Origin of the sequence: Nisaea sp., from assembly GCF_039990255.1 — a bacterium.
Classification (GTDB): Bacteria; Pseudomonadota; Alphaproteobacteria; order Thalassobaculales; family Thalassobaculaceae; genus Nisaea.
The window spans coordinates 227,798-343,140 of sequence record NZ_JBDXGG010000022.1; the positions used below are offsets into that span (position 1 = coordinate 227,798).

Annotated in this window: 98 protein-coding genes (1 of these 98 cut by a window edge); 71 read left to right on the forward strand and 27 right to left on the reverse strand. The window is 57.9% G+C overall.

The features are described 5' to 3' along the window. Positions 1-28: 28 nt before the first annotated feature. From ABJ076_RS20400 to ABJ076_RS20425, 6 genes are all read right to left on the reverse strand, one after another. Positions 29-310 carry a DUF2160 domain-containing protein gene (locus tag ABJ076_RS20400; protein WP_348193171.1) on the reverse strand — a complete coding sequence of 94 codons (282 nt, stop codon included), beginning with the start codon at positions 308-310 and terminating at the stop codon, positions 29-31. 14 nt (positions 311-324) lie between these two features. After that, positions 325-1,134 (reverse strand): carbohydrate ABC transporter permease, encoded by an 810-nt coding sequence (locus ABJ076_RS20405; RefSeq protein ID WP_348193174.1) that lies wholly within the window; start codon positions 1,132-1,134, stop codon positions 325-327. Position 1,135: 1 nt separating this feature from the next. After that, on the reverse strand, positions 1,136-1,999 hold the full coding sequence (locus tag ABJ076_RS20410) for a sugar ABC transporter permease (RefSeq protein ID WP_348193177.1): 864 nt from the start codon (positions 1,997-1,999) through the stop codon (positions 1,136-1,138). Between the two features lie 11 nt (positions 2,000-2,010). Beyond that, a complete protein-coding gene (locus tag ABJ076_RS20415; RefSeq protein WP_348193180.1) occupies positions 2,011-3,084 on the reverse strand; it encodes an ABC transporter ATP-binding protein in 1,074 nt (357 codons plus the stop codon). 10 nt (positions 3,085-3,094) lie between these two features. After that, positions 3,095-4,177: an ABC transporter ATP-binding protein gene (locus ABJ076_RS20420; protein ID WP_348193183.1), complete on the reverse strand. Its 1,083-nt coding sequence runs from the start codon at positions 4,175-4,177 to the stop codon at positions 3,095-3,097. Between the two features lie 212 nt (positions 4,178-4,389). Continuing rightward, positions 4,390-6,126, reverse strand: coding sequence for an ABC transporter substrate-binding protein (locus ABJ076_RS20425; protein WP_348193186.1), 1,737 nt, complete (start codon positions 6,124-6,126; stop codon positions 4,390-4,392). Between the two features lie 366 nt (positions 6,127-6,492). On the opposite strand from ABJ076_RS20425, the gene ABJ076_RS20430 reads away from it, so the two are divergent. The 6 genes from ABJ076_RS20430 (at position 6,493) to ABJ076_RS20455 (ending at position 12,342) form a co-directional block, all read left to right on the forward strand. Next, on the forward strand, positions 6,493-7,284 hold the full coding sequence (locus ABJ076_RS20430) for a DeoR/GlpR family DNA-binding transcription regulator (protein ID WP_348193510.1): 792 nt from the start codon (positions 6,493-6,495) through the stop codon (positions 7,282-7,284). Between the two features lie 13 nt (positions 7,285-7,297). Beyond that, positions 7,298-8,797 carry a glycerol-3-phosphate dehydrogenase gene (glpD, locus tag ABJ076_RS20435; protein WP_348193189.1) on the forward strand — a complete coding sequence of 500 codons (1,500 nt, stop codon included), beginning with the start codon at positions 7,298-7,300 and terminating at the stop codon, positions 8,795-8,797. Positions 8,798-8,896: 99 nt separating this feature from the next. Next, positions 8,897-9,811 carry a DMT family transporter gene (locus tag ABJ076_RS20440; protein ID WP_348193192.1) on the forward strand — a complete coding sequence of 305 codons (915 nt, stop codon included), beginning with the start codon at positions 8,897-8,899 and terminating at the stop codon, positions 9,809-9,811. A gap of 97 nt (positions 9,812-9,908) precedes the next feature. After that, the gene (gene upp / locus ABJ076_RS20445; protein WP_348193195.1) at positions 9,909-10,544 is read left to right on the forward strand and encodes a uracil phosphoribosyltransferase; all 636 of its coding nucleotides are present in this window, start codon (positions 9,909-9,911) and stop codon (positions 10,542-10,544) included. 28 nt (positions 10,545-10,572) lie between these two features. After that, positions 10,573-11,778 (forward strand): CaiB/BaiF CoA-transferase family protein, encoded by a 1,206-nt coding sequence (locus ABJ076_RS20450; protein ID WP_348193198.1) that lies wholly within the window; start codon positions 10,573-10,575, stop codon positions 11,776-11,778. A gap of 150 nt (positions 11,779-11,928) precedes the next feature. Then, positions 11,929-12,342: an isochorismatase family protein gene (locus ABJ076_RS20455; protein WP_348193201.1), complete on the forward strand. Its 414-nt coding sequence runs from the start codon at positions 11,929-11,931 to the stop codon at positions 12,340-12,342. Positions 12,343-12,345: 3 nt separating this feature from the next. Here the strand turns inward: ABJ076_RS20455 and ABJ076_RS20460 are convergent, their stop codons facing one another. After that, positions 12,346-12,822: a VOC family protein gene (locus tag ABJ076_RS20460; RefSeq protein ID WP_348193204.1), complete on the reverse strand. Its 477-nt coding sequence runs from the start codon at positions 12,820-12,822 to the stop codon at positions 12,346-12,348. A gap of 290 nt (positions 12,823-13,112) precedes the next feature. Here ABJ076_RS20460 and ABJ076_RS20465 point away from each other — a divergent pair, with 290 nt between their 5' ends. After that, positions 13,113-16,301, forward strand: coding sequence for a response regulator (locus tag ABJ076_RS20465; protein WP_348193207.1), 3,189 nt, complete (start codon positions 13,113-13,115; stop codon positions 16,299-16,301). On the opposite strand, the gene ABJ076_RS20470 is transcribed toward ABJ076_RS20465, so the two are convergent. Further along, positions 16,298-17,080: a DUF2189 domain-containing protein gene (locus ABJ076_RS20470; RefSeq protein WP_348193209.1), complete on the reverse strand. Its 783-nt coding sequence runs from the start codon at positions 17,078-17,080 to the stop codon at positions 16,298-16,300. The two genes, ABJ076_RS20465 and ABJ076_RS20470, sit on opposite strands and share 4 nt — an antisense overlap. A 284-nt stretch (positions 17,081-17,364) precedes the next feature. On the opposite strand from ABJ076_RS20470, the gene ABJ076_RS20475 reads away from it, so the two are divergent. From ABJ076_RS20475 to ABJ076_RS20485, 3 genes are all read left to right on the forward strand, one after another. Beyond that, positions 17,365-18,525 (forward strand): TAXI family TRAP transporter solute-binding subunit, encoded by a 1,161-nt coding sequence (locus ABJ076_RS20475; protein ID WP_348193212.1) that lies wholly within the window; start codon positions 17,365-17,367, stop codon positions 18,523-18,525. Between the two features lie 94 nt (positions 18,526-18,619). After that, positions 18,620-20,623 carry a TRAP transporter fused permease subunit gene (locus ABJ076_RS20480; protein WP_348193215.1) on the forward strand — a complete coding sequence of 668 codons (2,004 nt, stop codon included), beginning with the start codon at positions 18,620-18,622 and terminating at the stop codon, positions 20,621-20,623. Positions 20,624-21,018: 395 nt separating this feature from the next. Further along, complete coding sequence (locus ABJ076_RS20485) at positions 21,019-22,074, forward strand: dipeptidase (protein ID WP_348193218.1); 1,056 nt, start codon at positions 21,019-21,021, stop codon at positions 22,072-22,074. 75 nt (positions 22,075-22,149) lie between these two features. Here ABJ076_RS20485 and ABJ076_RS20490 read toward each other — a convergent pair whose 3' ends face one another. From ABJ076_RS20490 to ABJ076_RS20505, 4 genes are all read right to left on the reverse strand, one after another. Further along, positions 22,150-22,359, reverse strand: coding sequence for a cold-shock protein (locus tag ABJ076_RS20490; RefSeq protein WP_348193221.1), 210 nt, complete (start codon positions 22,357-22,359; stop codon positions 22,150-22,152). 77 nt (positions 22,360-22,436) lie between these two features. Further along, positions 22,437-23,852: a DEAD/DEAH box helicase gene (locus ABJ076_RS20495; RefSeq protein ID WP_348193223.1), complete on the reverse strand. Its 1,416-nt coding sequence runs from the start codon at positions 23,850-23,852 to the stop codon at positions 22,437-22,439. A 254-nt stretch (positions 23,853-24,106) separates the two neighbouring features. Further along, positions 24,107-25,660 carry an AMP-binding protein gene (locus ABJ076_RS20500; protein ID WP_348193225.1) on the reverse strand — a complete coding sequence of 518 codons (1,554 nt, stop codon included), beginning with the start codon at positions 25,658-25,660 and terminating at the stop codon, positions 24,107-24,109. 47 nt (positions 25,661-25,707) lie between these two features. Beyond that, positions 25,708-26,523 carry an IclR family transcriptional regulator gene (locus ABJ076_RS20505; RefSeq protein ID WP_348199131.1) on the reverse strand — a complete coding sequence of 272 codons (816 nt, stop codon included), beginning with the start codon at positions 26,521-26,523 and terminating at the stop codon, positions 25,708-25,710. 274 nt (positions 26,524-26,797) lie between these two features. On the opposite strand from ABJ076_RS20505, the gene ABJ076_RS20510 reads away from it, so the two are divergent. From ABJ076_RS20510 to ABJ076_RS20540, 7 genes are all read left to right on the forward strand, one after another. Beyond that, positions 26,798-28,018, forward strand: a complete 1,221-nt coding sequence (locus ABJ076_RS20510) for an ABC transporter substrate-binding protein (RefSeq protein WP_348193230.1) — start codon at positions 26,798-26,800, stop codon at positions 28,016-28,018. 25 nt (positions 28,019-28,043) lie between these two features. Further along, complete coding sequence (locus ABJ076_RS20515; RefSeq protein WP_348193232.1) at positions 28,044-29,729, forward strand: ABC transporter permease subunit; 1,686 nt, start codon at positions 28,044-28,046, stop codon at positions 29,727-29,729. Continuing rightward, positions 29,726-30,361 (forward strand): ATP-binding cassette domain-containing protein, encoded by a 636-nt coding sequence (locus tag ABJ076_RS20520; RefSeq protein ID WP_348193235.1) that lies wholly within the window; start codon positions 29,726-29,728, stop codon positions 30,359-30,361. The genes ABJ076_RS20515 and ABJ076_RS20520 overlap by 4 nt, the downstream gene beginning before the upstream one ends. A gap of 111 nt (positions 30,362-30,472) precedes the next feature. Continuing rightward, positions 30,473-31,513, forward strand: a complete 1,041-nt coding sequence (locus tag ABJ076_RS20525) for an NADP-dependent oxidoreductase (protein ID WP_348193237.1) — start codon at positions 30,473-30,475, stop codon at positions 31,511-31,513. 157 nt (positions 31,514-31,670) lie between these two features. After that, on the forward strand, positions 31,671-32,825 hold the full coding sequence (locus tag ABJ076_RS20530) for an ABC transporter ATP-binding protein (RefSeq protein ID WP_348193240.1): 1,155 nt from the start codon (positions 31,671-31,673) through the stop codon (positions 32,823-32,825). Beyond that, complete coding sequence (locus ABJ076_RS20535; protein WP_348193242.1) at positions 32,826-33,749, forward strand: ABC transporter permease subunit; 924 nt, start codon at positions 32,826-32,828, stop codon at positions 33,747-33,749. Then, entirely contained in the window at positions 33,746-34,555 is an 810-nt protein-coding gene (locus ABJ076_RS20540; protein WP_348193245.1) for an ABC transporter permease subunit, read from the forward strand. Before ABJ076_RS20535 ends, ABJ076_RS20540 begins: the two co-directional genes overlap by 4 nt. Here ABJ076_RS20540 and ABJ076_RS20545 read toward each other — a convergent pair. Then, positions 34,533-36,155, reverse strand: coding sequence for a benzoate-CoA ligase family protein (locus ABJ076_RS20545; protein WP_348193247.1), 1,623 nt, complete (start codon positions 36,153-36,155; stop codon positions 34,533-34,535). The genes ABJ076_RS20540 and ABJ076_RS20545 overlap by 23 nt on opposite strands. Beyond that, positions 36,152-37,300: an FAD-dependent monooxygenase gene (locus ABJ076_RS20550; protein WP_348193249.1), complete on the reverse strand. Its 1,149-nt coding sequence runs from the start codon at positions 37,298-37,300 to the stop codon at positions 36,152-36,154. The genes ABJ076_RS20545 and ABJ076_RS20550 overlap by 4 nt, the downstream gene beginning before the upstream one ends. A 292-nt stretch (positions 37,301-37,592) precedes the next feature. Here ABJ076_RS20550 and ABJ076_RS20555 point away from each other — a divergent pair, with 292 nt between their 5' ends. Further along, positions 37,593-38,813 carry a hypothetical protein gene (locus tag ABJ076_RS20555; RefSeq protein ID WP_348193251.1) on the forward strand — a complete coding sequence of 407 codons (1,221 nt, stop codon included), beginning with the start codon at positions 37,593-37,595 and terminating at the stop codon, positions 38,811-38,813. 28 nt (positions 38,814-38,841) lie between these two features. Here ABJ076_RS20555 and betB read toward each other — a convergent pair whose 3' ends face one another. From betB to betI, 4 genes are read right to left on the reverse strand one after another with little or no spacing between them, the layout of a single operon-like run. Beyond that, positions 38,842-40,305: a betaine-aldehyde dehydrogenase gene (gene betB / locus ABJ076_RS20560; RefSeq protein WP_348193252.1), complete on the reverse strand. Its 1,464-nt coding sequence runs from the start codon at positions 40,303-40,305 to the stop codon at positions 38,842-38,844. Positions 40,306-40,328: 23 nt separating this feature from the next. Then, complete coding sequence (gene betA / locus ABJ076_RS20565) at positions 40,329-41,978, reverse strand: choline dehydrogenase (RefSeq protein WP_348193254.1); 1,650 nt, start codon at positions 41,976-41,978, stop codon at positions 40,329-40,331. 5 nt (positions 41,979-41,983) lie between these two features. Then, the gene (gene betC / locus ABJ076_RS20570; protein ID WP_348193257.1) at positions 41,984-43,501 is read right to left on the reverse strand and encodes a choline-sulfatase; all 1,518 of its coding nucleotides are present in this window, start codon (positions 43,499-43,501) and stop codon (positions 41,984-41,986) included. Then, on the reverse strand, positions 43,498-44,088 hold the full coding sequence (betI, locus tag ABJ076_RS20575; RefSeq protein WP_348193260.1) for a transcriptional regulator BetI: 591 nt from the start codon (positions 44,086-44,088) through the stop codon (positions 43,498-43,500). The genes betC and betI overlap by 4 nt, the downstream gene beginning before the upstream one ends. A gap of 134 nt (positions 44,089-44,222) precedes the next feature. Here betI and ABJ076_RS20580 point away from each other — a divergent pair, with 134 nt between their 5' ends. From ABJ076_RS20580 to ABJ076_RS20630, 11 genes are all read left to right on the forward strand, one after another. Next, on the forward strand, positions 44,223-45,164 hold the full coding sequence (locus ABJ076_RS20580) for a choline ABC transporter substrate-binding protein (protein WP_348193262.1): 942 nt from the start codon (positions 44,223-44,225) through the stop codon (positions 45,162-45,164). An 83-nt stretch (positions 45,165-45,247) separates the two neighbouring features. Beyond that, positions 45,248-46,090 carry a choline ABC transporter permease subunit gene (choW, locus tag ABJ076_RS20585; protein ID WP_348193265.1) on the forward strand — a complete coding sequence of 281 codons (843 nt, stop codon included), beginning with the start codon at positions 45,248-45,250 and terminating at the stop codon, positions 46,088-46,090. Further along, on the forward strand, positions 46,087-47,163 hold the full coding sequence (gene choV, locus ABJ076_RS20590; protein ID WP_348193268.1) for a choline ABC transporter ATP-binding protein: 1,077 nt from the start codon (positions 46,087-46,089) through the stop codon (positions 47,161-47,163). The genes choW and choV overlap by 4 nt, the downstream gene beginning before the upstream one ends. A 43-nt stretch (positions 47,164-47,206) precedes the next feature. Beyond that, positions 47,207-48,442 (forward strand): FAD-dependent oxidoreductase, encoded by a 1,236-nt coding sequence (locus ABJ076_RS20595; RefSeq protein WP_348193270.1) that lies wholly within the window; start codon positions 47,207-47,209, stop codon positions 48,440-48,442. A 219-nt stretch (positions 48,443-48,661) separates the two neighbouring features. Then, the gene (locus tag ABJ076_RS20600; protein ID WP_348193273.1) at positions 48,662-49,348 is read left to right on the forward strand and encodes a GntR family transcriptional regulator; all 687 of its coding nucleotides are present in this window, start codon (positions 48,662-48,664) and stop codon (positions 49,346-49,348) included. A gap of 59 nt (positions 49,349-49,407) precedes the next feature. Continuing rightward, a complete protein-coding gene (locus ABJ076_RS20605) occupies positions 49,408-51,132 on the forward strand; it encodes a thiamine pyrophosphate-binding protein (RefSeq protein WP_348193276.1) in 1,725 nt (574 codons plus the stop codon). Positions 51,133-51,202: 70 nt separating this feature from the next. Further along, entirely contained in the window at positions 51,203-52,444 is a 1,242-nt protein-coding gene (gene frc, locus ABJ076_RS20610; RefSeq protein WP_348193279.1) for a formyl-CoA transferase, read from the forward strand. Positions 52,445-52,533: 89 nt separating this feature from the next. Then, complete coding sequence (locus ABJ076_RS20615; RefSeq protein ID WP_348193281.1) at positions 52,534-53,559, forward strand: 2-dehydropantoate 2-reductase; 1,026 nt, start codon at positions 52,534-52,536, stop codon at positions 53,557-53,559. A 17-nt stretch (positions 53,560-53,576) separates the two neighbouring features. After that, positions 53,577-54,587 carry an NAD(P)H-quinone oxidoreductase gene (locus ABJ076_RS20620; protein WP_348193284.1) on the forward strand — a complete coding sequence of 337 codons (1,011 nt, stop codon included), beginning with the start codon at positions 53,577-53,579 and terminating at the stop codon, positions 54,585-54,587. A gap of 91 nt (positions 54,588-54,678) precedes the next feature. Beyond that, the gene (locus ABJ076_RS20625; RefSeq protein ID WP_348193286.1) at positions 54,679-55,092 is read left to right on the forward strand and encodes a VOC family protein; all 414 of its coding nucleotides are present in this window, start codon (positions 54,679-54,681) and stop codon (positions 55,090-55,092) included. 22 nt (positions 55,093-55,114) lie between these two features. Next, entirely contained in the window at positions 55,115-55,552 is a 438-nt protein-coding gene (locus ABJ076_RS20630) for a DUF1810 domain-containing protein (RefSeq protein ID WP_348193289.1), read from the forward strand. On the opposite strand, the gene ABJ076_RS20635 is transcribed toward ABJ076_RS20630, so the two are convergent. Further along, positions 55,547-56,998 (reverse strand): L-lactate permease, encoded by a 1,452-nt coding sequence (locus ABJ076_RS20635; RefSeq protein WP_348193292.1) that lies wholly within the window; start codon positions 56,996-56,998, stop codon positions 55,547-55,549. The two genes, ABJ076_RS20630 and ABJ076_RS20635, sit on opposite strands and share 6 nt — an antisense overlap. Before the next feature lie 114 nt (positions 56,999-57,112). On the opposite strand from ABJ076_RS20635, the gene ABJ076_RS20640 reads away from it, so the two are divergent. Further along, the gene (locus ABJ076_RS20640; protein WP_348193294.1) at positions 57,113-58,024 is read left to right on the forward strand and encodes a GyrI-like domain-containing protein; all 912 of its coding nucleotides are present in this window, start codon (positions 57,113-57,115) and stop codon (positions 58,022-58,024) included. 5 nt (positions 58,025-58,029) lie between these two features. Further along, positions 58,030-58,971, forward strand: coding sequence for a C45 family peptidase (locus ABJ076_RS20645; RefSeq protein ID WP_348193297.1), 942 nt, complete (start codon positions 58,030-58,032; stop codon positions 58,969-58,971). A gap of 71 nt (positions 58,972-59,042) precedes the next feature. Here the strand turns inward: ABJ076_RS20645 and ABJ076_RS20650 are convergent, their stop codons facing one another. Both ABJ076_RS20650 and ggt read right to left on the reverse strand, forming a co-directional pair. Further along, entirely contained in the window at positions 59,043-60,008 is a 966-nt protein-coding gene (locus ABJ076_RS20650) for a Gfo/Idh/MocA family oxidoreductase (RefSeq protein ID WP_348193300.1), read from the reverse strand. 36 nt (positions 60,009-60,044) lie between these two features. Then, a complete protein-coding gene (gene ggt, locus ABJ076_RS20655; protein ID WP_348193303.1) occupies positions 60,045-61,628 on the reverse strand; it encodes a gamma-glutamyltransferase in 1,584 nt (527 codons plus the stop codon). Between the two features lie 188 nt (positions 61,629-61,816). Between ggt and ABJ076_RS20660 the strand changes: the two genes are divergently transcribed. The 4 genes from ABJ076_RS20660 (at position 61,817) to ABJ076_RS20675 (ending at position 67,099) form a co-directional block, all read left to right on the forward strand. Next, positions 61,817-62,704 carry a 3-keto-5-aminohexanoate cleavage protein gene (locus ABJ076_RS20660; RefSeq protein ID WP_348193305.1) on the forward strand — a complete coding sequence of 296 codons (888 nt, stop codon included), beginning with the start codon at positions 61,817-61,819 and terminating at the stop codon, positions 62,702-62,704. Positions 62,705-62,719: 15 nt separating this feature from the next. Then, positions 62,720-63,481: an SDR family oxidoreductase gene (locus ABJ076_RS20665; RefSeq protein WP_348193308.1), complete on the forward strand. Its 762-nt coding sequence runs from the start codon at positions 62,720-62,722 to the stop codon at positions 63,479-63,481. A 27-nt stretch (positions 63,482-63,508) separates the two neighbouring features. Next, entirely contained in the window at positions 63,509-64,513 is a 1,005-nt protein-coding gene (locus ABJ076_RS20670; protein ID WP_348193311.1) for an NAD(P)-dependent alcohol dehydrogenase, read from the forward strand. Positions 64,514-64,603: 90 nt separating this feature from the next. Then, the gene (locus ABJ076_RS20675; protein WP_348193314.1) at positions 64,604-67,099 is read left to right on the forward strand and encodes a patatin-like phospholipase family protein; all 2,496 of its coding nucleotides are present in this window, start codon (positions 64,604-64,606) and stop codon (positions 67,097-67,099) included. A 3-nt stretch (positions 67,100-67,102) separates the two neighbouring features. Here the strand turns inward: ABJ076_RS20675 and ABJ076_RS20680 are convergent, their stop codons facing one another. Beyond that, positions 67,103-67,888, reverse strand: a complete 786-nt coding sequence (locus ABJ076_RS20680; RefSeq protein ID WP_348193316.1) for an enoyl-CoA hydratase-related protein — start codon at positions 67,886-67,888, stop codon at positions 67,103-67,105. Between the two features lie 159 nt (positions 67,889-68,047). Here ABJ076_RS20680 and pcaF point away from each other — a divergent pair, with 159 nt between their 5' ends. The 6 genes from pcaF (at position 68,048) to ABJ076_RS20710 (ending at position 74,651) form a co-directional block, all read left to right on the forward strand. Continuing rightward, complete coding sequence (pcaF, locus tag ABJ076_RS20685) at positions 68,048-69,256, forward strand: 3-oxoadipyl-CoA thiolase (protein ID WP_348193319.1); 1,209 nt, start codon at positions 68,048-68,050, stop codon at positions 69,254-69,256. Between the two features lie 5 nt (positions 69,257-69,261). Then, positions 69,262-70,770: a 3-hydroxyacyl-CoA dehydrogenase gene (locus tag ABJ076_RS20690; protein WP_348193322.1), complete on the forward strand. Its 1,509-nt coding sequence runs from the start codon at positions 69,262-69,264 to the stop codon at positions 70,768-70,770. 18 nt (positions 70,771-70,788) lie between these two features. Further along, positions 70,789-71,106 (forward strand): hypothetical protein, encoded by a 318-nt coding sequence (locus tag ABJ076_RS20695; RefSeq protein WP_348193325.1) that lies wholly within the window; start codon positions 70,789-70,791, stop codon positions 71,104-71,106. A 30-nt stretch (positions 71,107-71,136) separates the two neighbouring features. Beyond that, positions 71,137-71,538: a tautomerase family protein gene (locus tag ABJ076_RS20700; RefSeq protein WP_348193328.1), complete on the forward strand. Its 402-nt coding sequence runs from the start codon at positions 71,137-71,139 to the stop codon at positions 71,536-71,538. A gap of 741 nt (positions 71,539-72,279) precedes the next feature. Beyond that, a complete protein-coding gene (locus tag ABJ076_RS20705) occupies positions 72,280-73,986 on the forward strand; it encodes a HAMP domain-containing methyl-accepting chemotaxis protein (protein ID WP_348193331.1) in 1,707 nt (568 codons plus the stop codon). Between the two features lie 374 nt (positions 73,987-74,360). Next, complete coding sequence (locus ABJ076_RS20710; protein WP_348193512.1) at positions 74,361-74,651, forward strand: NIPSNAP family protein; 291 nt, start codon at positions 74,361-74,363, stop codon at positions 74,649-74,651. Between the two features lie 168 nt (positions 74,652-74,819). On the opposite strand, the gene ABJ076_RS20715 is transcribed toward ABJ076_RS20710, so the two are convergent. After that, complete coding sequence (locus tag ABJ076_RS20715; protein ID WP_348193334.1) at positions 74,820-76,835, reverse strand: ATP-binding protein; 2,016 nt, start codon at positions 76,833-76,835, stop codon at positions 74,820-74,822. A gap of 610 nt (positions 76,836-77,445) precedes the next feature. On the opposite strand from ABJ076_RS20715, the gene ABJ076_RS20720 reads away from it, so the two are divergent. Further along, a complete protein-coding gene (locus tag ABJ076_RS20720; RefSeq protein WP_348193337.1) occupies positions 77,446-80,238 on the forward strand; it encodes a bifunctional aconitate hydratase 2/2-methylisocitrate dehydratase in 2,793 nt (930 codons plus the stop codon). Between the two features lie 489 nt (positions 80,239-80,727). Then, complete coding sequence (locus ABJ076_RS20725) at positions 80,728-81,411, forward strand: hypothetical protein (RefSeq protein ID WP_348193340.1); 684 nt, start codon at positions 80,728-80,730, stop codon at positions 81,409-81,411. Between the two features lie 90 nt (positions 81,412-81,501). Here ABJ076_RS20725 and ABJ076_RS20730 read toward each other — a convergent pair whose 3' ends face one another. Continuing rightward, entirely contained in the window at positions 81,502-82,551 is a 1,050-nt protein-coding gene (locus ABJ076_RS20730) for a lipoate--protein ligase family protein (protein ID WP_348193343.1), read from the reverse strand. Positions 82,552-82,912: 361 nt separating this feature from the next. Between ABJ076_RS20730 and ABJ076_RS20735 the strand changes: the two genes are divergently transcribed. The 18 genes from ABJ076_RS20735 to ABJ076_RS20820 all read left to right on the forward strand — a co-directional run bounded on the left by ABJ076_RS20735 (position 82,913) and on the right by ABJ076_RS20820 (position 98,685). Continuing rightward, positions 82,913-83,398: a hypothetical protein gene (locus ABJ076_RS20735; protein ID WP_348208873.1), complete on the forward strand. Its 486-nt coding sequence runs from the start codon at positions 82,913-82,915 to the stop codon at positions 83,396-83,398. Positions 83,399-83,474: 76 nt separating this feature from the next. Beyond that, entirely contained in the window at positions 83,475-84,107 is a 633-nt protein-coding gene (locus tag ABJ076_RS20740; RefSeq protein WP_348193347.1) for a LysE family translocator, read from the forward strand. A 204-nt stretch (positions 84,108-84,311) separates the two neighbouring features. Beyond that, positions 84,312-84,614 (forward strand): alkylphosphonate utilization protein, encoded by a 303-nt coding sequence (locus ABJ076_RS20745; RefSeq protein WP_348193350.1) that lies wholly within the window; start codon positions 84,312-84,314, stop codon positions 84,612-84,614. 197 nt (positions 84,615-84,811) lie between these two features. Continuing rightward, a complete protein-coding gene (locus tag ABJ076_RS20750) occupies positions 84,812-85,843 on the forward strand; it encodes a sodium-dependent bicarbonate transport family permease (protein ID WP_348193353.1) in 1,032 nt (343 codons plus the stop codon). An 11-nt stretch (positions 85,844-85,854) separates the two neighbouring features. Beyond that, the gene (locus tag ABJ076_RS20755) at positions 85,855-86,169 is read left to right on the forward strand and encodes a transcriptional regulator (RefSeq protein WP_348193356.1); all 315 of its coding nucleotides are present in this window, start codon (positions 85,855-85,857) and stop codon (positions 86,167-86,169) included. A gap of 122 nt (positions 86,170-86,291) precedes the next feature. Continuing rightward, positions 86,292-87,440 (forward strand): M14-type cytosolic carboxypeptidase, encoded by a 1,149-nt coding sequence (locus ABJ076_RS20760; RefSeq protein WP_348193359.1) that lies wholly within the window; start codon positions 86,292-86,294, stop codon positions 87,438-87,440. Between the two features lie 2 nt (positions 87,441-87,442). Then, complete coding sequence (locus ABJ076_RS20765) at positions 87,443-87,799, forward strand: arsenate reductase (protein ID WP_348193362.1); 357 nt, start codon at positions 87,443-87,445, stop codon at positions 87,797-87,799. 6 nt (positions 87,800-87,805) lie between these two features. Further along, the gene (locus tag ABJ076_RS20770; RefSeq protein ID WP_348193365.1) at positions 87,806-88,924 is read left to right on the forward strand and encodes an FAD-dependent oxidoreductase; all 1,119 of its coding nucleotides are present in this window, start codon (positions 87,806-87,808) and stop codon (positions 88,922-88,924) included. Beyond that, positions 88,905-89,225, forward strand: a complete 321-nt coding sequence (locus ABJ076_RS20775) for a (2Fe-2S)-binding protein (RefSeq protein ID WP_348193368.1) — start codon at positions 88,905-88,907, stop codon at positions 89,223-89,225. Before ABJ076_RS20770 ends, ABJ076_RS20775 begins: the two co-directional genes overlap by 20 nt. Beyond that, positions 89,222-90,625: an FAD-dependent oxidoreductase gene (locus ABJ076_RS20780; protein ID WP_348193371.1), complete on the forward strand. Its 1,404-nt coding sequence runs from the start codon at positions 89,222-89,224 to the stop codon at positions 90,623-90,625. Before ABJ076_RS20775 ends, ABJ076_RS20780 begins: the two co-directional genes overlap by 4 nt. Before the next feature lie 14 nt (positions 90,626-90,639). Then, positions 90,640-91,236 carry a peroxidase-related enzyme gene (locus tag ABJ076_RS20785; RefSeq protein ID WP_348193374.1) on the forward strand — a complete coding sequence of 199 codons (597 nt, stop codon included), beginning with the start codon at positions 90,640-90,642 and terminating at the stop codon, positions 91,234-91,236. A gap of 9 nt (positions 91,237-91,245) precedes the next feature. Further along, on the forward strand, positions 91,246-92,046 hold the full coding sequence (locus ABJ076_RS20790; RefSeq protein ID WP_348193514.1) for an alpha/beta fold hydrolase: 801 nt from the start codon (positions 91,246-91,248) through the stop codon (positions 92,044-92,046). A gap of 52 nt (positions 92,047-92,098) precedes the next feature. Then, the gene (locus ABJ076_RS20795) at positions 92,099-92,947 is read left to right on the forward strand and encodes a DUF1194 domain-containing protein (RefSeq protein WP_348193377.1); all 849 of its coding nucleotides are present in this window, start codon (positions 92,099-92,101) and stop codon (positions 92,945-92,947) included. Positions 92,948-93,264: 317 nt separating this feature from the next. Further along, entirely contained in the window at positions 93,265-94,164 is a 900-nt protein-coding gene (locus tag ABJ076_RS20800; protein ID WP_348193380.1) for a LysR substrate-binding domain-containing protein, read from the forward strand. A gap of 124 nt (positions 94,165-94,288) precedes the next feature. Beyond that, a complete protein-coding gene (locus tag ABJ076_RS20805; RefSeq protein WP_348193382.1) occupies positions 94,289-95,818 on the forward strand; it encodes an amidase in 1,530 nt (509 codons plus the stop codon). Positions 95,819-95,822: 4 nt separating this feature from the next. Further along, entirely contained in the window at positions 95,823-97,106 is a 1,284-nt protein-coding gene (locus tag ABJ076_RS20810; protein WP_348193385.1) for a TRAP transporter large permease, read from the forward strand. A 20-nt stretch (positions 97,107-97,126) separates the two neighbouring features. Next, positions 97,127-98,101 (forward strand): TRAP transporter substrate-binding protein, encoded by a 975-nt coding sequence (locus ABJ076_RS20815; RefSeq protein ID WP_348193388.1) that lies wholly within the window; start codon positions 97,127-97,129, stop codon positions 98,099-98,101. Positions 98,102-98,157: 56 nt separating this feature from the next. Next, positions 98,158-98,685 (forward strand): TRAP transporter small permease subunit, encoded by a 528-nt coding sequence (locus tag ABJ076_RS20820; protein ID WP_348193390.1) that lies wholly within the window; start codon positions 98,158-98,160, stop codon positions 98,683-98,685. Positions 98,686-98,839: 154 nt separating this feature from the next. Here ABJ076_RS20820 and ABJ076_RS20825 read toward each other — a convergent pair whose 3' ends face one another. Then, a complete protein-coding gene (locus ABJ076_RS20825; RefSeq protein ID WP_348193392.1) occupies positions 98,840-100,567 on the reverse strand; it encodes a hypothetical protein in 1,728 nt (575 codons plus the stop codon). Positions 100,568-100,698: 131 nt separating this feature from the next. Next, a complete protein-coding gene (locus ABJ076_RS20830; protein ID WP_348193395.1) occupies positions 100,699-101,580 on the reverse strand; it encodes a DMT family transporter in 882 nt (293 codons plus the stop codon). A 241-nt stretch (positions 101,581-101,821) separates the two neighbouring features. Between ABJ076_RS20830 and ABJ076_RS20835 the strand changes: the two genes are divergently transcribed. The 9 genes from ABJ076_RS20835 to ABJ076_RS20875 all read left to right on the forward strand — a co-directional run bounded on the left by ABJ076_RS20835 (position 101,822) and on the right by ABJ076_RS20875 (position 112,697). Next, a complete protein-coding gene (locus tag ABJ076_RS20835) occupies positions 101,822-102,292 on the forward strand; it encodes an SUF system Fe-S cluster assembly regulator (RefSeq protein WP_348193398.1) in 471 nt (156 codons plus the stop codon). A gap of 55 nt (positions 102,293-102,347) precedes the next feature. Beyond that, on the forward strand, positions 102,348-103,805 hold the full coding sequence (gene sufB, locus ABJ076_RS20840) for a Fe-S cluster assembly protein SufB (protein WP_348193401.1): 1,458 nt from the start codon (positions 102,348-102,350) through the stop codon (positions 103,803-103,805). Positions 103,806-103,847: 42 nt separating this feature from the next. Continuing rightward, entirely contained in the window at positions 103,848-104,603 is a 756-nt protein-coding gene (sufC, locus tag ABJ076_RS20845; RefSeq protein ID WP_348193516.1) for a Fe-S cluster assembly ATPase SufC, read from the forward strand. Between the two features lie 20 nt (positions 104,604-104,623). Further along, positions 104,624-105,952, forward strand: a complete 1,329-nt coding sequence (sufD, locus tag ABJ076_RS20850; RefSeq protein ID WP_348193404.1) for a Fe-S cluster assembly protein SufD — start codon at positions 104,624-104,626, stop codon at positions 105,950-105,952. Then, the gene (locus ABJ076_RS20855; RefSeq protein ID WP_348193406.1) at positions 105,949-107,178 is read left to right on the forward strand and encodes a cysteine desulfurase; all 1,230 of its coding nucleotides are present in this window, start codon (positions 105,949-105,951) and stop codon (positions 107,176-107,178) included. The genes sufD and ABJ076_RS20855 overlap by 4 nt, the downstream gene beginning before the upstream one ends. Then, positions 107,178-107,579, forward strand: a complete 402-nt coding sequence (locus ABJ076_RS20860; RefSeq protein ID WP_348193408.1) for a DUF59 domain-containing protein — start codon at positions 107,178-107,180, stop codon at positions 107,577-107,579. Before ABJ076_RS20855 ends, ABJ076_RS20860 begins: the two co-directional genes overlap by 1 nt. Positions 107,580-107,637: 58 nt before the next feature. Next, complete coding sequence (locus ABJ076_RS20865) at positions 107,638-107,991, forward strand: iron-sulfur cluster assembly accessory protein (RefSeq protein WP_348193411.1); 354 nt, start codon at positions 107,638-107,640, stop codon at positions 107,989-107,991. Positions 107,992-108,281: 290 nt separating this feature from the next. Continuing rightward, a complete protein-coding gene (locus tag ABJ076_RS20870; RefSeq protein ID WP_348193413.1) occupies positions 108,282-110,132 on the forward strand; it encodes an ABC transporter ATP-binding protein/permease in 1,851 nt (616 codons plus the stop codon). A gap of 189 nt (positions 110,133-110,321) precedes the next feature. Further along, complete coding sequence (locus tag ABJ076_RS20875; protein ID WP_348193414.1) at positions 110,322-112,697, forward strand: transketolase; 2,376 nt, start codon at positions 110,322-110,324, stop codon at positions 112,695-112,697. A gap of 3 nt (positions 112,698-112,700) precedes the next feature. Here ABJ076_RS20875 and ABJ076_RS20880 read toward each other — a convergent pair whose 3' ends face one another. Further along, positions 112,701-113,867: an FAD-binding oxidoreductase gene (locus ABJ076_RS20880; protein ID WP_348193415.1), complete on the reverse strand. Its 1,167-nt coding sequence runs from the start codon at positions 113,865-113,867 to the stop codon at positions 112,701-112,703. A 477-nt stretch (positions 113,868-114,344) separates the two neighbouring features. Here ABJ076_RS20880 and ald point away from each other — a divergent pair, with 477 nt between their 5' ends. After that, a protein-coding gene (gene ald / locus ABJ076_RS20885; protein ID WP_348193416.1) for an alanine dehydrogenase crosses the window boundary here: on the forward strand, positions 114,345-115,343 show its 5' portion. Its footprint extends 120 nt past the window's final position; the window shows 999 of its 1,119 coding nt (coding positions 1-999); the start codon lies at positions 114,345-114,347; its stop codon lies beyond the right edge, outside the window.

Here is a 115,343-nt window from a genome sequence, read left to right on the forward strand (position 1 = left end):
GGACCAGGTCCAGCGCTTGGCGCGATTCTCAGACGTACCTGAACACCAGCACGCCATAGACAATCGCGATCCCGAGTGGCCACCAGAGCACGGTGCCGACCAGCCCGAGCCATGCCAGGAAGATAAACGCACTCCCGAGCAGCCAGACGAACAGCCGGTCGCCCCGTGTGGTTGTCAGTCCGAGCACGCCGTCGCGCGGGGCGCCGCCGGGGTTGCGTAGTTCCAGCATTGTCATGGTGCCGAGGCAGCAGGCTATAAAAATGAAGAAGGTGGCGGTGGGCCACGTCCAGGCCATCCAGCTGAGTCCCATAAGCTGTCTCCTTCCTAGACTCGCCCGAGGGCGAAGCCCTTGGCGATATAGTTCCGCACGAAATAGATCACGAAGGCGCCGGGGATGATGGTCAGCGTGCCCGCTGCCGCCAATAGCCCAAGCTCATAGCCGGACGAACTTGCTGTCTTGGTCATGGTTGCCGCGATGGGTTTCGCATCGACGGCCGTCAGGGTTTTGGCCAGCAGTAACTCTACCCAGGAGAACATGAAGCAGAAGAAGCAGGCGACGCCGATACCGGCGGCAATGGTCGGCACAAAGATCTTCAGGAAGAAGCTCCAGAAGGAATGCCCGTCCACGTAAGCCGTCTCGTCCAGCTCACGCGGCACGCCGGACATGAAACCTTCTAGGATCCAGACTGCAAGCGGGATATTGAACAAGGTATGCGCCAACGCCACGGCGATATGTGTGTCGAACAGGCCGACCGCAGAATAGAGCTGAAAGAAGGGCAGGGCGAAGACTGCCGGGGGCGCCATCCGGTTGGTGAGAAGCCAGAAGAACAGGTGCTTGTCACCGATGAAGCGGTAGCGCGAGAAGGCGTAGGCGGCGGGCAGCGCCACCGCGACCGAGATCGCGGTGTTCAGAGTCACATACGAGATTGAATTCACATAACCCATGTACCAGGTCGGGTCCGTGAAGATGGTGATGTAGTTATCGAGCGTGAATTCCTGCGGATAGAGCGTGAAACTGCCGAGGATCTCGTTCGTGGTCTTGAACGACATATTGATCAGCCAGTAGATCGGCAGCATCAGGAACAGGATGTAGAGGCTCGGCACCAGCCAGCCAGCGGTTTTCTTGACATTCATGTCACTGTTCCTCGTTCCGCATCATTACGGTGTAGAAGACCCAGCTCAGCGCTAGGATAATCAGGAAGTAGATCAGCGACATCGCAGCCGCCGGGCCGAGGTCGAACTGACCGAGCGCGATTTTCACCAGATCGATCGAGAGTAAGGTGGTCGAGTTGCCGGGCCCGCCACCGGTCAACACGAACGGCTCCGTATAGATCATGAAGCTGTCCATGAAGCGGAGCAGGAATGCGATGGTCAGCACCCGCTTCAGTTTCGGTAGCTGGATGAACCGGAAAATCGCCCAGCTTCCCGCACCGTCGATCTTGGCGGCCTGGTAATAGGCATCGGGGATTGAGCTTAGGCCAGCGTACGCCAGTAGCACGACAAGCGAGGTCCAGTGCCAGACATCCATCAGGATCAGGGTGAACCAGGCATCGCCCGGCTGGCGGGTGAAATTGAAATCGAACCCGATGGCGTTCAGTACATATCCGAGGAAGCCGATATCCGGCAGGGCAAAAATATTCCACATCGCGCCGACCACGTTCCAGGGGATCAGGAGCGGCAGGGCCATCAATACCAGACAGACAGACACCCAGGGACCCTTGCGCGGCATGCAAAGGGCGATGGCGATGCCGAGCGGCATCTCGATGGCGAGGATGCTGGCGGTGAACATCGCCTGCCTGCCAAGACTGGCATGGAAACGCTCGGATTGCAGGATGTCCTGGAACCAGATCACACCGGCCCAGAAGAACTCGTTGTTCCCGAAAGTCTCCTGCATCGAATAATTGACCACGGTCATCAGCGGGATGATCGCGTTAAAGGCAACCAGCGCGAATACCGGGAGGACGAAGAGCCAGGCCTTGTTGTTCTGCAACTTGTTCATGTTCCTCCTCCTCAGGCTACCAGCCAGCCGTCGCGATAGACCCGCGTCCGGTCCGCCCGGAAGGAAAGCGCTGTCCTGCCGGTGGGAATTTCGATCCCTTCATTGACCAGCAGTTTCACCGGCACGTCGCCAACCCGTGTCTCCACGATCTGGTAACGTCCGCTGTCGCTGACCTTGACCACATCAGCCGCGATACCGTCTTTCTCGGAGAGTGTGACGAACTCGGGCCGGATACCGAGCCGGAGCGATCCTTCTGCTCCGTCTTTCACAGCCGCAGCATTACTTGTCTGGACCGGCTGTCCATGCAGGAAGGCCTGACCGCCCTTCACCTCACAATCGAGGATATTCATGCCAGGCGAGCCGATGAAATGACCGACGAACTCATGGCCCGGTGTCTCGAACAACTCGACCGGCGTGCCGATCTGCACAACCTGACCGACATTCATAACCACCACCTTGTCGGCGAAGGTCAGGGCTTCGGTCTGGTCGTGGGTCACGTAGATCATGGTTCGGTTCACCCGCTGGTGCAGCTCCTTCAGTTTGGAGCGAAGCTGCCACTTCAGATGCGGGTCGATCACCGTCAGTGGCTCGTCGAACATGATCACATTCACATCCGAGCGGACGAGGCCGCGGCCGAGAGAGATCTTTTGCTTGCCGTCGGCCGTCAGGCCGGAGGCACGGTTCATCAGCGTGTCTTCCAGATCGATCATGGCCGCTATCTCGCGCACCTTCTTGTCGACGTCGGCTTCTGTAACGCCGCGATTGCGCAGGGGGAAGGCCAGATTGTCGTAGACGGTCATGGTGTCGTAGACGACCGGGAACTGGAACACCTGGGCGATGTGGCGTTCATCCGGGGCAAGCTCGGTGACGTCCTTGCCGTCGAAAAGCACCTTGCCATGGCTCGGTGTCAGCAGGCCGGAGATGATGTTCAGCAGCGTGGTCTTACCGCAGCCGGACGGGCCGAGCAGGGCGTAGGCGCCGCCATTCTCGAAGGTGACATCAAGTTGCTGCAGCGCATAGTCTTCGGGTCTTTCCGGATCTGGAGCATACGCGTGCCGGAGATCGTCGAGGGTGATTTTCGCCATCGCCTGTCTCCTAGCTTTGCGCCGCGGCGGAGGCGACAAGCGTACCGTCCGGGGCAAAATACATAGCCTGCGCGAAATCGGCATGAAGCTGGGCTTCGGCGCCGACCTCGAAAGCGTGAATTCCGTGAGACTGGGAGACCCAGGTTTTACCGCCCTTGGCGAAATGAATGATGCTTTCGGAACCACTGAGTTCTGTCACCATCACATGGCCGGAGACCGGCACCGGATCTGCGCCAGTTGCGGCGGGGGATACGAAATGCGGGCGGATACCAAGCGTATACTTGCCGTCCGACAGGGAAGCTGTCGCGCTATTGATTGCCCAGCGCGCGCCTTCCGCATCGGTGAAGTGATCGCCGTGTTTTTCGCAGGCCAGCACGTTGATCGGGGGATCGGAAAAGACCTGGGCGCTGAGCAGGCTGTTCGGCTTGCGGTAGATTTCCCGCGTTGGACCGAACTGCGTTACGGCACCTTCGAACAGGGTCGCTGTGTTGCCGCCGAAAAGCAGGGCCTCTGTTGGCTCTGTAGTCGCGTAGACAACGATGCAGTTACGGTCGGCGAACAGGCGCGGCAACTCGTCCCGGAGCTCCTCTCGCAATTTAAAGTCAAGGTTCGCCAACGGCTCGTCAAGCAGCACAAGATCCGCATCCTTGACGAGCGCGCGGGCGATCGCCGTGCGCTGCTGCTGGCCGCCGGAAAGGGCGCCAGGCAGACGGTCAAGCATCGGGGTCAGGCGCAGCAGCTCAGCCATTTCGCCCACCCGCTTGCGGATGAGTTCTTCCGGCGCGCGCGCCACCCGGAGCGGGGACGCTATGTTCTCGTAGACCGAGAAGTTCGGGTAATTGATGAACTGCTGATAGACCATCGAGACGTTGCGCTGTTGCACCGGCATGCCGGTCACGTCACGACCATCGAACCAGATCTCACCTTCCAGTGGACGTTCAAGTCCCGCCATCAGCTGCATCAGTGTGGTTTTGCCTGCGAGCGTGGAGCCGAGCAAGATGTTGAAACTGCCTGGCTCGAACGTCAGGTCGGTCGGGTGGATATGCACCGCGTTTCCGACACGCTTGGTTACGCCTTTGAGTGTGAGTGTCATGGCCTATCGAGAGGTCGGCGGATCGCATCGCGGGCCGTCCCGCACAATCCGCATATGTGGAATACTAGGCTGGAAAAGGTTCTCGTGGAACCTTTCGGCCCGTTGCGAAACCGGTGGCGTTTTTGCCTTTCGGGTTCCGAAGAAAAAATCCGGGGCCGGATCGAGGGATACGGCCCCGGAGGAGTAAAGTCTCCAAGTCAGGGAGAACTGACCTAGTTCTGAGACCAGCGTTTCACCATCTCATCGTAGGAAACGGTTTCGCCCTTCGGCTTTTCGTTGGCGAGTGCTGCTTTCGCACCGCCCTTGCCAAGCCATTCGGACGGATCTTTTTCGTCGTTCAGCCGCGGGCCGCAACCACCGTAGGTATTGTTAGCCTTGTCCGCACGTTCCATGCGGGCCATCACCTGGTCCATCTCGCTGGCGAGACGATCCATGGCTTCCTGCGGGGTGAAGGCGCCGGAATTGACGTCACCGATTTGCTGCCACCAGAGCTGGGCCAGTTTCGGATAGTCAGGCACGTTCACGCCGGTCGGGGACCAGTTCACCCGGTCGGGCGAACGATAGAACTCAACCAGACCGCCGAGCTTCGGTGCCCGTTCAGTGAAGGATTCGTCGTTGATGTCGCTGTCCCGGATGATGGTAAGACCAACATGGCTCTTCTTGAGAGACACGGTCTTCGAGACAACAAACTGTGCGTAGAGCCAGGCGGCTTTCCGGCGATCGACCGGGGTCGATTTGAACAGGGTCCAGGAACCGGCATCCTGATAGCCGAGCTTCTGGCCTTCTTCCCAGTACGGACCGTGCGGGGACGGAGCCATGCGCCAGAGCGGAACGCCGTTATCGTCAACGGTGTTGTTGCCGTCGGCCTTGGACGCAACCATTGAAGCTGTGAAGGCAGTGTACCAGAAGATCTGCTGGGCGACATTGCCTTGGCTCAGAGCCGGCAGCGACTGATAGAAGTCGTAGTCGGCCGCACCTGGAGGTGCGTATTTCCGGAGCCATTCATCCCATTTGCGGATGGCATAGACAGCCGCCGGGCCGTTTGTTCCACCGCCACGGGAGATGGATGCGCCTGCCGGATTGCAGGAATCCGCTTCCATCCGGATACCCCACTCATCGATTGGCCGACCGTTCGGCAGACCCTTTGAGCCGGCACCGGCCATGGAGAGCCAAGCGTCGGTCATACGCCAGCCAAGATCGGGCGCGCGTTTTCCGTAGTCCATATGGCCATAGATGCGGACGCCATCGATTTCCTTCACATGCTCAGTGAAGAACTCGGCGATGTCCTCATAGGCCGACCAGTTCACCGGAACGCCCAACTCGTAGCCGTACATGTCCTTGAACTGCGCTTTCAGTTCCGGCTTGCTGAACCAGTCGTAGCGGAACCAGTAGAGGTTCGCGAACTGCTGATCGGGGAGCTGGTAGAGCTTGCCGTCCGGGCCGGTGGTGAAGGACTTGCCGATGAAATCGTCTATGTCGAGTGTCGGCAGTGTGACGCCCTTGCCCTCGCCGGCCATCCAGTCCGAGAGGTTGACCGCGAGCTGCAGGCGCGCGTGGGTGCCGATCAGATCGGAATCGTTGATGTAGGCATCGTAGAGGTTCCGGTTCGTCTGCATTTGCGTCTGAACGGCCTGAACGACTTCGCCTTCGCCAAGCAGCTGATGGTTCACCTTGATGCCGGTGATTTCCTCAAATGCCTTGGTCAGGGTTTTGGATTCGTATTCATGGGTCGGGATGGTCTCCGACAGGACATTGATTTCCATGCCCTCGAACGGTTCTGCAGCCTTGATGAACCACTCCATCTCGGACTTCTGAGCGTCCTTGGAGAGAGTTGAAGGCTGAAACTCGCTATCGATCCATTTTTCGGCTTCTGCCATGCCCGCCTTTGCGACGTTTGGCACAGCGAGAAGAGCCGTGACCGCAACCGCGGCCATCAGTGTCTTCTTCATATTTTCCTCCCAGCATGAAAGCTTTTATGACTATCAAACGAAAAAAAGTGAAGGTCAAGCGATGCTGGTTGAATACCTGTAAAATGCCACCAAGGGCAAGGGCGGGACGGTGCTTTTCCAGGATCGGTGATGCATAAAAATATTAATTAATTTAGATGGTTAGCATATTTACTGGCTTTCAAACTTCGTGTTGTACGCATAATTGTATGGTGGGTTTTGTATGCAAAGCGACCCTAGAAATCGAAAGAAAACGAATGTAGGGTGATTTTGGGCGCGGAAGTCGTCTTGGTATGTGTTCATATGAACATTCAGGCGGTGATTCCAGCGGCTGAATTTTTCGATTGAAGATAAATGAAAGGACGCGAGATGGATGCGGTTTCGCCACGGCAGACCGATATCCTGAGGATGGTCCGGCAGTCCGGGCGTGTTGGGGTTGATGATCTCGCGCTTCAGTTTAACGTGACTCCTCAGACTATTCGCAAGGATTTGAACGAGATCTGCGACGCCGGCCTGCTGCAGCGGGTGCATGGCGGCGCGGTTTATCCATCGGGCGCGATCAATTACGCATATGATGCTCGACGATCGCTTGCAGCAGATGAAAAGCGCCGGATTGGTGCGGTTGCGGCAGCGCTGATCCCGGACAACAGTTCCGTGATTCTGAATATCGGGACTACCACGGAGCAAGTCGCCTTTGCTTTGCGTGAGCGCGAAGGTCTGATGGTGATCACGAACAATATTAATGTGGCGAACATCCTGCGGGAGTCGCCGTCAACGGAAGTCATCATCGCTGGTGGCCTGGTCCGTCGGACGGACGGCGGGATCGTCGGTGAGGCGACCGTTGATTTCATTCGCCAGTTCAAGGTCGATCATGCGGTGATCGGAGCCTCTGCGATAGACGAGGATGGCGCCATTCTCGATTACGATTACCGCGAAGTCCGCGTTGCGCAGGAAATTATCCAGCATGCACGGCGGACAATTCTTGTCGCCGACCACATGAAATTTGATCGCAACGCGCCAGTCCGCATCGGGCACCTCAGTGACATCGATGTTCTGGTGACCGATGCAGATGTACCGGAAAGCGTTCGGGAGCTTTGCACGCTCCACGGCGTGAAAATCTCCAGCGCGCCCGGAGCGCCAAGCGAAAATGATCCAAGCTGAGAAGGATTCTCCAATGTATGACATCGCCGTAATTGGTGGCGGTATCAATGGATGCGGCATCGCTCGGGATGCAGTCGGACGAGGCTATTCGGTCTGCCTTGCCGAGATGTCCGACCTTGCCAGCGGAACCTCTTCTTGGTCGACCAAACTTATTCATGGTGGCTTGCGCTATCTGGAGCATTACGAGTTCCGGCTGGTTCGCGAATCCTTGGAGGAGCGCGAGGTGCTCTGGGCCATGGCGCCGCATATCGTGCGCCCCATGAGGTTCGTCCTGCCGCACCATTCCGGCCTGCGCCCTGCTTGGTTGCTGCGGCTTGGCCTGTTTCTCTACGACCATCTCGGCGGCCGTAAGCTGCTCCCTTCGACACGGGTTCTGAACCTGACCTCGGATGAGGCGGGCGAGCCTCTCAAGACGGGGTTCAGGAAAGGGTTCGAATATTCGGATTGCTGGGTGGACGACGCCCGTCTCGTGGTCCTGAACGCCCGTGATGCGGCAGATCGGGGTGCGGACATTCACACCCGAACGCAAGTGGTGCAGGCTGTGCGCGAGGACGGGCACTGGCGGGTGACGCTGCGTGATCTCCAAACTGGAGCCGAGCGGGATATCGAAGCGCGGTTGCTCGTTAATGCTGCGGGGCCATGGGTTGACCGGGTGCTGGGTGAAACCTTCGGGCGCAACGGCGCGCGGAACGTCCGTCTAGTGCAGGGTAGTCATATCGTCGTTCCCAAGCTCTACGATCATGACCGGAGCTACATTTTCCAGAATTCCGATGGTCGGATTTTCTTCGCCATACCTTATGAGCGAGATTTCACCCTGATCGGCACCACCGACAGGGACTATGAGGGCGACCCGGCGAAGGTGGTGATCACGCCGGAGGAGTCCGCTTACCTCTGCGCTGCCGCAGGTGAGTATTTCAAGCGGCAGGTCGTCGTCGAGGATATTGTCTGGACCTATTCCGGCGTGCGTCCCCTGTTTGACGACGGTGCCTCAAAAGCCCAGGAAGCGACGCGGGACTATGTCCTCCGCGAGGAGGGAGAGGCCTGCGACGGCATGCTGGTGAACATCTTCGGCGGTAAGCTGACGACGTACCGGCGGCTGGCCAACTCCGTGATGAAGAAGATTGAGGCCGCTCTAGGCTCCAAGGGGCCGGAATGGAGCGGGTCCGAGCCGTTGCCAGGCGGCGATTTCCCCGTCCAGGACTTCGCGGCCAGGCTCCAGGATTTGAAGCAAAAGTACCCGTTTCTTGATGACGGCACGGCCCTTCGGATCGAACGGCAGTATGGGACTTTAACCGAAGTCATTCTTGGTGACGCCAAGACGCTATCGGATCTGGGCCGGGATTTTGGTGGTGGTCTGATGGAAGCGGAAGTGCGCTACCTGATGAACAGGGAATGGGCGGTGACGGCAGAGGATATCCTGTGGCGGCGTAGCAAGCTGGGGCTGCGACTGTCGAAGGATCAAGCCGATGCGCTGGAGGTCTACATGACGGAAGTATCGTCCTGCGCCGCGTGAGTAATTTTATTACATAAACGGGTTGCGCAAGAGTTCGTTTCTTATCATGTTGGCCGCAATCCGGCATTCTGTCCGGACCACTCATCCGGGAGCCTACTTATGTTCGGTCCGAAAGCGGGCGGCCTTGGCGGCGCCTTCTACGGGAACGCTTATATTTTGCTCGCCCTCACCACATTGATGTGGGGTGGGAACGCGGTCGCGGGCCGGCTGGCAATCGGGGAAGTTTCGCCGATGGTGCTGGTTGTCTTGCGCTGGGCCGGTGTAGTGATCTTGATGGGGGTGGTCTCTCGGAAAAAGGTGCTGGCGGAATGGCCCGTATTGCGCCAGCGAATCTGGTTTCTGTTCGCCCTGGGTACTCTCGGCTTCACTATGTTCAACGGGTTGTTCTATGTCGCTGCCCATTCCACTGTGGCGATCAACATGGGCATCCTTCAGGGCTCCATTCCGGTCTTCGTATTGATCGGAGCATTGATTGCTTATGGGACGCGGGTCTCGCTGGTTCAGGGGGCGGGAGTTCTGTTGACCATGGTCGGTATCATTCTGATTGCCGCTCATGGTGAGCTCGAACGTCTCGCCGCACTGGAATTCAACCACGGTGATCTGTTGATGCTCATGGCTTGTGCACTCTATGCCGGATATACAGTCGCGCTGCGAAAGCGGCCGAATGTTTCGGGCATCGCGATGTTCACTGTCATGGCCGCAGCTGCTTTTGTCACCGCCCTGCCGTTGGCGGCGGTCGAAGTCTATACAGGAGATTTCCAGTGGCCGACGCTCAAAGGCTGGGGAATCGTTCTTTTCGTCACGCTGTTTCCTTCTTTCTTGGCGCAGATCTTCTTCTTGCGTGGTGTCGATCTGATCGGGCCGGGGAGGGCTGGCGTGTTCGTCAATTTGGTCCCGATCTTCGCGTCGGGACTTGCCGTGGTGGTTTTGGGCGAGGTCTTCGCCTGGTATCACGCGGCAGCGTTGGTACTTGTCCTCGGCGGCATTGCGCTGGCGAACCGTACGAAGAGCTGAATTTTGACGCTAGCGGGCTTGCCCTTTTCGAATGACGGCGTATGACTGGGCGAAATTTGACATTTCCCGGTCTGGAACCGGAAGCGAGGAGAGACCCTTGAGCGCACATCCCGTCACCGTCGTTGATCATCCGCTCGTCCAACACAAGCTGACCATCATGCGTAAGGCCGACACGGCCACCTCCAAGTTCAGGCATCTGCTGAAGGAAATCGCGCATCTTCTGGCCTATGAGGTGCTGCGGGACCTGGATGTTGAGACTATCGAGATCGAAACCCCGCTGGAAACCATGATGGCGCCGCGCCTTGAGGGGAAGAAGCTCTGCTTCGTCTCGATCCTGCGCGCAGGTAATGGATTGCTGGACGGTATGCTTGAATTAGTGCCGTCTGCACGCGTGGGACATATCGGCCTCTATCGCGATCCGAAGACGCTGGAGCCGGTTGAGTACTACATGAAGTTGCCGGAACATCGGGACGAACGGCTCTTCATCGTCGTTGACCCGATGCTGGCGACCGGTAACTCCGCTGTAGCAGCCATCGAGCGGCTCAAGGCGGCAGGTGCAACGAACATCAAGTTCGTCTGCTTGCTGGCGGCGCCGGAAGGCATCGAAACCTTCCAGAAAGCATTGCCGGACGTACCTGTGTTCACCGCTTCCATCGACAGGCAGCTGAACGAGAAGGGCTACATCATGCCCGGTCTCGGCGATGCCGGGGACCGGATGTACGGTACCAAGTAACCGCAGTGATCCGATTGGGACGGAGAGCATGACATCACCGAAGCCTTTGGCAGGCCGGCGGGTCCTGGATCTGACCAATGTGCTGGCGGGACCGTTCTGCTGCCATCAGCTTGCTCATCTCGGTGCCGACGTGATCAAGGTTGAGGTGCCGGGAAGCGGCGATCTTGCCCGTCAGCTCGGTGCCGACAAGGCTCTTAACGAAGCCCTGATGGGAGTCTCGTTTCTGGCGCAGAATGCTGGCAAGCGATCGATCACGATCAATTTGAAGTCGGATGACGGAAAGGCTGTGTTTCGCCGTCTTGTGGCTGGTGCGGATGTACTGGTCGAGAACTTTCGTCCAGGTGTGATGCGGCGGCTCGGTCTCGATTTCGAGGCATTGAAGGAAGCACGACCGGATCTGGTCTATTGCGCGATCTCCGGCTTTGGCCAGGACGGACCGATGAAGGACCTGCCAGCCTATGACCAGATTATCCAAGGTCTTTCCGGGGTGATGAGTATCACCGGGGCGCCTGAAACAGCGCCATACCGGGTCGGCTTTCCAGTCGCGGATACGATTGGTGGGTTGACGGCGGCGATGGCGATCTCAGCGGCTCTGGCAGAGAAAGACCGGAGGGAGCCTCGTTTCATCGATGTGGCGATGCTGGAATCCGTCCTCGCGACCATGGGTTGGGCCGTATCGAATTTTCTTATCGCCGGCGTCCCGCCGCAACCGGTCGGCAATGACAATGTGACGTCCAGCCCGTCAGGAACGTTCGAGACGCGTGACGGTTTGCTCAATATAGCGGCCAATAAACAGGAGCAGTTCGAAGCTGTCTGCCGGATCGTTGATCGTGAGGCTCTTATTGCGGATACGCGCTTCGCCACCCGATCTGCCCGTCTTGAGCATCGGAAGGCGCTGGCAGCGCTGCTGACGGAAGCCCTTTTGCAAGACGATGCGGCGACATGGGAGCTTCTGCTCAACGAGGCGGGTGTGCCTGCCGGTCGCGTGCTGACTGTTCCGGAGATTATCGCTGTGCCGCAAGTTGCTGATCGGGGACAGGTGGAAACCTTTGAGCAGGTTCCAGGCGTTGGCCGTGATGTTAGCGTTGTCGTTCCCGGTGTCAAAATCGATGGCGAGGCGCCGCGCGTTGATGCGCCACCCCCGGAGCTGGGCTCGTCGACGGATGAGATTCTCGCCGAGTTGGGTTATTCCTCCGTTGAAGTTGCGAGTTTAAGAGACTGCGGCGCGGTGTGAGCTGGATCGTTATCAAGGGGCAAGTATGAACACAGCATTGATCATCATTGACATGCAACTCGGCTGCTTCACGCCATATTCCGCCCGTCATGACACGCTTGGAACAATTAAGCGGATCAATCGCCTGGCGGCGAAGGTGCGAGCGAGGGCATGCCGGTAATTTTTGTGCAGCACGATGGTCCGAATGGTGACCCGCATCACCCCGATGCACCCGGATGGCACCTTCTGCCGGAGCTGGAACAAAACTCAGCCGATCTTCTTGTGCGGAAGGCTTCCTGTGATGCGTTTCTTGACACAGGGCTTGCCTCACTGCTGGAGCGGGAAAAAGTCAAACAGGTCATCGTTACAGGATGTGCGTCAGATTTTTGCGTCGATACGACCGTCAGATCTGCGCTCGCCAGATGCTATGACACAATTGTTCCGTCAGACGGACATACCACGGCTGACCGTCCTTATCTCTCGGCCACGAAAATCATTGAGCACCACAACACGGTCTGGTCCGACTTCTTGTCTCCGGTCGGACCCGCGACGGTTATGCCCGCTGCAGAAATCGAGCTGACCTGAGTTTCAGGCCTTCTGGGCCTGCCAGTCTTTCAACGTTGCATGAGCATGCTCCGTGCTCGCCATTGCTTCGTCATGGCCTTCGCGCTTGGCCGTCAATTCAATTACATAGCCGTTCGGGTCGCGGAAATAGATTGAATCGATGAAGCCGTGGTCGGCGACGCCGCGGGTATCGATTCCCGCGTCCTTGCCCTTCTGGTGCATTGTTTTCAGATCGTCTGGCGAGACTTCCAGCGCGATGTGCAGATCGAAATCATGCTGCTCCTTGAACTCGAAAGGCCGGTCGGGGGCTTCGAAGAAGGCAAGGGCCGAGCCGTCATCCATCTGATAAAAAGAATGCAACGTGCCGGTCGCCCGTCCGCTCTTGGTTTCCTTGATCTCGAAGGCATGGACCAGCGGCAATCCCAGGAAGTCCTCATAGAAAGCTCGGGTTTCTTCAGAATCCCGGCACCGGTAGGCGTTGTGGTGAAGTCCTTTGATCATTGCATCCTCCCGATCTTTACAAAGGGCTGTTGATTGCCCGGACTATAATATCTGTCTTTGATGGATAGATTTCGACGGTTCGTCCCTGAACAAACCGTTCTCTCTGTAAAACAATAGCTGTCGTCGCTTCTGGGGCACAGAATTTAACCTGATGCTAAGGAACGACGACTTATTCTTTCAGACAGAGCTGGAAGCCGTTTTGTTCTGATCATTCGGTATTGAGCATACCAATTGGCTGAAGAATTTTTCGCTTCTCGGAACTGGCAAATATTCGAGAGAAAGACCCTTCCTTGGCAGGCGACGAACTTGATAGAGAGAGGGCGCGTCTTGAGGCGTTCGCTGACGTCTCGAACGGCTGGTTCTGGGAGACGGACGAACACCATCGTTTCATCTATATGTCGCGCTCTGTGGAGCGGCTAGCTGGCAATCCGCCGGAATGGCACTATGGAAAGTCCCGTGTAGAAGTCGGTGGCCAATATGTCCGTCCAGAGATCTGGCAGGCTCATCTTGACGATTTAGCCGCCAGGCGACCATTTGACAGTTTTATCTTTCACAGGCCGACCTCTTACGGCGAGCTCTGGATGCGGACGAGTGGTGCTCCACGTTTCAATGCTGATGGACATTTCGTCGGTTATAGTGGCTTTGCATCGAATATTACCGCCGAGATTATGGTCCGCCGTGAGGCGGGGCTTCTCAAAGAGGCCATCCAGCAGATAACTGAGCCCTTTGTCTTGTGGGGGCCGGATGAACGCCTCGTCTTCTGCAATAACGCTTATGTCAATCTGAATAAGAGTTTTGCATCTCTGTTGGTGCCGGGAGTTTTAATCGAGGATGTTCTTCGCGCCGTTGCCTATCAAGGGCATGTAATGGATGCGATCGGGCGGGAAGAAGAGTGGATCGTCCAGAGGCTTGAAACGTATAGGTTGCCTGAACACTCTCATTATCTGGAGATGTCGGGCGATCGTCATATGATGGTTCATCAGCAGAGGCTCTCTAATGACGCTGTCGCATGGTTCGGCCTGGATATTTCACAGCTGAAGCAGGCCGAGCGCCGGGCGGAGGTGGCTCATAGGCAGTTGATTGAGGCGATCGAAGCGCTGCCTGACGGCTTCTGCCTGTATGATTCGGATGAACGCCTTGTGCTGTTCAACTCGCACTACGCAGCTTACCTTAAGGCGTTTGGCGTTGAGGGCAAAGTGGGGCTCCGATACCAGGACGCATTGCGCAAGGCGGCCCAATCTGGGCTGTTTGACGTTCCGGATGATGCCGAGGAAGAGTGGATCGAGACCAGATTGGCTTCGTACCGGTCGCCGGAGATCTTGCGGTATGATCGGCCATTCATGGGCGGGTGGACCCGTTTCATCCACAGTAAGACCAGTGATGGTGGTCGAGTCGGGCTGCGGATCGATATTTCCGAATTGAAGGAGCAGGAAGCCCAGCTGCGGCACGCCCGCGAGGTGGCTGAGATTGCGACCAGCGCCAAGTCGATGTTTCTCGCGAACATGAGTCATGAGCTTCGAACGCCCCTTAACGGAGTTATCGGGTTGAGCCGTTTACTCGCCGAAACGCCGCTTGATGAAAAACAGCGCGATTATATGGAGAAGATCGAGGCGTCATCCGAAAGCCTTCTGTCCATCGTCAAGGACGTTCTCGATTTCTCGAAAATCGAGGCCGGTGAAATGACCCTTGAGGTCGTTGATTTTGGCTTGAATATCGAACTCCGGCGCCTGAGTGACGTGATGTCGTCTCGGGCGGCTGAAAAAGGTCTGGGGTTCCGTATCGATATCGATCCGGACACGCCGATGAATCTCAAAGGAGACCCGGTCCGTATTGGTCAGATACTTTTGAACTTCCTCAGCAACGCCGTGAAGTTTACCGAACGGGGCGAGGTTGTCCTGTCTGTTGAAACCGAAGCCATCGCCAGCGGCAATGCAACTTTGCATTTCGCCGTGCTGGACACTGGTCTCGGGATGACCGATCAGCAGGCCGCAAGTATCTTCAATTCCTTCACTCAGGGGGATCCTTCGACCACGCGGCGTTTTGGTGGCACGGGACTCGGCCTTTCTATCAGCAAATCGCTCGCAGACCTCCTGGACGGAGAAATCTGGGTCGAGAGCATTCCAGGTAAAGGCAGTACGTTCCACCTTAGATTACAGCTCCCTATGGGAACGGCTTCCACTCCATACCAGATCAAGGCGTTTGAGAGTCTCGAGGGAAAACGCATTCTTGTGGCTGATAATAGTGAGACGGCACGGGTTCTGATGAAGGAAATGCTGTCCCGGATGGGCATCGATGCGGATGTTGTCGAAGGAGGGACGGAAGCGATAGCCGCAGCGGCTGTCGATGGGCCATTCGATGCCTATCTGATTGATTTCCAAATGCCTGATGTTGACGGTCTGATGGTGTGCCAGAGTATCTGCGAGGCTGCCAAATCGCATGGCGAAGATAAGCCGCGCATTCTGATTGTTTCGGCGGATGAGACTGACGCTCTGAAAAGTGCTGCACGTGAGGCTGGCGCTATGGGCGTAATGACAAAGCCGATAAATGCATCGGTCCTGTTCGATTCTGCAGCTCTGCTTTTCGGGGAAACGGATTTCGTAACCGGGAAAAACGGCCAGCCCGTTCCCCCCGAAGAATTAAGGGGCCTTCGGATCTTGTTGGTTGAGGACAATGAGATCAATCGGGAAGTTGCGCTAGCAATACTGGGCAAGGCTGGCATCAAAGTCACGCAAGCGGAGAATGGACTGGTAGCGTTGAATCTTCTGAGATCGGGGGGGCATGAGGCGTTTGATGCCGTTTTGATGGATATCCAAATGCCTGTCATGGACGGATATGCGGCCACGGAAATCATCCGGGAAGAGCCTGAATTCGACAGTTTGCCGATCATTGCAATGACCGCCAATGCAATGGCTAACGAAAGGGATAAGTGCTTCTCCGTTGGTATGCAGGACCATGTCACGAAGCCGATAGAAAACAAGAAACTGTTCGCCGCGCTCTGGAAGTGGTGCAACATTGGCGGTGTGGATTCGATGCCAGCTCCTGACTTGGGGAAGGAGCATTCCGGCGAACCGGCAAGTTCGGAAGAGGGTGCCGTGATCAAAGAAAACGATGTAAGCGCGCTGTCGTCTGCCGATCTTGCACAGCGCTACGCGCCGCTGGCCGAGATGATCGGCGATGCCTCCATGGTAGGCCGTTTCCTTGGCCAGTTCCGGGACAGCTTCTCGGATGCGCGTGCCGTCTTTGCCGGACATGTCGATGCTGGTGATAGCGAGAATGCAAGTCGCTACGCTCATCAGCTCAAGGGCGTTGCGGGCAATTTACGGCTAAATGACATCTTCGAGCAGTCGAAGCAGGTTGAGAGCTGTTTCAAGGATGCAGAGTCATCCACGGAGACATGTTCTGCCGCGCTGGAAGAACTGCTGAACCTGATCGATACTGAGATGCTCCTGATCGACCGGCATCTTGCTGAGAACGCTTAAGTCTCGAAAGAAATCAGCCTCTTGTACAAGTGCCAGGTCGCATGCCCGAGAACCGGTAGTGTGACCAGCAGGCCAAGGAAAGCCGGTAGCATCGACAGATAGAGGGTCAGTCCGATGACGGCGGCCCAGCCGATCATGATGATGGGACTCATCGTGACGGTTTTGAAACTGGTGATCATCGCGGTGATGAAATCATGTTCCTGCTCGAGTAACAGCGGGAATGAAATGACTGTGGCTGAAAACAGGATCAACGCAAGCACCGCTCCGAATATGTGTCCGAGGACAAGAAAGGCCAAGCCGTCATAGGTGGTCAGGATCACGGTCAGGAAACCGTCGAAACTTGTAAATGATTGAAAGCCAAGAAAAATCGCGAGAAGAACGCGGACCTGATACATCCACATGATGAGCATGAACATCGTTACGAAAGCCATCCAGCCGATCTCGCGCCGCCGTTGGGCGAAGATGACGTCGAGTACGTTTCTCCATTCCAGCTTCTGACCCGCGGATAGCCGACGGCTGACTTCGTAGAGCCCAACGGCGGCAAACGGTCCGATCAGGGAAAAGCCCACTGCGGTAGGGTAGGCAAGGTAAGACAGCCCCAAGGCCCAGGTCATGGCCAGGATGGCTATGCCGCCGAGAGCGAAGAAACCACCGAAGAACAATCCGAATCCAGGTGCCCTCAGAAAATCCTTCCAGCCATCGCTGAGTGCGGCTCTGAGGTCCGCAATCGTGCCGGCCCGAATTACTATTTTTGGCGGATAAACCGTTTCGGATGTCATGCTCGATCCTCCCAATATGTTTTTTCCGCTGATTCTAAGCCTTCCTGGGACTGAACGGAAGTGGCCGGGAGGTCACGATTATGCAGTGCTTGGATCTGTCTCGTTCGTGAATGTTGGGGCTTCGTTAACGCAATCGCTTGACCGCTTGCCAATTGCGGATATTTTGTTTGCGAAACGCAATTTCGCAAAAGTACGACGCGATCAATAAGTCGCACTTTGCAAAGGGGTCCGGACCGCAAGTCATCGCGAAACCGGGCCGCCAGGGAGCCTAAAGGAGGATTTTTATGGGCATTACTCTGCATTCATTCCGGCGTGCTGCGCTCGCCGGAGCTGCTTTCACCGTCGCTTTTGCCGGTACGGCCATGGCCGATGCCAAGCTGCCGAAGCAGTTGGCTTGGACGGCCTACGGCACCGGTACCGCCGGCTACAATCAGTCTGTCGCTATCGGTGGCGCGCTGAAAACCAAGCTCGGCGTCAACCTGCGTGTCCTGCCGGGCAAGAACGACGTTTCCCGGACCGAGCCGCTGCGCCAGAAGAAGGTCCAGTTTTCCGCGACCGGTGTCGGTGCCAGCTTCATGGCGCAGGAAGGTGCCTTTGACTTCGGCTCCAAGCGCTGGGGGCCGCAGCCTATCCGCGCGCTGATGATGAATAACGGCGCTATCGGCCTTGCCGTTGGCGTTGCCAATGACGTCGGTGTCAAGGAATACAAGGATCTGAAGGGCAAGCGCGTAGCTTGGGTCAAGGGTTCGCCGTCCCTGAACGTCAACACTGGGGCCTTTCTTGCCTTTGGCGGTCTGACCTGGGATGACGTCGAGAAGGTCGAGTTTGGCGGTTTTGGTGCGTCCTGGGCTGGCATGGTAAACGGTCAGGTCGATGCGGCGTTCGCGTCGACCAGCTCCGGCAAGGCGTATGAACTCGAAGCCAGCCCGCGGGGCTTGTTGTGGCCGCCGGTTCCGGCGAGCGATAAGGACGGCTGGACGCGCATGACCAAGATTGCGCCGTTCTTCCAGCCGACCAACGCAACCGTCGGCGCCACCATCAAGAAAGAAAGCCCGATTGCGACTGCCGCGTATCCGTACCCGGTTCTCGTGGCCTATCCGGAGCAGGACGAAGACCTCGTCTACAATATGACAAAGGCGATGGTTGAGCTGTTTGACGATTATGCTGGCAAGGCTCCGGGCATCAATGGCTGGGCGCTGGAAAAGCAGAACTTGCAATGGGTCGTGCCGTACCACAGCGGCGCCATCAAGTTCTACAAAGAGGTTGGCAAGTGGGGTGACGCCGAAGAGGCGCACAACAATGGTCTTCTGAAGCGTCAGGACGTTCTGCAGAAGGCTTGGGCTGATTTCCTCGCCAAGAATGTTGCCGAAGACGATTGGGCTAACGAATGGCGCACTGCTCGTCACGCGGCACTGAACGCTGCAGGTCTCGACGCAGTATTCTAAGTCCAACACTCTTCCTTCAACGTCAGGGGACGGCGCGTCAAGCGTCGTCCTCGGACCATTTCTGATGCAGCATTTTTGAGTTGAGGCGCTCCCCATGAGTGAGCAAGTTTCCCCGTCGTCCGGCATGGATAACGACAATGATGGCGATTCCGGAGGAAAGCAGCGTACACGCGCGCTGAGCGGCGTTGCAAAATGGGTTTTTATTCTTTTCACTGCGGCGGCTGTTTTGCTGTCCGTCAATCAACTCTTCAACTTGCAGTTCTTCGCCGGGGTCGTGATCCTGGAAGGCCGCTATCTTTTCCTGCTCGCGGGATTGTTCCTATCGCTCACATTCCTTTCGTTCCCACTGCGCGGTGAGGCGGGTACCTCAGTAGCCTGGTATGACTGGGGGCTGGCTGCGCTGGCTGCGGGTGTTTCCGGTTACTTCGCTTATACGGCGGACCTCAGCCTTGAAGAAGGATGGGAATATGCACCGCCGGAAACGGCGCGCTGGGTTTCCTTTCTGTTCTGGGTACTCATCATGGAGGCGACCCGGCGTGCCGGTGGCTTGGTGATCTTCCTGATCGTATTTGTCTTCTCGCTCTATCCGACCTTCGCGGATATCATGCCGGGCCCAATTTCGGGCTTTTCGCAACCTTTTGTCGACGTGATACCGTATCACATTATCTCTTCCGAGAGCTCTTTCGGCATTCCGATGCGTGCCTTCGGCAATCTGGTGATTGGCTTCATCATCTTCGGCGCGGCCCTGCAATATACGGGCGGCGGCGCGTTCTTTAACAACTTGGCTCTGGCGCTCGTCGGCAACCTGCGCGGCGGTGCGGCGAAGGTGGCCATCTTTGCTTCCGGTTTCATGGGCTCGCTCTCCGGCAGTGTTATCTCGAATGTGCTGACAACCGGCGCGATCTCGATCCCGGCGATGAAGAAGACAGGCTTCCCGGCGCGCTACGCGGCCGGCACGGAAGCCTGTGCCTCCACTGGCGGTGTTTTGATGCCGCCGGTCATGGGCACCACGGCCTTCGTCATGGCGTCCTTCCTGGGGCGGCCCTATCTCGAAATTGCGGCGGCCGCAGCAATTCCATCGCTGCTGTACTATTTCGGCCTGTTTATCCAGATCGATGCCTATGCGGCCCGCCATAATCTGAAAGGCATTCCGCGCGAACAGTTGCCGTCAATCTGGGAGACCATGAAAGAGGGCTGGTACTATCTCTTTGTCTTTGCCCTGCTGATCTTTCTGATGATGTTCCTGCGGCAGGAAACCTGGGCGCCGTTCTATGCGACAGCGCTGCTCCTGATAATCAATCAGATTTCGAAGAAGCACAGGTTCGACGTTAAGGGCTTCTTCAATCTGATCTACAGCATCGGACGCGGATTGACCGAATTGGTGGCGGTGCTGCTTGGTATTGGCCTGATTGTTGGCGCTTTCTCGGCGACCGGACTTGCCGGGACCTTGGTAAACGATCTGATCTTCATCGCCGGTGGCTCCGTTTTCATGCTGTTGATCATGGGGGCAATCACCAGCTTCATCTTCGGTATGGGGATGACGGTGACTGCTTGCTACATCTTCCTCGCCGTGGTGTTGGCGCCTGCTCTGGTGAAGGCTGGTCTGAACGAACTCGCCGTGCACCTCTTCATCCTCTATTGGGGCATGGTGTCCTACATCACGCCGCCGGTGGCTCTCGGTGCCTTTGCTGCGGCGACCATGGCCCGCACCAACGCTCTTGCCGCCGGTGTCGAAGCCATGCGGCTTGGCAGCATCATCTACTTCGTGCCGTTTTTCTTCGTGCTCAACCCGGCTTTGATCGGTGAGGGCGATACGGCGGAGGTGATCGTTGTTCTGGCAACCGCGCTGCTCGGTGTGTACCTCGTCGGTAGTGCTTTGCAGGGCTATATCGCGGGCTTTGGTACGATCGGTTCCGGGATGCTGCCGATGGCGGCACGCGGGCTTCTTTTGGTAGGCGGATTGTTCTTCGCCGCTCCGGGGGATGTGATTCCTGGATTGTCGCATCTGCACATGACGCTCATCGGAGGGACCCTGAGTGTTCCTGTTCTACTCTTTGCTCGGATGAACCGGCGGAGAGAGCAAGCGGCTATCGGATAGAGATCGGATTGGTGCGGCGGGGGACGGCTCTCAAGTGGAGCCGTCCTGCGGCGAAAGGCATAGTGTGTATGCTGGTATGCCATGCACTTCCGTTGCCATCCGCCGGCTGCCGCGCCGCCCGTTCTCTCTAGGTGAGTCGCGTAACGAAGTAATTGCTTTTGCATGACTTTCTGATGTCACTTCGTTTCGAATTCACGATAATTTCTGATGAATAACGGCGTTCCCTTAGAATCTTTGAACTGTTCTGGCTGAAACCGACTGGAAAAATATCCATTCGGACGCGATTATGCTGTCTCATATCTAGCGAACCTGATCGGCCGTCCATTCTCTGGACAAGGTGCCCGCAATATTCTGCCGACACGGTTATTCAACACGCCTGCCCTTGAGGAAGCGACATGCCTGCCGATCTTATTCCGGTTTTCGACGGTCACAATGATACGCTGCTGCGCCTGGTTCTGGCTGACGGCGGACGGACGGCGGAGAGATTCTTCGAAGAAGGCTCAACCGGCCATATAGATCTCCCCCGCGCCCGAAAGGGGGGCTTCTGCGGCGGTCTTTTTGCTATGTTCACGCCATCCAGGTTGCTGGATGACGAAACGCTGGACCTGTCTCCGGACGACCCGGCGAATTTCTCTCAAGTGTCGCAGGAAAACGCGGAGCCCTTTACCCGTAAGATGATCGACATGGCGCTCTCCATCGAGCGTCTGTCCGACGGCGAAGTTGTTATCGCGCATTCGGCTACCGAGGCCCGGCGGGCTATGGCGGAGGGTAAGCTGGCGATCATCCTTCATATCGAGGGGGTGGAATGTCTCAGCCCTGATCTATCCAACCTGGATGAACTCTATCATGTGGGATTACGATCACTCGGTCCGGTCTGGAGTCGGAAAAATGCGTTCGCTGATGGAGTGCCGATGGATTTTCCAGGATCACCGGATACTGGAAGCGGGCTGACGGAAGCGGGCAGGGAGTTGATCCGCGCGTGCAATATGATGGGGATCATGGTGGATCTCTCGCATATCACTGAAAAAGGCTTTTGGGATATTGCGAAACTCTCGACCAAGCCCTTAGTTGCGTCCCATTCGAACGCGCATTCGATCTGCCAGTCTCCGCGAAATCTGACAGACAAGCAATTGGAAGCGGTCCGCGCAAGCCATGGGCTTGTGGGTATCAATTTCCATGTCGGGTTCTTGCGGCCAGACGGCGCCAAGGATGAACGTACGGGGCTGGACCAGATCGTCGCGCATACGGACCATCTGTTGGAAAAGCTTGGGGAAGACGGTGTTGCGTTCGGCTCTGATTTTGATGGGTGTACGGTGCCCGCTGCGATCGGCGATGTTGCTGGCATGCCTCGGCTGATAGAGAGATATCGGCAGGCAGGGTATGGCGAAACACTGATCCGCAAGATTGCGGCGGAGAATTGGCTCTCTCTTTTGGAACGGACCGGCCTTTAGGGGACGCGGCCGCTGGCAAAAGAGGCCGGAGAGGTCATCCCGAACCCCCAGAAGGGTTCGGGATGAGAATGTCGATCAGTCGACTTTCAGATTAGCGGCAAATGACCGGCCACGACGGCTATCTTCTTCAAGATCGAAGGTGATCTTGGTTCCGTCAGGGAGCCCGTCCAAACCAGCGGTCTGAAGAGCAGTGATGTGAACGAACACATCTGCGCCGCCATCGTCCGGCTTAATGAATCCGTAGCCCTTCGTGGTGTTGAACCACTTAACTGTCCCTGTCGCCATTTTCATCTCCATATTAAATCAATGCCAGTTTCATAGCCGTCCCGATGCCCCGGTCCGGCTAAGAATCGAACGCCAGCCTACGCTGCTTCCTGGCGTTTCGATTGCTTGCGCCGGAGAGTGTTTTCACCCCCACCGCCATTCGGTTTCCGATGCGGAGCCTTCGGCTTGTTGCCGGGCTTCTGCGGACGACGATCCGGCTTTTCGCCAGAACCGTTGCCATTACCGCCACCGTTGCCGTCTTTCTTTGCGAAAGACTGGCCGCCGCGCCGCTTCTGACCCCGGCCTTTGCCAGGCCCGTTCGGGCGTTGGCCGCGGCGGTTTCCACCGTCATTCGCGTGTTGCCGCTCAGGGGCCGTCCCACCGATTACTTCGATCCGCTGACCCGTAAGGCGTTCGATATCGAGCAAATAAGCGAATTCTTCCGGATCGCAAAGTGACAGAGCTGCCCCTTCGGTCCCTGCTCGTGCCGTGCGACCAATCCGATGCACATAGCTTTCCGGCTCGTTCGGCAGCTCGAAGTTGATTACGTGGGTGACGTCGCTGACATCGATCCCGCGTGCGGCGATATCTGTTGCAACAAGCGCCCGGCAAGCTCCGTTACGGAACCTTTGAAGGGCACGCTGGCGCGCGCTCTGGGTTTTGTTACCGTGCAGCGCTTCGGATTCGATTCCGGAAGCGGTGAGCATCTTCGCAACCCGGTCGGCCTTGTGCTTTGTCCGGGTGAAAATGATGACTCTGTTGAAGTCGGGATTCGACAGGATCTCAAGCAAGAGACCCTGCTTGGAAGATGACTGAACGTGATGCACGGTCTGGTGAATCCGCTCGACGGTCAGCTGTTCAGGCGTCACTTCCACACGGGCCGGCTCTTTCAACAGGAACTGAGCCAGCTGTTCGACTTTGGGCGGCATAGTGGCGGAGAACAACAGGCTCTGCCGGGACGCCGGGATCATTTTCGCAATCTTACGCACGTCATGGATAAAGCCCATGTCGAGCATGCGGTCGGCTTCGTCGAGCACGAGGTGCGAGACCTGATCAAGGAGAAGGCAGTGGCGGTTCACAAGATCCAGCAACCGGCCCGGTGTCGCAATAAGGATGTCCACTCCGCCGCTGAGAGCAGCCTTCTGCGGGCCAAAGGCAACACCGCCGACCACAACGACCTTCTTCAGGCGAAGGTGCCGGGTGTAGGTTGAGATGTTCTCGCCGATTTGAACCGCGAGCTCACGGGTTGGGGCGAGAATTAGAACTCGAGCGGTTTTCGGGGGTGTCTTGCGGCGTCCGGCTTTGTCGGACTCGGCAAGCTGGTGCAATATAGGCAGCGAGAATGCTGCCGTTTTACCCGTTCCGGTCTGGGCGATCGCGAGCAGGTCGCGGCGGTCCAGAAGCAGGGGGATCGATTGCTGTTGGATTGGAGTTGGGGTTTCGTATCCGGCTTCCGTCAGGGAACGCAGGATGGGCTCGCACAAGGCGAGTTCTGAAAAAGTCTTATTAGTCACAGAGTCATTTGGTCCATTGCGACATAGCGCTATCATGTCCGGAGACGATAGACAGGGCCTAGCCTTTAGCCCGTCTTCCACGCGCACCTGGAGCAAACGGAGATTTATCCAATTTCAGGGTAACAGAAAGTCCTAGTCGGACCGTCGCGCGATTACCCCGCTTGGCGATATGAGTGATGGTTAAAATGAAAGAAGTCAAGAAATTGATTGCGCAATGCAGCAATGCGCGGGACGTCGGAGACGTCCCGGAATGACTATGCAGAACTGATGATATCCGCCTGTTGTTTCAGCTCTGCCTTAAGGATTTTTCCCGTTGCAGTCGCAGGAAGAGCTTGCATGAAGACGTAGTGGCTGGGGCATTTATAGGGTGCGAGATTAGCCCTCATATGGGCTTCCAATGCGTCTTTCTCGATTTTCCGCCCGGCAATCGTCTGCACAAAAGCGACGACTTCCTCGTTATCATCCGCCACGCGGCCGACAACAGCTGACAATGCTATATCGGGGTGCTGGGCTAGGACGCCTTCTACCTCGGCTGGATAGACGTTGAAGCCTGATCGGATGATCAGCTCCTTCAGACGGCCGACAACATAAAGATTGCCGTTTGCATCCGTACGCCCGAGGTCCCCGGATTTGAACCAGCCGTCAGATGTGATGACCTGAGCTGTCTGCTCGGGATCGCGGTAATAGCCCTTCATCACGTTGGGGCCACGGATCCAGATTTCGCCAACTTCGTCGATCTGCTTGGGCTGGCCTGTATCCCGGTCCGCTATTCTGAATTCAACGCCGGGAATTGCCGGGCCGACGGTTTCGTCTTTTGCAGGTGCATGCATGCGAGTGGTGGTTACGGTCGGTGCGGTTTCGGTCAGCCCGTAACCGTTATGCAGAGGTTGCTTCCACATGGCTTCGACATTGGCCTTGATCGCAAGGTCGAGCGGTGCGCCTCCGGCGGAGAGATAGCGTAGTTTCGGGGCGGGTAGGGGGGCACCGTTCCTGGCCGAGAGCTCCAGCAGGTGCGCATACATGGCTGGAACGCCCTGGAAAATGGTGACGCCATCTTCGGCGAGAGCGCGGGCAGCATCTTTCGGCGCGAATCTTGAGACGGTGTGCAGATGTCCTCCATGGGCAAGGGTGCCCAGGAAGACCGAGGCCAGCCCGAACACATGCGATGTCGGCAGGACGCCATAGGCGAAGTCTTTCGGTCCTATGGCGCGGATGCTGCCGGAGATTTCGGCGATGAACATCAGATTGTCATGAGTCAGCATGACGCCCTTGGGCTGTCCGGTCGTACCCGATGTATAGATCAGTGCTGCAACCTGGTCCGTCCCGTCCCGGCCGAGCGGTTCGGCCTCGGCGGCGTCGTTTAGCGGTGCGATCCGGACGCCGGTCAGGGGTTCCATATCAAACGGTATGGCCCCGGCTGCGGTTGCATGGGCTACAGCGTCCGGCGAGACGCCGGTGGTGAAAAGCGTGGTTCGGGCGCCCGCATGCTCAGCGATCTTGCGAATCTCGTTGCCGGTCATGCGGGCATTGATCAGCACGGTCCAGGCGCCGATGCGGGAGAGCGCGAAGATGAGCACCTGGAGAGCGGCTGCGTTCTCGTTGACCAGCAGGACCCGATCACCGCCACGGACGCCATAGTGCCTCAGTGCGTCGGCAGCCTTGTCGACAGCCTGTTTCAGACTGCGTCCGTCGAGCGCGATTTCAGCATCGCTCAGGAGAATGCGGTCGGCGGCGTCCTCAGCTCTGCGGTCGATGATCGCATGAAGATACGAGCCCTTGGAAAAGCTGCGCTGGTAACTCTCTGTCATTTTTGGTCCGTCCGGTCGGCAGGTAAGCTGGAGGCAGGTGATCTGGTTCAGGTGTTCGAGGCGACGACACGAATACTCTGACTCCCCATAGTCAGATTTTCCGCCAGTCTGACGAGACGTGGCCCAAGGTCGGTCTCAAGCTTCTCGCGGGACAGCAGGAAGCTCGGGCCGCCGCAATTGAGAGCGAACACAGCGGAGCGGTCCGGCATGATGACCGGGACTCCAACGGCATGTACATCCTTGTGCCAATCGGCGAGAGAGAACGTAAAGCCGTAGGTGGCGATGTCTTCCACCGCCTGATCGACGCCATCTTTCACCCTGATGTGGCGTCCGGGGTCCTTGCGCTTGATATGATCCATCAGATACTCGCGCTCGTCTGCCGGCAGGGCTGCAAGAAAGGCTCTGCCCATTGCTGTTTCCGCGATAGGAAGCCGCGAGCCGACATCGAGGCGCAGCGTCAGCGCGCCATCACCACGGCAGGTTTCCAGATACAGCATCTCAAGCCGGTCGCGCGTGCCGAGCGAGATCGCCGCGTCTACATCGTTGGCCATCTGCTGCATCAGCGGACGGGCCCGGGCGCGGATATCCAGATTGGAAAGGAACGAATAGCCAAGAGAGAGGACGCTCGGGCCAAGTTGGTAGAGCCCGGTGCTATCATCCAGTGTCAGATAGTCGAGCTTTGTCAGTGTATGTGTCAGGCGCGAGATCGTTGGCTTCGGTAGATTGGTGCGCTCCGCAAGTTCCTGATTTCCGAGGCCACCGTCACCAGGCTTGAAGGCGCGCAGGATTTCGAGACCGCGGGCGAGGGCGGTGACAAACTGGCGATCCTTGTCTTCATCATTCTGGTCAGTGTTGTTGGGCATCTTGCCTGGCCGTTTCCTTTTCAACGCCGGAACCTTGAGGCTCTGGCCCTGCCTCTCGTTCATGGGCAGGTTCAGACCAAATATGCCACGTCCAGTGCGCTAAGGTCAATTTGCGGAACGCAGTTCCGCGTGTCGAAACTACTGCCGGCATAAGGTGCGAAAACGCGCGCAGGAAAAGCTAGAATGTGCTCGCGGCGATGTCATTTCGATCTGCAATCGAGTTGTATTAGCGTCTCGCCGCTTCTTATCGATTGGCAGGAATGGAGTTTCTCTCGTGCATTTTCGACGCAGTTTCGCGCCGCTAGTATTGGTATTCGGGCTATTGACGGGGGTGTCTACGGTCTCTGCAAAAGATGCATCCGTGGAATGGAAACAGGTGCTCAGTGCTGCCGGGGGGCAGACCGTTTACTGGAATGCATGGGGCGGTGATTCGCGAATCAACGCTTATATCGGCTGGACCGGTAAGCAGGTCAAGGAGCGTTTCGGCGTTTCCGTGGTGCATGTGAAACTGACGGATACGGCCGAGGCGGTCGCCCGCGTGCTAGCCGAAAAATCTGCTGGGCGTGCTGAAGGCGGCGCCATCGATCTCATCTGGATCAACGGCGAGAATTTCGCCGCAATGAAGCGGAATGGCCTGCTTTTTGGCCCGTGGCTCGACCGGTTGCCAAATCATGCGCTGACCGATCCTGCGAACAATCCGGATCTAGGACTAGATTTCGGGGTTCCTGTCGACGGGCTGGAGATGCCGTGGGCACGGGCCCGGTTGGTCTTTTACCGTGATAGTGTAGTTTTGCCGGAACCGCCCGCGACCTCGGACGCATTGCTCGCCTGGGCCCAGGAGAATCGAGGGCGCTTTACCTATCCACTTCCGCCAAGTTTTCTGGGGACAACCTTTCTCAAGCAAATCCTGATCGAGCGCGCAGCCGATAAATCCGCTCTCTACAAGCCGATTTCAGAGAGTGATTTTGCTGCGGTGTCTCAGCCACTCTGGGATTATCTGGATCAGCTTCACCCCGCTCTTTGGCGTCAGGCGCGAAGTTTTCCCAAGAATGCCGGTGGTATGCGGCGCCTGATGAGCGACGGCGAAATAGATATTTCTTTCGCCTTCAGTCAATCCGAAGCATCTGCGGGAATCGAAAGCGGAGAGCTGCCTGGGACAGTGCGGAACTACGTATTCGATAGCGGCACCATCGGCAATGTCAGCTTTGTCGCCATACCGTTCAACGCAGCCCATAGCGATGCGGCTATGGTGCTGGCCAACTTCCTGCTCTCACCGGAGGCGCAAATGCGCAAGCAGGACCCGGCCTATTGGGGTTCCGCCACGGTGTTGTCCCTCGGACAGTTAGAGAACGAGCAGGCGGATGCGTTCCGAAGTCTTGATCTCGGCCCGGCGGCGCTTCCTGCTGATCAACTTGGCACTATGCTGGCCGAGCCGCATCCGAGTTGGACCGAAGCACTTGAGGCGGAATGGGTGCGGCGGTACGGAGGAGGGTGACAATTTCACCGTTGGTACACCCTGGATGCTGAGAGTAGCCCCTTATCTGGTCGCCATTATCTTGACCGGCCCGGTGATTGCCGGGTCGCTCGGTGCGCTGATTCCGTCTTCTGGTTTCCTCCCTGCACTCGGGCATGAAGAATTTGGCCTGGATGCTTGGCGGGCTCTGCTCGATTGGCCGGGTATCGGAAATTCGGTTTTGCTGTCGTTTGCCTTGGGAGTTTTGACGCCGGGGATATCTCTCTTTCTGGCATTGTTGTTTCTGGCCGTCTTTTTCGAGACCCGAGCCTTTATCTGGTTGCGCCAAGCGATTGCGCCGATGCTGGCGGTTCCTCATGCGGCTGCTGCCTTTGCTCTGGCATTCTTGATCGCTCCGTCCGGGTTTCTCGCTCGACTGCTCTCTCCCTGGGCCACAGGCTGGCAACGCCCGCCGGACCTGCTGATCGTGCAGGACGAATGGGGACTTTCGCTGATGGCGGGGCTGGTGATTAAGGAAGTGCCATTTCTGCTGCTGATGGCGCTGGCACCGCTTGCCCAGATTCATGCGGGTGAACGGATGAGACTGGCCCGTTCGTTCGGATACGGGCGTATCTCGGCCTGGTTCAAGGGAGTGGTACCGGCGCTTTATCCGCTGCTGCGCCTGCCGGTCTACGCGGTGATCGCTTACTCCTCCGCCAATATCGACGTGGCCCTGATCCTCGGCCCGGTATCGCCTCCGCCGCTGGCGGTGCAGATCCTGCGATGGTCGAACGACCCGGATCTCGATTTCAGGATGATCGCGTCGGCAGGCGCCATTCTGCAGTTTGCCGTAACGGCTGGAGCCATTGCATTCTGGATCCTGGCCGAACGTTGCATCGGGTTGCTGGTGCGCGGCTGGCTTGTCTCTGGCAAAAGGCGCACCGGCGATATGGGTCTTGCAACGTTGGGGCGGGGACTGTTTCCGGCGCTCATCCTTGCCTCGGTGCTCGGCATAGCCGCACTTGCCCTGAATGCCTTCGCCCGGGTCTGGCGCTTTCCGGATGCGCTGCCTGGGCGCTGGACACTGGCGCATTGGCAGAGTGTCGCGGAAACGGCGGGCGGGCCAGTTGCAGCCACGCTCTGGATCGCGTTGCTGACGACGCTGCTATCCCTTGTGCTGGTGGTTTGTGTTCTTGAAAACGAACGGCAGCGAGACGCGCGTTCGGGACGGGTTCTGGAACTCCTGATTTATGTGCCTCTTCTGGTGCCACAGATCGGCTTCATTTTCGGTCTGGTCTTACTGGCGGAGCTGGTTGGCGCGCCACCGGGCGGTGGGCTGGTCGCCGCAGGGCATGTGATTTTCGTGCTGCCATATGTCTATCTCTCGCTTTCTGAAGCCTATCGTCGGCAGGACCCGGCCTGGACCAAGATCGCCCGGACACTTGGTCAGAGCGCGTCGGGGGCGTTCTGGCGCGTGCGTTTGCCGATGTTGCTGACCCCGCTGCTCACGGCCTTTGCCGTCGGGGCTGCAATCAGCATTGGCCAGTATCTGGTGACCCGTCTGCTTGGCGCTGGCCGGGTGGAGACTGTCACAACCGAGGCAATTGCGCTTGCCGCAGGCGGGGACCGCCGCCTGATCGGTGCCTGGGCCCTGACACAGGCAGTCCTGCCTGTGGCCGGGTTCGCGTTGGCACTCGCCGCACCACGCCTCATCTGGCGTAACCGTCGCGGCATGTTGGGAGGAACACGGTGACTTTGGGCCTAGGCTTGAATGATGTTCGGATTACACTTGGCGGCAAGGCATTGCTGTCGCTCGATTGCATGATTGAGCCGGGCACCGTGCTGACCGTAATGGGGCCGTCCGGTTCCGGTAAATCGACACTGCTCTCTTTTCTTGCCGGCTTTCTGACTGCGCCGTTTAGTGCTGAGGGGCGAATTCTGCTGAATGGCGCCGATATAACGAATGCGCTGCCGGAGGCACGGCATGTCGGCTTGTTGTTTCAAGATCCGATGCTGTTCCCGCATCTGAGTGTGGGCGGGAACCTTTTGTTCGGGATGCCGCCGGGTGGCCATGGCCGCACTGCATCTGCCGGGGAAGCGTTGGCCCGGTTCGGTCTGGAAGGTTTTGCGGATCGCGATCCGGCAACGCTTTCGGGAGGGCAGGCGTCCCGCGTCGCTCTTCTCAGATTGCTGTTGTCGGAACCGAAAGCCGCGCTTCTCGATGAGCCTTTCTCGAAGCTCGACCGGCATCTGCGGGACGATATACGGCGTTTCACCTTCGAGCGCCTGCGGGACGCGGCCCTGCCGTCGATCCTGGTGACGCACGATCCCGAGGATGCTGAGGCTGCTGGCGGGCCGGTGGTGGAACTTGCCGGGAACGGCTGATTTCGAAGAGAAAGTCCTTTTTGCGAATGAAGCGGACACGGATAGGCGCTGGACCCGGCAGACTTGGCGACTGTACTTCCAAGATCGACTTACGGATGAGGAGATCCTGACATGAGCACTGCCATTAATCGCCGCTGGTTGCTGGCGTCGCGCCCGGAAGGCGCTCCAGTCCCGGAAAATTTCCGTCTTGAGGAGGCCGAAATCCCGGTCCCCGGTGCTGGCGAGATGCTGTTGCGGGTGATCTATCTCTCCCTCGATCCCTATATGCGCGGCCGGATGAGCGATGCGAAATCCTATGCGGTGCCAGTGCCCATCGACGGCGTGATGGAAGGCGAGACCGTTGCCGAGGTAATGGACTCTAACATTCCGGATTTTGCGGCAGGAGATATCGTCCTCGCCCGCGCCGGCTGGCAGAGCTACGGGCTTTCTGACGGTACAGGAGTACGTAAGGTCGCGACCGGACAGGCCCCGATCTCGACGGCGCTCGGTGTGCTCGGCATGCCGGGACTGACGGCCTATGCAGGATTGAAGAATATCGGCATGCCGAAAGCGGGCGAGACACTGGTGGTCGCAGCCGCCTCGGGTCCGGTTGGCTCCGCTGTCGGGCAGATCGCGAAAATCAGGGGCGCCCGTGCGGTTGGCATCGCCGGTGGTGCTGACAAATGCGCTTATCTGATCAATGAACTCGGTTTCGATGCGGCGGTGGATCACCGTGCACCGGATTTCGCTGAACAGCTCGCAAAAGCTTGCCCTGACGGCATCGATGTCTATTTCGAGAATGTCAGCGGCAAGGTGTTCGACGCGGTCTTCCCGTTATTCAACCAGTTTGCCCGGATGCCTGTCTGCGGCACCATCGCTTTCTACAATGCGACCAGCTTTCCGGAGATGGATACGAGTGTGCCGGCACTGATGCGCGCGGTGCTGACCAAGCGGCTGCGTATCCAGGGTTTCATTGTCTACGATTTTGCGTCCGACTATCCGGACTTCGCACGCGACATGGCAGGCTGGATTGCCGATGGCCGGGTCAAGTATCGTGAGGATATTGTCGAGGGGATAGATGTAGCGCCTGAAGCCTTCATCGGCCTTCTGAAGGGGAAGAACTTTGGGAAAATGGTTGTGAGGGTAGGGCAGGACCCGATTAGCGCAAAATAAAAGCGCTCGTTGACTGGCTCACTGCTGTCCGGGAGTTTCTGGGGTCTTATTTCATTGGATTGCAGCCGCACCGCAATTGACAGCCCCGCGCTGAACGGTGAACCTCGCCAGGTGCCGTTTTCAGGCATTTGGCGACAATCGGCTTCGGGGGCGGGCCATGTCCGATCATGCAACCATCGATGCATATTCCGACCGACCGTGGGAAGCACCGGACCGACATGAGCCGGTTTTGCGGTTGCGCGGGATCGTCAAGCGGTTTGGCAGTATTGAAGCTGTCTCCGGTGTTGACCTGGATATCTATCGTGGAGAGATTTTCTGTCTTCTCGGTGGGTCGGGTTGTGGCAAGACCACATTGCTGCGCATGCTCGCGGGGCTCGAATTGCCGAATGCCGGCAGCATCGAAATAGATGGTGCAGACGTGACCGGACTGCCGCCCTATGAGCGCCCGGTCAACATGATGTTCCAGAGTTATGCGTTGTTTCCGCATATGAGCGTCGCGGCCAATGTGGCCTTCGGACTGAAACGTGACGGCATCGGCGGTGCGGAGCTTGAAAGTCGGGTTGCGGAAACACTGGCGCAACTTGAGTTGGCCGAATTCGCGAACCGCCGTCCTCATCAGCTTTCCGGTGGGCAGCGTCAGCGGGTTGCTCTGGCGCGCGCTATCGTGAAGCGTCCGAAACTGCTGCTTCTCGATGAACCACTCGGTGCACTCGACAAAAGACTGCGGGAGAATGCGCAGTATCAGTTGATGAAACTCGCTGACGATACCGGCATCACCATGATCGTGGTTACGCACGATCAGGAAGAAGCAATGGTGCTTTCAACACGCTCTGCGGTCATGGACAAGGGGCAGGTTCGGCAGATCGGTACTCCTTCGGACTTATACGAAAGACCGGAATCCCGGTTTGTTGCGGCGTTCCTTGGCAATATCACCTTATTCGACGGCTCGGTTGCCGCAATCCGGGACGGTATCGCGGAATTGAGGGTGGGTGGCCTCGATGAGTCCCTGTTCTCTACTGCCGGTTCGGTTTCGGTTGGCTCCCGGGCGGCGCTCGCGGTGCGGCCGGAGAAGGTCCGGATCGGGCACCAAGGGCATGCGCCGGAAGGCCAGATCAATAAGCTCAGCGGTGTCGTTGAAGGGCTGGCCTATTTGGGCGACATAACCTCGTACAGGGTGAGGACGGATCACGGCACGCTCGTCGAGGTAACGCGGGCCAATAGCGAGAATGCGGCCAAGCGGGACGTGGATTGGGACGATCGGGTCGACCTATGGTTCTCACCTGAAAACGCGCTTCTGCTTGGAGCCGACTAGATGGCGGAAGCGCCGGCATCCGGATCGGCCAATGTTATGGCTGGAAAGTCTTTCTGGTTCTCCGGCAAAGGGGCGGTGGCGGGCATTCCCTACCTGTGGCTGTTCGTTTTCTTTCTGGTGCCGTTCGCCATCGTGTTCCGAATTTCACTGTCGGAGCCGCTGATCGCGCAGCCGCCCTATTCGCCGCTGTTCAGTGCTGACGGCAGTTATCAGGGCTCGTTCTTCAATTATGAGCTTCTGTTCGAAGATGCACTGTTTCGTGGGGCCTACCTGAACTCGCTCTGGGTCGCCGGGGTCTCGACCCTGGTGACATTGCTGATCGGCTACCCGATGGCCTATGTCATCGCCCGGGCAAGGCCGCTGGTTCGCAACCTGCTGCTGATGGCCGTCATGTTGCCGTTCTGGAGCTCGTTCCTGCTCCGCGTCTATGCCCTGAAGACGATCATGGCCGATACTGGTCTGGTGAACGGGCTGCTGCGCAATCTCGGTCTGATCGACGCGCCGATCCGGATGCTGCAGACAGACTTCGCGCTCTATGTCGGCATTTCCTATACCTATCTGCCCTTTATGATCCTGCCTCTCTACGCCACCTTGGAGCGGCTCGACTGGTCGCTGGTGGAAGCTGCCGAAGACCTGGGTTGCAGGCCCTGGAAGGCTTTCTTGCTGGTCACACTGCCGCTCTCTGTTCCGGGCATGATCGCCGGCGCCATGCTGGTCTTTATCCCGGCGACGGGTGAGTTCGTTATTCCGAACATGCTCGGCGCTTCCGACACACTGATGATTGGCCGGATGCTTTGGGACACGTTCTTCAGTGAGCGCGACTGGACACTGGCATCTTCTCTTGCTGTGGTTCTGCTGCTGTTGCTTGTGTTGCCGATCATGCTGTTCCAGTTCGCCGAATCCCGACGCGAGGAACGGACATGAGCCGGCGCGGAGGCAAGATTGCGCTGCTCGGGCTGGTGATGGCGGGTTTTGCCTTTCTTTATCTGCCGCTGGTCGTGCTTGTGTTGTTCAGCTTCAATGCATCGAAATTGGTCAGTGTGTGGGGAGGTTGGTCGGCGAAATGGTACCTTGAGCTGTTCCGCAACGAGCAGATCTTGAGCGCAGCCTGGCTGTCGCTGAAAATCGCCTCGATCAACGCGACTGGCGCGACCCTGCTCGGCACGATGGCCGGGTTGGTGCTTGCAAGGTTCGGCCGGTTCGGTGGGCGGGCTCTCTTCGCAGGGCTGATCGCGGCGCCGTTGGTCATGCCGGATGTCATCATCGGCATCAGCCTGCTGCTGACCTTCGTGTCCATGGAGCAGTTTATCGGTTGGCCTTACGGGCGCGGCATCGACACAATCCTGATCGCCCATATCACGTTTTCGACGGCCTTCGTCGCGGTTGTCGTTCAATCGCGTGCAAGCGGGATTGATCGCTCCGTTGAAGAAGCGGCACTTGACCTTGGTGCCCGTCCGATTACGGCTTTCCTGCTCGTTACCCTGCCAATGCTGGCTCCGGCGCTTGCCTCCGGCTGGTTGCTTGCCTTCACTCTCTCGCTGGACGATCTGGTGATCGCGAGCTTTGTCTCCGGGCCCGGATCATCGACCTTGCCGATGGTCATTTTTTCCAAGGTTCGGCTCGGTGTGACGCCGGAGATCAACGCACTTGCGACCCTGCTGATTGGCGCTGTCGCCTTAGCAGCAGGGACGGCTACATGGATTCAGATCAAGCGCTCCGGTCGAGCCTGAGCAGGGCCTGTCGATCGATCTTGCCAGTCCCGGTCTTGGGCAGGCTGTCCATGTAGACGAACTCTTTTGGGGCTTTGTGAGGCAGCAGTGTCTCGCGGACATAGGCTTTCAGGTTGGCGGTAAGTGGATCGCCGGATGCCGTCCCGTCTGCCGCCGAGATGAAAGCGCGCAGGATCGTTCTGCGGTCCGGCAACTGGACTGCGGCGACGGCGCATTCAACGATGTGTGGATGCTCGTTCAGACAGAGTTCAACCTCAAGCGGGTAGACCCACTGGCCGCTGACCTTCACAAGATCGTCGATCCGGCCAAGGAAGAAATAGAAACCGTCCTCGTCACAGCGGAACCGGTCGCCGGTGTAGATCCAGCCGTCACGCATGGTATCGGCCGTTTTGTCCGGCCGGTTCCAGTAGCAGGGCGCGTTGGAATCGCCGCGCACTGAAAGCACGCCGTCCTCTCCCGGAGCGGCGGGTTTGCCCTCGGGGGTCGTCAGCATGACTTCGTAGCCGGGCACGCGCTTTCCGGCGGCGCCGATTTTCTTCTCGGACTCTGTGTTCGAGAGATAGACATGCAGTACCTCGGTCGAGCCCAGGCCTTCCACAATCTCGAACCCGAACCGGTCCTTCCAGGCGTCGAAGATTTCCTGCGAGAGGATTTCCGCAGCAGAGATGCACATGCGCACTGAGGAAAGATCGGCTCCGGCCACAGCCGGGTCCTTGATCATCGCCGTATAGAGTGTCGGCAGGCCGAACAGCAGGGTGGGTTTGAAACGGGCGGCCATCTCGAATACGGCATCCGGTTTAGGCCGTCCGGAGAACAGAATGACGCTGGCCCCGGCATGGAACGGGAAGGCGATTGCGTTACCGAAGCCATAGGCGAAGAAGATCTTCGGGATCGAGAAACATATATCGTCCGGCCCGATCCGCAGGATATGGCGGGCGTAGCTCTCGGCTGTGTAGAGCGCATCGTGCTGCAGGTGCAGGATACCCTTCGGACGCCCGGTGGAACCCGAGGAATACATCATGAAAGCCGGGTCATCTCGTCCCGTCATCGCGACTTTCAGATCAGTTGCTTGCGCCTCCAGCCAGCGGACGCCGTCGCGGGCGTCAGGAACAGCTGATGGGCCGGCACCGTTGACCGAGATCGCGGTGACGGGGGCGAGGGCGGCTGCGTCGAGTGCCGTCACCGTACCGGCATGGCTCTCATCGAAGATCATGACGCGCGCACCGGCATCTTCGATATAGAAGGAAATCAGATCGGGGCTCGACAGGGTGTTGGCGAGAATGGGAACCATGCCCGCCCGAATGGCGCCGAAAATCGCGGCCGGATATGCCGGAGTGTCGTCCATAAGCAGCAACACCCGGTCTCCGCGTCCCAGCCCGAGCGCGAGCAGGCCATTGCCAAACCGATTGGCATCCTCTGCCAACTCTCCATAAGTCCGGTTTCCCCGATCGGAATAGACAGCGATCTTGTTCGCGCGGCCGCGCTCCAGATTATCGAACAGCAAGCTGGAAGCGTTGTAGGTATCCGGTACTGAAAACCCGATTTCTCCGGCTTCAGGAGCGTCTCTAGGCACACGGTCCAGGATTTGTTCGGGAGTCATGCCCGTTCTCCCGATACATCAGTGTTCCAGTGCGGGCTGTAGGTAGCGAAGAACTCAGGTGCCAGGCGTTGCAGTCTTTCATTGTCCATGCGACCGCTGCGCTGAATGTAGGAATAGGCGAAGTCGGCCGGGGTAAGTTCCATATGGTTGGCGAAATCTTCATACCAGGCCGCACTGGTGTTTGCCGCGCGGACAATCTTTTCCGTAATCGGTTTGCGGGCGGCTTCGTAGGCGGCAAGCGCGGCCGGGATGTCATCCGGTGTCGCAAGCACGGCCTTTGCAAGGGCCAATGCATCCTCCATGGCGAGCCGGGTTCCCGAGCCGATGCTGAAATGGGCCGTGTGGACGGCGTCGCCGATCAGCACATGCTTGCCGCTGTGCCAGTTCTTGCAGGAGAGCTTCGGGAAGCGGCGCCAATAGGAATTGTTCGTGATCAGGCTATGGCCCTCAAGCACATCCGCGAAGACAGTCTCGCAATAGGCTTTGGTCTCCGCCTCGCCCATATCCTCGAAATTGGCTGCTTGCCACGTTTCCTCGTCTGTCTCGACGATGAAGGTGCTTAGGGTTGGGGTGTAGCGGTAGTGATGGGCGTTGAACGGCCCGTCTTCGGAACGCCGAAATGACTGGGTGAGGGTATCGAAGGGCCGATCCGTGCCGTACCAGATGAAGCGGTTTTCCAGCTGCGGCATTTCCGTGCCGTATTCTGATCCATCACCGCGAATGAACGAATTCAACCCGTCCGCTCCGACGATCAAATCCGCATTGTCCAGCCGGGACATATTGTCGGCTTCGTTTTCGAACCGAGGCTCGATACCGACACTCCGGGCCCGTTCTGTCAGAATTTTGATAAGATCGAGCCGCCCGATGGCGGCGAAGCCCATCCCGTCGATATCAATCCGCTCACCTTCAAGGTCGAGCGTCAGGTTTCGCCAGGTTTCCATGGCGGGCAGGATCGCATCGTGCGTCTCGGGATCATCCGCCGCCATGAAGGCCAGTGCCTGGTCCGAAAACACGACGCCGAAGCCGAACGTGGCGCCTTCAGCATTACGCTCGACAAGCGTGATCTCGAAATCAGGTCTCTGACGCTTCACAAGATATGAAAAATAAAGCCCGGCTGGCCCGCCGCCGATAATTTCGATGCGCATTGGCGATTCCCCTTAAGTTCTTGGTGGATATCATCGTGGCTGTGGCGGCGACTTGCAACCGGGCGTCGATCTATAGGGGGTATCGACATTTACTATTCCAAGGAAGGCGATCTCGACCCGGCTGGATAGTCCGGCCGCATGGAGCCAAATTGCCTGACGTGCTGAGGTGGTTTTTGAGAAATTGAACAATTAAATATAGAAATTAATTTATTGATCCCTAGTAATGGGGGTATTTTTTGTCCAAACTGAAACAATTAACCAGCCGATACTGCGTTTAAGGAGTTAGCAGACAATGCAATTCACTCCAAAAATGTTCACCGTTGCCTTTCTGACTCTTGCGGTTGCCGGGTGTGCCAAACTCAACGCGGCGTATATCAACGATCAACCGGCGCCATTCGGTCATCTGACCGACCAGCAGGCCTCTAGTTACGGTCAAACCGCGTTCAATCGTTTCAACATGATGGCGCTGAGTATTGGAGGCTCCGCGTGGTCCAACGTCAATCCTCACTCTTTGCCGCCGTTTTCCGCCAATCCTATTCTTATCGGAAACATCCCGGCATTGTCCGACGATTGGACCGTACCTGCATCTAATCAACCTGCGATCGCCACAATTGCGAAACTGAAAGCGAGCGGAGCAGACGTCTACGCGTCTGTGCTCGGGTCAGATAGCGGTAATTATCTTGGGGCACTCAGCACTGCGAGTTTAACGCCCAATTCAACAGTTTGCGCGGCTGGTGGCAGCGGCGTTGGAAACATCAATTGTTTGGTTTTCTATCTCGATAAGGTTCTGTCGGCATATGGCTTCGACGGCTTGGATATCGATATCGAGGGCGGCACTGCGATCGGGTTTGGGAACCTCCTGTCCGGCATCGGTCAATCATCAAGTTTCCAGACCAGCTACGGCCTGTCCTTCGCGCCGTTCGTTGATCAGGGTTCTTGGGAGCCTGGCATCGCCGTATTAAATGGCTCGTGTCTGTTCCAAGATAACGGACTGAACGACTATCTGGCTGCTCGTCAATATTACGCTGGCGGAACCGTATACGAGCCAGTGCCAAAATCGGTTTCAAGCGTCCTTACCCAGGCGCAGGCTTTCAGTTGTTCGGCGGGGAGCACTCTCGCATTGGATGCTTCGAATTACGTCGTTGGAATGTCGCCCTACTCGGTTTTGGGTGCGCAGTTTCCATCTGGGCGAGGCGGACCGAACAATTGTGAATATTACTATGATCGCGGCTATCCAGACTGTGCCGAGACATTGGCCGAAATTGTCCAGGATCACCCCAAAATCGCAGGCACCTTCGTCTGGACCCTCGGCTTGCTCGATGCGCATTACTACGCTTGCTATATGGGTAACGCACTCAACGGTACGACAAACGATTGCGGCACGCCTCGACCGATACCCGGGGATACAGGCAAGAATTGCGTCGTTCTCCCTCAGAATCCGGAAGGGACCTGCTGCGCTCCAAAATCTCAATATAATTCAACTACTGGGGCTTGTACGCCACCGAGTTCTTAGCGCGATCCGCAGGAGGTACTGCCTGGACTCAGTAAGGGCTGTCAACGTCTCCCATCTCGACATAGACGCTCTTGATCTGGCTGTAATGCTCGATGGCAGCACGGGCATTCTCGCGGCCGATGCCGGATTTCTTGACGCCGCCGAAGGGCATTTCAATCGGGGTCAGGTTGTAGGCGTTGATCCAGCAGGTGCCGGCCTCAAGTGCCGCGACAACCCGGTGACCGCGCTGGATGTCCTTGGTGAAGACACCGGCCGCGAGGCCGAAATCGGTGGCATTTGCGCGGGCCAGCACTTCTTCTTCTGTTTCGAAATCCAGCACGCACATGACCGGGCCGAAGATTTCCTCGCGGGCAATGGTCATGCCGTCTTTTACATCGGCAAAGACGGTCGGGGCGACGAACCAGCCATCCTTGAAGGATGGGACGGTGGCTGCGTCACCTCCGATCAGCACGCGGGCGCCTTCATCGCGGCCTTTCTGGATGTAGCCGAGCACTTTCTCGAACTGCGGCTTGGAGACGAGGGGGCCGAGATGTGTTTCTTCGTCCATAGGATCGCCGAGACGGATCTTCGCGGTGCGCTCGCGCAGCCGGTCTAGAAATTTCTGTTTAATGCTTTTCTGCACGAAAACGCGCGTACCATTGGAGCAGATCTGCCCGCTGGAATAGAAGTTGCCGAGCATGGCGCCGGAAATCGCGTTCTCGATATCCGCATCCTCGAAGACGATAATCGGAGATTTGCCGCCAAGCTCCAGCGTGACCTGCTTAAGACCCTCGGCCGCAGCCGCCATGACCTTTGCGCCGGTCGGAACTGAGCCGGTGACGGAAACCTTATCAACGACAGGATGATTGACCAGCGCCGCGCCGATATCGCCGAAGCCCTGAACCACGCTGAACACGCCGTCGGGAAGACCTGCTTCCTTGTAGATCTCCGCCAGCTTCAGGGCTGTGAGCGGAGTCGTTTCCGACGGTTTGAAGATCATCGCATTCCCGCAAGCTAAAGCAGGTGCTGATTTCCAGCAGGCGATCTGGATCGGGTAATTCCAGGCGCCAATGCCGACGCAAACGCCGAGCGGTTCGCGCCGTGTGTAGGCGAAAGAGCCACCGAGGTCAGTGTATTCGCCGTGGATATCCGCCGCGATACCGCCGAAATATTCCAGGCAGTCCGCACCGGAAGCGGCATCCGCCACCAGCGTTTCCTGTAACGGCTTGCCCGTATCCAGCGTTTCCAGCAGCGAAAGCTCCCGGTTGCGCTCACGGATCAGGTCCGCTGCCTTCCGCAAGACCCGTCCACGTTCCGCTCCGCTGAGGGCGGCCCAGACCTTCTGGCCTTCCCGCGCGGAGGAAACCGCCTTGTCGATGGTGTCGGCATCGGCGGCATGAAGTTCCGCGATGGTCTCTCCGGTTGCCGGGTAGAGGCTGGGGAAGCTCTTGCCTTTTGGGCTTTCCATTGGACTGCCGGCGATAAAGTGAGAGGCGGTGGGTTGGGCGCGCATTGGCTCGCTCCTTCTTGTCGATATCAGCGGTCTGAGGTTTCCCAGCGCGGATTGATCCAGGGCTGTTTGTTCGAGGGCGCCAGCGGTGCTTTGCCCAGAATGTGATCGGAGGCTTTCTCGCCAACCATGATCGAGGGACCGTTCAGGTTCCCGTTCGGAATGCGGGGGAAGATCGAGCTGTCGGCGAGCCGAAGTCCCTCGACCCCGATCACCCGGCATTCCGGATCGACAACGGCCATCGCATCGTCGGCTGCCCCCATGCGGCAGGTGCCACTCGGATGGTAGGCGCTTTCAACGGCCTCGCTGATGAATGCATCCAGTGCCTCGTCGCTTGCCACATCGTCGCCGGGGGAAATTTCCCGGCCGCGATAGGGTGTAAAGGCATCCTGCCCGAAGATGTTTCGGGTCAGCCGGATGCAATGCCGGAAATCGGCCCAATCATCCGCATGGCTCATATAGTTGAACTGGATCACCGGGGCGTCATTCGGATCGGCCGACCGCAAGGTGACTGAGCCCCGCGACTTCGAACGCATGGGGCCGACATGGGCCTGGAAGCCGTGACTTTTGGCCGGTGCCTTTCCGTCGTATCGGATCGCGACAGGCAGGAAGTGATACTGGATGTCCGGATATTCGACACCCGCCTTGGAGCGTAGAAACGCAGCGCTCTCAAAATGGTTGGTGGCGCCGAGGCCGGACTTGAACAACAGCCATTCGAGGCCGATCAGCCCCTTGGAGAACAGGTTCAGCTTCGAGTAGAGGCTGATTGGCTGGGTGCATTCCTGCTGGATATAGAGCTCCAGATGGTCCTGCAGATTGGCGCCCACGCCCGGCCGGTCGGCCAGAACCTCAATGCCATGCTGGGCCAACTCGGCTGCCGGACCAATGCCGGAGAGTTTCAACAGCTTCGGTGAGTTGATCGAGGAGGCAGCGAGGATCACTTCACGGTTCGCGGTGATGGTTTCGATTGAGCTGCCGCGCGCGATCTCGATGCCGGTGGCCCGCTTGCCGTCGAACAGGACACGACGGGCAAGGCCATTCACCATGGTCAGGTTCGCGCGCTTCAGGGCCAGCTTCAGATAAGCATTGGCGGCGGACCAACGGCGACCATTATGGACCGTCATCTCCATTGGCCCGAAGCCTTCCTGCTTCTCGCCGTTATAGTCTTCCGTCATCTCGAACCCCGCCTGCTGCCCAGCTTCGACGAAGGCGTGATAGAGCGGGTTTTTGCGCGGTCCGCGCGTTACATGAAGGGGGCCGTTCGTGCCGCGCCAGCCGTCCTGTCCGCCATGACTTGATTCCATGCGCTCGAAATAGGGCAGTACGTTCTTATAGGCCCATCCCGTTGCGCCTTGTTCCTCCCAATTATCGTAATCGCGGGCGTGACCTCGGACATAGACCATGCCGTTGATCGATGAGGAGCCACCGATCACCTTTCCGCGCGGGCAGGCGAGACGGCGGCCGCCGAGATGCGGCTCTGGCTCGCTCTGATAACCCCAGTCGTAGTGGCTCATGTTCATCGGATAGGACAGGGCGGCCGGCATCTGGATGAAGGGGCCTATATCGGTGCCGCCATATTCCACAACAATGACCGAGTTCTTGCCGTCGGCGGAGAGCCGGTCGGCCATCACCGCACCGGCGGAGCCGGAGCCGACGATCACGAAATCTGCTTGCATGGGCTTCATTCACCGCGCGGGAAACGCGCGGTCTCCTCAAGAGTGTTGAGATCCATGTGGTTGCGCATGTAGCGCTCGGACGCTTTTTGTAGCGGCTGGAAATCCCACGGATAGTACGAACCGTTGCGCAGGGCTTCGTAGACAACCCAGCGGCGTGCCTGGCTGTCCCGGACCTCGCGGTCGAATTTTTGCATGTCCCAGCGTTCCCGCATCTCGCTCATGAAGGCGGTGAGGATATCGGCATGGGCTGGATCGGTGGCGAGGTTTGTCAGCTCGTCCGGGTCCGCTTCCAGATCGAAAAGCTGGGGTGGATCGAGTTCGCAGTGATTGAACTTAAAGCGGCCGCGCCGGATCGATATCAGTGGGGCATAGGAGCCTTCGGCCGCATATTCGATCAGGACCGGAGAGGTGCGCTCTCCCCCTTCGATCAATGGCTTCAGGGATTCCCCGTCAGTCCAGGGTGCGACTTCGGAAAGATCAACACCGGCAATGTCCGCCAGGGTCGGCGTAATATCGATTGTCGAAACCGGCGTAGTGACCGTGCGTCCCTCGATGCCCGGTCCCGCGATCATCATCGGCACGCGGGCGGAGCCTTCGAAGAAGCTCATCTTGAACCAGAGCCCACGCTCTCCCAGCATGTCCCCGTGATCGGAGCAGAAAACAACAATCGTGTCCTCGTCCATCCGGCAGCGCTTTAGGGTATCCAGCAGCGTCGCGATCTTGTCGTCCAGATAGGAGATGTTCGCGTAGTAGGCTTGGCGGGAGCGGCTGATATCTTCTGCGCTGATGTCGAAATTCTTGTAATCGTTGGCGAGGTAGAGCCGCTGGCTGTGGGGGTCTTGATCCTCGAATGGAACGGCCCCGACGCGCGGTTCCAGCTCCGGGCAGTCTTCATAGAGATCCCAGAATTTACGGCGGGCGACATACGGGTCGTGCGGATGGGTGAAGCTGACCGTCAGGCACCAGGGCCGCTCGTCGCCGCCACGGGAAAGTTGATAAAGCTTCTGTTCCGCGTTGAAGGCGACTTCGTTGTCATATTCCATCTGGTTGGAGATCTCGGCGACGCCAGCGCCTGTGACCGAACCCAAATTGTGATACCACCAGTCGATCCGCTCGCCGGGTTTGCGGTAGTCCGGGGTCCAGCCGAAATCGGCCGGGTAGATATCCGTCGTCAGCCGCTCCTCGAAGCCGTGCAGCTGGTCCGGCCCGACGAAATGCATCTTGCCGGAGAGGCATGTGTAATAGCCGGCCCGGCGCAGATGATGGGCGTAGGTCGGGATGTCGGAGGTGAATTCGGCCGCATTGTCATAGACGCCGGTCCGGGACGGCAGGCGGCCGGACATGAAGGCTGCGCGGCCGGGTGCGCAAAGTGGGCTGCCTGTGTAGGAATTCCTGAACCGGACAGATCTTGTTGCAAGAGCTTTCAGAGCGGGCGCATGCAGAAAGTCCGCCGGGCCGTCCGGGAACAGTGTTCCGTTCAACTGGTCGACCATCAGGATCAGGATATTGGGCTGCTTCGTCACGTCTTTGCCCCGGTTGTGAGTTGCGCGTCGATATAATCCTCGGTCAGCCGGATCGCAGCTGCGCGGTCCGGGTCGCTGTCCAGCAGCGCGTGCCGCAGATAGAGACCGTCGATAAGCGCCGCCGTGCCCTCCGCTATATGTTGGGCATGCTCCGGGTCTGTCAGCTGCGTCAGCGCGTGCTGCAGATTGCTGCGTAGGCGCCGGGCATAGATAGAGAGGACGCGGCATGCCTCGTCCATGCTCTGGGCTTTCACGTAGAAGCTTAGCCAAGCGGAAATTGTTGCCGGGCGGAACTGGTCGGACGCGAAGTTCGCCTGGATGATGCCCGACAGACGCTCTCTCGGTGTTTTGGCAGCATGAAGCGCCGCGACAATCTGGACCGAAAGCTCACTCAGTAGATGCCGCATGGTGGCGACGATGAGCTGATCCTTGCTGCCGAAATAATGATGCGCGAGTCCGGCCGAAACACCGGCCTGACGGGCGATCTCGCTCATCGTTACCTCGAAGGACCCGCGTGCGTGAATAGCCTCGATCGCAGCATTGATCAGGGCTTTGCGGCGGATTGGTTCCATTCCGATTTTGGGCATGGGCGGCAAGTCCTTTCGCGGCCGACCGTATTTTTGATTGACTATTCAATCAATAAAAATCTTGCGTAGGATTTGCTATAATGTTTGCCTGCTCCGATAAGTAACGGGGGCAATCCAAACAGGGAGCATAAATCATGCTGAAATCCAAAACTGCATTCGCCGTCGCCTTGGCGGCCGGAATCATGTCATCCGGCGCCGCGATGGCCCAGAATAACTGCTCGACCGTGCGCTTTTCCGATGTCGGCTGGACCGATATCACGGCGACGACTGCTGCCACCACGACGGTGCTCGAAGCGATGGGCTACGAGACTGACGTGAAGGTGCTTTCGGTTCCGGTCACTTATGCGTCGCTAAAGAACAAGGATATCGATGTTTTCCTCGGCAACTGGATGCCGACCATGGAAGGCGACATCGCGAAATACCGAGATGAAGGCTCTGTAGAAACCGTTGGCGTCAATCTCTACGGCGCGAAATATACGCTCGCCGTGCCTCAGTACGCTTATGACGCCGGTCTGAAGACCTTTGCCGATATTGCCAAGTTCAAGGACAAGCTGGACGGCAAGATCTATGGCATCGAGCCGGGCAATGACGGCAACCGCCTGATCCTGGACATGATCGAGAAGGATGCATTCGGGCTAAAAGGCTTTGACGTGGTCGAATCCTCCGAGCAGGGCATGTTGGCCCAGGTGGCCCGCGCGGTAAAGAAAGAGGAGCCGGTTGTGTTCCTCGGTTGGGAGCCGCACCCGATGAACGCCAACTTCGAGATGGCCTATCTTGATGGCGGTGACGATTTCTTTGGCCCGGATCTGGGCGGTGCCTCTGTGCTGACCAACACCCGAGCCGGATATGGCAAGGAATGCCCGAATGTCGGACGCCTGCTCGACAACCTGATGTTCTCGCTCCGCATGGAAAACGAGATCATGGGCGCAATCCTGAACGATGGCGAAGAGCCGGAGGATGCTGCCAAGACATGGCTGAAGGCTAATGCTGGTATCCTCGATGCATGGCTTTCCGGTGTGATGACGGTGGACGGCAAGGCCGCACTTCCGGCCGTGCGCAAATCCCTCGGTCTTTAAGGCGAACATTTGGGTAGAGGCGGCATCCGTGCCGCCTCTCGTCATTTGCGTCAAAGAGTGACGGCAGAGCGGGGGAGCTTTCCGTGGAGTGGCTGACCGATAACAAACTTCCGATCGGAAAGGCGGCGAGACTCTTCGTCGACTGGCTGACCGATCACGGTGCATGGTTCTTCGACGGGCTTGCCGCCGGCCTCGAATTCATGATCGACGGGATTCTCTGGGTACTGCAGGCACCGCATCCGCTGTTGGCCGTCGTGATCGTTGCCGGCATTGCCTATGCTGTGCGCCGCTCCGTCACTTTTCCGTTGCTTGTTGCGGTCGGCCTGCTGCTGATCATTAATCAGGGCTATTGGGAAGAGACGACAGAGACCGTCGCCCTGGTGCTGGCGTCTTCCGTTGTTTGTATGGGCGTGGGTGTCCCGCTTGGCATTGCCGCCGCCCGCCGCCCCTGGCTCTTCTCCGCCATGCGGCCGGTTCTCGACCTGATGCAAACCATTCCGACTTTTGTCTATCTGATCCCGGCACTGATCCTGTTTGGTCTTGGTATGGTGCCGGGGCTTATTGCCACGGTGATCTTCGCCATTCCGGCGCCGATCCGCCTTACGCATCTCGGAATCTCCTCAACGCCGAAAATGCTGATTGAGGCCGGGCAAGCCTTCGGTGCGACGCCAATGCAACTGCTCTGGAAGGTGGAGCTGCCCTATGCTCTGCCGCAGATTATGGCTGGTCTCACCCAAACAATCATGCTGTCGCTTTCCATGGTCGTGATCGCGGCGCTTGTCGGGGCAGACGGACTTGGCGTGCCGACATTGCGCGCGCTGAACCAGGTTAATATCGCCAAGGGCTTCGAGGTTGGCCTCGCCATTGTGGTGATCGCCATCATACTCGACCGGATGTTCCGAGGACGCGGGGAGGACGGCAAATGACGACACCCGCCGTACGTTTCGACAATGTGAATATCGTCTTCGGCAAGCGGCCGGAGGAAGCATTGCCGCTGATGGACCGTGGCATGGATCGCTCCGAGATAGAAACGGAGACCGGGCAGATCCTTGGCGTGCATGATTGCAGCCTGACGGTCGACCCGGGTGAGATTGTCGTCATCATGGGGCTGTCCGGTTCCGGAAAATCGACCCTGCTGCGCGCGGTGAACGGTCTCAACCCCGTGGTGCGTGGCGCTGTCTGGGTGCATGACGGTGATAAGGAGATCGACGCGGCAAGCGCGGACGAGGCGACATTGCGCCGACTTCGGACAGAACGCGTCACCATGGTGTTCCAGAATTTCGCCCTGCTGCCCTGGCGCACCGTTGCGGACAATGTCGGGCTCGGGCTGGAGCTGTCCGGTCTCGGCAAGGTCGAGCGCGCAGAACGTGTGGCAAAGCAGCTTGCATTGGTCGGGCTCGATCAGTGGGCAGACCGCAAGGTACATGAGCTTTCGGGCGGCATGCAGCAGCGCGTTGGATTGGCCCGTGCGTTTGCGACTGAAGCACCTGTGCTATTGATGGACGAGCCGTTTTCCGCGCTCGACCCCCTGATCCGGGCCAAGCTGCAGGATGAATTGCTGGAGTTGCAGTCTCAGCTTCAGCGCACGATCATCTTCGTGAGCCACGATTTGGACGAGGCTCTGAAACTTGGCTCGAAAGTGGCAATCATGGAGGGTGGACGCATCGTTCAGTGCGGCACGCCGCATGAAATCGTCATGAACCCGGCGAATGCCTATGTGGCTGAATTCGTCTCTCACATGAACCCATTGAATGTTTTGCGTGCGGACTCAGTTATGGCGCCGGTACCCGATGGGACCGTTCTGCCGGACGGTGTGAAGGCGATCGGCTCCGATGCGATCGGGGCAGGGACGGTGCCGGTTGCAGTGCCGGACACGCCAATGGCGGACCTGTTGCGTTCCCGCCTTCAAACTGGCGAAGAAATCATGGTTGTGGCTGACGGAAAACCTGTTGGGCGGATCGGGGACGCTGAAATCTATTCCTCTCTCCTCAAGGAATAGGGTACGACTCACAAAACATGAACTAAAGTGCAGGAGGAAGCGCGTGTCGGAAAAAGGCATCGTGATCGTCGGGGCCAGCCATGGTGGCGTGCAATTGGCGGCTAGTCTGAGGGAAAAGGGTTACGAAGGCCCCTTGACCATGCTGACGTCCGAGCCGGACCTTCCTTATCAGAAACCTCCGCTTTCCAAGGGCTATATCAAGGATCCGGACCCGAAGCCGACACCGCTCCGGCCCGAGAAATTCTATACTGACCGGTCCATCGACCTTCTCCTTGGCGCGACGGCGTCCTCCCTCGATCTCAGCGGTGGAGAAGTGCGACTTGCGGACGGAACTGCAATTCCCTGCTCGAAGATAGCGCTGGCTGTAGGCTCACGTCCCCGGCGCATCCCGATCCCGAATATCGATGCGCCGGGCGTGCTGGAACTCCGGACCTATCAGGACAGCCAGGCGATCAAGGCCGGCTTCAATGCGGCAAGTTCCGTTCTGGTTATCGGTGGTGGGTTCATTGGGCTCGAAATCGCGGCAACGGCTGCCGTCCTTGGCAAGCAGGTAACCGTGCTTGAAGCAGAAGGGAGGCTAATGGCGCGCGCTGTTTCGCCCGAAGTCTCTGCTTATTTCCTCAGCTATCTTGGCGGGCTTGGGGCGGATATTCGGCTGAATGCACGGGTCTCCGGTATTCGATTGGCCGACAACGGTCTCGCGGCCGGAGCCGGTCTTGCGGATGGAAGTGTGATTGACGCTGATTGTGTGATTTCGGGAACCGGTGTGCTGCCCTGCACAGAGCTTGCCGAAGCTGCGGGTCTCGCAATCGAGAACGGCATTTCCGTTGGTCCGACCATGCTCACCTCAGTGCCGGAAGTCGCGTCCATCGGGGATTGCGCCAGTTATATGCATTGGCAGGTCGGGCGCCGGGTGCGTCTTGAATCCGTGCAGAACGCGGTCGATCAGGCAAAGACGGCCGCAGCGGCATTGCTGGGCGATGCCGAGCCTTACCATGAGGTGCCTTGGTTCTGGTCCGATCAGGCCGACGCAAAGCTTCAGATTGCCGGACTGTCTGACGGCACCGAAACGGCGGCGCTTCGAGGCGATCCTGAAACCGGCTCCTTTTCCGCATTTCTTTTCGCCGATGGTAAATTGCGTTGTGTCGAGTCAGTGAACAAAGCCGGCGACCATGCCCTCGGGCGACGGCTTCTGGCTGTGGATGCAGGTCTGACACCCGAGCAGGCAGCCGATCCGGATTTCGATCTGCGAGCCCTGGTAAAGCGCGCCCGTTCCTGACGCTGCGCGGGGGAACCGCCTGTCCGATCCAAACCCCACGCGTGCCGCGGGGCTTTTGCGGCTTACATGTCGGCGGCCTTCTGAAATAGCGAACAGTCAGATCGCAATTTAGGTATTCCATGGCATAAAGTGTGTGGTATACCAGAACCCACGCGTCCTGCCTTGGGGCGTCGTCTATGGGTCGAACGACCGGGAATTCTGCATGCCGGGGAAATCTGCATGAATGACTCTTCAGCGTTGATGGTGACGCCGATCGCGGCTGAGGTCAGTCTTAAGGATAAGACCTATGCGGCCCTGAAAGACGGCATCGTCTCGATGAACATCTATGACCCGGATGCCAATCTGAGGCTGGACGAAAGGCAATTGTCCGAACAGCTTGGTATCAGCCGTACGCCGCTGCGCGAAGCGCTGGCTCGTCTGGCACAGGAAGGGCTGGTTGATATTCAGCCCCGGCGCGGTGTCTTTATCGTGCGTAAAACCAAGGCCGAGATTATTGAAATGATCAAGGTCTGGGCTGCGCTTGAAGGCATGGCGGCGCGCCAGGCTGCCGAGATGGCTACCGACGCGGAAATCCAGCAGTTGCGCCGTATCTTTCAGGAGACGGAAAAAGGCCGACTGGAGATCGACGAGTATTCCAGCCGCAATATCGAATTTCACCAGGCCATACTTAAGCTTGGTCATTCGCCGCTTATTCTGGAAATGACAGACAAGATTTTCCTGCATGTCCGCGCCATCCGCGTTCGGACCATCGGGGAGCAGGATCGGATTGCCCGATCGATGAAAGACCACATGCATATCGTCGAGGCAATCGAGGCCCGCAACGGAGAGTTGGCGGAGCGTCTGGTCGAGGACCACGCTCTCGCGCTCGCCAAGCATGTCGCCGATAACGTGAATTACCTCGGATAACCGAAGATCAAGCGGCGGTGCGCGTTTAAACGACCGCCAGTATAAAAGGGAGCCTTAATATGAGCGATACCGCTACCGATACCCTGAAAGAAAAAGACCGCTCCGGCGAAGTCGTATCCGGTGGCCATCTGGTCGCGAAAGCCCTGAAGAACGAGGGCGTGGACACCATTTTCACGCTCTGCGGCGGGCACATCATCGATATCTATGATGGCTGCGTCGATGAAGGCATCCGCATTGTCGACTTCCGGCACGAGCAGGTCGCGGCTCATGCCGCCGACGGTTACGCCCGTCAGACCGGCAAGCTCGGCTGCCTCGTCACCACGGCTGGTCCCGGTTGCACCAACGCAATGACAGGTGTGGCCACGGCTTTCCGCTCCGAAAGCCCGATGCTGCATATCGGCGGGCAAGGCGCGCTGACCCAGCACAAGATGGGCTCGCTGCAGGATCTGCCGCATGTCGATATCATGGCGCCGATCACCAAGTTCTCCGCCGGTGTTCGCTCAACGGAACGGGCGGGCGATATGGTCTCCATGGCAGCCCGCGAATGTTTCGCCGGTGCCTATGGTCCCTCATATCTTGAAATTCCGCGCGACGTCCTTGACCGCGAAGTGCCGCTGTCGAGCGCTGTTATCCCGGAGCCGGGCAAGTACCGCGCTTCGGTCAAGTCCATCGGCGACCCGGCCGATATCGAACGTCTGGCCGACCTGATCGTCAAGGCGGAGCGGCCGGCCATTCTCGTCGGCTCCCAGGTCTGGATGAGCCGTGGCCATCAGGCGGCGATCGATCTGGTCAAAGACCTGAATATCGCCTGCTACATGAATGGTGGCGCCCGCGGAATGCTTCCGCAGACGGACAGCCATTATTACAACCGGACCCGCCGTCTCGCCTTCCAGAAGGCCGACCTGCTGCTGATCGTCGGCACGCCGTTCGATTTCCGCATGGGATACGGCAAGCGGATCCGCGAAGACCTGACGCTGGTGCAGATCGATCAGTCTTACAGCACTGTTGGCAAGAACCGGGACGTGGATCTTGGCATCGCCGGCGATCCGGGTGCGATCCTCAGCGCTGTTCATGCGGCTATCAAGGGCCGGGTGGACAATGGCGCCAAGGGCCGTGGCGGCTGGCTGAAGGAGCTGCGTGCGGCGGAAGAGTCGGCAACCGAAAAGCTGATGCCGCTTTTCCTGTCCGATCAGTCCCCGATCCATCCCTACCGGGTTGCGTGGGAGCTGAACGAATTCCTCACCGAGAAGACGGTTTACATCGGTGATGGCGGCGATGTGGTGACGATCTCCGCTCAGGCCGTTGCGCCGAAGGGCCCTGGCAACTGGATGGATCCGGGCGCTCTTGGATCGCTTGGAGTCGGTACCGGTTTCGCTGTCGCGGCGGGCCTCGCCAACCCGGAGAAGGAAATTCTCTGCTATTACGGCGACGGTTCCTTCGGCATGACTGCTTTCGATATGGAGACCGCCAACCGGTTCGGCGTGCCCTATATCGCCGTCATTGGCAACAACTCCTCCATGAACCAGATCCGCTATGGCCAGATCGCGAAATATGGCGATCAGCGCGGCAATGTCGGCAACAAGCTCGGCGATGTGCCGTTCTCCAAGTTTGCCGAGATGCTTGGCGGCTATGGTGAAGAGGTGCATGAGGCAAACCAGATCCAGCCGGCCCTGCTGCGCGCCCGCGAAGCGGTGAAAACCAGCGGCAAGTCTGCAGTCGTCAACATCTGGGTCGATCCGAACGAGTACGCGCCGGGTACCAAAAACCAGACCATGTACAAATAAGCGGAAGGGCGTGCCGGGTCTCCGGCGCGCCCTTTTTCCGTCAAATCCGGTAAGAGGGAAGAGAAAGACAATGAGCGAAGCGTTGAAAGGTGTCCGTATTCTGGACATGACGCATGTGCAGTCGGGCCCGACATGCACCCAGTTGCTGGCATGGTTCGGTGCCGATGTGATCAAAGTCGAGCGCCCGGGTGTCGGTGATATTACCCGTGGCCAGCTCCGCGATTTGCCGGATGCCGACAGCCTCTATTTCACCATGCTGAACAGCAACAAGCGTAGCGTCACGCTCAACACCAAGACGGACAAGGGTAAGGAAATCCTGACCCGCCTCATCGAAGAATGCGATGTCATGGTCGAGAACTTCGCTCCTGGTGCGCTGGACCGGATGGGCTTTACCTGGGAGCGCATTCAGGAGATCAACCCGAAGATCGTTTATGCCAGCATCAAGGGTTTCGGCCCGGGGGCTTTCGAAGACTGTAAAGTCTACGAGAATGTCGCCCAGTGCACTGGCGGCTCCGCCTCTACTACCGGCTTCGATGACGGCCCGCCGACTGTTACCGGCTCTCAGATCGGCGACAGTGGCACCGGCCTGCATCTGGCGCTGGGCATTGTCACCGCGCTCTATCACCGGACCCATTCCGGCAAGGGCCAGCGGGTCGAATGCGCGATGCAGGACGGCGTGCTCAATCTCTGCCGGGTGAAGCTGCGTGATCAGCAGCGCCTGGAAAACGGGCCGCTGAAAGAATATCCGCAATATCCGAACGGCGAGTTCGGCGAGGCTGTGCCGCGGGCCGGTAATGCCTCCGGTGGCGGGCAGCCGGGTTGGGCGGTGCAGACCAAAGGCGGCGGTCCGAACGATTATATCTATGTGATCATCCAGCCGCCGGGCTGGGCGCCGCTGATGAAGACCATCGGCCGTGAGGAGCTGATCGAGGATCCGGAATGGGCCACACCGGAAATCCGTCTGCCGAAGCTCGACAAGTGCTTCGCGATGATCGAGGAGTGGACCAAGACCAAGGACAAGTTCGAGGTCATGGATACACTGAACGCGCTCAACGTGCCGTGCGGCCCCATCCTCTCCATGAAGGAACTTGCTGAAGACCAGTCGCTGCGTGCGACTGGGACTGTGGTCGAAGTGCCGCACCCCCATCGCGGCACCTACCTTACCGTCGGCAATCCGATTAAGCTTTCCGCATCGCCAGCAAAGGTGGAACGTTCGCCGCTCTTGGGCGAGCATACCGATGAAATCCTGACGGCGGTGCTTGGCATGTCCTCTGATGACGTGGCAGCAGCCAAGGCAGAAGGCGCCGTCTAGGCCGGTCCGGCAGCAATGAAATCGTGGACGGCGCCGGCTTTTGAAGCCGGCGCCGTTTTCGTAAGAAAGACAGGAACGAGGGTAGGGGCATGAAGGTTTGTATTTACGGCGCTGGCGCGATCGGGGGCTATCTCGGCGCGGAACTCGCCAAGGTGGATGGCGTCGAGGTTTCGCTGATCGCGCGTGGCGCGCATCTGGCGGCGATCAAGGAGAACGGCCTTAAACTCCTGATCGGTGAGGAGGAACGCGTTGCAAAAGTCACCGCGACGGACAATCCGGCGGAGCTCGGCCCGCAGGATTACGTGATCGTCGCACTCAAGACGCACCAGGCCTGGGACGCTGCGGAGCAGATGGTGCCGCTGCTCGGCCCGGATACCGCAGTTGTGACCTGTCAGAATGGTGTGCCCTGGTGGTATTTCTTCGGCGTGAACAGTGCCTTCCAGAATTTGCGGCTGAACTCTGTCGATCCGGATGACCGCCAATGGGATCTGATTGGTCCGCAGCGCGCAATCGGTTGCGTCGTCTACCCGGCAACCGAAATCGCCGCTCCCGGAATCGTCAAGCATACCTACGGCAACAAGTTTGCACTCGGTGAGCCGGACGGCAGCATGTCCGAACGGTCGACGCGCCTCAGCCAGGCGCTGCAAGAGGCGGGCTTCAAGGCGCCTGTTCTGCCAAATATCCGGGACGAGATCTGGCTGAAGCTCTGGGGCAATCTCTGCTTTAATCCGATCAGCGCGCTCACCCGTGCGACGCTTGACGTCGTGGCGACCGATCCCGGTACCCGCGCTCTGTCGCGGGCGATGATGGAAGAGGCGCAGCGCATCGGCGCCCGTCTCGGCGTGCATTTCCGGGTCGACGTCGAACGCCGGATCAACGGAGCGGCCAAAGTCGGCGCGCACCGCACCTCGATGCTGCAGGATCTTGAAAAAGGCCGGCAGCTTGAGGTGGACGCACTGCTGACGGCGGTACAGGAAATGGGGCGGCTGGTTGATTTGCAGACGCCGCATATCGACTCCGTGCTGGCTCTGATACAACAGCTTGGGCGGACGCAGGGGCTTTATCCGGTCTTCCCGGAAGATTCCGGCAGCCCTGAATCCCTTGTTGTTGATTGAACCGGAGTAATTCTTAGATGACGGACGAAACGCTTCCGGCGGACATGAACGTGGTCGAAATCAGCGTGCCGGGCGCACCGGAGGTTCTGGTGCCGGGCAAGCGGCCGGTGCCGGAAGCCGCGCCGGGTGAGGTGCTGATAAAGGTCTCCTATGCCGGGGTGAACGGGCCCGACCTCGTGCAGCGGCGCGGGCATTATCCGCCGCCGAAAGGCGCGTCCGACCTGCTCGGCCTGGAGATTTCCGGCACGGTCATCGCTGTCGGCGACGGGGTTGGAAACTGGTCGGTTGGGGACGTGGTCTGTGCGCTGACCAATGGCGGCGGTTACGCGGAATATTGCGCGGTTGATGCGCGGCACTGCCTGCCGCTGCCGCACGGTTTCAATCTGCTTGAAGCGGCGTCGGTGCCGGAGACCTATTTCACCATCTGGTCGAATGTCTTCATGGGCGCGAAATTGTCGCGGGACGAAGTCTTCCTCGTGCATGGCGGTGCCGGCGGTCTCGGCACGACCTCGATCCAGCTTGCCAAGGCGATAGGCGCGACGGTGGTCGCCGTCGACAGCCCGGCGGAGCGCTGCCAGGTCTGCAGCGAGCTCGGCGCTGATCTCACCGTGGATTTTCGCGAGCAGGATTTTGTCGAGATCATGCGCGGAGAATACAAAGGCGCGGACGTCATTCTCGACATCATCGGTGGTGAGAATATCGCCAGGAACATCAAGGCATCGAAGCCGGACGGCCGGATCGTCCAGCTCGCCTTCAACAAGGGCTCCAAGGTCGAGATCGACCTGATGCCGGTGATGCTGAAGCGGCTGACCTATACCGGATCGACGCTGCGATCCCGCACGCCGGAGAACAAGGCGGAGATTCGCGATAGCCTGGCGCTCAACGTCTGGCCGATGTTCGAAGATGGCAAGCTGAAGCCGGTCGTGAGCAAGACTTTTCCGCTCGCGGAAGCGGCCGCTGCCCATGCCTTCATGGAAAGCGCCGGTCACAGCGGCAAGATCATGCTGGAGGTCTGCGGGAATAATTGAGGGGCTGCGGCTATCGTGTTTTGACTTCATTCGGGCGGCGTCTTGCCTCAGGTTACGGCAAGAGTTTCAATGAACTTGAATGAGGTATGGCATGAAACCCAGAATCAGCATGGTCGCTCTGGCTGTGAAAGATCTCGCGGTCTCGCGTGAGTTTTACGAGAAAGGCCTCGGCTTCCCGAGACTCGACTCCCCGCCAAGCGTTGCCTTTTTCAATCTGAACGGAACCTGGCTCGGTCTCTCCGAGCGGGAAGACTTGGCAGCGGATGCCGGCGTGTCGTCTGAAGGAAGCGGGTATCGAGGCGTAAGCCTTGCGCACAACGTCGCTTCTCCGGAAGAGGTGGATGAGACGCTGGATGCAGTCGTCTCCGCTGGCGCAACGCTCGTCAAGCCGCCGCAAAAGGCGCATTGGGGCGGGTATCATGGCTATTTCAGCGATCCGGACGGCCATCTCTGGGAAATAGCCTACAATCCGTTCGCCTGGGTCGGTCCCGGGGACGAGTACTGACGGCAGCTCCGGAGAAAAGCAGATGCCGGATATTGATCTAGAGAAGTTCATCGAGGCACAAAGGCCAGTCTATGGGCAGGCTCTTGCCGAGCTGACAGCTGGCCGGAAGACCTCTCACTGGATCTGGTATGTCCTGCCCCAGCATGTCGAACTCGGTCGCTCCCAGCGGGCAATCCAGTACGGCATCACGGATCTGGATCAGGCCCGGCGCTATCTTCGGGACCCGGTACTCGGGCCACGGTTGCGGACATGCGTCGAGGCTGTCCTGCTACACAGTGACAAAACAGCATTCGAGATTTTCGGCTCGCCCGACGACATGAAGTTCCGGTCCTGCCTGACGCTGTTCGAGGCGGCGGCGGAAAATGAGGGAGACAGCGAGCTCTTCGGTCGGGCGCTGGATATTTTTTATGACGGCGAGCGGGACGAGCGTACGCTGTCGCTGCTCGGCGCGGATTTATAGGACCGCCAGCACGGGCACCATCATCAGCAATCCAATGATCCCGATGGCGAGTGCCGGTCGCATAAGCTGGTTCTCTTGTCCCACCAGCCCGGAGACGGACGCGGCGAGCACGATCCGGCCGGGAGAGGCCATTGTGATGTTGGAGCCTGCGGCATTCTGCGCCGCAGCGACCACAACAGGATCGAGCGCCAGCCGTTCTGCGACCGTGCTCTGGAATGCCATGAAGAGTGCGTTCGAGCCAGCGTTGCTGGCCGTCAGGAACCCGCCCAGACCGCCGATCGCTGGAACGGCATACAGGTAGGCGGCGCCAGCACCGGCAGCGACGGTTTCCGCCAGTTGGTCCGTCATCCCGGAATGCAGCATCACGTGCCCAAAACAGATGAAACCGGCGACCGAGAGACTGGCGATGCCCCATTGCTTCAGGGCCTGCGGTACAAGCGAACGAACCTCTGCGGCTGGAATGCGCAGGCAGAAGATTCCAGTAAGGGCAGCCAGCAACATCCAGAAACCCGGATGGTGGATCGGAGAGAGGATGAAATCGTAGGCGGGAACATCAATGCGCAACATAGGCGCCGTGATGGCGCCAACATCCGGAACAAGCCTTGTGAGACTCAATGTCCCCATCAGCACGAAGAGCGGAAGCGCGGCTGCCAACAAGCCGTTCCCATCTGTTCGTGCTTTCGAGCGGAGGCGGGCCAGCACCAGTCCCACAATTGTCACTGCAAGACCGGCGATGCAGCCGGCAAGCTCAACACTGATCCAGGCGCTTGAGGTCCAGAGCGCGGCGGCGAGCAGGACACTGTAGGCGATGGCGGAGAGGATGTTCGAGATACTGGTGAGGCTTTCACCGGCAAAGTGGAGCGTGGCGACGGCGCAGAGCAGGATGAAGGGCAGGGTAAGCCATGTCGCTGTTGTGGCCATCTCTCTGGCGGGAAGGCTTGAAAGGTCTGCCCCTAGGACGGTGCCGATGGCAAGCGCCCCCCATGGCACTGCGCATTGCCCGAGCAAAGCGATCAGCGCGGCGCGGGCAGGAGGATAGCCGAGCGCGATCAGCAAGGGCACGGTAACGATGATGCCGACGCCGAAGCCGGTCGCGGATTCGAAGAAGACGGAGACGCCGAGCACAAGGACCAGCACACGCTGCGCCGGGTTCGGAATTGCATCCGCGGCTGCCTTGCCAAGCCGTTCCAGCGCGCCACCGGCCCGCAGCACCCAATAAAGCGTAACACCTCCGAGCAATACATAGGCGACCGTCGCCGTGGTCAGCAGCCCGTCGATAACGGCCGCAGCGATACCGCCCGATTTCAGGGAAAAGTCCGAAACAGTGGCGGCAATCAGGATAGAGACGGCGAGCCCGAGCCCACCCGCCCGCATGGCGGACTGACGCGCGAGAAGGATGGCGAGGGTCGCAAGTATAAGCGGCGCGGCCGCTGTCACGGTAAGCATGCTGGCGTTTCCGGTGATTTGTTCGGCAATGGCTTGTTCTGATGCAAGCCGGAACGGGATCATAACCGCAAGATCTGTCGGGCAGGAAGGTCAAAGCGATGGCATTCTGTTGCCATGAGAAAGCAGACTGAAACCTCCTATGTCGAACGGATCGGCCGAGTCCTGGATAGGATTGCGGAGCCGGCGGACACGCCATTGCAGCTTGGCGAGCTGGCGGAAGTGGCTGCCTTCTCCGCTTACCACTTCCATCGGGTGTTCCGGGCGCTGACGGGGGAGACCGTGCAGGAGGTGGTGCGCCGAGTGAGGATGTCCCGCGCGGCCCACGCCTTGCGCATCGAGCGGGAGACTGTGACGGAAGCGGCGTTCGCTGCCGGATATGGCAGCGCCGAGGGGTTCGCCCGGGCTTTTCGGCAGTGTTTCGGCCTTTCCCCAAGTGCCTATCGGAAGGTATCGGCGCCGCCACCCTACAGGCCGCTCAATACCCGCATTCACTACCGCCCGGAGACGGGAAGCATCCGCCTGATCGCGGACAGGAAGGAGCATGGCATGCAGGTTGAGATCAAGGACGTGAAACCGGATCCAATCATCGCCTGGCGCCATGTCGGACCGTATTATGAAGTCGGAACGAGTTTTAGGGAGCTGCATGATTGGCTCGGACAGCATGCCCTATATCCGTACGTCACTGGGAGTCTGGGGCTTTCCTATGACGACCCGCGAAGCGTTCCCGAGGCCGACCTGCGTTATGACGCCTGCGTTTCTTTCGGTGACGGCGCGCCTATACTTGCGGAAACTCTGCCGGAAAATGCCCGCGTCGATACGCTTCCGGCGGGCCGGTATGCCTGCACGTTACTGGAAGGCTCGTATATGGGCATGGAGGACTGCTTTCATCGGCTGCTCGGTCTCTGGTTGCCGGAAAGCGTGGAGTGCCTTGATGAGCGTCCATGTCTCGAATGGTATCTGAACGATCCGGCCGAGGTGGCGGAGAGTGATCTCCGCACCCTGATCTGTATCCCGTTGAAAGGCTGAGCAAGATGGAAAAGCTGTTTCGCGCTGTGGACGAGCCGGTGCCGGGTGACTTCTCACGCCTGTGGGTGGATGAGAGCCGGGGGTTCGTTGCCAATTGGTATGCTAAAGCCGATCACATTCCCGACCCGGAGGAATGCCGCCGCCGCGTTGGCGCGCATATGCCGGAGATGCTTGGTCTGTTCGATACCCTGGCTGGTTTTGCCGGAGATGATCCGGCCATGATCGCCGCCCTTGCCGGGATTGATCCACCGCCGCTGATCCCGGCCGGCTGTACGGTCCGCGCTTTCACCCAGCCCCGGCCAACCATGCTCCGCAACTACGACTTCCACCCGGACGCGACTGCGGCAATCATCCTGCGCACCGGCTGGTGCGGGCGCGGCGTGCTTGGCATGTCAGAGGGGGTAAGCGGGTTGCTTGACGGCGTGAACGATGCTGGTGTTACGGTGGCCCTGACCTTCGGCGGACGGCATGTCTACGGCTCCGGGTTCAGTATTGTCCAGATCATCCGTTATCTGCTGCAGGTGGCCGATGATGTGGACGACGCGGAGGAGGTGCTGCACCGGGTGCCCTGCGCCTGGGCACATAATGTTATTGTGCAGGATAAATCGGGGAAATCGCTCCGGGCCGAACTGGCGCCGGACCGGGCGCCGCTTGTTGGTGCCGGAAACGCGGTGGCGAACCATCAGGCGGATGTCGCGCCGCGACCGGATTCCGCACGACGGCTCGATACGGCCTGTACGCTTGTGGATGATGCCGAGACTGCGCGGGCGGTGTTTGTCGAGGGGCTTCTTCGTAAGCAGGATTTCGACGACTGGCTGGGGACGCTCTATACGGCAGAATATGTGCCGGGCGAAGGCAAGGCGACGTTTCATTGGCGGAATGGAAGCTGGGATCAGTCACTCACGCAGTTCGATCCGGGCGAGCGTCGGGTCGTTTATCCAGCCTGAAAAACGGGTCTCATAAACACACCGTCATCCCGCACTTGATGCGGGATGACGGTTTTAAATTGGTGTTTGGTTTAATCCGCCAGAATGCCTTCAACCAGCTTCTGCACTGAAAGTGCATCGGCGGCGGACGGCATGGTGTGTGGGGCGCCATCCATCCAGCGCGCCACATTGTCGATCTGCCGGGGCACGGAGACCGAACGCGGGTCTTCCGGCAGTTCCATGCCCAGCTCCCATGGGCCGCCGCTGGTCTGCTCCAGAATGTAGAACCCACTGAGGCGCATGCTTTTCTTCGTGCCGTAGAAGGTGCCTTCGATCCGGTCCGGACCGATGCCGCCGACAGCAGCGCTGTAGCTCACCGGGACGCCATTGCAATCCAGCATGGCATGGACATGGGTCTCGCAGAGTCTCGGATCGGCCTGATAGGTCGGCTTGCTCCAGAGCAGTTCTGCGCGGCCGAGGAAGCGTTCGGTAATGTAGAGATAATGCGAGGTGACTTCCCGGGTGTAGCCGCCCTGGTCTCGGAACCGAAGCCAGTCGGCGTCGGCCTGCCAGTCGCGCGGCCATTGGGAGAAATGCATCACCAGCTCGGCGCTGAGAATGTCCCCCAGGGAGCCGTCTTTCATCGCAGCTTCGATCATTTCGACGCCTTCAAGCGACGCCTGGGAGAAATTCACCACGTTTGGTGTTTTCGTATCTGCCAGACGTCGGACCATCTCCTCGCTCTCTGGCACAGAGATGCCGAGCGGCTTCTCGCAAAAGACAGGCTTGCCGGCATCCATAGCGAGATCGGCATAATGCTTATGGAAGGCGGGCGGGCTGGCGATGTAGACGAGATTGGCTTCCGGTGCCGCGATCATGGCTTCGGCGCTGTCCCAGATCTTCATGTCCGGGAATTCGGCCTTTGCGGTGGCAACGGACTCGGGGCTTGGGTCCCAAGCCCCGACAACCGTGAAACGGTCATGCGGGATCATGTACTGGATCATGCGCCGGCCCATGATGCCGAGGCCTATGACGACGATGTTGTGGCTCTTGCTCATTGGTCTTCTAGGCTTTCTGTTCTTCGGTAAGCGCTTTTAGTAGCCGGTGGCGTGGCCATCCTTGCGTGGATCGGAGCCTGCCTGAAGCACACCGGTTTCCGGATCGCGCCAGACGCACTGGCTGCCGCCGATCGGCTTGTCGACCCTGTCGAGCTTGTGACCTTTGGCTTCCAGAGCAGTGTAGGTCTCCGGCGCGAACTCGCTTTCGACCTGCAGGATGCCTTCGGTGGCGAAGCTGCGCGGCGCGTCCATGGCTTCCTGGATATCGTGGCCAAGGTCCACGACATTGGAAATGAAATTGGCCTGGCCGGTCGACTGATACTGGCCTCCCATCACACCGAAGGGAGCGATAGCGGTATCGTTCTTGAAAACGTAGCCGGGGATAATTGTGTGCATCGGACGTTTGCGCGGCGCGATGCAGTTCGGGTGACCTTCCCTAACATGGAAGCTGTTGCCACGGCTGTGCAGCAAGACTCCGGATTTCGGCGCCATGATGGTGCTGCCGAAGCCGGAGAATAGAGAGTTGATGAAGGAAATCGCGTTGCCCTGCTCGTCGACGCAGGAGAGATAGATCGTGTCGCGATGCAGCGGGAAGTCGCTGTCCTCGAAGTTCCCAGCCTTGTCCATGTCTATCATGGCCCGCATCTTGGCGGTGTGCTCCTCGCCGAGCATCCATTCGACCGGCACATCGGCGAATTTCGGATCGGCGACATAGCAGTCCCGTTGGTGGTAGCCAATCTTGGTCGCTTCGGCGATCACATGCACCCGGTCCGCCTCGCTGAGCGACTTCATGTCGAACCCGGCAATGATGTTCATGATCATTAGCGCGCAGATGCCCTGGCCGTTCGGTGGGCACTCATAAATATCGAAGCCTTTGTAGTCAGCCCGGATCGGCTCGACATATTCCGCATCGGCGGCGGCGAAATCATCCATCGTATGCAGGCCGCCAAGGGAGTTCAGCTTGGCCACCATGTCTTCGGCAACCTCGCCCTTGTAGAACCCGTCGCGGCCCCCGGCGGCGATCTTTTTCAGGGTTTCGGCAAGCAGGGGTTGTTTGTGCACCGTGCCTGCCTTCGGAGCCTTGCCGTCAATCAGCAAGTTTTCGGCGCTTGCCGGGTCGGCTGCCAGTGCTTCCACTTCATTCAGCCAATCGGAGGCGACCCGCGAATGCACCACATAACCCTGCTCGGCGAACTCGATGGCCGGCTGCAGAATTTCGGAGAGACTCTTCGAGCCATGATCCTCGATCAGCTTCGTCCAAGCGGCAATTGCGCCTGGCACAGTCACCGCGTGCGGACTGTGCAACGGGATCTCGTCCCTGACGCCCAGCTCATTCAGCTTCGCCAGAGTTGCGGCAGCCGGGGCTTTGCCGGAGCCGTTGATGGCTATCGGTTTGCTCGCACCTTTCGGAGCGTACAGGGCGAAGCAATCGCCACCGATCCCGGTCATTGCGGGTTCGACAACGCACATAACAGCGCAGGCCGCGATGGCCGCATCCACTGCGTTGCCGCCGGACTTCAGGATCGTAAGCCCTGCCTGGCTGGCCAGCGGATGGCTGGTCGCAATGGCCGCCCGGCGGGCATAAACGGGGGAACGTCCGGGAAGTTGCAGATTTCTCATGGCTTTGACTCTATCAGGTCGGATCGGGCGCATTCGTGCGCGGGCGGGCGGTAATCTGTGCATGAACCGGCGTGGACACCGGAAAGAGGGCTTCCCTAAGATGCGGCGCGAGTTGAGACAAGCGCCGTGGAACATCTTTCCACACTTCGGAACGAGCAACCAGATGGCGCAGGATACTGGGGAATGAAATGAATCAGAAGACCGTAATTACCTGTGCCGTGACCGGCAGTGCCGATACCACCGGCAAAAGCCCGGCCGTGCCCGTCACGCCAAAACAGATCGCCGATGCGGCGCTTGATGCAGGGAAGGCGGGTGCTGCCGTTGTTCATATCCATGTCCGCGACCCGGAAACCGGAAAAGCGAGCATGGATCTGGAATTGTATCGGGAAACGGTGGGCCGCATTCGCGAGACAGGTTCCGACATCGTCATCAACCTGACGACGGGCCCGGGTGGCCGCTTCATTCCGGGCGATATCGAGCCGATCGATTTCGCTGCCGGCACCAGTCTTAAGACGCCGGAAGTTCGGATGCAGCATATTGCGGACCTGCTGCCGGATATCTGCACGCTGGATGTAGCGACGCTGAATTTCGGCGAGCATGCCATGGTCAATGTGCCGAAGCATCTGCGTGCCATGGCCGACCGGGCGAAGGAGCTTGGTGTCACGCCGGAGCTTGAGGTGTTCGACAGTGGTCATATTCTGTTGGCGAAGCAGCTGATCAAGGAAGGCCATTTGAAGTCGCCAGCCCTGTTCCAGCTATGCCTCGGCATTCCCTGGGGCGCGCCGGCAACACCGGAAGGCATGGCCTTCATGAAGAGCCTGTTGCCGGAAGATGCGATGTGGTCAGCGTTCGGCATTTCCAGAGGCGAGTTTCCGATGGTGGCCCAGGCGACCATGCTTGGTGGTCACACCCGTGTCGGGCTTGAGGACAATCTCTATATGTCCCGCGGCGAACTTGCGAAAAGTAATGCACAACTTGTCGAGCGGGCAGTGCAGATCATAGAAAGCATCGGTGGCGAGGTTGCGGACCCGAGCGAGGCCCGCACGGCCTTCGGTCTCGTCCGGCGCAACGACTGAGAATTGGAATAAGACATGTTGAAAGCTGATCTCAGCGGCAAGAAGGCCCTGGTTACGGGCGGTGCGTCCGGCATCGGACGGGCAACCGCCCGCCTGCTTGCAGAATGCGGTGCTGAAGTTGCAGTGAACCATCTGGCCGATGATCCGCGCGGCAAGGAAACCGTTGCCGCGTTTCATCAGGCCGGGAACAAGGCGCATGCCATACCGGGCAATGTTGCGGACCCTAAAGACGCTGACCGTATGGTGGCGGACGCCATCGAGGCGCTTGGCGGGCTCGATATCCTCATCAACAATGCGGGCACGCCGGTCTCGCTCGATCCGATCCCGTTCGAGGATATGGATGCGATGACGGAGGAGTTCTGGTCCACCATTATCAACACCAACCTGATCGGTCCGTTCCGTTGCGCCCGTGCCGCCCGCACTGCGCTGACGGAGAGCCGGGGCTGCATCGTCAACACAGCCTCCATCGCGGCCTTCGGCGGTATCGGCAGCTCGATTGCCTATGCGGCATCGAAGGCGGGATTGATGAACCTGACGAAGAACCTTGCGAAGGCGATGTCTCCCGAAGTACGGGTGAACGCGGTCGCTCCCGGCCTTGTGCGGACGCCCTGGACGGATGGCTGGCCGGAAGAGCGCAAGAACACTTCGGTCGCCAACTCCCTGCTGGGGCGCATGGTCGAGCCGGAGGATATTGCCGAGACCATGCTGTTCTTTTGCGCCAACGGCGCCGTGACCGGCCAAACCTTGCTGGTCGACTGCGGGCGCTTCGGCGCCTGACCCTGATATCAAGCGGAGATTGCTGCCATGAAAGCCTATGAAATCGTCTCGAATGGCGGCGTTGACGCTCTTGCCCTGAACGAGCGTCCGGACCCGAAGCCGGGTCCGGGCGAGGTTCTGGTCCGGGTTCGGGCCTCTTCCATCAATTACCGGGATCTCGCCACGGTTGAGGCGCCAGTTCCCCGGGGCATTCCCTACCCGCGCATTCCGAACTCGGACGGAGCGGGCGATGTGGTCGAGGTCGGCCCCGGCGTGACCCGCTGGAAGGCGGGTGACAAGGTCTGCGGCTGTTTCTTTCAGGGCTGGATCGACGGTGATATCACCCCGGAGATTATGGGGCGGGCACTTGGCGGCACGATTGACGGCATGCTGGCCGAGTATCGCGTGCTGGGCGAAGGCGGTCTGGTCGCCATGCCGGAACATCTCACCTTCGAGGAAGCATCGACACTGCCTTGTGCTGCGCTGACGGCCTGGGTCAGCCTCGTCCATCGTGGTGGCGTCAAGGCGGGCGACACGGTTTTGCTGCTTGGTACCGGTGGGGTTTCGGTCTTCGCCCTGCAGTTCTGCAAGCTGATGGGGGTTAAAGCCATCTGCACCTCCTCCAGTGAGGAGAAAATTGACCGCCTGAAAGCGATGGGGGCGGACGAAGTGATAAACTACCGGACGCATCCTGAATGGCAGGATAAGGTTCTGGAGCTGACGGGCGGCAAGGGTGTGGATCACACAGTCGAGGTTGGTGGAGCGGGCACGCTGGAGCGGTCCATTGCCGCAACACGGGTCGCGGGCAGTATCGGCCTGATCGGTGTTCTGACGGGTGGCGAAATCAATCCGGTCAACATCATGCGAAAATCGATCCGCCTGCAGGGCATCTATGTTGGATCCCGGCGGGTGTTCGAGGATATGAACGCCGCGATTTCACAGCATGGTCTGAAACCGGTGATCAGCGACACGTTTGCGTTTGAGGATGCGCGGGATGCCTTCCACGCCATGCGGGCAGCCGGGCATTTCGGAAAGCTCGTGGTCAAAGCGTAAGGGCCGTTCCGGAGATTGTACTTTTAATCCCGCAAAAGTTGCATAGAAATTTATTCTCCTCCATCATGAAGTTTCTTGATGGAGGGCGCCATGACTTCAGAGAAGAGCTTCGACCCAATCCTGTCGCGCACGAAGGACGAGATGCGTGGCGAAGACTTTCGCGACAGCCAGATCTATGATCTGGAGAACGAGCATCTCGACACGCGGCGCAAAGAGGTCGGCGGCGTCTCGGGTGCTGAGGAGTTTTCTAGGCAGAATTTCTGGAACGATGGGCAATCGGATGGCCATGGCCAGCCTTCGCCCCCGGATTATGATGCAGCTGATTTAATTCCAGGCCTGGAAGGTAGCCGGACGGGACTCGCTATTTCAGGTGGTGGTGTACGTTCAGCAACGTTTGCGCTCGGCCTGCTGCAGGCACTGGCGCGCGAGAATCTCCTGAAACATTTCGACTACCTCTCCACAGTATCCGGTGGCGGCTATATCGGCTCCTCTCTGACATGGCTATTGAGCGAGAAGTTCAGAGAAAAGGGTGGAGAGCCCTACGGACTGGACCGTGACGACTTTCCCTTCGGTACCGCGAAACCAAAGGATCGCTCCGATCCACGGCACTGGAACGGTATGCTGCGTTATCTCCGTGAGCACGCCGAATATCTGGCGCCGAACAAGGATATTTCCATTCTTTCCGGTCTTGCGGTTGTTGTTCGGGGCATCTTGCTCAACCTGTTGGTCTGGGTTCCCCTCTTCACACTTCTGTTCGTAATCTTGCAGTTTGGCTGGCATGTGGACGGGTGGACGGACCTTCTCTTTCTGGTGACGAATCTGGACGCGAGCGACAGCGGGCCTCCGCGTATCCGGGAGTTGCTTGCTCCGGGATACCTCAATCTGCATGAAGTTCTGACTATGGGTGGGATTTCGCTCCTGCTTGTTTTCGCTGTGCTTTCGATTGCCTTTTCGCTTGCTTCGGCTGTTGGCGGCGAAGGTGCTTTCGTGCGCTTTTCCTACCGGAGCCGGCGCTGGTTCGAGGTCAAAGGAAAGTATCTCCTCCCGTGCGCCTTGCTGTTCATCGGTGTTGGCGTGTTGCCTTATGCAGCGGCGTTCTTTTTCAGTTCAATCGGGAGTTTTGGCAGTGCGGGGGCCGGGACGATGCTGACCGGCATTGCATCCGGGCTTGCAGCGGCCCGAAAATCCGAGAACGCAATTGTTAAGGACATACTCCTGCCAGCCATCGCCGTTCTGCTTCTTGTAGGCGGCCTGATACTAACGTGCGGCATCGCCATCGTTGTTCGTGAGGGAGGCAATCTGGAGCAGCCGGGCGACGTTGTTTTTGCCTGGTTCGTCGTCCTGGCTTTGCTGACAGGGTATGTGGTCAACACGAACTACATATCCGTCCACCGTTTCTACCGGGACCGCCTGATGGAGGCTTTCATGCCGATGCAGGCGGCGATCACTGGTAATCAGGTCAGACCAGCACCCGGCGCGAACGAAGCGCAACTGGATGATCTCTGCGATCCGGGTAGTTTTGCCAATTACCATCTCGTGAATACAAATCTGATTTTGGTGGATTCGGATGACGCGCTCTTCCGCCGTCGCGGCGGGGACAATTTCGTGATGTCTCGGATTTATTGCGGCGGGGACGCGGGAGGGTTTCATCCGACCGGGGACTTCTCTGGTGGCGACATGACGCTTGCGACCGCGATGACGGTCTCGGGCGCCGCTGCGCATCCGAACTCTGGTTGGGCGGGAACAGGCCAGACGCGGAACCGGGCGGTTTCCTGGCTGATGAACCTGTTGAATATCCGGCTGGGCTACACGGTGAGGAATGCCGCCTATGACACGCTGGCACCGCTTGCCGGAAAACCAAACCATTTTGACAATATGAAGGTGGAACTCAGCCCATCGGCTTTTGATCGGCATGGAAAATGGTTCCAGCTCAGTGACGGCGGGCATTTCGAGAATCTGGCGATCTACGAGCTCGTGCGCCGCCGCTGCAAACTGATCCTTATTTCCGACGCGGGCGCCGATCCGGCGTTCGGTTTTGGGGATGTGCAGAACACGGTCCGGAGAGTCAGTCAGGATTTCGGTGTGGAGATCACTTTCGGTCGCCCGTTCTGGAGCCGCGAGGCCTATGAGTCACAGAAAGGCTCGGCAACGTCGTCCGGGGAAGACGACGGTTACGGTCATTGGCGCAACCGTCTTTCCAGCCTCGTTCCCCAACACCCAACAGGCTTTCCCGTTGAGGCGACGCGGGCTGACCACGGTTATATCATCGGCACTGTCACCTATCCGGAGGTTGAAGCCGGTGCCGGTAAGGAGATCGGCATTCTGATTTATGTGAAAGCCACCATGATCGATGGCCTCAGTCTGGAGACACGCGGATACAAGGCGGACCATCCGGAGTTCCCGCATCAGTCTACAGCGGACCAGTTCTTCGATCCGGCGCAGTTCGAAGCCTATCGTGAGTTGGGAAATGCTATCGGAGAGGATATGATCGAGGGCACGCGGCTTAAGGATCTTCTTGGTGCCGCGTGGGGATCGGCGGATGGCGACACTGACCTCCCGGTGCCGCCGCCCGCCGATCCTGAATGATGGTTAGTCGCCCTTGAAGTTGGGGCGCCGTTTGTCGATGAAGGCATGCATGCCCTCGCTCTGATCCGCAGTGGCGAACAGGCCCTGGAACATCGCGCGTTCCAGCGCCATACCGGTCTCCAGAGATGCATCCTGCCCACGAATAATGGCCGACTTGATCTGCTGCACGGCAATCGGCGGCATCCGCGTAATGTCTTTCGCCATTTTATAGGCGGTCTCGTACACCTCGGCGTCCGGCACAACCTGGCTGGCAATACCGATAGCGAAGGCTTCCTTGCCGTCGATTGGCCTGCCGGTGAGGCAGAGCCGCATGGCCTGGAATTTGCCGACAGCGCGGGTCAGGCGCTGGGTGCCACCGGCGCCCGGCATGATACCGACTCGGACCTCCGGCTGGCCGACCTGGGCCGTCTCGCCGATCACGATCATGTCGGAATGCATCGCCAGTTCCAGCCCTCCGCCGAGCGCATAGCCATTGATCGCGGCGATCACTGGCTTTGGATAATCGGCGATGTTTTGCCATAGACGCTCAGTCTTGCGGTGGAACATCTCGACAGTCGTCCGGTCCGCCATATCCTTCAGGTCCGCTCCGGCGGCGAAGGCTTTCTCGTCGCCGGTCAGCAGAACGGCCAGCACATCGTCGTCTTCGGTCAGTTCCCGGAAGACCCGGGCCAGCTCCTGTCGAACTTCCAGGTTGAGTGCGTTCAGTGCGTCCGGGCGGTTGATGCGGACAACGGCAATATGATCGTTTTCCTCGCGGTCGCGCGGGTGATCGAGAATGACGACGGACACGGATGATTCCCCTCTGAGTAAGTTGCCGCGCTGAGCCGCGCGGTCGGCATGATTATGCTTCCCGACTGGAAATTGACCGGGATATTAGGCTGTGCATACTGCACCGACAATAAGCTGCGAAATTGAGTTTCGCAAAAAAGAGATTTGGGAGCCGCCTCCATGACCGAAGCCTTCATCTGTGACGCAATCCGTACCCCCATCGGCCGCTATGGCGGCAGCCTGTCCGCCGTGCGTGCGGACGATCTGGCGGCACACCCGATCCAGCAGCTTATGGCGCGGAACGGCTCGGTCGACTGGAACGCGCTGGACGATGTTTATTACGGATGCGTCAATCAGGCCGGTGAAGATAACCGCAACGTCGCTCGCATGGCTCTTTTGCTAGCGGGTATCTCTCCCGAGGTTCCTGGTGCGACGGTGAACCGGCTCTGTGCTTCCGGCATGGAAGCAGTAAACGCGGCGGCTCGTGCGATTCGCTCTGGCGAGGGGGATTTCTTCATCGCCGGTGGTGTGGAAAGCATGTCCCGTGCGCCCTTCGTCATGGGCAAAGCAACCAGCGCTTTCGACCGCAATGCCGAGATCTACGACACCACCATCGGCTGGCGTTTCGTTAACCCGGCGATGGAAAAGCAGTACGGCACCGATTCCATGCCGGAGACGGCGGAGAATGTGGCCCAGCAATTCCAGATCAGCCGCGACGATCAAGACGCTTTCGCGCTCCGTTCTCAGCAGCGTGCCGGTGCCGCAATGGAAAACGGTCGTCTCGCCCGCGAGATCGCTTCGGTCGAAATCAAGGGCCGCAAGGGTCAGGTGACTATCGTCGACACCGATGAGCATCCGCGCCCCACAACCACGCCGGAAGCGCTGGCCAAACTTGGCACTCCGTTCCGCAAGGAAGGCGGGTCCGTCACTGCCGGTAATGCCAGTGGCGTGAATGACGGCGCCGCCGCCATGATCGTCTGCTCCGAGGAAGCCGCCAAGCGCCATGGCCTGACCCCACGTGCCCGGATCATCACCGGTGCTGCCGCTGGCGTGGAGCCGCGCATCATGGGTGTCGGCCCGATCCCGGCCAGCCGCAAGGTGCTGGAACGTGCTGGCCTGAAGGTCGACGATCTTTCAGTGATGGAGCTTAACGAAGCTTTCGCCGCCCAGGTGCTGGCATCGCTGCGTGAGCTCGGCATTGCTGATGACGATCCGCGTGTGAACCCGAATGGCGGCGCCATCGCGCTCGGCCATCCGCTCGGTGCCAGCGGTGCTCGTCTCCTGATGACGGCGACCGAGGAACTGCACGACAAGGGCGGCAAATACGCGCTTTGCACCATGTGTATTGGCGTCGGCCAGGGCATGGCAACCATCATCGAGAAGGTCTGATAAAAATGGCATTCGATGCGAACCGCGCCGATTTCACAGTCGGCGTGATCGGCGCCGGCGCCATGGGGCAGGGGATCGTTCAGGTCTCTCTGCAGGGCGGCATGAACGTTGTTCTGTTCGATGCAAAGGACGGCTCTGCCGCCGCCGGGCGCGAACAGGTGATCAAGCGCCTCGAGCGGCTTGTCGAGAAAGGCAAACTGACGGCCGATGCGGTTGCCGCCATGGCGGACAAGGTCAGTGTTGCCGGCTCTCTCGCAGATTTCTCCGGCTGCCACACGGTGGTCGAGGCAATCTTCGAGAATCTCGAGGTGAAGCAACAGGTATTCTCGGAGCTGGAAAACCACGTCAGCGACAATTGCCTGCTGACCTCCAACACCTCATCGCTGCCGATCGGCTCTATCGCCCGGGTCTGCAAGAAGCCGGAGCGGGTTGCCGGATTCCACTTCTTTAACCCCGTCCCTCTGATGCGCCTCGTCGAGGTGATCCGTGGCCCCGGTACCGAGGAATGGGTAATGGACGGTCTCTGCGCGCTCGGAGAGCGTATGGGCCGTACCCCGGTCAAGGTGAAGGACGCGCCAGGCTTCCTCGTCAATTTCGGCGGCCGCGCCTTCACCACCGAGGGCCTTTCCGTGGTGCATGAGGGCGTCGCCACCCCGGCGCAGGTCGATGCGGTGATGCGCGATTGCGGGCATTTCCGCATGGGTCCATTCCAGCTCATGGATCTGACCGGGATCGACGTGAATTATCCGGTCTCCCAGATCGTCCATCAGCAATACAGCTACGACCCGCGTCTCCGAACCGTGCCGTTGCACAAGGCGCTGTATGATGCGGGCCGGTTCGGCCGGAAGACCGGCATCGGCCATTTCCGATATGACGAAAAGGGCCAGGAGGTAAACACGCCGAGCCCGGACCACGAAGCCAGTGCTGCGCCTGCGGTGCAGGTCTATTGCGCGAGTCCGCCGTCGGAGTTGAGCGATCTGCTGGCGGGGGTCTCGCTTGACGAGATCGACGATGGCAGTTCTCCGATCGTCGCCGCGCTTTTCGGAGAGGATTGCAGCACCTTCGCCAGCCGTATGGGTATCGACCATAGACGCCTCGTCGCCATCGACGTGACCGGCGATACCTCCAAGCGCGTGACGATCATGTCCGCGCCGGGGGCGTCCACTGAGGCGCTGAACGCGGTCTCGGCGGCATTGCAGAAGAATGGCCGCAAGGTCACTGCGATTGCGGATTCGGCCGGTTTCATCGGTCAGCGTATCCGAGGCATGGTCGGAAATCTCGGCTGCGAAATGGCCCAGATCCAGATCGCCGATCCGGATTCCATCGACCTCGCCATGAAGCTTGGCCTCAACTATCCGCTGGGTCCGCTGGAGATTATCGCCGATCTCGGCGTCGAACGGGCCTTCGCCATCATGGCGGCAATGCATGCCGTCAGCGGCGACGACCGCTATCGGCCTAGCGTCTGGCTGCGCCGCCGTGCACAATTGGGCCTCGATATCAAAACCCCCAACTAAGAGACGCGAGGAAACGCCATGAGCGGCGAGAACGATACAGGGACTGAAGCACGCAAACCCTTCATCCTGGAACGGCCGCTCTGGCGTGGCGTCTTCAACGGCGTAGTGCTTTGCCTGGTGATGATCGGCGCCCAGTATCAGGGGTGGCTCGGCCCGGACACTGATGTGACCGGCGAGAGTGTCTACCGTGCCGTGGTCTATGGCCTGGTCTTCGGCGCTGTGATGTATATTTACACCTCATGGCGCGTGAAGCGGCAGAGCCGGGCGGGCGATGCCGCTGCGAAGGCCGCACGCGAAAGCGTCGAAGCTCGGCTCCCACCCTCCGACGAGAAGTAATCACCTCGGAACTGATACCCGGAGCGGGTCATGGCCCAATACAAGATCTACGGAGAGCGCGCGCATCTCGCTCGCGTTCGTGATGCACTGTCCGACATCCTGCATGGCTGCAGCACCGAATTCCTGAAACTCCCTGACGACAAACGCTTCCACCGGTTCATCCCGCTGGAGCCGGAAGATTTCATCCGCCCGGCAGACCGCAGCGTGGCCTATATTGTGATCGAGATCTCCATGTTCGAGGGCAGGGCGCCGGAGACGAAGAAGGCGCTGCTGCATGGGATCATGGAGCGGGTGCCGGAAGGGCTGGGTATCCCGGTCGAGGACGTGGAAATCACGATCTTTGAGACGCCGATGGCGAACTGGGGGATACGCGGGAAGACGGGTGATGAGTTGGTGCTGGGGTATCGGGTTAACACCCGTGATGATTGCTGAGCCTTTTCTTGTAAAATATAAATCGCTTCATACTTTTTAATGTAAATTAATCTGATCATGTATATATCGTGATCCATATTTATGTATAATTGTTAAAATATAATTGCTGGATGTTACAAATAACTTATTTTTGAATGAAGTTATGGGGCTGTATTTCTGGTTTTTAATATATAATAATTATTATTATAATTTTTGACCAAAAATAAATGTAATAAGAAATAAATTTACTTAATAGTGATTAATTTTTCATTATTTAGTGATGGTTTTGCGCTGTAATTTTATACAAAGACATGGTTGAAAGTAAATTTATTTCCATTTTTTCTATTGATTCCAATTTTATATTCTGTTTTAGAAACCATTATCGACTAAGATTTGATCATATTATCAAAAATAGTTCGTGACATTTTCAGTTGAATTGGAAAATTTGGACAACACATGACATTTTTAAATAAAATATCGATTATATTAAAGGTAGGGGTTGGTTTTGGTGTTATTATTTCGTTTTTAGTACTTATTAGTATTACGGGAGGTGTAAATCTTTATTGGGCGGGAGGGAATTTTTTAAGATATCGTGAGATTACACTCCAAACAACTCTTGCTGGAGGCATTCAGTCGAATCTTCTCGATATGCGCCGCGCTGCGAGCGAATTCTTGCGCTCCGGTTCGAACAGCGACTCGCAGACAGTACGGGAGCGCAATGAGCTGACGATCAGTTTGGTCGACGCGTATCTTGGAACGAATATGAGCGCTGACGTGCGTCAGACGTTGCTTGAAACGCGTGAGCGGCTGGGAGCCTATCTGATCGATTTTGACGGGATTGTCGAACTTCAGAAAGCCGAAAGTACTTTGGTCCGAGGAGCTTTCGACTCTCTCGGCACGGACATGCGGAAGAAGACCAGCATCATAATGTCCACAGCCTTCCGCGACGGTGATTCCGTAGCCGCGTCCATGGCCGGCCATGTAATGGAGCATTTGATGTTCATGCGCATGACCGCGACGGAACTCGTCCTGCTGCGCAACCAGAAAAGCTATGACGACGCATTGAAGCAGAATGCTGCGATGGTGGAGGATCTCGAGAAGCTGCTGCAACGTCTTGAGAATTCGGAGCAAATCAAGCTCGTCGAGGAAGTTAACGCAATGAGCGTGGATTTCACCGACGTGCTCCGGCAATTGATGGAGATCATAACCAAGAGAAAGCATATCGTTGACGAGGTTTTGGAACGCATCGGGTCTCGTGTCGAGACGGATATGGAGGCTCTGAAAGGCACCATAAAAGCGGAACAGGATACGCTTGGTCCTTCGACTGCCAGTGCGATGGAGCGCGCTATCGCGATGACCGGTGCCATATCGCTAGTGAGTATCCTTCTTGGAACGTTGTTCGCTTTGATGATCGGCAAGGGAATCTCGAACCCGATACGTTCCATTACGCGGTCGATGGCGAGACTGGCCGATGGCGACAAGTCCGTCGAGATCCCCGGGGCCGATCACAAGGACGAAATAGGCGCTATGGCGAAAGCGGTCCATGTCTTCAAAGAAAATATGATCAAGGCCGAAGAGCTGGCTGCGGAACAGGACACCCAACGCCGGAATCGTGAAGAACGTGCTGTTGCTATCGAGACGATGACACAGGACTTCGACCAGAGCGTTACCGGTCTTCTCGAAGCGGTGTCTAATGCTGCGAAGGAAATGGAAGGCACCTCGATATCCGTGTCCTCAATTGCTGATACGACAAATTCGAAAGCGGTCACCGTCACTGCGTCGGCTGAGCAAGCTTCTGCGAATGTTCAGGCGGTGGCTACGGCGACCGAAGAGTTGTCCACGTCGATCAAGGAGATCAGTTGGCAGGTCTCCCAAACCTCGGATGTCGCAATCCGGGCTGTTGAGCAGGCGGACGATACCGATCGTCAGATCAATAACCTCGCCGAAGCGGCGAAGAAGATTGGAGACGTCGTTGATCTCATTGCAGCCATTGCCGAGCAGACCAACTTGCTGGCGTTGAACGCAACGATTGAGGCGGCGCGGGCTGGTGAATCTGGAAGAGGATTTGCCGTTGTGGCCGGCGAAGTGAAGAATCTTGCCAGTCAGACCGCCAAAGCGACGGAGGATATCGCGACACAGATTGGCGCGGTACAGGCCGAAACGAGCACGGCTGTTGCGGCGATTCAGGGAATCCGCCAGACAATCGGCGAGATCAGCGAAATAGCGTCTGGCGTCGCGGCCTCGATTGAAGAGCAGGGAGCGGCCACGTCGGAGATCGCAAAAAATGTCGAAGAAGCCGCGAAAGGGGCCGAAGAAGTGTCTACAACCATAGTCGACGTGAAAACGGCCGCGGGTGACGCGGGTGGCGCCGCGGTGCACGTGACCGGGCTTGCCAGAGATCTGAACGGGAAAGCCGACTTGCTCCGTGGAGAGGTTGAGAGGTTCCTTTCCGGGGTAAGAACCGCCTGACGGGGGAAGACGGGGCGGTCGACGACACTGCGAAGACTGAGCGCGAGCGGGGCGAGGTGGATTTGGAGAAGCTAGACGAGGGGTGATCCCCATGGCCGGTAATGAATCTGCGGCGAGCACGCCCATTTCGACCGCGTCCGCGATGCGCTGTCCGACATCCTGAATTGCGGGAACAGGATTGCGGGGACACGCGACTTATTTAGAGACCATCTCCATCTACCCGAGCCAAGTATTGGAACACCGTCTGCGGGAACTGACCGAGCCTGCAATATCCTGTTTTGCTTGAAGCCCTCTCCCAGCTTGATTTAAGAGATTGGGCGGTTTGAGGCTGAGCTTGGGGACGGCTGACGATCACCTGTTATGCTCGATATGTAATCGACGCGGGCAAGATCGCGGAGTTCGAGGAATATTCGCGGATGTGGCTCGATCTCGTGCCGCGATTTGGCGGTGCCGATCACGGGTATTTTCTGCCGTCTGAAGGCGAAAGCGACGTCGCGCTGGCAATATTCAGTTTTGAAAGCCTGGCGCCCTACGATGTGTACCGCAAGGAAGCCGCTGGCAATCCGGATGTGCAGAAGGCGATGGAATTTGCAAACGAGACAAAGTGCTTACTGCGTTATGAACGTTCGTTCTTCCGGCCCCTGCTGACCGGCAGGAATAAGTGACCCAATAGCTCTCATAAATCGTCATCCGGGACCCCGATCCGGGATCTGGCAGGTGAAGAGAGCAGTTTTGCTATGGCCAAAGTCTCGGCTCCGGGGCCGGGACGGTGATGCAAAAAATCACCTCGTTTGACGAGATATCCCGCATGTAAACCGCCCTTGTTTCGCTTGTCACTCGTTTGCAATTGGTGCTTGTGCCGGAAATGTCAAAATAAAGCGTGTTTGTTCATTAAGAGCGCTCTCACATTTTATTTGTCCTGCCAACTTATGAGTTACCAGGTTGTAAACAATACTTAATCCAAGACCGCTTCCACCTTGTCCGCGTGTGGTCGTAAAAAACGGATCGAACGCATGGTCGAGAACGTCTTTCGTCATTCCTTTTCCATTGTCGCCATAGGTCAACGTTATAGCATCTTCAAATGACGCTATCTCGATCTGGATTTTACCTTCGCGTCGCTCCACTCCAAAGCCGTGCCGTACAGAGTTCACAACCAAGTTTGTCAGGATTTGCGCGATTATCCCTGGATATGTCGTGACAACCAAATTGTCTTGGCCGGTAATATTAATTGCGTGGCCGCCAGGTTTCAGTTCAGGCTGTAAGCTATCGGCAACGGTCTGTACGTATTCGACGAGATCGATAGGTCGTGATTTTTCTATGCTTTGATCAACGGAAATTTGCTTGAAACTGCTAATAAGGTTTGCAGCCCTCCCCAAATTGGAAAGCAGCATGCGCGTTGTCTGGCTTACTAGGGTGAAATAGTTTTCAAGTCTGCTCCGGCTTATGTTTCCCTTTTTGTAATCCAAAAGTAAATTATCGGTCATTTCTTCGAAATGAGACGCAGCTGTGATGGATATTCCTAATGGAGTATTGATTTCATGAGCGACACCAGAAACGAGTCCACCTAGTGCCGCCATTTTCTCCGACTCTATTAACTGGTCTTGTGTTTTTTGGAGCCGGCTAACTGTTTCTTGTAGTGTATCATTTGTACTGACGAGTTCAGCTGTTCGCACGGAAACTGTGTTTTCAAGTTTATCTTTAGCGTCTTCTAGTGCCGCCTCTGCAGATTTGCGGCGATTGATATTTATGAGCAAAAGAAAAATCACCAAGAACAAAACAATGAAGGAAATAATGGCGCTCCAAATTTCCGATTTAAATGTTTCATAGGCTGAGAACGGTTTTTGAATAAATTCGGCGTCCAGCGGGAGGTCGTCGACATCGATACCCATGCGAACCATAATGGGATAATTAAAAATATACTTTGTTGGAGCAGCCATGATTGGGATTGAGCGGATATTTTCTCCTGCAAGAACCCGTGCTGCAATCTCCGCAGACGCGCGGCCTTGATCATTCGCTGAACTAACCTTACCGCCTATCGCGAATTTGTCGTCGTCCGCAGTTTTCCAGAATACGAAACTAGCGGCGGGGGAAACCTTGCTGATGGCCCCTCGAACTTCATTATAATCTCTCGTAATGCCGAATCTATCCTTGGCATATGCGATGCCTATGACGATATCTTCACTCGTCAATTGTGACGATATATCCTGAATTTCTTCTACCGTTTTATCCAGGTGAAACGCAAAAGGGAGATCGCTCTCCATTTCCATCAAAAAGGTCAAGGCATGACGCGGACCCGCTCCATTGTGAGCAGAGTTTCCAAATACGGCAACAGTGCTGGCGTTTGGCCTTAGTTCGCGCGCTATTTCCAATGTAGAGAGAAAGTCATTCTGTTCAGTAATACCGGTGTAGGGGATATATTGGGGGATCAGAATTTCGCGAATACTATTAACATCCACGAATATGACGGGTGCGCCGTCAAATAGGTCATGGTATTTGGAAACAACGAAACGCATTGCGGGGTCATCATTGGCAACGACTATATCGAATTTTTGCGCGCCAAATCGCCATTTCAGATGATTTGCAAAATAATCATAGTCAACGACGCCACGCTTTCCAATTACATCCATTTGTTCAATGAATAAGGATGCATTAATATTTTTTTCTTTAAGGGTGCTTCTAAATCCTTGTACTTCGCTGTCCGCCCAAACTCCCCCCCAATTGAAGGAATTTATGATCAGGATACGTTTTTTCTCTTCAATCGCATGGGATTGAGATGCAGTGCAAATTGTTGCCATCACAAAGAACGAAAATAAAATGATACTGTAGAGAGGCGTTTTTCTAGAGAGCATCAGAGTTTCCAAAGCGTTATAAATGCTTGAAATGTTATCGAATGATTATGAATAATTATTTAAGTGCTGTGTTTTTACGCTAAAAAAATATGTGTTTGATGGGCTGCCGGGTGTAGGCAGTTCGATTTGCCGGAGAGCGGAACTTGTTTCGGGGCGCGACGATCACCGTCACGGGGCGGGCAATGGCGCTCTCCTTAATTCGTCATCTCGGACCTGACCCACGATCTGGCAAGTGAAGAGCGCAGCACTATGATCGCCGAGGTTCCGGTTCTTGGGCCGGGTTGAACGGATTGGGAGAGTGGGGCTGATGTCCTGCGAGTGGAAAAAAATCGAAACGAAAGGTGCATCTTCGGTCGAGCCCTATGAGCTGGGCGAGAGGAGATTTTCCGGTTTCCATTGCGCTGACGCTGTGGATGTATGAAGCCACCAACGCGGAGCTCTCGAAGCTGGCATTTTTGCAGGTTTACCGCCCCATTAACCAGTCAGAAACACCTTGCAAGCCAATGTGGGCTGAATTATTCATGCGGTGAGTAAGCTTTTCGCCGGATCGCCATAAGCTTTTTCTGCCCGGCGTTCAAGTTACATCAAACACTAACGCGTCGGGACCATCATGAGCTTGTACACAGATTACTTGGCTGAAATTGAAACTCGGAAAACCGAGAATTTGCACCCCAAGCCCATTGAGGATGGGGCACTTGTAAAAGAGCTCATCGCGCAAATAAAAGATACCGGTAACGCGTACCGGGAAGATTCCATCAAGTTCTTTGTTTACAATACGCTGCCCGGAACGACGAGTGCTGCCGGCGAAAAGGCCAGATTTCTGAAAGAAATCATTCTGGGTGAAGCGGTCGTCGAAGAAATTTCGCCGACCTTCGCTTTTGAACTCCTGTCCCATATGAAGGGCGGCCCTTCTGTTGAGGTTCTGCTCGATCTGGCTCTGGGCGATGATGAAGCTATTGCGCACACAGCAGCCGAAGTTCTGAAAACACAGGTTTTGCTTTATGAGGCTGATACCGACCGCCTGAAGGACGCGTACGCAGCCGGTAATCAAGTCGCCAAGGATGTCCTTGTCAGCTATTCGGACGCGGAATTCTTCACCAAGCTTCCGAACGTAGACGAAGAGATCAAGGTCGTTACCTACATCGCCGCAGAAGGGGATATCTCCACCGATCTTCTGTCTCCCGGCAATCAGGCGCATTCCAGGTCCGACAGGGAGTTGCACGGTAAATGCATGATCTCAGAGAAGGCCCAGGCTGAGATTCAGGCACTGAAAATTCAGCACCCCGACAAGAGAGTGATGCTGATCGCCGAGAAAGGGACAATGGGCGTTGGGTCCTCCCGCATGTCGGGGGTCAACAATGTCGCCTTGTGGACCGGCAAGCAGGCCAGCCCCTATGTTCCGTTTGTGAATTATGCTCCGATTGTTGCCGGCACGAATGGTATCTCGCCAATTTTCCTGACGACTGTGGGCGTTACCGGCGGCGTCGGGATCGACCTGAAGAACTGGGTCAAGAAGCTCGACTCCAGCGGCAAGCCGATTTTGAACAACGATGGTAACCCCATTCTGGAGCAGAAATACTCCGTCGAGACAGGGACCGTTCTCAAGATCAATACGAAAGACCAGAAACTCTATAGCGAGGATGGTGGCGAAGAGCTTGTCGATGTCTCTTCATCCTTCACACCGCAAAAAACGGAATTCATGAAGGCTGGCGGCTCCTATGCCGTGGTCTTCGGCAAGAAGTTGCAGACCCTCGCATGCGAGACGCTCGGGATCGAGTTGAAGTCCGCCTTCGCTCCCTCCAAGGAAATTTCCCACCCGGGACAGGGCCTCACGGCAGTCGAGAAGATTTTCAATGCGAATGCGGTCGGGGTCACGCCGGGCAAAGTGCTTCATGCCGGCTCCGACGTTCGGGTGAAGGTGAATATCGTCGGCTCCCAGGACACGACTGGGCTGATGACGTCCCAGGAGCTGGAGGCGATGGCTGCGACCGTCATTTCGCCGACAGTGGACGGCGCCTATCAGTCCGGCTGCCACACCGCGTCTGTGTGGGATTTCAAGGCGCAGGAGAATACGCCGAAGCTGATGGCGTTCATGCACAAGTTCGGCCTGATTACTGCGCGTGATCCGAAGGGCGTTTATCACTCCATGACCGACGTCATTCACAAGGTTCTGAATGACATTACGATTGATGACTGGGCGATCATCATTGGTGGGGACTCTCACACCAGGATGTCCAAGGGCGTTGCCTTCGGCGCTGACTCCGGAACTGTCGCGCTTGCTCTGGCGACAGGCGAAGCGACCATGCCGATCCCTGAATCTGTGAAGGTGACCTTCAAGGGAAGTATGAAGGATCACATGGATTTCCGTGACGTAGTCCATGCGACGCAAACTCAGATGCTGGAGAAGTTTGGCGACAACGTTTTCCAGGGACGGATCATCGAGGTCCATATTGGAACGTTGCTGGCTGACCAGGCCTTCACGTTCACGGACTGGACTGCTGAGATGAAGGCAAAAGCATCCATCTGTATTTCCCAGGATGATACCCTGATCGAGTCCCTCAAGATCGCCAAGCACCGCATCCAGATCATGATCGACAAGGGCATGGACAACGATGCCCAGGTCCTTCAAGGCCTCATCGACAAGGCGGACAAGCGCATCGCTGAAGTGAAGTCGGGCGAGAAGCCAGCGCTGGCGCCGGACGCGAATGCCAAGTATTTTGCGGAAGTTGTCGTTGATCTCGATACGATTGACGAGCCGATGATCGCCGATCCGGATGTGAACAACATCGATGTCTCCAAGCGATATACCCACGATACGATCCGCCCGATCTCCTATTACGGCGCGGAGAAGAAGGTCGATCTTGGCTTTGTCGGCTCTTGCATGGTGCATAAGGGCGATGTGAAGATTGTCGCCCAGATGCTCCGGAATCTGGAGAAGCAGAAAGGCGAAGTGAAGTTCAAGGCACCGTTGGTGCTTGCCGCGCCCACCTACAACATCATTGACGAGTTGAAGGAGGAGGGGGACTGGGAAGTCCTGCAGAAATACTCTGCCTTCGAATTCGACGACAGCGCGCCGAAGCAGGCCGCGCGAACCGAGTACGAAAATGTGCTCTATCTAGAGCGCCCGGGCTGCAATCTCTGTATGGGAAATCAGGAAAAGGCGGCCAAGGGCGATACCGTTCTGGCCACGTCGACGCGCCTCTTCAAGGGACGCGTGGTCGAGGATTCCTCGGACAAGAAGGGCGAGTCTCTGCTCGCTTCGACTCCGGTCGTCGTGCTCTCCGCGATCCTTGGAAGAACGCCGAACATCGATGAGTACAAGGCGGCGGTCGAAGGGATCAACCTCACCAAGTTTGCCCCGCCGCTGCAGAAACCGCTGGATACCCAATCGGCGCATTACTAAGGCTGCCGTCGGGAACCCGGCCCTATACGTCGTCATCCCGGTTTTGACCGGGGTGACGGAATCTACGTGATCGAGGCCAGAATGCCTTCAGGGCGCTGAGGCCCCCGTCTCTCCGGGCACATGCCGCAGCCATTCCTCGGTTTCGAGTTTTTTCGCCGCGAGTGTTGTTGCCGCTTCCATCTCCTGCTCCGTGATCATCCTCTCCTCTATTCAGGGGCTTGAATGTCCCGATCATGCGCGCAGGTCACCTCCTCGCGAACAAAAGCCGTTCCTGATCAGGGTGCCTGGGGGGCAATGCTCTGAGGCCATTTGGACTCAGTTCGCGGCCCAATGCGGGAATGCAACGATTTTTACTCGTGTTCCTGAAAAAATTGTCAGTTAAGCTGAATGTTCTTGCAGTTCATAAAGTTGCCGCACTCAAAATAAGTGATTTGGTGTAGGGCTTGCTTCCTGCTCTGAGCAGCGCTGAGCATATGCAGGAGATATTTGATGACGTCTGTTAACTCATTCCTTTCCCACGAAGTTTACTGGCACCCAATTTCGGCGACGGAATTTAGGGAACGCACGCAGAAGAACGCCGATGAGGCCGAGCGCGTCACTCTTTCAAACGGGACGGAAGTCGCCGTATCTGGGCACGCTTACGACAATCAAAATCATATGTTCAGCGATGAGGACGCGGAGCGGCTGAAGAGTCAGATGTCGCGGTTCCGTCATGAGAGTTCTGAGGAGTTCGCGTCCAGTTATGTGACGATGCAGGATGCTGAAGGCGAGCCGTTGGCATCGATGGATCTCAGCTTTGTCACCTTCTATAGCACCGAAGAGCTCGTTTCCTCCCTGACCTCGATGTCGATTACGCGCTTCGTGGACTTCGAGAATGCTACGGAGAATGAAGTCGGGCTGCGGGAGCTGCAAGTCTCTGACGAGCGCCAAATGGACCGCCTGGAGGACTTGCTCACTGCCGAGAAAGAGCTGAAGGCGATCTATGGTAACGATATCAAAGTGGCCTACGACAGCCAGAGCGACGAAATCGTTATACTGACGCCGGATGATGTGGGGTACGCGCAGACGAAAACCGGTGAGGAGGCTCTGGAGGTAGTCCGGATGGCGATCTACAACCACACTGACGATTTTGACGTCGACCGGGCCAAGGAAATAGCCGAGAAGTTCGGTTAACGTTTGCCTATGCCGGGCACGGAGGGAGCCGGGCATATTTTGCCGGGTAGGCTCTATTGGAGTTGTTTTTGGGGCAGGCGTGTCAACCTGTCACGAGACGTGGCGGAGCCATTCCTCTGTTTCGAACTTCGCCGCCGCGAGTTTCTCAGCCGCTTCCATCTCTTCCGCACTGATTGCCCCGTCCGTTCCGCCATGCAGTGTTTTGAACGTGCCGATCATGCGGGCGATAACGTCCTCTCGCGTCATGCCGGTTTGGCTGCGGACCGGGTCAACGCGCTTCGCGGCGGATGTGACCCCTTTGTCGGAGAGTTTTTCGCGGCCGATACGGAGCACCTGCATCATCTTTTCCGCGTCCATATCGTACGACATTGTCACATGGTGGAGAACGGTGCCGCCGGAATAGCGTTTCTGCGCTGCACCGCCGATCTTGCCCTTGGGACTGGATATGTCGTTCAGCGGCTTGTAGAAGGCGTCGATCCCGACCTCTTTCAAGGCTTGCAGCACCCAGGCGTCGAGAAAGGCATAGGACGCGGCGAAATCCATATGGCCGACCAGTTCACCTGGCGCGTAGAGCGAGTAGGTGATGGCAGAGCCTGGCTCGACGAACATTGCTCCTCCGCCGGTTCCGCGCCGCACTATCTGCACGCCAAGCCTTTCGGCGGCTTCCACATCGACCTCGTTTCTGAGCGACTGGAAATTGCCGATGATGATGGCCGGGCGGTCCCACTGCCAGATCCGGAGTGTCGGTGCGCGGCGCCCTGCCGCCACCTCGCGAGCAAGGACATCATCGACAGCCAGATGCATGGCGGGGGACATAGGATCAGTATCGATGATCTGCCATTCGTAATCTCGCCAACTCTTGGCGACACCGAGGGCCCGGCGCACGGCGATGGCGATTGCCTCGACAGAGAAGCCGACCAGCGCCGTGCTAACGGGAATGCCCTGGTCGAGTGCAGTGATGATCTCCTCGCTCGATGACTCGGCGGGGAGGCCGTTCAGTGCGGCGGTGATGTCGGCGAGGGCTTCGGCCGGCTCCAGAAAGAAATCGCCGGAAATCTGGACGTCCGTTAGTTTGCCGTCACGCACCTCCAGATCGGCTACCACCAGTTTGCCGTCCACAACCTTGTATTCACCATGCATCAGAATATCTCCTGTTTCGGCGCGCGGAGACTTGCGCGTCGGGCCAGGTTTCGCAAGGGAGTATCGCCGCTCTTTCGACGGAACGAGGATTTTGATGATTGGCGGGATGAAAGAAGGAGAGCGTCACGCATTTTTGCAGGACGAATGAAGCGGGATTTTGCTTCTCAGGCGAAGGAGGTGAGCCGGCTCGCTGCCGCTTTGAATTCTCCAGCTTGCATGAGTGCGGGAACTAGGTATCGTAGTATTGTCATCTTGTTAGCTCATGTTTTAATGGTTAATTTTTTGTCGCAAACATGCCTCGGATATAACCAGCGCCATACCGGAAACGCTTGCAACCGAACGAGCGGGCGTGCGCGCTGAGATGCCGAAGTCGGATATTGTCGCGGAACATGAGATCGACAGTCAGCTCGTAATGTCTTTCAAGACGTTTTGGGAGCAATGTTGCGACGGCGGCCCCGTTCCGGACCGGCTGCATTTCACGGCAGAAAGTCTGTTGCCCTGGATAGGCCATGTGCAGATCGTAGAAGTGATTGATGACGGTCGGGATTTTTTCCACCGGCTGGTCGGGATAGAGATCGCCAGTGTCGTAGGCCGGGATCTGAGCCGGAAATATGTATCCAAATCCGCTTACAAGATTGGGGCCGAAGCTATGTTGTCACGGTACCGCGAGACGAGAGATCGGGGAATCCCGACCTTTCGGAAGGGGGAGATGATATGGGCGCTGAACAATTCCTGGGTCGCTTTCGAGTCGGTCACAGTGCCTGTCGGGTACAGCGGTGGGGAGCAGGTCGATCAACTCATCACGGTGATCGACTATCCGAGCCTCCCGACGTCGCGGGACCGGTAAATCCAAAACGCTGAGTCCGTAGCGTCCCGTTCAGCGGATATGGGCCGGAAAGTTCCTGCGATTATCGAGTGAACCAATGAGTGTTGCCGATACTCTAACGCTGTTTTTCGTTCTCGCCGCTATGGCGGCTCTGCCGAGTTCCAGCGTCGCACTGGTGGTTGCCCGATCTGCCCTGTATGGAGTGCGCCATGGTCTGACCGTTGCCGCCGGGATCGTGACGGGCGACCTGATTTTTATGACGATGGCGATCCTGAGCATGGCCGCCCTGGCGAGCCAGCTCGGTGCTCTGTTTGCGCTGATCAAGTATGCCGCCGCGCTCTATCTGATCTGGTTCGGTGTGACGTTGATCCGGGCGCAGCGGGCGAGAGCCCCACTGGAAAAACGAGCTCCTGAGCCCGGGAGCAGGCGAGATGGCCTGGTTGCGAGTTTCGCTGCAGGTCTGTTGCTTACCCTCGGCGATATCAAGGCGATCTTCTTCTATGCCAGCCTGTTGCCGACCTTTGTAGATCTCGGCGCCATGTCTGGAGCGGACATGGCGCTGCTTTACACCATCATGATAGCTTCTGTCGGAGGGGTGAAGGTGGCCTATGCGTTGGCCGCATATCGGCTGGGCAAGACGGCGCAGGATTTTGCTTATTTGAAACAGGCAAAGACGTTCGCGGGGACGTTCTTCGTCGCAGCCGGTGGGTATCTGCTGCTCAAGCCTTAGGGCAGCGATTTACCCGCGCTTTCTCCTTTTTCTGTCATCATTTCCGCGAAAGCGGGGACCGGGTGACGGAGGGGACGGCTCCATGATCGCCCCGGTCTTGGCTCGACAACCTGAATGACGAACTTTGGGTGGCAGTATTGTTGTATCGGTGGAATAGGGGCGTATAAGGAACCGCCTTTTCTCCATTCCCGAAAGAGCTCTCCCATGTCCGACCAGGATGATGAATACGTCTACGACGTGGTAACTGGCGAATGGCGTCCTGCGTCCGAAGTAGCGGCAGAGCAGGCTGCAGCGAACGAAGTGCACGATGCCGGGGGCAATGTCCTCGCCGACGGAGATTCGGTGGCGCTGGTCAAGGATCTGAAGGTGAAGGGCGCCGGGCAGACCTTGAAGCAGGGTACGGTCATCAAATCGATACGGCTGACTGGTAATCCCGAGGAGATCGATTGTAAGTATGAAGGCATCAAGGGTCTGGTGTTGCGTACGGAATTCGTTCGCAAACGCTGAGGCGCTAAACAAGTCTCCCTGGAGCATTGTAAGGTTTTCGTCCTGGCCTCTCCTCAATCCCCGGCTTGCTTGGATCCGCCGTCCTGAAGTAGCGATGCGACGATCCGCTGCGCCTGTCTCCGCCGTTACCGCACAGACTTGATCGTGAGAGGTACTGCCTCCTGCTTGCCGAAAGGTTCGTGGAGGTCGTATAGGAAATGATGGATATTGGTTCTCTGCTCAGCCTCGCGGCAGGCACCTTAGGGTCGCCTGTTGTGCTCTTCTTCACCCTCGGCTTCGCGGCTGCATTGGCGCGGGTCGATCTGTCCCTGCCGCAGCCGGTTGCCAAGACCGTAGCGCTTTACCTGATGCTTGCGATTGGCTTCAAAGGCGGTGTCGGTCTTGCAGAGACTGGTGCTGGGCTTGCGAGTTTTCTTCCTCTCGCAGTCGGCATCCTTTTCAGCGCCTTGTTCCCTTTTATTGGATACGCTGCTCTTCGTTCGACGAGCGGCCTTAACCGGACGGACGCAGCGGCTGTCGCTGCCCATTATGGGTCTATCAGCATTGTCACGTTCCTTACGGCAATTCAGGTACTTTCAGATCGGGGAGATACAGCGGAGGGCGTTCTTGTTGCTGTTGCCGCCGCAATGGAAGCTCCTGCCATTGTCGCCGGTCTCTGGCTGGCGGCAGCGGCCGGCCGGTCGGCGGGCGGTTCGGGCGCGTCAGGCGCCTCAGGGGGCGGGGAAGCCGTTTCGTCCATTTCAATCCGTGAAGCGGCGCTCAACAGTTCGGTTGTCCTGCTGCTTGGAGCCGTAGCGATCGGCTGGTTCACAGGGCCTGCGGGTATGGCCGACGTAAAACCTTTCATCGCGGACCCTTTCAAAGGGGTGCTTTGCCTGTTTCTGCTCGATATGGGGGCTGTCGCGGGGCGGGGGTTGTTGCAGAACCGCAAGGCTATATCTGTTGGCCCGATCTTGTTCGGGCTTTACATGCCATTGGTTGGCGCAGGGCTTATGGCGATGGCGGTGTGGCCTCTGGAGCTGTCTGTGGCCGGGAAGGCGCTGATGATGGTGCTCGCTGCCAGCGCCTCCTACATTGCTGTGCCTGCGGCGATGCGGCTTGCTCTGCCACAGGCTAATCCGGCGATCTATACCACGCTGTCGCTCGGTGTGACGTTTCCGTTCAATGTTGTGATCGGCATTCCGCTCTATATCGCGCTCGCGGATATGCTGTTCTCGGCGGCACGATAGGGAGAATCGCCATGGAGACCCATTCGAAAGTCCGCCTGGACATTCTGATCGAGCAGCTCGCGGTGCCGCGTCTTGCGACCTTGCTTGACGGACTGGAGGGCGTGAACGGATACACGATTCTGCCAGTTCAGGGCGGCAGTGGCCTAAATGGGATCTGGACGCGAGACGGGCAGGTGGCCGGTGCCGAGGGCATGATGATGGTCTGGTGCATACTCGACCGCAATCACAAGGAGTTGGTGCTCGAAACTGTATTCGGCTTTGTTAATGAGAGGTCAGGCCTGATCAGTGTGTCCGACGTAGAGGTTGTGCGCGCCGAACGATTCTAGTCGCTCGGTTCTTTCAAACATCGCAGCTGTTGCCTGCTGCACGATCTACCATTGCCCCGATGGCTCTTCTCAAATCGGATTGTCGGCTCTAGTCTCCTCCGCTCACCTGACCGGGAGATCTCATGCTGCGTATCGACGCCGCTTTCGACAGCGGCAATATAGAGGTTGTCTCTGCAGACGATCCGAACGACATCCAGCTCCGCATTCCGGCGGATACCGGGTCCGACTTTTACCAGTGGTTTCACTTCCGCCTGGCCGGTGCAGCCGGTCGAGGGGTGAAAATGCGCATCCTGAACGCCGGAGGGTCGAGCTATCCAAAGGGCTGGGAGAATTACCGGGCCTGTGCTTCCTATGACCGGGACACCTGGTTTCGGGTGCCGACATCATACGACGGCACGGAACTGACTATCAGGCATGTGCCGGAGACGGATTACGTCTGGTACGCCTATTTCGCACCCTATTCGATGGAGCGGCACGAGGATCTGATCGCCGCCGCGCAGCAGTCCGAGCGCTGTGCCGCCGAGGTGCTCGGCGAAACCCATGACGGGCAGACCATCGATATGCTGACCATCGGCGAAGCAGCGGACGGCCGGAAGCCGCTCTGGGTTTTCGGTCGCCAGCATCCCGGTGAGCCGATGGCCGAATGGTACATGGAAGGCTTCATCGAACGGCTGCTCGATCCTGCGGATGGTGCCAGCCGGGCACTCTTGGAAAAAGCGGTGATTTACACCGTTCCGAACATGAACCCGGACGGCACGCGGCGGGGTAATCTGAGGACCAATGCGCTTGGCGTGAACCTCAACCGCGAATGGGCGGCGCCGAGCGCGGAGAAGAGTCCTGAAGTGCTGGCTGTGCTGAATGCCATGGAACGGCTTGGTGTCGATCTCTCCTTTGATGTGCACGGGGACGAGGCGATCCCATATAATTTCATCGCCGGAAGCTACGGTGTTCCCGGAATCACTGACGCGCATGTCTCCATGCTGGACCGTTTCCAGCAGACTTACGCGGCAATCAACCCGGATTTCCAGACAGCGCACGGTTATCCGAAAGCATCGCCGGGCAAAGGCAATCTCACCACGTCGACCGGCCATATTGCGAACCGGCTTGGCGCGCTCTCCATGACGCTGGAGATGCCGTTCAAGGATGCGGACAACCAACCCGACCCTGTGCATGGTTGGGATGGTGAACGCTCCAAGATTCTCGGCCGCAGCCTCGTCGATGTGTTGCTGGCGGTGATCGACGATCTGCCGTCCCGCATGGAAAGGAACTGAAAGTGACGATCACTGTCTATGGTATCGCTAACTGCGACACGGTGAAGAAGGCCCGAAAATGGCTTGATGCGCGCGGTGTCTCCTACAATTTTCATGATTTCAAGAAAGGCGGCCTGACGCAGGAGCGGGCGTCGGAATGGATCGCCGAGCTTGGTGTCGAAAAAGTGGTGAACAAGCGCGGCACCACCTGGCGGAAGCTTGATCCGGCCATCCAGGAAAGCGTTACGGCAGAGAGCGCGCCAGCTCTATTGGCCAGCCAGTCTTCGCTGGTCAAACGCCCGGTCATTGATCTTGGCGAAATTCGCCTGATCGGCTTTGACAAGGCTGTGCAGGCCGATCTCGAAACCCTTCTCGACTGACGCGCGATGGCTGGCAGCTCCGATGTCATCGTTGTTGGTGGAGGGCTTGTGGGGGCGGCCGTCGCCTACGGCCTGGCCCGTGAAGGCGCTTCCGTAACGATCCTGGATGAAGGCGATGTGGCTTTCCGGGCTTCGCGCGGAAATTTCGGGCTTGTCTGGATTCAGGGCAAGGGCGACGGCTTGCCGGATTATGCCAACTGGACCCGGCGCTCCAAGGATCTGTATCAGAGCTTCGCCGACGGCATGCTGGAGCATAATGGTTGTGACATCGAACTGAAGCAGGAAGGCGGACTCTCGCTTTGCCTCGGGGAAGATGACTACAACAAAACCGAGGCCTCTATTCACCGGATGCACAATCAGCCGGGCGTCGGCGAGAATGATCGCCGGATGATCGGTGCGGACGATGTCCGGGAGATGGTTCCCATTATTGGCCCGGAAGTGACCGGGGCGAGCTACAGCCCGCATGATGGGCACGTCAATCCGCTCTATCTGCTTCGCAGTCTGCATGCCTCCGCCCAACAGCTCGGTGCGCGCTATGTCAGCGGGGCCAAGACACTATCCATCGGGAAAGACGGCGACGGTTTTCGGGCCGAAACCGAGGCTGGTGTGTTCCGGTCGGGCAAAATGGTGATCGCCGCCGGCATCGCCAATAAGTGGCTGGCGCCCATGGTCGGATTGGATATCCCGGTGCGCCCTGATCGCGGTCACATCCTGATCACTGAACGCCTGCAGCCGGTGCTGCCGGCGCTGCTGGTCAATGCCCGGCAGACTGTCGACGGAACGATCAATTTCGGTAACAGCCATGAAGAGGCTGGCTACGACACCTCGATCAATCCCGCGAAACTGGGGGAGATCGCTGCCAGCATCGTGCGCTATTTTCCGATCCTCAAGAATGTCCGCGTGGTGCGCACCTGGAGCGCGCTCCGGGTCATGGCACCGGACGGCTTTCCGATTTACCGCGAGTCCGAGACGGCGCCTGGCGCCTTCAGCATTTCCTGCCATAGCGGGGTCACCCTGGCGGCAGCGCATGCGTTCGATCTTGCGCCAACCATTCTCAGCGGCGGTTTTAACGACCGGTTCGCCGCCTTTTCTCCGGAGCGTTTCAATGTTTCGCCGGCTGCCTGATCCGCGCGCCCATGCGGTGCATTTCACTTTCGAGGGCGAGGCCGTGACTGCTCACACCGGCGATAGTGTGGCGGCGGCTCTGTTGGGTGCCGGGATAGGCCATTCGCGAACCACGCCGAAGTCCGGCTCGGCGCGCGTGCCTTATTGCATGATGGGCGTCTGTTTTGAATGCCTGATCGAGATTGATGGCGTGGCGAACCGCCAGGGCTGCCTGGTCGAGGTGCGCGATGGCATGGCGGTACGCCGTCAGCAGGGCGCACCCGGTTTGCCGGAGAATGTTGCTGTCGAGGGCGGGCAATGATGCGCACCGACCTTGCTATTATCGGTGCAGGTCCCGCTGGCATGGAGGCCGCCGCGACGGCGCGCGAATGCGGCCTTTCAGTTCTGTTGATCGACGAGCAGCCGGAGCCGGGCGGGCAAATCTGGCGCGCGATTGAACGCAATGCATCGGAGCGCTCCGACAATCTCTCGTTTCTCGGCCCGGACTATGCTGCTGGTGCCGCAAAGGCCGAACGGTTTCGCGCATCCGGCGCCAGTTACTGGCCCTCGACCATGGTCTGGCATCTTGATCTCCAGGAGGCAGGCAACAAGACGCTCTTGGTCGCGTGCGACGGAGTGACCAGGCACGTTGAAGCGCGATCCGTTGTGATTGCGACCGGTGCTATGGAACGCCCGGTGCCAATCCCTGGTTGGACATTGCCGGGTGTTATGAGCATTGGGGCAGCACAGACCGTTCTGAAATCCTCCGGCCTCTATCCGCAAGCACCGCTTGTCCTGGCCGGATCGGGGCCGCTTCTGTTGCTGTTTGCGGTGCAATGCCACGCTGCAGGAATTCCTGTTGCCGCCGTGCTCGACACCACCCCACCGGGAGCCATGATCCGCGGCTTGCCTCATTTGCCGAAGGCCTTGTTCGGCTGGCGGACCTTGCTGAAGGGCCGCAGGCTGACGCAGGCGCTGTCGGCGTCCCGAATACCGATCCATCGTCATGTGCAGAAGCTTGAAGCGCTCGGAACCGACTGTGTCGAACGGGTGAGGTTCATGAGCGATGGTAAGACCGTTGAGCTCGAAGCGACGGCCTTACTTCTGCATGAGGGCGTGGTGCCAAACCCGCAACTGACACGACTGATCAGTTGCGAGCATCGCTGGAACGCGGCGCAACGCTGTTTTCATCCAATCCTGAGTGATCGCGGAGAGACCAGCGTGCCGGGTGTCTTCGTCGCCGGTGACGGTGGAGGTATCGGGGGAGCAATGGCGGCTGAGAATGCCGGCCGGATAGCAGCTCTGGAAATCGCTGCGGAACATGGTGCGTTGAACCGGCCGTCAGGCGACATCGAGATCGCTAAAGCGCGCGATAACCTCCGGGCCCAAATGGCCGTGCGACCGCTACTAGACGCGATGTATCCGCCGCCGCGCTGGATTGGCAGGCTTGATGGGGATGTTACGATTTGCCGCTGCGAGGAAGTCAGCGCGGCTGCGGTACGTGGTGCGGCTGCCGACGGGGCGCCGGGCCCGAACCAGGCAAAGGCTTTTCTGCGTGCTGGCATGGGGCCCTGCCAGGGTCGGATGTGCGGCCTGACCGTGACTGAAATTCTGGCCGATTCACATGGAAAGGAACCTGAAGCGATCGGTTACTACCGTATCCGTCCACCCATCAAACCGGTGACCGTCGGCGAACTAGCGGCGCTGGATGGCGCGGATTAACCAGGAGGAAACAGGTGGGTAAAGAAAAAGTGCATGCCCTGGAAATTGGGCTGCCGGTGCCGAATATCGAGGATCTGTCCGAAGAGACCCGGAAATATTGGAAAATCTGCCTGGAAAAACTCGGCATGGTGCCGAATGTTATCAAGGCTTACAGCTTTGACGACACCCATCTGCGCGGTTTCACCACACTCTACAACACGCTGATGCTCGGTCCGTCGGGCCTCAGCAGGTTGGAGCGGGAGATGATCGCGGTCGTCGTTTCCTCGATAAATCACTGCTATTACTGCCTAGTCGCCCACGGCGCGGCGGTGCGTGATTTGTCCGGCCGTCCGGAGCTGGGGGAAAGCCTCGTCTTCAACTACCGTTATGCCGATCTGGACGAACGCGAGCGGACGATGGTGATTTTTTCCGAGAAGCTGACGCGCGCACCATATGATATGGTTGAGGCGGATCGTCAATCCTTGCGCGATGCAGGCTTTTCCGATCGTGACATCTGGGACATCGCAAATGTCGCCGGGTTCTTCAACATGTCGAACCGGGTCGCGAGTGCTGTGCACCTGATGCCTAATCCCGAATACCATACTGCCGCGCGCGGCAAACCGGAGGACTGAGCTTTGACGATGGAACCTGAAGCCAAACGCGTCGATACAGTGGCCGGGCATGTATCCTACCGTGAGGCCGGGGCAGGAGAGGGCAAGCCGGTTATCTTAGCGTTGCATGGCCTTGGTGGTAATGCGCGGACCTGGAAAGCTCAATATGCAGATCTGTCCGATGCGTTTCATATCATTGGTTGGGATGCGCCCGGTTATGGCGAGACCATGGTGGTCGGACCTGACCAGACGGCGTTTGCCGTGCTCGCGCTGGCGCTGCTCGATCATCTCGGCGTCGATAAGTTCTCCGTGATCGGTCACTCCATGGGAGGAGTGGTCGCTCAGGCTGTTGCCGCCGAAGCGGGTGACAGGGTTCGGCATATGGTGCTTTCCTGTACCCATTCTGGCAATGCAGCCCCGGCGAGCGAGCCGATTTCCGGCAGTTATGCGACACGGATTGCAACGCTGGAAACGGAAGGCAGTGCGAAATATGCGGCGGCTCGTTCCGGCATGATGGTTTCTGACGATACGCCCGACGACATCCGCGCCCAGGTTCAGGAGATCGCGGGCGGGGTCACCGCACCTGGGCTGCGCACCTGCGCAACCATGCTGCATCATGCGGACACAAGGCCGATTGCACCCAGCATCAAATGCCCCGTCCTGCTGCTTTCCGGTGCAGGAGACAAAGTTGTCTCCGCGCGCCAGTCGCAAGTCTTTGCGGCGCTCTATCCTTCGGGGCGTCACGTCCGGCTCGATGGTGCCGGACATGCGCCGTACCTGGAAGTAGCGGAGACCTATAACGCGCTCTTGAGAGATTTCTTCTCATCATAGGCTTGCCTCCGGGACGGGATGTGCGCGCTAATACTGGTGGAGGTCGCGTGGAATGCCGCTTTCGGATCTTATCGGTGGTTGGCTTAAAGTTGCGTTTGGAGCGTTGCTCTCGGTAGTTCTTCTATCGTTGCCGTCTTCCGCCCAAAACTCGCCGCAGCTTGTCGACCTGAAACTTCTGTTGGCAGTCGACGTATCTGGCTCCATCGATTTCTGGGAGTCCGACCTTCAGCGCGACGGTTATGTGAAGGCGCTGAAAGACGAGACTGTTATCAACACGATCTTGTCCGGCCAGACCGGGAGAATTGCTCTCAGCTATGTCGAATGGGCCGGCGGTGATCATCAGCGGGTCGTCGTCGACTGGAGCTTGATAGACAGTCGCGAAGCGGCGCATGCTGTAGCTGAGAATTTGAACGTGCGTCCCCACATGGCCGGGCGGCGCACCTCGATCGGAAACATGCTCAATTTCGCGACCAACTGGTTCCGGGACCCGAGGTTTTTCTCGGAGCGACAGGTCATCGATATTTCGGGCGACGGGCCGAACAATACCGGTGCCAAGGTTGACAAGGCCCGCGATGTGGCAATCGCCAACGGCATTACCATCAACGCGCTTCCGATCCTCAATGAGCGACCGTCACCCTACGGATTTCCGAAGCTGGTTGATCTTGATGTTTATTATGAGGAATGCGTCATCGGCGGCAGCGGGGCCTTCGTCATTGTCGCCAAGGGAATTCGATCCTTCGCCGCTGCCGTCAGGCGCAAGATGATACTGGAGGTCGCCGGCCTGATGCCTGAAAGCCCGGTCCGGGCGGTTCCTGCGCAAATGGGGGGGAATGCAAAGCCGTATGAGTGCGATATCGGGGAGCAGCAGCTGCACGAATTCCTAAATCGAAGTGAGGACTAGAGAGAAGTCCCGTTGTTCCGGATGATATCCGCTGCGGTCAAGAAGCTGAGCCGTTTTGCGCCGTTGAAACGCGCACATTGGGCAGTCCTAAAGGCCCAGCGGTTTGGCCAGGGGCCCTTAACGGAACCTAGAGAAGGGCGATTTTAATCCGATCAAAACTGGGACGCGCAGAGCGTTCCCGTTTACTAAAGGGGCTTTGACAGAGTCGCTCAGGCACTTTTTGCCAGCAATAGAGTGACTTTCTGTCGGTATATGGCAGTTGAGGATGCTCGGTTATTCCAGGTAACGAAATTCTAAAAACGATTACGATCCGTCATTTGCGTGTGATCGCAGCACTGGCTGATCTGAAACTGGTTGCACGGGTGTCGGAGGCGCTGAATGTCACGCAACCCGCAATATCAAAGCAGATCGCCGAGCTGGAGAGGATTGTTGGCGTTCCTGTTGTGACGCGGGATCGAAACCGGCTTTATCTTACGCCGATCGGTAGCCGTCTCGCCGACCATGCTAAACGGGTGCTTGGTCAGCTTGATCGAGCGGCTTTCGACATTGAAGCGATGGCAAGCGGCGTATCGGGAGCTGTCTCCATTGGCGTTGTGAGTTCGGTGGCACCGACCTTATTGCCCGGGGCCATTGCCTTGTTCAAGAGCAGCACCCCGCAGGCAAGCGTTTCCGTGTTTGAAGGGCATTTCGTCGAACTCTTTCCAAGGCTTGAGTCCGGAGCGCTTGATCTTCTGATCGCACGAACCTGGCAGCCTCAGGAATTGCCGGGCATAGACCAGAAGACACTCTTTTCAGAGCCGATCGTGGTTGTTGCCGGGCGTAACCATCCACTGGCACAAAAGCATGATTTGACTTGGCCGGATGTGGCCAATTGCCCGTGGATTTTTCCTCAGTCGAACTCGGTTGCGCGAAAGGCTCTGGATGCACTCTTCGCAGCAAATGGTTTGACGCCGCCCGCCAATACGATCGCGTCGCTCTCCTTGACCCTGAATCTGGAGCTGATGAGGGCGATGCCCGCGCTGGGGCTGATGCCGCAACGCCTTGCCCAAATTCAGTCCACGCGGGGCGAGATTGCCACGCTGCCGTTAGACACACGTGGCTTGCTGTCTGAGGTTCGGTGTTTTTGCCGCGCTGATCAGATCGAACAGAATGGCGCCTTGTCTCTTTTCATGAAATGTCTCGAGCAAAAGACAGAAGAACTCAAAACCATTCCGTAAGGTTAATGTTTTAGGTCAAATTATTATTATTTTCCCCGATATCAGTTTATTACCATAACAAAAAATAAATTCGGAGGAATCAAACAATGCCACTTCTATCCATAATTGATTTTTGGGCGGGCTGATGAGTCGAGCGATTCTGGTCGCGCTCTCTGCTTGTGAGGTCCTGGAAGCCTTTAATAACGGCAGTCTAACGCCAAATGATTACCTGGCGGCCTGTCTTGAGCAGATTTCACGATTCAATCCCAAGATAAATGCATTGGCTGCAATCGACGCTGAGCGTGCCGTGTCGGAGGCTTCGTTGGCGACTTCGCGTTGGCAGGCAGGAACTCCGATTGGGCCACTGGACGGTTTGCCGATCGGCGTCAAAGACTTGCAGGATACAAAAGGTTTGCTGACGACCCATGGCAGCACCCGTGCCCTTAGCAATGTCCCCGATAAGGATTTGCCCATGGTGGCGCGTTTGCGCGCTGCGGGGGCGATCATACTTGCCAAGACAAATGTCCCGGAACTTGGAGCAGGCGGGAACAGCCGCAATCCTGTATGGGGCGCGACCGGGAATCCCTTCGACCCGAATCTCACTGCAGGCGGATCGTCCGGTGGATCAGCGGCCGCGCTGGCTGCAGAACTCTTGCCTTTGTGCACGGGGTCGGACACCGGAGGATCATTGCGATTACCTGCGGGACTTTGCGGGGTTGTCGGCTTTCGTCCTTCTGTCGATGTTATTGCGCACCCTACGCGTCCGCTCGGATGGTCCGGTATCTCAGTGCTCGGGCCCATGGCGCGTACGATGGATGACCTCATCCTGATGCTAAATGTTTGTCAGGGAAGTGATCCGGATGATCCACTAACGAACTCGGTCGCAACGGACCGTTTCTCTTCACTACGCGAGGTCAAACTTGCAGATCTTAGGGTTGGGTTCAGTGAGGATTTTGGCGGTGCACCAGTAGATCCCGCCATTCGCCAAACCTTTCGATCCCGAGTTGAGATACTGCGCCAACATGTTGGCGAGTGTCGTCCGGTAGATCTTAATCTGGGCGAGATGGACCGGACATTCGATGTATTGCGCGCGGAAAGTTTCGTAACCGCTTTCGCAGAGCAATTAAGCAGCACGCCCGATGCATTCGGGCCTCACATTGAAAGCAATGTGGCTCTTGGCCTATCTATGAGCTTGGCTGACCGGGCTTGGGCTCATGCCGAGCAGACGAAAATATTACGCAAATTCAACGCATTAATGAAAGATTTTGACGTCGTTTTGTTGCCGACGGCGCCTGTGCCGCCTTTCCGGTGGACCGAATCCCATCCCAGCGAGATCGATGGTCAAGATATGGATATCTATTACCGCTGGCTGGCGCTCAATTATCGGGGCTCGCTCATGGGAGGGCCTGCCATCACTGTTCCAGCGGGTAGAGATCCCCATGACATGCCCTTCGGTCTTCAGATGCTTGGGCCGATACGGGGGGATGAAGCTTTATTGGGGGTTGCGAAGGCTGTCGAAACGCTTTTTGCGGCATCGCCTGAAACGGCACGCCCCAGGCCGGATCTTGAGAACGTAAAGCCATCGAGCGTCGATCTTCGCTCGATCGTTACAAACCCGCCTATTTCAACTAAAAATGCGCGACCGGAAAAGTCGTCACTACGAACGGCGGTGTAGCACCATGTGGTTGATCCCCCTGATCTTCGCTGTGTTGCTGATCAGCGGCACGGCCTTTGCTTACCTCATGGGGGCGGTGTCTGTTCTGGCTTTTGTCGCAGCTGGAAAATCCCAATTCCTTTCGATTATGCCACAGCGCATTTTCGCGCAGCTCGATGTTTTTGCCTTTATGGCAATGCCTCTGTTCATCCTGACTGCCGAGATCATGAGCCGTGCCGGAGTCACCCGCAGTCTGATCGATTTTGCGATGTCCATCGTCGGCAGGTTTCGCGGTGGTTTGGGGCATGTGAACATTCTGACAAGTGTGTTTTTCGCTGGTATCTCGGGGTCTGCCATTGCCGATAGCGCGGCGTTGTCGCGGACTTTCGTGCCTGAAATGAAGGCACGCGGTTATGACCCGTTTTATGCCGGGGCGATTACCGCAGCCTCATCAATGATCGGGCCAATTATTCCGCCCTCGATCATCATGATCATATACGGCGGTCTTACGGGCACATCCGTTGCTGCCTTGTTCATAGCAGGCGTGGTTCCGGGCTTCCTTCTCGCGGCGGCGCTAATGTTGCTAAACGCGGGGATCGCGGCCGTAAAAGGCCATCCCGGCGGAAGTTCTGCTGATCTGCCGAAGTTTCTGCCGAGCCTGTTGAATGCCGCGCCTGCCTTATGCCTGCCTGTGGTGATTCTTGGGTCGCTGGTGTTCGGTCTGGCGACGCCAACCGAAGGATCAGCAATCGCTGTTCTCGTCGCCCTGATGGCCGGGCAGTTTTACAAAGGGCTGAGCTGGAGCATGATCTTCGATGCGGTCGAAGCGACAGCGCGGATGACCGGCACGATCTTCATCATTCTCGCGGCGATATCCGTGCTTGGCTATCTTGCCGGTCAATTGGGTTGGTCGCAGGCATTGGCGACGTGGGTCGAGTCCTTCGGACTCACCGGTACGCGATACTTGTTTTTCCTTGTCTGCATCTTTCTGGTCGCAGGCATGTTCATGGATACGCCCGTTGCGCTCACGCTGCTGATTCCGCTGTTTGCGCCGCAGGCACTCGAACAGGGGATCAGCCCGATCCATCTCGGCATCGTGCTGTGTTTCAACCTGTGCGTCGGGCTGATTACACCGCCTCTGGGAAAATGCCTCGTCGTTGTATCCGCCCTGACGTCGTTGAACTACTGGCGGCTGGCCTATGCGGTGCTGCCTTTTATCGTTGTGCAGGTCCTCTTGTTGCTGGCGCTGGTTTACTGGCCCGCGATTAGCCTGACACTGCCACGCGTTTTCGGTTTTTCAGTCAACTAAGAAACAAAAGGGAGAAAACGATGAAACTCAAACTGCTAGCGATGGCACTGATGCTGGCGATAGCGACTCCGGCATCAGCAGAGGTCAAGATTGCACTGGACGGCAAACCGAACCTGAAACAGTCCGGATCCTATAACTGGGCACATGCTTTTGTTAATGCGCTGAAAGCAGCCGGCATGGACGCGCGTGAAATGCCCGCCGGGTCTGTTGGAAACGAAGCCGAGAAGTTCGATCAGGTTTCGACAGGTCTGTTGGAAGTGTCCCTGTCCGATGTCCGGGCCGTCGCACAGGTCGACCCTTTCATCTACGGCGTCCGTTTGCCTTACATCTTTGACGACACGGCGCATATGGATCGCGCGTTGGCTGCAGGTAAGGTGTTTGACCGTCTGAACGCGACCTTGGCGAAACAAGATGTGCGGGTCGTCTCCCTGGTGCCGATCGGCCCGTCCTCGGGCATTATCACCACCACGACTGCAGTGCGTTCGCCTGCGGATATGGCCAAGCTGCGCATGCGGGCGCTGGATGACGCGCAGATCGCTATGTACACAGCGTGGGGCTCCAGTGGCACGATCGTTCCTTGGGGTGAGGTTCCTGCCGGTCTCCAGACGGGCATTATTGACGGCTACCTCAATTCACCGTTCGTGCCGGTGATGTTCGGTCAGACGGACTTCGTGCGGAACTTCTCGGACGCGGGTGTCATCATTCCATTGCGCTCAGTCATCATGTCGAAGTCCTGGTATGACGGATTGTCTGACGCAGATCGTGCCACGGTCGATGCGGCGGTCGAGACGGCCGACAAGGCCGCCCGCGATTGGCTGAGCAAGGCTTCGGTTTCCGGTCTCGCCGCGCTCGAGGAAAAGGGTGTCACTGTTCAGCGGCTGACCCCGGAGGAACGTTCCGTGTTCCGTGAAGCCTCGAAGCCTGTTTACAATTCCGGCCTGATGGCGGCTGAGGATGTCAAAGTCTGGACGGATCTGTCGGACGGAAACCGCTGATAAACGGATGGCGGGACGCAGACGCGGCCCGCCATTTCCTCAGGAGAGAATGAAAAATGCGACAGATCATCATCTCGGCAAGCGATGGCATTCATTCATTTGTCCGTCGGGTTGCGGTGTTTGTGGTCTGCTTGATGTTCATCACAGTGATGATCCAGATCGCAGCCCGGTATATCTTCTCTGCTCCTCCGGTCTGGACCGAGGATGTCGCACGCTATGCAATGGTGTGGACCGGCCTTTTGGGCGCCACACTGTCCTTCAAGACGCGATCCGATGCCGTGCTCATGGAAAGTGTCTTTCCCAAGCGTCCGCATTTTCTCGGTCTCTGCGCCGACGCTATTCATAGTGCGGCGGTCCTGACCTTCATCCTGCCCGTGATCTATTTCTGTTTCATGGGGCTGCGCGGCGGATTAGCAAAAGGCTACCTTGCGCGGCAATCGGGCCTAACCGCAGACACACTCGGCATTCCAATGGTCTGGATTTCAGTATCGGTTCCCTTGGCCATGATCATCATCTTGCTGCATCTTGCGGCGCGGTGGGCGTCTGATTCATCTCTAAAGAAGATAGAGGCGCAGCTCGAGTAACTACCAGTAATTCGTTCACGGCCGCGCTCCGCGAATGAAACGAGATCCTTGGGTTGTGCATCCAGGCCAGCTGGCCGCTTACACCGGCAAGCACGGCGGATCTGAAAATCGGATTTTCAGACAAGTTAGCAATTCAATCAGACGCAAGGTGGGGCTAGTTGAAGAAGCCGCTCCGGTGCAGCTGCACATGGAAGTCTCTCAGGATCTTCTCTTTCTTTGCGTCGTCTGGAACCTGTGCCACCAGTTCGGTTTCGAAATTCGGCCGGCGCAAATGTTTGACGATGATTTCTCGCGCGAGTTTCGAAGCCTTGCCATCGGGAAGCATCTCCGGCTGACACATGCTGACCAGCATGAAGGCTCTAATATGCAGCGGTTTGTTAGGGTCATCCAGTCGGTCGAGGATTTTACCGTCGACCACATATGTCGCTAACAGCTCGTCCAGATGTTCTGTCAATTGCGCTTTGCGGGAGTCGGGAAGGCTTGAGTTTTGAATGCGGTAGAAGATGGAAGTGACTTTTTCCATCTTCTTGTTCGGGGCACCGCTGCGCACAATCTGTGTTACGGAGTCGGGGGTCATGAACAGACCGTTCAGGTGTTGCTCGATCTCGTTCTTCAACAGATCCTTGCCGAGATCGCTCTCTCTCAGGGAAAGCAGATAGCCCGCCTTGCGACCCGGGTCGCGGAGTGCGGGCAGCACACTGGCTGTCGCCGCTTTCAGGCCGCCTTCACCGCCCTTGTTGATGATGTGGGATTGGCGATGTGTAATGGCCTCGGCCATCTCCGGCCCACCTGTCAGCTCCGTTCCCGGAATCAACCGCTGCAGCATTTCCCGGAAGACTTTCGGCTCCTCGGCACCGTCTTTGGTCAGGGTGCCGCTACCCTGTAACTGACGGCAAACCCGTTCCATTACGGCGAGTTTTGATTCCGGCAGTTTCGAGTCTTTGAAAAGGCCGTTGATCTTGTTTGCTGTTGCCTCGGTTGAGGTAGCATCCCGGGCCTTCTCCGGGTCAATTGAGCGCACTCCGTCGGCAATCTCGATCAGAGTAATGAGAGCGTCCGCAAGGCTTTCCTGTTCGCCAAGCAGATCCTGTAGGACCGAAGCATTGCTCAGCGTATCGCTGATGAACCAGTCTAGATTTGCAAGCGCGGGATCGGATTTGCAGGCGCTTGCCCAGTCAACTGACATGGCGAACTTGCCCCACCAGTTACGGACATTGACCAACTCCCGGCTGACAGCGACCCGGAAAAGATATCCCGGTGCTTCTCCGTTTGATTGTTTGTTGATCTGCTGGATTGCTTCGTTGATATCGACATTCGTAAGCGACGGCAGATTGAGACTTTCTGCCTGCTTGGCCCGCGTGTTGAGTCGGTCAGCAAAACCGAAGAGCGTATCCCTCCGCTCTCCCATCGTCGGCCCGTCTTCACTACGGGATTGCATCTGCGCAATCTTGGCGACTGCTGAAGGCAGCATGCTCTCGAAATCCATGATCCGCTTCATTTCACGGGCGTTATGCATGACTTCGGTTGCGGTTACGGTGTTCTTGTCTAAATAGGCCCGGAACAGCCGATTGATCGAATTCCGCCCCCCACCATTAAACAGATCTTCTATGTCCTCGCACACTGGGGCCAGGCTACTGGGCTCGCCAACAGCGATGCGGTCGGCGCCTCCGGTGGAACGCAATTTCTCGAACAGGATGTCGCCTGGTGCAGGATTGCCGATATCCTCAGACGATTCCTTGAGCACGCGAACGCCCATGACGCCGGGTTTGCCAAGAAACTGAACCGCAGCCTTCTGCGCAGTCTCAAGATCGCCAGCGGCGCTTTCGATCGCCCAGGATCCCTCCCTTAGCGTCAGGATCTCTAAAGTCTTCTTACGAAGCATTCTGCTCGACCGTCCTCGTCGATTTTCCAGCTATTTTATTGTGAATTTGCATGTCGATAAAGACGTTTTCAGATTCGCGGAAAATGAAGTGATTCAGCTTTACTAAAACGACAAGAGAACAATGTGCCGCATTACAGCGTGTCTTTATGTGCTTTTTGCTCCACCCAGATATTTAGAAGGTTGCCGGAGAAGATGATGGCCCCACCGATTAAGACGAAGGGGTTCCAAGGCTCCTGATAGAAACTGAACCCTATAACCGCGATCAGTGGCAGTCGCAGAAAATCCAGCGGGCTGACGATCGTGGCATCGGCATAGGCCACTGCTTTGGCAATGCAGTAGTGGGAGCTGAGCCCAGCGATACCGAGCACGACAATGAACGGCAAAACCTCCGCTGATGGCGTGACCCACAGAGGTATTGAGGGTACCAGCCCCATCGGAAGCTGGATCAGATTCATATAGAAAATGATTTTGAAGGCGCTTTCGGTGGAAGCGAGGCCGCGGGTGAAAACATAGGTGCAGGCGAAGCAGATTGCGGCGCCGATCACGGCAAAAGAAGCCGGTTGCAACAGCTCCGAGCCTGGTCGCAGGATGACCAGAATCCCGGCGAATCCAAGTAGCACTGATACGACGCGGGTGTGTGTCAGGCGCTCTTTCAGAAAGATGGCAGCCAGGATCGCGGTCCAGATAGGAGAGCTGAACTCAAGCGAGAAGACGGCTGCGAGCGGTAATATGCTCACCCCGAATATCCAGCCGATCTGGCCGCCGAAATGAATGATGTTGCGGCCGAGATGCTCCTTGAAACGTGGCGTTTTTAACTCCGTAAACCCGAGCTTCCATGCGTAGGGCGCGAGCAGGGCAATACAGATCGCTGTCCGCATGAACGTTACCTGGAAAACCGAGATTTCCTGTGTCAGCTCGCGTGCGGCCACGGCCATTGATGTGAAGGAGGCAAGTGCACCCATCATCCAGAGGACCGCGAGCAAGGGCTGAGATGGCTGGTTCGACGTGGACATGGAGGGACTTCTTCGATATCTGATGCAGATCAATCTAGATGGCGAGCGCTGCTCAGCACCAAGTGCCCGGCATCCTGCGATATTTACCTGTCCGGGTCTCCTCGAATGTGAACTGGTGTCGATGCCGGGACGGAATTAGAACCTTTCAAAGAAAATCACTCCAATCTGGAGTTTCGTGTTGATTTCCGCGCTGGGCGGGTTAATTAATGGTACGAATTTAGTCCGCTTTATGGACGGTGCGATGCTGAAGCTGAATAAGATGACAGATTATGCGGTTGTGGTGCTCGGCCAGATGGCCAGAGATCCCGGTCGCGTACGGACTGCTGCAGTGCTGTCAGAGACGACCGCGATTCCGCTGCCGACCGTTTCCAAGTTGCTTAAGATCCTGGCCGGCGTCGGTTTGGTGACCTCGCATCGCGGAGCAAACGGCGGGTATTCTGTGGACCGGGCGGCGGAGCAGGTGACGGTGGCGGATATCGTTCAGGCCATCGATGGCCCGATCGCGCTGACGGCTTGCGTGGATGACAGCGACGGCCAGCAGTGCGAGGTCAGTAACTCCTGCCCGATCAGTGGGAACTGGAACCGGGTCAATCTCGCCGTGAGGCGGGCGCTGGAGGATGTCACCTTGGCGGATCTTCTGGACCCGACGGAAATGTTTCCGTTACAGCCTGCCCCGGCGAGTGCGCGGCAGTCGGTGACTGCTGACAGCTGACGGACGAGACAGAGTGCAATTGAACGAGCGTTTAAGATAGCGGGATAACACGATCATGGCGGCAACTGTCGAGACAATCGAACAGGTCGAGCAGCTCGGAACCGAGAAATACAAGTATGGTTTCGTCACAGATATCGAGTCCGAAATGGCTCCGAAGGGCCTCAGTGAAGAGGTGATCCGCTTCATTTCGGCGAAGAAGGAAGAGCCGGAATGGATGCTTGAATGGCGTCTCAAGGCTTACGAGCACTTCAAAACCATGGAAGAGCCGGATTGGGCCAAGGTCGAGTACACGCCCATCGACCTGAGTGATATCTACTACTACGCAGCACCGAAGGTTAAAGAGAAGCTGAACAGTCTGGATGAGGTTGATCCGGAGCTTCTGCGCACCTATGAGAAGCTCGGTATTCCGTTGAAAGAGCAGGAAATCCTTGCTGGCGTGGTTGCGGTCGATGCGGTGTTCGATTCCGTGTCCGTCGCCACGACCTACCGCAAGAAGCTGGCCGAATACGGCGTTATCTTCTGCTCCATTTCCGAGGCCATCAAAGAGCATCCGGAGTTGGTGAAGAAATATCTTGGCTCGGTGGTTCCGTATTCCGACAATTACTTCGCTACGTTGAACTGCGCGGTCTTCACCGATGGGTCCTTCGTCTACATCCCCAAAGGCGTGCGTTGCCCGATGGAACTCTCCACCTATTTCCGCATCAACGCGGAAAATACAGGACAGTTCGAGCGCACCCTGATCGTGGCCGAGGAAGGTTCATACGTCTCTTATCTGGAAGGCTGCACCGCGCCCCAGCGTGACGAGAACCAGCTTCATGCCGCTGTGGTCGAACTGGTCGCCATGAAGGAAGCGGAGATTAAATATTCGACAGTACAGAACTGGTATCCGGGCGACGAGACGGGTGCCGGCGGCATCTATAACTTCGTGACCAAGCGCGGCGCGTGCCGTGGCGACAGCTCGAAGATCTCCTGGACTCAGGTTGAAACCGGCTCGGCCGTCACCTGGAAATATCCGAGCTGCATCTTGCAGGGCGATAATTCGGTCGGCGAGTTCTATTCCGTCGCTATCACCAACAATGCCCAGCAGGCCGATACCGGCACCAAGATGATCCATATCGGCAAGAACACGAAGTCGACGATCATTTCCAAAGGTATCAGCGCCGGTAAGGCCGACAATACTTATCGCGGCCTCGTCAAGGTGCTGCCGGGAGCTGAAGGCGCCCGGAACTACACCCAGTGCGACAGCCTGCTGATTGGCGATCAGTGCGGCGCTCACACGGTGCCCTACATCGAAACCCGCAACCCGTCTGCCCGTGTCGAGCACGAAGCAACGACCTCGAAGATTAGCGAGGACCAGCTCTTCTACTGCTCGCAGCGCGGTCTTTCGGAAGAGGACGCGGTTTCGATCATCGTCAACGGATTTTGCAAGGAAGTCATGAAAGAACTTCCGATGGAATTCGCCGTCGAGGCTCAGAAACTCATTGGAATTAGTCTTGAAGGCAGCGTCGGCTGACGCGCCAGAACACCAAAAATACGCTCGGAGAGAGATATGGCTCTGTTGGAAATCAAGAATCTGCACGCCTCGCTGGAAGAGGAAGACAAGGAAATCCTGAAAGGGATCGATCTCGTCATCCAGCCCGGAGAAGTGCATGCGATCATGGGCCCGAACGGGTCCGGTAAAAGCACGCTGTCTTATGTGCTGGCCGGCCGCGACGGCTATGAAGTGACCGAAGGCGAAGTGACGTTTGGCGACAAGGAATTGCTTGAGCTGGACGCGTCCGAACGCGCCAATGAAGGCGTTTTTCTGGCCTTCCAGTACCCGGTCGAAATCCCGGGTGTGCCCGGCATGACGTTCCTGCGTGAAGCGCTTAATTCCAAGCGCAAATATCACGGCGAGGAAGAGCTGGACGCGATGCAGTTCCTTAAGCTGGTGCGTGAAAAGGCGAAGTCGCTCGAGATGGGTGACGATATGCTGAAGCGTGCCGTGAATGTCGGCTTCTCCGGTGGCGAGAAGAAGCGGAACGAGATCCTGCAGATGGCGGTGCTTGAGCCGACCCTTTGCGTCCTCGACGAGACCGATTCCGGCCTTGATATCGATGCGCTGAAGATTGTGGCCGACGGCGTGAACGCGCTGCGCAACGAAAATCGCGGGATGCTGCTGATCACCCATTATCAGCGTCTGCTGGACTACATCCAGCCGGACTTCGTGCATGTCATGGCGGCAGGCAAGATCCAGCGTTCGGGCGGCAAGGAGCTCGCGCTTGAGCTTGAGGAAAAGGGCTATGCCGACTTCACCGGTAAGGCAGCCTGAACAGGTTCGGAGAACAGGACATGCCGAACGACATGGCAAATGACAATGCGCTGCTGAAGGCTTTCAATGTGGCACCGGTTGACGGTGCGCCGGACTGGTTCGGGGCAGCTACCGCTGCCGCCGCTGCTAAGTTCGAGACACTCGGTCTGCCGACCAACCGGACCGAAGCCTGGAAATATACCAACTTGCGCGAGCTTGCCGGTGTTGCTTTTGTGGCACCGTCGGACGAAGCGACTGCCGTCGATATTCCGCGCGACAGCGTCGCGGACATCAAGGGGATTGAGATCGTCCTCGTGAATGGCCGGCTTGACGAAGGACGCTCAACGCTCGATGACCTGCCCGTCGGCTTGGCGATCACGCCGCTGTCGAAGGCGATAGAGCTGGGCGGCGGCGCCGTCAAACATGCGCTCGAAGACGAGAGTGCTATCGAGGGGTTGCCGCTTGCGGCCCTCAGCACGGCCGGGATCACCGGCGGTGTTCTGATCGAGGTAGCCAAGAACGCGGATATCGCAAAGCCGATCCACATCATCTCCATTGGCACCGCCGGTGACGAGCCGGTTGCTTTCGCGCCGCGCAATGTTGTCTGGGTTGGTCCAAGTGCCAAGGCGACGCTGGTTGAAAGCCATGTCGGTGTCGGCCAGGGCAGTTATTTCTCTAACTCCGTGACTCATGTCACGGTCGAGGACGAGGCGGTCTTCCATCATTACAAGCTGCAGAACGAGGCCCGCTCGGCTTATCACGTGGCAATGACCCAAGTGACCTGTGGCGAGAAGGTAATCTACGACAATTTCGCCCTGTCCTGCGGCGCGAAGCTGGCCCGCAACGAAATCCGCGGTAAGTTGGACGGCTCCGAGATCCTCTATGCGGTAAACGGCGTCTATATGGCAGCGGCAAACCAGCATCTCGATAACACCACCTTCATTGAGCATGCAAAACCGAACAGCCAGTCGCGCGAGATTTACAAGGGCGTGCTGGACGAAAACGGACGTGGCGTCTTTCAGGGCAAAATTCTGGTTCAGCGCCCTGCGCAGAAGACCGACGGCTATCAGATGAACCGGGCGCTGCTGCTGTCCCGCAAGGCGGAGATCGACAGCAAGCCGGAGCTTGAAATCTATGCCGACGACGTGAAATGCAGTCATGGCGCCACAGTGGGCGAACTGGATGATAATCAGCTCTTCTATCTGAAAGCGCGCGGTATTGCTGAGCACGATGCTCGTAATATGCTGATCGAGGCTTATCTCCGCGATGCGCTGGAGGAGATCCGGACGGATTCCGTGGCCCAGGCCTTCGGTGCGAAAATTACCGATTGGCTGGCGGAGCGTGCGACAAGAGAGGATGCGGCGCGATGAGCGAGGCAGGGTACGACGTCGAAAAGATCCGTCAGGACTTCCCGATCCTCTCCACTTCCGTGCGAGGAAAGCCTCTGGTGTTTCTCGATTCCGCAGCTTCGGCGCAGAAACCGAAGCAGGTGATCGACGCCGTAACCCATATGTACGAGGCAGAATACGCAAACGTGCATCGCGGTCTGCATTACCTGAGCGAATTGGCGACGGCGCGCTATGAAGGTGCTCGGGAGAAAGTTCAATCCTTCATCAATGCCAGGCACAGCCACGAGGTCATCTATACCCGTGGCACGACCGACGCGCTTAACCTCGTGGCTCACTCCTATGCCCGCGCCTTCCTTGAAGAAGGCGATGAGATCATCATCACGACCATGGAGCATCACTCCAACATTGTGCCGTGGCAGATGGTCCGGGACGAAAAGGGGTTGATGCTCAAGGCTGCTGATGTCGACGAGGAGGGCGCGTTCCACCTTTCCGCCCTTGAGGCACTGATCACGGATCGGACGAAGATCATTGCCGTGCCGCATGTCTCAAACGTGCTCGGCACCGTTTTGCCGGTGAAGGAAATTGCCGCTCTCGCTCACAAGGCTGGTGCTGTGCTGGTCGTGGACGGGGCGCAGGGCGTCACCCATATGCCGGTGGACATGCAGGATCTCGACTGCGATTTCTACGCTTTCTCTGGTCACAAGCTCTATGGGCCGACCGGGATCGGTATTCTTTACGGCAAGGAAGAGCTGCTGGAGAAGATGCCGCCGGTGCAGGGCGGCGGCGACATGATTAACACGGTGACGATCGAGAAATCGACCTGGGCCGACCTGCCGCACAAGTTCGAGGCGGGTACACCGCCGATTGCCCAGGCCGTCGGTCTCGGTGCAGCAGTGGATTATGTGAATGCCATTGGTATGGCGGCAATCGGTGAGCATGAGGGCGACGTATTAAATTACGCGACTCAGCGGCTTGCTTCGGTCGAGGGGCTTCGCCTGATCGGCACGGCGCCGGGCAAGGCGAGTGTGCTGTCGTTCGTCATGGATTGTGCCCATCCGCATGATATTTCGACCATTATCGATCAGGCCGGTGTGGCAGTGCGCGCTGGACACCATTGCGCGCAACCGCTGATGGATAGGTTCGATGTGCCGGCCATGGCACGGGCTAGTCTCGGCCTTTACAATACGCGACAGGATATCGACACGCTCGTCGACAGCCTGGAAAAGGTGAGGGAGATCTTCTCGTGATGCACGCAGGTCCCGGAATGCATGACTTTCTTGATATCCCGCCTCCTGAAGAAGGCATCGTTGCTGAAGTTGGTGAGCCGCTTGCCGACGGTGTCGCGGTCGCCACGGAAGACGCGATTATCCTTGCGCTGAAAGAAGTCTACGATCCGGAAATCCCAGTCGACATCTATGAACTTGGCCTCGTTTACGAAATCGCTATCGCACAGAATGGCGATGTGAAAATTCTGATGACGCTGACAGCGCCGGCATGTCCGGTCGCCGGGCAGCTTCCGATCGATGTCGGCGAAGCGGCCGCGAGCGTCAAAGGCGTGGGCCGGGTGCAGGTCGAATTGAGCTGGGAGCCTGCCTGGACCCCGGACCGGATGAGCGATGAGGCTCGCCTTGCGCTCAACATGTTCTAGAAAATAACGCGCGAATCACTATATTAATAAGACAGGCTCGACAGAGGAAAGAGACGATATGTTTCAGCCCGGTAAAGCCCCGATCACATTGACGGAAGCCGCTGCCGAGAGGGTCAAGACCCTGATGGCGGCGAAACCGGAGGACGGTGTTCTCGGTCTCCGTGTTGGCGTGAAGGCAAAAGGTTGCTCAGGCCTCAGCTATTTCGTCGAGTATGCCAAAGAGCGGAAAAAGTTCGAGGACATGGTCGAGGACAAGGGGGTCACTATCTTTGTCGATCCGACATCCGTGATGTTCATCCTCGGCTCTGAAATGGACTTCCAGGAAGACAAATATTATTCGGGCTTCGTTTTCAACAACCCGAACGAAGAAAGCCGTTGCGGTTGCGGCGAGAGCTTTAACGTCGCAAGCTGACGCGACGGCGCTTACCATTGAGCGTTCAAGAACACGCATAAAGGCAGCGAATAAGTTCGCTGTCTTTTTCTTTTCCCGGCACGTGTTACCGCGATCTCGACCGTCGCCTTCTTGATGGTGACGGATGCTTCGACTTCAGCCGCGTCTAGCCAGGAAGAAACAAAGGCCGTGAGCAGACTTTGGTGGGCATTGCACAACGATTAGCCTTGCGTCTGCGGCTAATAGTTCGATATTTATCGAACAAAATTTTGAAAAATGGGCTCACTCGATGACGCCCGGCAGGATCATCAATGTCACGTCGACCGACCGCGAACCTCACCGAAGCCGATCCTCCAGCAAATGCCGATTTTGATACGATCAAATCCCTGCTGCCCTATCTCTGGCCTAAGGGACAGTACGAGATGCGGGCGCGGGTGGTTGTGGCGCTTGCTTGCCTGGTTCTTGCCAAGGCGGCCTCAGTCTATGTGCCAATTCTCTACAAGGAAGCGGTCGACCTGATCTCGGGCGACAAATTCGACTTCACGGTCCTATTGTGGATCATTGTTGCTTACGGCATGACGCGACTTGGCCAGCAGGCCTTCGCACAGCTGCGTGAGTTTTTCTTTGCACGAGTTGCCCAGCGGGCGATCCGCTCGGTTGCCATAAAGACGTTCCGGCACCTGCACCGGCTTTCCCTGCGATTTCATCTGGATCGCCAGACCGGTGGGCTGACCCGGGTGATCGAGCGGGGCACGAAGGCGATCGAGTTCCTGCTGAACTTCATGCTCTTCAATATCCTGCCTACGTTGTTCGAGATTTTTCTGGTCTGCGGCGTGCTCTGGTGGATGTTCGACTTTCGCTATGCCATCGCTACCTTTGGGACGATCTTCTCCTACATCACCTTCACCATGCTGGTGACCGAATGGCGGCTGAAGATCCGGCGCCGGATGAATACGATGGATAACCGCGCGAACACCCGCGCGGTCGACAGCCTGCTGAATTACGAGACGGTCAAATATTTCGGCAACGAGACGCATGAGGAAGAACGCTACGACCGCTCCATGCGGAGCTATGAGGACGCGGCGGTACAAAGTCGAACCAGCCTGTCACTGGTCAATGTTGGGCAGGGTGGAATCATCGCCGTTGGATTGATGGTCGTCATGGCGCTCGCTGGCGGGGACATCGCGGCGGGCAAGGCGACGATCGGCGATTTCGTCATGGTGAACACTTACCTGATCCAGCTTTATATGCCGTTGAATTTCCTTGGTTTCGTCTATCGTGAGATCAAGCAGTCCCTGACGGATATGCAGCAGATGTTCTTGCTGCTCGATGAGGAGGCGGAGATTGAGGACGCGGCGGACGCGAAAGACCTTGTGGTCGAGAAAGGCGCGGTTCGGTTCGAGAATGTGAGGTTCGGTTATTCAACCGATCGCGGCATTCTAAAAGGCATCAGTTTTGATGTGCCGGCTGGCAAAACCGTTGCGCTGGTTGGCCCGAGCGGCGCTGGAAAATCGACGATCTCCCGGCTGCTGTTCCGCTTCTACGATATCGACGACGGTGGCATCCTGATTGACCGCCAGGACATTCGTTCTGTTACTCAAGCGAGCCTGAGGCGGGCTATCGGGATCGTTCCGCAGGACACGGTGCTGTTCAACGATACAATTTACTACAACATCGCCTACGGTCGGCCCGATGCAAGCACAGCCGAAATCGAAGAGGCTGCCCGACTGGCTCGCATCCATGATTTCATCGTCAGTCTGCCGGACGGATACGAAAGCACGGTTGGCGAGCGCGGCCTGAAACTCTCCGGTGGTGAAAAGCAACGCGTTGCAATTGCCCGGACATTGCTGAAACAGCCGAAGATCTTCCTCTTTGACGAAGCAACCTCTGCGCTTGACAGCCAGACGGAAAAGGCGATCCAGAACAGTCTCTCCGAGGTCAGCGAGAACTACACGACCCTGGTCATCGCACACCGACTTTCAACGGTGGTCGACGCGCATGAGATCATCGTATTGCGTGAGGGCGAGATCGCCGAGCGCGGCAATCATGATTCACTGTTCTCGCAGGACGGAATCTATGCGGCGATGTGGCGGCAGCAGATGCGGGACGAGTCGGTGACGGAGCGTGATGAAAGTCTGAGCGTGGTGAAGGCCAACGCCTAAAACTTCTTTATCGATATGCGGGTCCAGATTGTTGAGGCAGTGATTGTAATAAACTGCGGCTTTGACCGGGAAGATCAGGTGGCTGGATAGTCGGATCAGACAGATCATTGCGAACTTGCCGCCCCCTATCGACGGATTATTTCGTAAACCCCATAGTCGTCGCGAACAGTCCGTTTTCTGGAGGCCGTCATGGGCCTGGTAGAGCCGAAGAACAAGATCGAAACCCTGCGTGAGCTGGAGAAGAAGGTTCTCTGGCTTGCCATGTGGATGATCCATAACGCCAACCATCTCCGGCCGTCACGCGACGGGATCAAGGTCGGCGGGCACCAGGCCTCCTGCGCGTCCGTTGCGACGTTGATGACGGCGCTCTATTTTGACGTCCTGAAGCCGCAGGACCGGGTTGCGGTTAAGCCGCATGCAAGCCCGATCTTCCATGCCATCCAGTACATGATGGGACGGCAGGATCAGTCTGCGCTGGAGAGATTCCGGGCTCTGGGTGGTGCGCAATCCTATCCCTCGCGCACCAAGGACCGGGACGAGGTGGATTTCTCCACCGGGTCCGTGGGGCTCGGTGTCGCGATGACGCTATTCGCCTCGATGGTGCAGGATTATGTGCGGCTTCATCACCTTGTGCAGGACCAGGGCCTGCAGCAGCAACCCGCCGGCCGAATGATCGCCGTCATGGGCGATGCGGAACTGGACGAGGGCAATATCTACGAAGCCATGCTGGAAGGCTGGAAGTACGACGTCCGTAATCTCTGGTGGGTGATCGACTACAACCGCCAGAGCTTGGACGGTGTGGTCTCGGACGGGTTGTTCCAGAAGATCCGGCAGTTCTTCGGCACGGTCGACTGGAACGTCAACATGCTGAAATACGGCAAAAAGCTGGAGCGGGTGTTCCAGCAGCCAGGTGGTGAGGCGCTGCGGAACTGGATCGACGAATGCCCGAATGATCTCTATAGCGCGCTGACTTTCAAGGGGCAGGTTGGAGGCGACAGCACGTGGCGTGATAACCTGAAGCGCGACCTGCACGGGGTCAAAGGCATCAAGTCGATCCTCGACGATCATGACGATGAGAGCCTGCACGCGCTGATGACCAACCTCGCCGGACATGACATGGAAGCGGTGCTGGATGCCTTTCACGGAGTTAAGGGCGACAGCCCTCAATGTTTCATCGCCTATACGGTGAAGGGCTTCAACACGCCGCTCGCCGGGCATAAGGACAATCATGCGGGCCTGATGACACCGGATCAGATGGAACTGTTCCGGTCCCATATGGGCGTGCCGGAAGGGGACGAGTGGGACCCGTTTGCCAATCTCGACATGCCGGCGGAAGAGGTGCGGGACTATCTCGCTAGCGTTTCCTTTAATCGGGGCGGATCGCGCATTCATCATGCAGCCAAAGTGGAGCTGCCCGAGAGTATCGTGCCGAAGCGTGCCGCAAGGACATCGACGCAGCAGGCTTTCGGTGCCGTGTTGAACGAGCTGGCGCGCGGCAATTCGGCGCTCGCCTCTCGCATCGTCACCACGTCGCCGGATGTAACGGTTTCGACCAATCTCGGCCCCTGGGTGAATCAACGCGGGATCTTCAGTCTCGACATGCGGAACGATGTGTTCCGGGACGAAAAGGTGGCTTCGGCGCAGAAATGGCTGCGGCATGGCGGCGGGCAGCATTTCGAGCTCGGCATTGCAGAGAGTAATCTTTTCCTGATGCTGGCTTCGCTCGGCCTGTCCGGTCCGTTGTTCGGCACGCGGCTTTTGCCGGTAGGTACGCTTTACGATCCGTTCATCGCGCGTGGTCTCGATTCCCTGAATTACGCCTGTTACCAGGGTGCCCGGTTCATGGTGGTAGCAACGCCGTCGGGTATCTCGCTCGCTCCTGAAGGTGGGGCGCACCAATCGGTTTCGACGCCGTTGATCGGCATGGGCCAGTCGGGCCTGCTCAGCTTCGAGCCAGCCTATGCCGACGAGGTGGCCGAAATCATGGCCTGGGGCTTCAATTACATGCAGGCGGAGGATGGCGGCGCTGTCTATCTGCGGCTGTCCACGCGTCCTCAGGAACAGCCAGACCGGGAGATGAATGCTGATCTTCGGCACGACATCGTCTCCGGGGGGTATTGGCTGCGCGAGCCGGATCCTAAGGCGCCCGCTGTCATCGTCTATACCGGTGCGGTCGTTCCGGAAGTATTGCAGGCGCGTGAGATGCTGGAGGAGGAACTACCGGGTGTCGGTGTGCTCGCGGTCACCAGTGCAGACCGGCTCTATGCGGATTGGCAGGAACGGGTCCGCCGCCCGGACGCGCCCGTCCCGCATCTGGAAAAGCTGATGGGCGGGCTCGGCCCGGAAACCCGGATTATCACTGTGCAGGATGGCCATCCGGCGAACCTGAGCTGGATCGGCAGCGCGCTCGGCCGGCGATTGTTCCCGCTTGGTGTCACTTCGTTCGGTCAATCCGGCGATCTTCCGGATCTCTACGAGACCCACGGCATTGACGCCGAAGCGATCATGGATGCGGTTGCGGCTGCCTGCGTCGACACGGCGCGTGGCACGCCGATGGCAGTTTAAGCCTCATGCAAACACTGCTTTCAGTTTGAACCGGGGGACCGGATGGTCCCAGTCTCCGCCCTCAACCAGCCGGGCGGCGGCGTAACCCCAGTCGTCTGACCCTTTGGCCCCCTTGCCATTGCCACAGATGGCGACTGCAAGCCGGTCGCCGGCAACGTAGTCGATATAGGGCAGGCCCGTGGCGCTGTACGTGGTGACGCAGGTATCGGTGTGCCGGTCCGGGCATTCCTTCAACACTGGAATAAGACCTTCGAAGACGTCGGTAAGTTCAAGCCGATTACGCTCTGAGCCTTTCGATTTGAACCAGTCTGTCAGGTCGTCGACGCTTGCCAGTTGGGGGTCGGCTTCTGTTCCAATGCCGATTTTCACATAGAAATTTCCGTCCGGATACCGGATCGGAGGCACGATGTAAGAGCCGGCATATCCATCGATAATGGTTGGCATTGCCTGCAATGCTTCTGCTGCGGGCTCGGTAACCTTGATGAGCAAGACGGTACGGCCATAGACCGTGGTGGCGAGCTGCCTCGGCAGCAGTTTCATGGCAGTCGTATAGCCGCCTGTCGCCATCAGGACTCTTTCCGCCGTAAGGGTTTGCCCGTCATCCGTAGAGACGCTGACATGGCCACTTTGGACATCGATCTTGGTAACGGCGGAGCGGATGATTTCGGCGCCTTGTTTCGCGGCGATATTTGTCTGGGCCCTGATCAGAGCGCGCGGGCTGATATGGCCGGCTGTTGCCGTCTCCCTAATTCCCGAGCAATCGTCGGGCAGTGTGAGGTAGGGGTAGAGCTCGCGCATTTCATTCGCGCCGATCACGGTGGCGTTCCCGCCATTCTCTCGCGCCAGAGTTACGGAAGGTTTGATGTCTGGATCTTCTGAGCCGACGATTTTAAGAAAGCCTGCCGGTGTGAAGAAAGTGACGCCGCTCTCGGCCTCGATTTCCGGATAACGGCCGATTGAGCGGGCGGCAGTCACCGACCATTCGGGCTCCGGATCGAAAATCCGGGTCAGGCGACCTTCGTCGTAATGGCTGCCGAATACGCCTGAGTGAGTTTGCCTGTCCGACGGCTCATCCGGGCCAATAATGGCGACCCCATCCTGCCAGGAGGAAAGATGGCGAGCGGCTGCGGAGCCGATCAGGCCTCGGCCCACGATGATATGGCGGTACATGAAATACTCTCCGGTAGACTCAGAACCGGAATCCTAGTGCCGAGCGTGGATTACTTCCAGTGTTCGTGTCGTACCGGCGTGAACAACGATCGTTCAAGAACGAACGGATAGCAGGATCAAATGCAGCTCCGGTCAAACCACCAGGTGCGGCAATGCCGCCGTGAGCCAGACCAGAACATTGAAAACAATCGCGCCGAGGACGACGCAAGAGCGTTTCAGATTTCCAACTTCCATGGCCATGACCTTCTCCCCCGTGTCACTCAGCTGTCTGGAACAGACGAACAAAGACACCCTGATGTGAACAACCTAGGAGCCGTTCGACATTCCGACAAAAGAAATCATCGTGATCAATCGTGACCGTATTGTGGCGAGAAAAGACCAGCTATCGTTGAGCTAGTATCCCTAAATTGACAGTGTGGAGCGCGAGTTCGACAGAGTGTTGGGAAACTGCATCAAATTTCAATCAGGGAGGACACCATGCTGATTGGCGTGCCCAGGGAAATAAAGTCGGATGAAAACCGGGTCGGACTTATCCCTTCCAGCGTCCGGGAACTGGTTCATCACGGTCATAAGGTTCTTGTCGAGACCCATGCCGGCTACGGCATCGGCCTCGACGACGACCGGTATGTCGCCGCTGGGGCAAAGATCGCGGAAACAGCGAAGGAGGTCTTCGCCAAGGCGGATATGATCGTCAAGGTGAAGGAGCCGCAGGCGATCGAATGCGAGATGCTGCGCGATGGCCAAATCCTTTTCACCTACCTGCATCTTGCACCGGATCTGGCCCAAACCAATGGGCTGGTGGAAAGCGGTGCGGTTGCTATTGCTTATGAGACTGTAACCAATGCACGGGGCGGATTGCCTTTGCTGGCGCCCATGAGCGAAGTCGCAGGGCGGATGGCGATACAAGCCGGAGCTCATTGCCTTGAGAAAGCGCAAGGCGGCAGCGGAACCCTGCTTGGCGGTGTGCCCGGTGTTCCGGCGGGGAATGTCGTCGTCATCGGTGGCGGCGTGGTCGGTACCAACGCAGCGCGCATGGCGATGGGGCTTGAAGCCAAAGTGACTGTCATCGACCGGAGCCTTGAGCGGTTGTACGAGCTTGATCTCCAGTTCGGGCCGATGCTGAACACGATCTATTCGACAGTGGATGCGATTGAAGAGCATGTGATGGCTGCCGATCTCGTGGTCGGTGCCGTGCTGGTCCCAGGGGCTGCCGCGCCGAAACTGGTCACGGACGCGCTGGTCGCCAAGATGCAGCGCGGCTCAGTGCTTGTCGATGTCGCAATCGATCAAGGCGGTTGCTTCGAGACCTCGCGCGCGACGACCCACCGTGAGCCGACATACCTGGTCCATGACGTGGTCCATTATTGCGTCGCCAATATGCCGGGAGGTGTGGCGCGGACATCGACCTTTGCGTTGAACAACGCGACGCTGCCGTTCGTTCTGGCTTTGGCGGACAAAGGGCATCGGCAAGCCCTT

What these genes read in the sequence shown, in the direction of transcription:
- ABJ076_RS20460 (WP_348193204.1), bottom strand. Translation starts at nt 12,822, where the DNA reads ATGATCAAAGGACTTCACCACAACGCCTACCGGTGCCGGGATTCTGAA.
- ABJ076_RS20430 (WP_348193510.1), top strand. Translation starts at nt 6,493, where the DNA reads ATGGATGCGGTTTCGCCACGGCAGACCGATATCCTGAGGATGGTCCGG.
- ABJ076_RS20500 (WP_348193225.1), bottom strand. Translation starts at nt 25,660, where the DNA reads ATGACAGAGAGTTACCAGCGCAGCTTTTCCAAGGGCTCGTATCTTCAT.
- ABJ076_RS20835 (WP_348193398.1), top strand. Translation starts at nt 101,822, where the DNA reads ATGCTGAAGCTGAATAAGATGACAGATTATGCGGTTGTGGTGCTCGGC.
- ABJ076_RS20795 (WP_348193377.1), top strand. Translation starts at nt 92,099, where the DNA reads ATGCCGCTTTCGGATCTTATCGGTGGTTGGCTTAAAGTTGCGTTTGGA.
- ggt (WP_348193303.1), bottom strand. Translation starts at nt 61,628, where the DNA reads ATGAGAAATCTGCAACTTCCCGGACGTTCCCCCGTTTATGCCCGCCGG.
- ABJ076_RS20410 (WP_348193177.1), bottom strand. Translation starts at nt 1,999, where the DNA reads ATGAACAAGTTGCAGAACAACAAGGCCTGGCTCTTCGTCCTCCCGGTA.
- ABJ076_RS20485 (WP_348193218.1), top strand. Translation starts at nt 21,019, where the DNA reads ATGCCTGCCGATCTTATTCCGGTTTTCGACGGTCACAATGATACGCTG.
- ABJ076_RS20810 (WP_348193385.1), top strand. Translation starts at nt 95,823, where the DNA reads ATGTGGTTGATCCCCCTGATCTTCGCTGTGTTGCTGATCAGCGGCACG.
- ABJ076_RS20660 (WP_348193305.1), top strand. Translation starts at nt 61,817, where the DNA reads ATGAATCAGAAGACCGTAATTACCTGTGCCGTGACCGGCAGTGCCGAT.
- ABJ076_RS20475 (WP_348193212.1), top strand. Translation starts at nt 17,365, where the DNA reads ATGGGCATTACTCTGCATTCATTCCGGCGTGCTGCGCTCGCCGGAGCT.
- ABJ076_RS20670 (WP_348193311.1), top strand. Translation starts at nt 63,509, where the DNA reads ATGAAAGCCTATGAAATCGTCTCGAATGGCGGCGTTGACGCTCTTGCC.
- ABJ076_RS20555 (WP_348193251.1), top strand. Translation starts at nt 37,593, where the DNA reads ATGCAATTCACTCCAAAAATGTTCACCGTTGCCTTTCTGACTCTTGCG.
- ABJ076_RS20615 (WP_348193281.1), top strand. Translation starts at nt 52,534, where the DNA reads ATGAAGGTTTGTATTTACGGCGCTGGCGCGATCGGGGGCTATCTCGGC.
- ABJ076_RS20870 (WP_348193413.1), top strand. Translation starts at nt 108,282, where the DNA reads ATGTCACGTCGACCGACCGCGAACCTCACCGAAGCCGATCCTCCAGCA.
- ABJ076_RS20790 (WP_348193514.1), top strand. Translation starts at nt 91,246, where the DNA reads ATGGAACCTGAAGCCAAACGCGTCGATACAGTGGCCGGGCATGTATCC.
- ABJ076_RS20425 (WP_348193186.1), bottom strand. Translation starts at nt 6,126, where the DNA reads ATGAAGAAGACACTGATGGCCGCGGTTGCGGTCACGGCTCTTCTCGCT.
- ABJ076_RS20550 (WP_348193249.1), bottom strand. Translation starts at nt 37,300, where the DNA reads ATGCGCATCGAAATTATCGGCGGCGGGCCAGCCGGGCTTTATTTTTCA.
- ABJ076_RS20640 (WP_348193294.1), top strand. Translation starts at nt 57,113, where the DNA reads ATGAGAAAGCAGACTGAAACCTCCTATGTCGAACGGATCGGCCGAGTC.
- ABJ076_RS20665 (WP_348193308.1), top strand. Translation starts at nt 62,720, where the DNA reads ATGTTGAAAGCTGATCTCAGCGGCAAGAAGGCCCTGGTTACGGGCGGT.
- ABJ076_RS20830 (WP_348193395.1), bottom strand. Translation starts at nt 101,580, where the DNA reads ATGTCCACGTCGAACCAGCCATCTCAGCCCTTGCTCGCGGTCCTCTGG.
- sufB (WP_348193401.1), top strand. Translation starts at nt 102,348, where the DNA reads ATGGCGGCAACTGTCGAGACAATCGAACAGGTCGAGCAGCTCGGAACC.
- ABJ076_RS20875 (WP_348193414.1), top strand. Translation starts at nt 110,322, where the DNA reads ATGGGCCTGGTAGAGCCGAAGAACAAGATCGAAACCCTGCGTGAGCTG.
- ABJ076_RS20755 (WP_348193356.1), top strand. Translation starts at nt 85,855, where the DNA reads ATGGAGACCCATTCGAAAGTCCGCCTGGACATTCTGATCGAGCAGCTC.
- ABJ076_RS20720 (WP_348193337.1), top strand. Translation starts at nt 77,446, where the DNA reads ATGAGCTTGTACACAGATTACTTGGCTGAAATTGAAACTCGGAAAACC.
- ABJ076_RS20420 (WP_348193183.1), bottom strand. Translation starts at nt 4,177, where the DNA reads ATGACACTCACACTCAAAGGCGTAACCAAGCGTGTCGGAAACGCGGTG.
- betB (WP_348193252.1), bottom strand. Translation starts at nt 40,305, where the DNA reads ATGCGCGCCCAACCCACCGCCTCTCACTTTATCGCCGGCAGTCCAATG.
- ABJ076_RS20545 (WP_348193247.1), bottom strand. Translation starts at nt 36,155, where the DNA reads ATGACTCCCGAACAAATCCTGGACCGTGTGCCTAGAGACGCTCCTGAA.
- glpD (WP_348193189.1), top strand. Translation starts at nt 7,298, where the DNA reads ATGTATGACATCGCCGTAATTGGTGGCGGTATCAATGGATGCGGCATC.
- ABJ076_RS20855 (WP_348193406.1), top strand. Translation starts at nt 105,949, where the DNA reads ATGAGCGAGGCAGGGTACGACGTCGAAAAGATCCGTCAGGACTTCCCG.
- ABJ076_RS20605 (WP_348193276.1), top strand. Translation starts at nt 49,408, where the DNA reads ATGAGCGATACCGCTACCGATACCCTGAAAGAAAAAGACCGCTCCGGC.
- ABJ076_RS20740 (WP_348193347.1), top strand. Translation starts at nt 83,475, where the DNA reads ATGAGTGTTGCCGATACTCTAACGCTGTTTTTCGTTCTCGCCGCTATG.
- ABJ076_RS20735 (WP_348208873.1), top strand. Translation starts at nt 82,913, where the DNA reads ATGCCGAAGTCGGATATTGTCGCGGAACATGAGATCGACAGTCAGCTC.
- ABJ076_RS20635 (WP_348193292.1), bottom strand. Translation starts at nt 56,998, where the DNA reads ATGCTTACCGTGACAGCGGCCGCGCCGCTTATACTTGCGACCCTCGCC.
- ABJ076_RS20625 (WP_348193286.1), top strand. Translation starts at nt 54,679, where the DNA reads ATGAAACCCAGAATCAGCATGGTCGCTCTGGCTGTGAAAGATCTCGCG.
- ABJ076_RS20480 (WP_348193215.1), top strand. Translation starts at nt 18,620, where the DNA reads ATGAGTGAGCAAGTTTCCCCGTCGTCCGGCATGGATAACGACAATGAT.
- ABJ076_RS20405 (WP_348193174.1), bottom strand. Translation starts at nt 1,134, where the DNA reads ATGAATGTCAAGAAAACCGCTGGCTGGCTGGTGCCGAGCCTCTACATC.
- ABJ076_RS20880 (WP_348193415.1), bottom strand. Translation starts at nt 113,867, where the DNA reads ATGTACCGCCATATCATCGTGGGCCGAGGCCTGATCGGCTCCGCAGCC.
- ABJ076_RS20715 (WP_348193334.1), bottom strand. Translation starts at nt 76,835, where the DNA reads ATGCTCTCTAGAAAAACGCCTCTCTACAGTATCATTTTATTTTCGTTC.
- ABJ076_RS20505 (WP_348199131.1), bottom strand. Translation starts at nt 26,523, where the DNA reads ATGCCCAACAACACTGACCAGAATGATGAAGACAAGGATCGCCAGTTT.
- ABJ076_RS20515 (WP_348193232.1), top strand. Translation starts at nt 28,044, where the DNA reads ATGCTGAGAGTAGCCCCTTATCTGGTCGCCATTATCTTGACCGGCCCG.
- ABJ076_RS20535 (WP_348193242.1), top strand. Translation starts at nt 32,826, where the DNA reads ATGGCGGAAGCGCCGGCATCCGGATCGGCCAATGTTATGGCTGGAAAG.
- ABJ076_RS20700 (WP_348193328.1), top strand. Translation starts at nt 71,137, where the DNA reads ATGGCCCAATACAAGATCTACGGAGAGCGCGCGCATCTCGCTCGCGTT.
- ABJ076_RS20600 (WP_348193273.1), top strand. Translation starts at nt 48,662, where the DNA reads ATGAATGACTCTTCAGCGTTGATGGTGACGCCGATCGCGGCTGAGGTC.
- frc (WP_348193279.1), top strand. Translation starts at nt 51,203, where the DNA reads ATGAGCGAAGCGTTGAAAGGTGTCCGTATTCTGGACATGACGCATGTG.
- ABJ076_RS20760 (WP_348193359.1), top strand. Translation starts at nt 86,292, where the DNA reads ATGCTGCGTATCGACGCCGCTTTCGACAGCGGCAATATAGAGGTTGTC.
- ABJ076_RS20825 (WP_348193392.1), bottom strand. Translation starts at nt 100,567, where the DNA reads ATGCTTCGTAAGAAGACTTTAGAGATCCTGACGCTAAGGGAGGGATCC.
- ABJ076_RS20525 (WP_348193237.1), top strand. Translation starts at nt 30,473, where the DNA reads ATGAGCACTGCCATTAATCGCCGCTGGTTGCTGGCGTCGCGCCCGGAA.
- ABJ076_RS20820 (WP_348193390.1), top strand. Translation starts at nt 98,158, where the DNA reads ATGCGACAGATCATCATCTCGGCAAGCGATGGCATTCATTCATTTGTC.
- betI (WP_348193260.1), bottom strand. Translation starts at nt 44,088, where the DNA reads ATGCCCAAAATCGGAATGGAACCAATCCGCCGCAAAGCCCTGATCAAT.
- ABJ076_RS20860 (WP_348193408.1), top strand. Translation starts at nt 107,178, where the DNA reads ATGCACGCAGGTCCCGGAATGCATGACTTTCTTGATATCCCGCCTCCT.
- ABJ076_RS20690 (WP_348193322.1), top strand. Translation starts at nt 69,262, where the DNA reads ATGGCATTCGATGCGAACCGCGCCGATTTCACAGTCGGCGTGATCGGC.
- ABJ076_RS20695 (WP_348193325.1), top strand. Translation starts at nt 70,789, where the DNA reads ATGAGCGGCGAGAACGATACAGGGACTGAAGCACGCAAACCCTTCATC.
- ABJ076_RS20530 (WP_348193240.1), top strand. Translation starts at nt 31,671, where the DNA reads ATGTCCGATCATGCAACCATCGATGCATATTCCGACCGACCGTGGGAA.
- ABJ076_RS20450 (WP_348193198.1), top strand. Translation starts at nt 10,573, where the DNA reads ATGACATCACCGAAGCCTTTGGCAGGCCGGCGGGTCCTGGATCTGACC.
- ABJ076_RS20415 (WP_348193180.1), bottom strand. Translation starts at nt 3,084, where the DNA reads ATGGCGAAAATCACCCTCGACGATCTCCGGCACGCGTATGCTCCAGAT.
- ABJ076_RS20865 (WP_348193411.1), top strand. Translation starts at nt 107,638, where the DNA reads ATGTTTCAGCCCGGTAAAGCCCCGATCACATTGACGGAAGCCGCTGCC.
- betA (WP_348193254.1), bottom strand. Translation starts at nt 41,978, where the DNA reads ATGCAAGCAGATTTCGTGATCGTCGGCTCCGGCTCCGCCGGTGCGGTG.
- ABJ076_RS20775 (WP_348193368.1), top strand. Translation starts at nt 88,905, where the DNA reads ATGTTTCGCCGGCTGCCTGATCCGCGCGCCCATGCGGTGCATTTCACT.
- ABJ076_RS20490 (WP_348193221.1), bottom strand. Translation starts at nt 22,359, where the DNA reads ATGGCGACAGGGACAGTTAAGTGGTTCAACACCACGAAGGGCTACGGA.
- ABJ076_RS20705 (WP_348193331.1), top strand. Translation starts at nt 72,280, where the DNA reads ATGAGCGCTGACGTGCGTCAGACGTTGCTTGAAACGCGTGAGCGGCTG.
- ABJ076_RS20815 (WP_348193388.1), top strand. Translation starts at nt 97,127, where the DNA reads ATGAAACTCAAACTGCTAGCGATGGCACTGATGCTGGCGATAGCGACT.
- sufD (WP_348193404.1), top strand. Translation starts at nt 104,624, where the DNA reads ATGCCGAACGACATGGCAAATGACAATGCGCTGCTGAAGGCTTTCAAT.
- ABJ076_RS20675 (WP_348193314.1), top strand. Translation starts at nt 64,604, where the DNA reads ATGACTTCAGAGAAGAGCTTCGACCCAATCCTGTCGCGCACGAAGGAC.
- ABJ076_RS20540 (WP_348193245.1), top strand. Translation starts at nt 33,746, where the DNA reads ATGAGCCGGCGCGGAGGCAAGATTGCGCTGCTCGGGCTGGTGATGGCG.
- ABJ076_RS20440 (WP_348193192.1), top strand. Translation starts at nt 8,897, where the DNA reads ATGTTCGGTCCGAAAGCGGGCGGCCTTGGCGGCGCCTTCTACGGGAAC.
- ABJ076_RS20645 (WP_348193297.1), top strand. Translation starts at nt 58,030, where the DNA reads ATGGAAAAGCTGTTTCGCGCTGTGGACGAGCCGGTGCCGGGTGACTTC.
- ABJ076_RS20730 (WP_348193343.1), bottom strand. Translation starts at nt 82,551, where the DNA reads ATGCATGGTGAATACAAGGTTGTGGACGGCAAACTGGTGGTAGCCGAT.
- ABJ076_RS20770 (WP_348193365.1), top strand. Translation starts at nt 87,806, where the DNA reads ATGGCTGGCAGCTCCGATGTCATCGTTGTTGGTGGAGGGCTTGTGGGG.
- ABJ076_RS20400 (WP_348193171.1), bottom strand. Translation starts at nt 310, where the DNA reads ATGGGACTCAGCTGGATGGCCTGGACGTGGCCCACCGCCACCTTCTTC.
- ABJ076_RS20455 (WP_348193201.1), top strand. Translation starts at nt 11,929, where the DNA reads ATGCCGGTAATTTTTGTGCAGCACGATGGTCCGAATGGTGACCCGCAT.
- ABJ076_RS20745 (WP_348193350.1), top strand. Translation starts at nt 84,312, where the DNA reads ATGTCCGACCAGGATGATGAATACGTCTACGACGTGGTAACTGGCGAA.
- ABJ076_RS20750 (WP_348193353.1), top strand. Translation starts at nt 84,812, where the DNA reads ATGATGGATATTGGTTCTCTGCTCAGCCTCGCGGCAGGCACCTTAGGG.
- ABJ076_RS20470 (WP_348193209.1), bottom strand. Translation starts at nt 17,080, where the DNA reads ATGACATCCGAAACGGTTTATCCGCCAAAAATAGTAATTCGGGCCGGC.
- ABJ076_RS20650 (WP_348193300.1), bottom strand. Translation starts at nt 60,008, where the DNA reads ATGAGCAAGAGCCACAACATCGTCGTCATAGGCCTCGGCATCATGGGC.
- choV (WP_348193268.1), top strand. Translation starts at nt 46,087, where the DNA reads ATGACGACACCCGCCGTACGTTTCGACAATGTGAATATCGTCTTCGGC.
- ABJ076_RS20580 (WP_348193262.1), top strand. Translation starts at nt 44,223, where the DNA reads ATGCTGAAATCCAAAACTGCATTCGCCGTCGCCTTGGCGGCCGGAATC.
- ABJ076_RS20805 (WP_348193382.1), top strand. Translation starts at nt 94,289, where the DNA reads ATGAGTCGAGCGATTCTGGTCGCGCTCTCTGCTTGTGAGGTCCTGGAA.
- pcaF (WP_348193319.1), top strand. Translation starts at nt 68,048, where the DNA reads ATGACCGAAGCCTTCATCTGTGACGCAATCCGTACCCCCATCGGCCGC.
- ABJ076_RS20725 (WP_348193340.1), top strand. Translation starts at nt 80,728, where the DNA reads ATGACGTCTGTTAACTCATTCCTTTCCCACGAAGTTTACTGGCACCCA.
- ABJ076_RS20630 (WP_348193289.1), top strand. Translation starts at nt 55,115, where the DNA reads ATGCCGGATATTGATCTAGAGAAGTTCATCGAGGCACAAAGGCCAGTC.
- ABJ076_RS20620 (WP_348193284.1), top strand. Translation starts at nt 53,577, where the DNA reads ATGACGGACGAAACGCTTCCGGCGGACATGAACGTGGTCGAAATCAGC.
- ABJ076_RS20780 (WP_348193371.1), top strand. Translation starts at nt 89,222, where the DNA reads ATGATGCGCACCGACCTTGCTATTATCGGTGCAGGTCCCGCTGGCATG.